Source organism: Photobacterium panuliri (genome assembly GCF_059920555.1).
The window spans coordinates 115,344-228,216 of the sequence record NZ_CP197192.1; the positions used below are offsets into that span (position 1 = coordinate 115,344).

At 55.4% G+C, this 112,873-nt stretch carries 115 protein-coding genes and 1 pseudogene (2 of these 116 only partly in view); 49 read left to right on the forward strand and 67 right to left on the reverse strand.

Features of this window, described 5'->3' with window-relative positions:
* The 16 genes from rplB to fkpA form a co-directional block, all read right to left on the reverse strand.
* Positions 1–579, reverse strand: the 5' portion of a protein-coding gene (rplB, locus tag ACSF8X_RS00605) for a 50S ribosomal protein L2 (RefSeq protein ID WP_047880891.1). It extends 246 nt beyond the left edge of the window; the window shows 579 of its 825 coding nt (coding positions 1–579); it begins with the start codon at positions 577–579; the stop codon falls past the left edge of the window.
* An 18-nt stretch (positions 580–597) separates the two neighbouring features.
* Complete coding sequence (rplW, locus tag ACSF8X_RS00610; protein WP_047880890.1) at positions 598–900, reverse strand: 50S ribosomal protein L23; 303 nt, start codon at positions 898–900, stop codon at positions 598–600.
* Positions 897–1,499, reverse strand: a complete 603-nt coding sequence (rplD, locus tag ACSF8X_RS00615; protein ID WP_047880889.1) for a 50S ribosomal protein L4 — start codon at positions 1,497–1,499, stop codon at positions 897–899. The genes rplW and rplD overlap by 4 nt, the downstream gene beginning before the upstream one ends.
* Before the next feature lie 16 nt (positions 1,500–1,515).
* The gene (gene rplC, locus ACSF8X_RS00620; protein WP_047880888.1) at positions 1,516–2,145 is read right to left on the reverse strand and encodes a 50S ribosomal protein L3; all 630 of its coding nucleotides are present in this window, start codon (positions 2,143–2,145) and stop codon (positions 1,516–1,518) included.
* Positions 2,146–2,159: 14 nt separating this feature from the next.
* On the reverse strand, positions 2,160–2,471 hold the full coding sequence (gene rpsJ / locus ACSF8X_RS00625) for a 30S ribosomal protein S10 (RefSeq protein ID WP_002541412.1): 312 nt from the start codon (positions 2,469–2,471) through the stop codon (positions 2,160–2,162).
* Positions 2,472–2,849: 378 nt separating this feature from the next.
* A complete protein-coding gene (gene bfr / locus ACSF8X_RS00630) occupies positions 2,850–3,329 on the reverse strand; it encodes a bacterioferritin (protein ID WP_047880887.1) in 480 nt (159 codons plus the stop codon).
* An 85-nt stretch (positions 3,330–3,414) separates the two neighbouring features.
* Positions 3,415–3,603, reverse strand: coding sequence for a (2Fe-2S)-binding protein (locus tag ACSF8X_RS00635; RefSeq protein WP_500850466.1), 189 nt, complete (start codon positions 3,601–3,603; stop codon positions 3,415–3,417).
* A 288-nt stretch (positions 3,604–3,891) separates the two neighbouring features.
* Positions 3,892–5,076, reverse strand: coding sequence for an elongation factor Tu (gene tuf / locus ACSF8X_RS00640; RefSeq protein ID WP_500850467.1), 1,185 nt, complete (start codon positions 5,074–5,076; stop codon positions 3,892–3,894).
* Between the two features lie 111 nt (positions 5,077–5,187).
* Positions 5,188–7,284: an elongation factor G gene (gene fusA, locus ACSF8X_RS00645; protein ID WP_047877870.1), complete on the reverse strand. Its 2,097-nt coding sequence runs from the start codon at positions 7,282–7,284 to the stop codon at positions 5,188–5,190.
* Between the two features lie 93 nt (positions 7,285–7,377).
* On the reverse strand, positions 7,378–7,848 hold the full coding sequence (gene rpsG, locus ACSF8X_RS00650; RefSeq protein WP_047877869.1) for a 30S ribosomal protein S7: 471 nt from the start codon (positions 7,846–7,848) through the stop codon (positions 7,378–7,380).
* 95 nt (positions 7,849–7,943) lie between these two features.
* Positions 7,944–8,318: a 30S ribosomal protein S12 gene (gene rpsL, locus ACSF8X_RS00655; protein ID WP_005595139.1), complete on the reverse strand. Its 375-nt coding sequence runs from the start codon at positions 8,316–8,318 to the stop codon at positions 7,944–7,946.
* Positions 8,319–8,497: 179 nt separating this feature from the next.
* Positions 8,498–8,791: a sulfurtransferase complex subunit TusB gene (gene tusB / locus ACSF8X_RS00660; protein ID WP_500850468.1), complete on the reverse strand. Its 294-nt coding sequence runs from the start codon at positions 8,789–8,791 to the stop codon at positions 8,498–8,500.
* Between the two features lie 19 nt (positions 8,792–8,810).
* The gene (gene tusC / locus ACSF8X_RS00665; RefSeq protein WP_047877867.1) at positions 8,811–9,167 is read right to left on the reverse strand and encodes a sulfurtransferase complex subunit TusC; all 357 of its coding nucleotides are present in this window, start codon (positions 9,165–9,167) and stop codon (positions 8,811–8,813) included.
* Positions 9,168–9,176: 9 nt separating this feature from the next.
* Positions 9,177–9,569, reverse strand: a complete 393-nt coding sequence (gene tusD, locus ACSF8X_RS00670; protein WP_500850469.1) for a sulfurtransferase complex subunit TusD — start codon at positions 9,567–9,569, stop codon at positions 9,177–9,179.
* Entirely contained in the window at positions 9,566–10,288 is a 723-nt protein-coding gene (locus ACSF8X_RS00675; protein WP_047877865.1) for a helix-turn-helix transcriptional regulator, read from the reverse strand. The genes tusD and ACSF8X_RS00675 overlap by 4 nt, the downstream gene beginning before the upstream one ends.
* 244 nt (positions 10,289–10,532) lie before the next feature.
* Positions 10,533–11,345 carry an FKBP-type peptidyl-prolyl cis-trans isomerase gene (gene fkpA, locus ACSF8X_RS00680; RefSeq protein ID WP_500850470.1) on the reverse strand — a complete coding sequence of 271 codons (813 nt, stop codon included), beginning with the start codon at positions 11,343–11,345 and terminating at the stop codon, positions 10,533–10,535.
* Positions 11,346–11,523: 178 nt separating this feature from the next.
* Between fkpA and ACSF8X_RS00685 the strand changes: the two genes are divergently transcribed.
* Together ACSF8X_RS00685 and ACSF8X_RS00690 are read left to right on the forward strand one after the other, a co-directional pair.
* Complete coding sequence (locus tag ACSF8X_RS00685; protein ID WP_047877863.1) at positions 11,524–12,501, forward strand: WD40 repeat domain-containing protein; 978 nt, start codon at positions 11,524–11,526, stop codon at positions 12,499–12,501.
* A 4-nt stretch (positions 12,502–12,505) separates the two neighbouring features.
* On the forward strand, positions 12,506–12,727 hold the full coding sequence (locus ACSF8X_RS00690) for a SlyX family protein (protein ID WP_047877862.1): 222 nt from the start codon (positions 12,506–12,508) through the stop codon (positions 12,725–12,727).
* Between the two features lie 87 nt (positions 12,728–12,814).
* Here ACSF8X_RS00690 and slyD read toward each other — a convergent pair whose 3' ends face one another.
* The 4 genes from slyD to kefG all read right to left on the reverse strand — a co-directional run bounded on the left by slyD (position 12,815) and on the right by kefG (position 16,102).
* Positions 12,815–13,381: a peptidylprolyl isomerase gene (slyD, locus tag ACSF8X_RS00695; RefSeq protein WP_047877861.1), complete on the reverse strand. Its 567-nt coding sequence runs from the start codon at positions 13,379–13,381 to the stop codon at positions 12,815–12,817.
* A gap of 74 nt (positions 13,382–13,455) precedes the next feature.
* A complete protein-coding gene (locus ACSF8X_RS00700; RefSeq protein ID WP_047877860.1) occupies positions 13,456–13,695 on the reverse strand; it encodes a YheV family putative zinc ribbon protein in 240 nt (79 codons plus the stop codon).
* A gap of 36 nt (positions 13,696–13,731) precedes the next feature.
* Entirely contained in the window at positions 13,732–15,540 is a 1,809-nt protein-coding gene (gene kefB / locus ACSF8X_RS00705) for a glutathione-regulated potassium-efflux system protein KefB (protein WP_500850471.1), read from the reverse strand.
* Entirely contained in the window at positions 15,530–16,102 is a 573-nt protein-coding gene (gene kefG, locus ACSF8X_RS00710; RefSeq protein ID WP_500850472.1) for a glutathione-regulated potassium-efflux system ancillary protein KefG, read from the reverse strand. Before kefG ends, kefB begins: the two co-directional genes overlap by 11 nt.
* 206 nt (positions 16,103–16,308) lie before the next feature.
* On the opposite strand from kefG, the gene ACSF8X_RS00715 reads away from it, so the two are divergent.
* The 5 genes from ACSF8X_RS00715 (at position 16,309) to ACSF8X_RS00735 (ending at position 21,037) form a co-directional block, all read left to right on the forward strand.
* A complete protein-coding gene (locus ACSF8X_RS00715) occupies positions 16,309–18,231 on the forward strand; it encodes an ABC transporter ATP-binding protein (RefSeq protein ID WP_500850473.1) in 1,923 nt (640 codons plus the stop codon).
* 24 nt (positions 18,232–18,255) lie between these two features.
* Positions 18,256–18,747 carry a TIGR02444 family protein gene (locus ACSF8X_RS00720; RefSeq protein WP_500850474.1) on the forward strand — a complete coding sequence of 164 codons (492 nt, stop codon included), beginning with the start codon at positions 18,256–18,258 and terminating at the stop codon, positions 18,745–18,747.
* Positions 18,744–19,718, forward strand: a complete 975-nt coding sequence (locus ACSF8X_RS00725; RefSeq protein ID WP_500850475.1) for a hydrolase — start codon at positions 18,744–18,746, stop codon at positions 19,716–19,718. Before ACSF8X_RS00720 ends, ACSF8X_RS00725 begins: the two co-directional genes overlap by 4 nt.
* Positions 19,719–19,825: 107 nt before the next feature.
* The gene (locus ACSF8X_RS00730; protein WP_047877854.1) at positions 19,826–20,044 is read left to right on the forward strand and encodes a YheU family protein; all 219 of its coding nucleotides are present in this window, start codon (positions 19,826–19,828) and stop codon (positions 20,042–20,044) included.
* Positions 20,045–20,167: 123 nt separating this feature from the next.
* On the forward strand, positions 20,168–21,037 hold the full coding sequence (locus tag ACSF8X_RS00735) for a phosphoribulokinase (RefSeq protein WP_047877853.1): 870 nt from the start codon (positions 20,168–20,170) through the stop codon (positions 21,035–21,037).
* A 101-nt stretch (positions 21,038–21,138) separates the two neighbouring features.
* Here ACSF8X_RS00735 and ACSF8X_RS00740 read toward each other — a convergent pair whose 3' ends face one another.
* A complete protein-coding gene (locus ACSF8X_RS00740; protein ID WP_047877852.1) occupies positions 21,139–21,543 on the reverse strand; it encodes an OsmC family protein in 405 nt (134 codons plus the stop codon).
* Between the two features lie 263 nt (positions 21,544–21,806).
* On the opposite strand from ACSF8X_RS00740, the gene crp reads away from it, so the two are divergent.
* Entirely contained in the window at positions 21,807–22,439 is a 633-nt protein-coding gene (gene crp, locus ACSF8X_RS00745) for a cAMP-activated global transcriptional regulator CRP (RefSeq protein ID WP_027250650.1), read from the forward strand.
* A 180-nt stretch (positions 22,440–22,619) separates the two neighbouring features.
* Positions 22,620–22,802, forward strand: a complete 183-nt coding sequence (locus ACSF8X_RS00750) for a hypothetical protein (protein ID WP_500850476.1) — start codon at positions 22,620–22,622, stop codon at positions 22,800–22,802.
* A 23-nt stretch (positions 22,803–22,825) separates the two neighbouring features.
* Here ACSF8X_RS00750 and ACSF8X_RS00755 read toward each other — a convergent pair whose 3' ends face one another.
* From ACSF8X_RS00755 to rpe, 8 genes are all read right to left on the reverse strand, one after another.
* Complete coding sequence (locus ACSF8X_RS00755; RefSeq protein WP_500850477.1) at positions 22,826–23,620, reverse strand: DUF1338 domain-containing protein; 795 nt, start codon at positions 23,618–23,620, stop codon at positions 22,826–22,828.
* 79 nt (positions 23,621–23,699) lie between these two features.
* Positions 23,700–25,175, reverse strand: coding sequence for a succinylglutamate-semialdehyde dehydrogenase (gene astD / locus ACSF8X_RS00760; RefSeq protein WP_500850478.1), 1,476 nt, complete (start codon positions 25,173–25,175; stop codon positions 23,700–23,702).
* Positions 25,176–25,185: 10 nt separating this feature from the next.
* On the reverse strand, positions 25,186–26,196 hold the full coding sequence (gene astA / locus ACSF8X_RS00765; protein ID WP_047877848.1) for an arginine N-succinyltransferase: 1,011 nt from the start codon (positions 26,194–26,196) through the stop codon (positions 25,186–25,188).
* 107 nt (positions 26,197–26,303) lie between these two features.
* Positions 26,304–27,521, reverse strand: coding sequence for an aspartate aminotransferase family protein (locus tag ACSF8X_RS00770; RefSeq protein WP_500850479.1), 1,218 nt, complete (start codon positions 27,519–27,521; stop codon positions 26,304–26,306).
* Positions 27,522–27,943: 422 nt separating this feature from the next.
* Positions 27,944–28,522: an aminodeoxychorismate/anthranilate synthase component II gene (locus ACSF8X_RS00775; RefSeq protein ID WP_047877846.1), complete on the reverse strand. Its 579-nt coding sequence runs from the start codon at positions 28,520–28,522 to the stop codon at positions 27,944–27,946.
* 112 nt (positions 28,523–28,634) lie between these two features.
* Positions 28,635–29,651, reverse strand: coding sequence for a tryptophan--tRNA ligase (trpS, locus tag ACSF8X_RS00780; protein ID WP_047877845.1), 1,017 nt, complete (start codon positions 29,649–29,651; stop codon positions 28,635–28,637).
* A gap of 84 nt (positions 29,652–29,735) precedes the next feature.
* A complete protein-coding gene (locus ACSF8X_RS00785) occupies positions 29,736–30,425 on the reverse strand; it encodes a phosphoglycolate phosphatase (protein WP_047877844.1) in 690 nt (229 codons plus the stop codon).
* The gene (gene rpe, locus ACSF8X_RS00790) at positions 30,425–31,099 is read right to left on the reverse strand and encodes a ribulose-phosphate 3-epimerase (RefSeq protein ID WP_047877843.1); all 675 of its coding nucleotides are present in this window, start codon (positions 31,097–31,099) and stop codon (positions 30,425–30,427) included. Before rpe ends, ACSF8X_RS00785 begins: the two co-directional genes overlap by 1 nt.
* A gap of 168 nt (positions 31,100–31,267) precedes the next feature.
* On the opposite strand from rpe, the gene ACSF8X_RS00795 reads away from it, so the two are divergent.
* Entirely contained in the window at positions 31,268–31,483 is a 216-nt protein-coding gene (locus tag ACSF8X_RS00795; RefSeq protein WP_047877842.1) for a DUF2970 domain-containing protein, read from the forward strand.
* 20 nt (positions 31,484–31,503) lie between these two features.
* On the opposite strand, the gene dam is transcribed toward ACSF8X_RS00795, so the two are convergent.
* From dam to pilM, 9 genes are all read right to left on the reverse strand, one after another.
* On the reverse strand, positions 31,504–32,328 hold the full coding sequence (gene dam / locus ACSF8X_RS00800) for an adenine-specific DNA-methyltransferase (RefSeq protein WP_047877841.1): 825 nt from the start codon (positions 32,326–32,328) through the stop codon (positions 31,504–31,506).
* 104 nt (positions 32,329–32,432) lie between these two features.
* Positions 32,433–34,055, reverse strand: a complete 1,623-nt coding sequence (locus ACSF8X_RS00805) for an AAA family ATPase (RefSeq protein WP_500850480.1) — start codon at positions 34,053–34,055, stop codon at positions 32,433–32,435.
* An 11-nt stretch (positions 34,056–34,066) separates the two neighbouring features.
* Positions 34,067–35,146, reverse strand: a complete 1,080-nt coding sequence (gene aroB, locus ACSF8X_RS00810; protein WP_500850481.1) for a 3-dehydroquinate synthase — start codon at positions 35,144–35,146, stop codon at positions 34,067–34,069.
* Between the two features lie 18 nt (positions 35,147–35,164).
* The gene (gene aroK, locus ACSF8X_RS00815; RefSeq protein WP_047877838.1) at positions 35,165–35,683 is read right to left on the reverse strand and encodes a shikimate kinase AroK; all 519 of its coding nucleotides are present in this window, start codon (positions 35,681–35,683) and stop codon (positions 35,165–35,167) included.
* Between the two features lie 210 nt (positions 35,684–35,893).
* Positions 35,894–37,606 (reverse strand): type IV pilus secretin PilQ, encoded by a 1,713-nt coding sequence (locus tag ACSF8X_RS00820; protein ID WP_084722163.1) that lies wholly within the window; start codon positions 37,604–37,606, stop codon positions 35,894–35,896.
* Positions 37,607–37,619: 13 nt separating this feature from the next.
* Entirely contained in the window at positions 37,620–38,153 is a 534-nt protein-coding gene (locus ACSF8X_RS00825) for a pilus assembly protein PilP (protein ID WP_047877837.1), read from the reverse strand.
* Positions 38,150–38,746 carry a type IV pilus inner membrane component PilO gene (locus ACSF8X_RS00830; protein ID WP_500850482.1) on the reverse strand — a complete coding sequence of 199 codons (597 nt, stop codon included), beginning with the start codon at positions 38,744–38,746 and terminating at the stop codon, positions 38,150–38,152. Before ACSF8X_RS00830 ends, ACSF8X_RS00825 begins: the two co-directional genes overlap by 4 nt.
* Positions 38,739–39,323: a PilN domain-containing protein gene (locus ACSF8X_RS00835; protein WP_500850483.1), complete on the reverse strand. Its 585-nt coding sequence runs from the start codon at positions 39,321–39,323 to the stop codon at positions 38,739–38,741. The genes ACSF8X_RS00830 and ACSF8X_RS00835 overlap by 8 nt, the downstream gene beginning before the upstream one ends.
* Positions 39,320–40,318 (reverse strand): type IV pilus biogenesis protein PilM, encoded by a 999-nt coding sequence (gene pilM / locus ACSF8X_RS00840; RefSeq protein WP_500850484.1) that lies wholly within the window; start codon positions 40,316–40,318, stop codon positions 39,320–39,322. The genes ACSF8X_RS00835 and pilM overlap by 4 nt, the downstream gene beginning before the upstream one ends.
* Positions 40,319–40,465: 147 nt before the next feature.
* Between pilM and ACSF8X_RS00845 the strand changes: the two genes are divergently transcribed.
* Entirely contained in the window at positions 40,466–43,012 is a 2,547-nt protein-coding gene (locus ACSF8X_RS00845; protein WP_500850485.1) for a penicillin-binding protein 1A, read from the forward strand.
* Positions 43,013–43,091: 79 nt separating this feature from the next.
* Here ACSF8X_RS00845 and oxyR read toward each other — a convergent pair whose 3' ends face one another.
* A complete protein-coding gene (gene oxyR / locus ACSF8X_RS00850) occupies positions 43,092–44,009 on the reverse strand; it encodes a DNA-binding transcriptional regulator OxyR (protein WP_047877832.1) in 918 nt (305 codons plus the stop codon).
* 164 nt (positions 44,010–44,173) lie between these two features.
* On the opposite strand from oxyR, the gene ACSF8X_RS00855 reads away from it, so the two are divergent.
* From ACSF8X_RS00855 to ACSF8X_RS00865, 3 genes are all read left to right on the forward strand, one after another.
* Positions 44,174–44,902, forward strand: coding sequence for a glutathione peroxidase (locus tag ACSF8X_RS00855; protein WP_047877831.1), 729 nt, complete (start codon positions 44,174–44,176; stop codon positions 44,900–44,902).
* Between the two features lie 70 nt (positions 44,903–44,972).
* Positions 44,973–46,430, forward strand: a complete 1,458-nt coding sequence (locus ACSF8X_RS00860) for a dihydrolipoyl dehydrogenase (RefSeq protein ID WP_500850486.1) — start codon at positions 44,973–44,975, stop codon at positions 46,428–46,430.
* A 124-nt stretch (positions 46,431–46,554) separates the two neighbouring features.
* Positions 46,555–46,803: a DUF3624 domain-containing protein gene (locus tag ACSF8X_RS00865; protein WP_084722162.1), complete on the forward strand. Its 249-nt coding sequence runs from the start codon at positions 46,555–46,557 to the stop codon at positions 46,801–46,803.
* A 65-nt stretch (positions 46,804–46,868) separates the two neighbouring features.
* Here the strand turns inward: ACSF8X_RS00865 and argH are convergent, their stop codons facing one another.
* The 4 genes and pseudogenes from argH to argC form a co-directional block, all read right to left on the reverse strand.
* Positions 46,869–48,746 carry an argininosuccinate lyase gene (argH, locus tag ACSF8X_RS00870; RefSeq protein ID WP_500850487.1) on the reverse strand — a complete coding sequence of 626 codons (1,878 nt, stop codon included), beginning with the start codon at positions 48,744–48,746 and terminating at the stop codon, positions 46,869–46,871.
* Between the two features lie 50 nt (positions 48,747–48,796).
* Positions 48,797–50,011, reverse strand: a complete 1,215-nt coding sequence (locus tag ACSF8X_RS00875; RefSeq protein WP_500850488.1) for an argininosuccinate synthase — start codon at positions 50,009–50,011, stop codon at positions 48,797–48,799.
* Between the two features lie 88 nt (positions 50,012–50,099).
* Positions 50,100–50,888, reverse strand: a pseudogene (gene argB, locus ACSF8X_RS00880) (acetylglutamate kinase).
* 27 nt (positions 50,889–50,915) lie between these two features.
* Entirely contained in the window at positions 50,916–51,929 is a 1,014-nt protein-coding gene (argC, locus tag ACSF8X_RS00885) for an N-acetyl-gamma-glutamyl-phosphate reductase (RefSeq protein WP_500850489.1), read from the reverse strand.
* Between the two features lie 617 nt (positions 51,930–52,546).
* Here argC and ppc point away from each other — a divergent pair.
* Both ppc and ACSF8X_RS00895 read left to right on the forward strand, forming a co-directional pair.
* Positions 52,547–55,177 carry a phosphoenolpyruvate carboxylase gene (gene ppc, locus ACSF8X_RS00890; RefSeq protein ID WP_500850490.1) on the forward strand — a complete coding sequence of 877 codons (2,631 nt, stop codon included), beginning with the start codon at positions 52,547–52,549 and terminating at the stop codon, positions 55,175–55,177.
* Between the two features lie 388 nt (positions 55,178–55,565).
* Positions 55,566–56,129: a PadR family transcriptional regulator gene (locus tag ACSF8X_RS00895; RefSeq protein ID WP_047877823.1), complete on the forward strand. Its 564-nt coding sequence runs from the start codon at positions 55,566–55,568 to the stop codon at positions 56,127–56,129.
* Positions 56,130–56,196: 67 nt separating this feature from the next.
* Here ACSF8X_RS00895 and metF read toward each other — a convergent pair whose 3' ends face one another.
* From metF to ACSF8X_RS00910, 3 genes are all read right to left on the reverse strand, one after another.
* Positions 56,197–57,099, reverse strand: coding sequence for a methylenetetrahydrofolate reductase (gene metF / locus ACSF8X_RS00900; protein ID WP_500850491.1), 903 nt, complete (start codon positions 57,097–57,099; stop codon positions 56,197–56,199).
* A gap of 276 nt (positions 57,100–57,375) precedes the next feature.
* Positions 57,376–59,793, reverse strand: a complete 2,418-nt coding sequence (locus tag ACSF8X_RS00905; RefSeq protein ID WP_500850492.1) for a bifunctional aspartate kinase/homoserine dehydrogenase II — start codon at positions 59,791–59,793, stop codon at positions 57,376–57,378.
* Positions 59,790–60,959 (reverse strand): O-succinylhomoserine (thiol)-lyase, encoded by a 1,170-nt coding sequence (locus ACSF8X_RS00910; RefSeq protein WP_500850493.1) that lies wholly within the window; start codon positions 60,957–60,959, stop codon positions 59,790–59,792. The genes ACSF8X_RS00905 and ACSF8X_RS00910 overlap by 4 nt, the downstream gene beginning before the upstream one ends.
* Before the next feature lie 180 nt (positions 60,960–61,139).
* Between ACSF8X_RS00910 and metJ the strand changes: the two genes are divergently transcribed.
* Positions 61,140–61,457, forward strand: coding sequence for a met regulon transcriptional regulator MetJ (metJ, locus tag ACSF8X_RS00915; protein WP_047877819.1), 318 nt, complete (start codon positions 61,140–61,142; stop codon positions 61,455–61,457).
* Between the two features lie 77 nt (positions 61,458–61,534).
* Here metJ and ACSF8X_RS00920 read toward each other — a convergent pair whose 3' ends face one another.
* Together ACSF8X_RS00920 and rpmE are read right to left on the reverse strand one after the other, a co-directional pair.
* Positions 61,535–62,782, reverse strand: a complete 1,248-nt coding sequence (locus ACSF8X_RS00920; protein ID WP_500850494.1) for a malic enzyme-like NAD(P)-binding protein — start codon at positions 62,780–62,782, stop codon at positions 61,535–61,537.
* 237 nt (positions 62,783–63,019) lie between these two features.
* Positions 63,020–63,232 (reverse strand): 50S ribosomal protein L31, encoded by a 213-nt coding sequence (gene rpmE / locus ACSF8X_RS00925; RefSeq protein ID WP_047877817.1) that lies wholly within the window; start codon positions 63,230–63,232, stop codon positions 63,020–63,022.
* A gap of 233 nt (positions 63,233–63,465) precedes the next feature.
* Between rpmE and priA the strand changes: the two genes are divergently transcribed.
* From priA to rraA, 7 genes are all read left to right on the forward strand, one after another.
* Entirely contained in the window at positions 63,466–65,667 is a 2,202-nt protein-coding gene (gene priA, locus ACSF8X_RS00930; protein ID WP_500850495.1) for a primosomal protein N', read from the forward strand.
* Between the two features lie 172 nt (positions 65,668–65,839).
* Positions 65,840–66,844 (forward strand): DNA-binding transcriptional regulator CytR, encoded by a 1,005-nt coding sequence (gene cytR, locus ACSF8X_RS00935; RefSeq protein WP_047877815.1) that lies wholly within the window; start codon positions 65,840–65,842, stop codon positions 66,842–66,844.
* 144 nt (positions 66,845–66,988) lie between these two features.
* Positions 66,989–67,606, forward strand: a complete 618-nt coding sequence (locus tag ACSF8X_RS00940; RefSeq protein ID WP_047877814.1) for an SPOR domain-containing protein — start codon at positions 66,989–66,991, stop codon at positions 67,604–67,606.
* 144 nt (positions 67,607–67,750) lie between these two features.
* On the forward strand, positions 67,751–68,278 hold the full coding sequence (gene hslV / locus ACSF8X_RS00945) for an ATP-dependent protease subunit HslV (RefSeq protein ID WP_047877813.1): 528 nt from the start codon (positions 67,751–67,753) through the stop codon (positions 68,276–68,278).
* 10 nt (positions 68,279–68,288) lie between these two features.
* On the forward strand, positions 68,289–69,620 hold the full coding sequence (gene hslU / locus ACSF8X_RS00950; RefSeq protein ID WP_500850496.1) for an ATP-dependent protease ATPase subunit HslU: 1,332 nt from the start codon (positions 68,289–68,291) through the stop codon (positions 69,618–69,620).
* A gap of 156 nt (positions 69,621–69,776) precedes the next feature.
* Positions 69,777–70,688 (forward strand): 1,4-dihydroxy-2-naphthoate polyprenyltransferase, encoded by a 912-nt coding sequence (locus ACSF8X_RS00955; protein WP_047877880.1) that lies wholly within the window; start codon positions 69,777–69,779, stop codon positions 70,686–70,688.
* Between the two features lie 136 nt (positions 70,689–70,824).
* Positions 70,825–71,310: a ribonuclease E activity regulator RraA gene (gene rraA / locus ACSF8X_RS00960; RefSeq protein ID WP_047877811.1), complete on the forward strand. Its 486-nt coding sequence runs from the start codon at positions 70,825–70,827 to the stop codon at positions 71,308–71,310.
* A gap of 63 nt (positions 71,311–71,373) precedes the next feature.
* Here the strand turns inward: rraA and zapB are convergent, their stop codons facing one another.
* A complete protein-coding gene (zapB, locus tag ACSF8X_RS00965; protein WP_047877810.1) occupies positions 71,374–71,616 on the reverse strand; it encodes a cell division protein ZapB in 243 nt (80 codons plus the stop codon).
* Positions 71,617–72,275: 659 nt separating this feature from the next.
* Between zapB and ACSF8X_RS00970 the strand changes: the two genes are divergently transcribed.
* The 6 genes from ACSF8X_RS00970 to ACSF8X_RS00995 all read left to right on the forward strand — a co-directional run bounded on the left by ACSF8X_RS00970 (position 72,276) and on the right by ACSF8X_RS00995 (position 77,960).
* Positions 72,276–73,127, forward strand: a complete 852-nt coding sequence (locus ACSF8X_RS00970) for an MIP/aquaporin family protein (RefSeq protein WP_047877809.1) — start codon at positions 72,276–72,278, stop codon at positions 73,125–73,127.
* Between the two features lie 99 nt (positions 73,128–73,226).
* Complete coding sequence (gene glpK / locus ACSF8X_RS00975) at positions 73,227–74,741, forward strand: glycerol kinase GlpK (RefSeq protein WP_500850497.1); 1,515 nt, start codon at positions 73,227–73,229, stop codon at positions 74,739–74,741.
* A 179-nt stretch (positions 74,742–74,920) separates the two neighbouring features.
* Positions 74,921–75,928, forward strand: coding sequence for a class II fructose-bisphosphatase (glpX, locus tag ACSF8X_RS00980; RefSeq protein ID WP_047877807.1), 1,008 nt, complete (start codon positions 74,921–74,923; stop codon positions 75,926–75,928).
* Between the two features lie 144 nt (positions 75,929–76,072).
* Positions 76,073–76,690, forward strand: coding sequence for a helix-turn-helix transcriptional regulator (locus ACSF8X_RS00985; RefSeq protein WP_500850498.1), 618 nt, complete (start codon positions 76,073–76,075; stop codon positions 76,688–76,690).
* 13 nt (positions 76,691–76,703) lie between these two features.
* Entirely contained in the window at positions 76,704–77,447 is a 744-nt protein-coding gene (locus ACSF8X_RS00990; RefSeq protein WP_047877805.1) for a ferredoxin--NADP reductase, read from the forward strand.
* Positions 77,448–77,639: 192 nt separating this feature from the next.
* The gene (locus ACSF8X_RS00995; protein WP_047877879.1) at positions 77,640–77,960 is read left to right on the forward strand and encodes a DUF3135 domain-containing protein; all 321 of its coding nucleotides are present in this window, start codon (positions 77,640–77,642) and stop codon (positions 77,958–77,960) included.
* On the opposite strand, the gene ACSF8X_RS01000 is transcribed toward ACSF8X_RS00995, so the two are convergent.
* On the reverse strand, positions 77,957–78,304 hold the full coding sequence (locus ACSF8X_RS01000) for a 5-carboxymethyl-2-hydroxymuconate Delta-isomerase (RefSeq protein WP_047877804.1): 348 nt from the start codon (positions 78,302–78,304) through the stop codon (positions 77,957–77,959). The two genes, ACSF8X_RS00995 and ACSF8X_RS01000, sit on opposite strands and share 4 nt — an antisense overlap.
* Before the next feature lie 425 nt (positions 78,305–78,729).
* Here ACSF8X_RS01000 and tpiA point away from each other — a divergent pair, with 425 nt between their 5' ends.
* Positions 78,730–79,500, forward strand: a complete 771-nt coding sequence (gene tpiA / locus ACSF8X_RS01005) for a triose-phosphate isomerase (protein WP_047877803.1) — start codon at positions 78,730–78,732, stop codon at positions 79,498–79,500.
* Positions 79,501–79,630: 130 nt separating this feature from the next.
* On the opposite strand, the gene pfkA is transcribed toward tpiA, so the two are convergent.
* Positions 79,631–80,593, reverse strand: a complete 963-nt coding sequence (pfkA, locus tag ACSF8X_RS01010) for a 6-phosphofructokinase (RefSeq protein WP_047877802.1) — start codon at positions 80,591–80,593, stop codon at positions 79,631–79,633.
* 543 nt (positions 80,594–81,136) lie between these two features.
* Positions 81,137–81,628, reverse strand: a complete 492-nt coding sequence (locus ACSF8X_RS01015; protein ID WP_500850499.1) for a CpxP family protein — start codon at positions 81,626–81,628, stop codon at positions 81,137–81,139.
* A gap of 178 nt (positions 81,629–81,806) precedes the next feature.
* Here ACSF8X_RS01015 and ACSF8X_RS01020 point away from each other — a divergent pair, with 178 nt between their 5' ends.
* From ACSF8X_RS01020 to ACSF8X_RS01030, 3 genes are all read left to right on the forward strand, one after another.
* Positions 81,807–82,496, forward strand: coding sequence for a response regulator (locus ACSF8X_RS01020; RefSeq protein ID WP_047877801.1), 690 nt, complete (start codon positions 81,807–81,809; stop codon positions 82,494–82,496).
* Positions 82,496–83,854: an envelope stress sensor histidine kinase CpxA gene (cpxA, locus tag ACSF8X_RS01025; RefSeq protein ID WP_047877800.1), complete on the forward strand. Its 1,359-nt coding sequence runs from the start codon at positions 82,496–82,498 to the stop codon at positions 83,852–83,854. The genes ACSF8X_RS01020 and cpxA overlap by 1 nt, the downstream gene beginning before the upstream one ends.
* Positions 83,855–84,014: 160 nt before the next feature.
* The gene (locus ACSF8X_RS01030; protein ID WP_500850500.1) at positions 84,015–84,479 is read left to right on the forward strand and encodes a tRNA (cytidine(34)-2'-O)-methyltransferase; all 465 of its coding nucleotides are present in this window, start codon (positions 84,015–84,017) and stop codon (positions 84,477–84,479) included.
* A gap of 75 nt (positions 84,480–84,554) precedes the next feature.
* On the opposite strand, the gene cysE is transcribed toward ACSF8X_RS01030, so the two are convergent.
* The 4 genes from cysE to ACSF8X_RS01050 all read right to left on the reverse strand — a co-directional run bounded on the left by cysE (position 84,555) and on the right by ACSF8X_RS01050 (position 87,577).
* Positions 84,555–85,376 carry a serine O-acetyltransferase gene (gene cysE, locus ACSF8X_RS01035; protein WP_500850501.1) on the reverse strand — a complete coding sequence of 274 codons (822 nt, stop codon included), beginning with the start codon at positions 85,374–85,376 and terminating at the stop codon, positions 84,555–84,557.
* 128 nt (positions 85,377–85,504) lie between these two features.
* Positions 85,505–86,521, reverse strand: coding sequence for an NAD(P)H-dependent glycerol-3-phosphate dehydrogenase (gene gpsA, locus ACSF8X_RS01040; protein WP_047877797.1), 1,017 nt, complete (start codon positions 86,519–86,521; stop codon positions 85,505–85,507).
* Between the two features lie 12 nt (positions 86,522–86,533).
* Entirely contained in the window at positions 86,534–87,004 is a 471-nt protein-coding gene (secB, locus tag ACSF8X_RS01045; protein WP_047877796.1) for a protein-export chaperone SecB, read from the reverse strand.
* Positions 87,005–87,127: 123 nt separating this feature from the next.
* Positions 87,128–87,577, reverse strand: a complete 450-nt coding sequence (locus ACSF8X_RS01050; protein ID WP_047877795.1) for a rhodanese-like domain-containing protein — start codon at positions 87,575–87,577, stop codon at positions 87,128–87,130.
* A 426-nt stretch (positions 87,578–88,003) separates the two neighbouring features.
* Here ACSF8X_RS01050 and gpmM point away from each other — a divergent pair, with 426 nt between their 5' ends.
* The 3 genes from gpmM (at position 88,004) to ACSF8X_RS01065 (ending at position 91,499) form a co-directional block, all read left to right on the forward strand.
* On the forward strand, positions 88,004–89,545 hold the full coding sequence (gene gpmM, locus ACSF8X_RS01055) for a 2,3-bisphosphoglycerate-independent phosphoglycerate mutase (protein WP_500850502.1): 1,542 nt from the start codon (positions 88,004–88,006) through the stop codon (positions 89,543–89,545).
* Between the two features lie 8 nt (positions 89,546–89,553).
* Positions 89,554–90,711 (forward strand): peptidoglycan DD-metalloendopeptidase family protein, encoded by a 1,158-nt coding sequence (locus ACSF8X_RS01060; protein ID WP_500850503.1) that lies wholly within the window; start codon positions 89,554–89,556, stop codon positions 90,709–90,711.
* Between the two features lie 74 nt (positions 90,712–90,785).
* Complete coding sequence (locus ACSF8X_RS01065) at positions 90,786–91,499, forward strand: divergent polysaccharide deacetylase family protein (protein WP_500850504.1); 714 nt, start codon at positions 90,786–90,788, stop codon at positions 91,497–91,499.
* Here ACSF8X_RS01065 and ACSF8X_RS01070 read toward each other — a convergent pair.
* Positions 91,496–92,140, reverse strand: coding sequence for a TetR/AcrR family transcriptional regulator (locus ACSF8X_RS01070; RefSeq protein WP_047877791.1), 645 nt, complete (start codon positions 92,138–92,140; stop codon positions 91,496–91,498). The two genes, ACSF8X_RS01065 and ACSF8X_RS01070, sit on opposite strands and share 4 nt — an antisense overlap.
* A gap of 112 nt (positions 92,141–92,252) precedes the next feature.
* Between ACSF8X_RS01070 and rfaD the strand changes: the two genes are divergently transcribed.
* From rfaD to ACSF8X_RS01090, 4 genes are all read left to right on the forward strand, one after another.
* Positions 92,253–93,194, forward strand: a complete 942-nt coding sequence (gene rfaD / locus ACSF8X_RS01075; RefSeq protein ID WP_047877790.1) for an ADP-glyceromanno-heptose 6-epimerase — start codon at positions 92,253–92,255, stop codon at positions 93,192–93,194.
* A gap of 95 nt (positions 93,195–93,289) precedes the next feature.
* Entirely contained in the window at positions 93,290–94,456 is a 1,167-nt protein-coding gene (locus ACSF8X_RS01080) for a nucleotide sugar dehydrogenase (RefSeq protein WP_500850505.1), read from the forward strand.
* A gap of 9 nt (positions 94,457–94,465) precedes the next feature.
* A complete protein-coding gene (gene lpxM / locus ACSF8X_RS01085; protein WP_500850506.1) occupies positions 94,466–95,416 on the forward strand; it encodes a lauroyl-Kdo(2)-lipid IV(A) myristoyltransferase in 951 nt (316 codons plus the stop codon).
* A 154-nt stretch (positions 95,417–95,570) separates the two neighbouring features.
* A complete protein-coding gene (locus ACSF8X_RS01090) occupies positions 95,571–97,625 on the forward strand; it encodes an acyltransferase family protein (protein WP_500850507.1) in 2,055 nt (684 codons plus the stop codon).
* A 43-nt stretch (positions 97,626–97,668) separates the two neighbouring features.
* Here ACSF8X_RS01090 and ACSF8X_RS01095 read toward each other — a convergent pair whose 3' ends face one another.
* The gene (locus tag ACSF8X_RS01095) at positions 97,669–98,370 is read right to left on the reverse strand and encodes a 3-deoxy-D-manno-octulosonic acid kinase (RefSeq protein ID WP_500850508.1); all 702 of its coding nucleotides are present in this window, start codon (positions 98,368–98,370) and stop codon (positions 97,669–97,671) included.
* Between the two features lie 78 nt (positions 98,371–98,448).
* Here ACSF8X_RS01095 and ACSF8X_RS01100 point away from each other — a divergent pair, with 78 nt between their 5' ends.
* Together ACSF8X_RS01100 and ACSF8X_RS01105 are read left to right on the forward strand one after the other, a co-directional pair.
* Positions 98,449–99,516: a glycosyltransferase family 9 protein gene (locus ACSF8X_RS01100; protein ID WP_047877785.1), complete on the forward strand. Its 1,068-nt coding sequence runs from the start codon at positions 98,449–98,451 to the stop codon at positions 99,514–99,516.
* Positions 99,513–100,298 (forward strand): glycosyltransferase family 2 protein, encoded by a 786-nt coding sequence (locus tag ACSF8X_RS01105; RefSeq protein ID WP_047877784.1) that lies wholly within the window; start codon positions 99,513–99,515, stop codon positions 100,296–100,298. Before ACSF8X_RS01100 ends, ACSF8X_RS01105 begins: the two co-directional genes overlap by 4 nt.
* On the opposite strand, the gene ACSF8X_RS01110 is transcribed toward ACSF8X_RS01105, so the two are convergent.
* Positions 100,267–101,298: a glycosyltransferase family 9 protein gene (locus tag ACSF8X_RS01110; protein WP_500850509.1), complete on the reverse strand. Its 1,032-nt coding sequence runs from the start codon at positions 101,296–101,298 to the stop codon at positions 100,267–100,269. The genes ACSF8X_RS01105 and ACSF8X_RS01110 overlap by 32 nt on opposite strands.
* Positions 101,299–101,438: 140 nt before the next feature.
* Here ACSF8X_RS01110 and coaD point away from each other — a divergent pair, with 140 nt between their 5' ends.
* Positions 101,439–101,936 carry a pantetheine-phosphate adenylyltransferase gene (coaD, locus tag ACSF8X_RS01115; RefSeq protein WP_500850510.1) on the forward strand — a complete coding sequence of 166 codons (498 nt, stop codon included), beginning with the start codon at positions 101,439–101,441 and terminating at the stop codon, positions 101,934–101,936.
* A 118-nt stretch (positions 101,937–102,054) separates the two neighbouring features.
* On the opposite strand, the gene mutM is transcribed toward coaD, so the two are convergent.
* The 5 genes from mutM to radC all read right to left on the reverse strand — a co-directional run bounded on the left by mutM (position 102,055) and on the right by radC (position 104,855).
* Positions 102,055–102,864, reverse strand: coding sequence for a bifunctional DNA-formamidopyrimidine glycosylase/DNA-(apurinic or apyrimidinic site) lyase (mutM, locus tag ACSF8X_RS01120; RefSeq protein ID WP_047877781.1), 810 nt, complete (start codon positions 102,862–102,864; stop codon positions 102,055–102,057).
* Between the two features lie 24 nt (positions 102,865–102,888).
* Positions 102,889–103,383 carry a hypothetical protein gene (locus tag ACSF8X_RS01125; RefSeq protein WP_500850511.1) on the reverse strand — a complete coding sequence of 165 codons (495 nt, stop codon included), beginning with the start codon at positions 103,381–103,383 and terminating at the stop codon, positions 102,889–102,891.
* Positions 103,384–103,591: 208 nt separating this feature from the next.
* Positions 103,592–103,759 carry a 50S ribosomal protein L33 gene (gene rpmG / locus ACSF8X_RS01130; RefSeq protein ID WP_002535344.1) on the reverse strand — a complete coding sequence of 56 codons (168 nt, stop codon included), beginning with the start codon at positions 103,757–103,759 and terminating at the stop codon, positions 103,592–103,594.
* A 12-nt stretch (positions 103,760–103,771) separates the two neighbouring features.
* A complete protein-coding gene (rpmB, locus tag ACSF8X_RS01135) occupies positions 103,772–104,008 on the reverse strand; it encodes a 50S ribosomal protein L28 (protein WP_047877779.1) in 237 nt (78 codons plus the stop codon).
* A 172-nt stretch (positions 104,009–104,180) separates the two neighbouring features.
* Positions 104,181–104,855: a RadC family protein gene (gene radC / locus ACSF8X_RS01140; RefSeq protein ID WP_047877778.1), complete on the reverse strand. Its 675-nt coding sequence runs from the start codon at positions 104,853–104,855 to the stop codon at positions 104,181–104,183.
* 255 nt (positions 104,856–105,110) lie between these two features.
* Between radC and coaBC the strand changes: the two genes are divergently transcribed.
* Both coaBC and slmA read left to right on the forward strand, forming a co-directional pair.
* Positions 105,111–106,316 (forward strand): bifunctional phosphopantothenoylcysteine decarboxylase/phosphopantothenate--cysteine ligase CoaBC, encoded by a 1,206-nt coding sequence (gene coaBC, locus ACSF8X_RS01145; RefSeq protein ID WP_500851122.1) that lies wholly within the window; start codon positions 105,111–105,113, stop codon positions 106,314–106,316.
* Positions 106,317–106,498: 182 nt separating this feature from the next.
* On the forward strand, positions 106,499–107,089 hold the full coding sequence (slmA, locus tag ACSF8X_RS01150; RefSeq protein WP_047877776.1) for a nucleoid occlusion factor SlmA: 591 nt from the start codon (positions 106,499–106,501) through the stop codon (positions 107,087–107,089).
* 107 nt (positions 107,090–107,196) lie between these two features.
* On the opposite strand, the gene pyrE is transcribed toward slmA, so the two are convergent.
* The 3 genes from pyrE to ACSF8X_RS01165 all read right to left on the reverse strand — a co-directional run bounded on the left by pyrE (position 107,197) and on the right by ACSF8X_RS01165 (position 109,181).
* Entirely contained in the window at positions 107,197–107,838 is a 642-nt protein-coding gene (pyrE, locus tag ACSF8X_RS01155) for an orotate phosphoribosyltransferase (RefSeq protein WP_047877775.1), read from the reverse strand.
* 118 nt (positions 107,839–107,956) lie between these two features.
* Positions 107,957–108,673 carry a ribonuclease PH gene (gene rph, locus ACSF8X_RS01160; protein ID WP_500850512.1) on the reverse strand — a complete coding sequence of 239 codons (717 nt, stop codon included), beginning with the start codon at positions 108,671–108,673 and terminating at the stop codon, positions 107,957–107,959.
* A 91-nt stretch (positions 108,674–108,764) separates the two neighbouring features.
* Positions 108,765–109,181, reverse strand: a complete 417-nt coding sequence (locus ACSF8X_RS01165) for a DUF4156 domain-containing protein (RefSeq protein ID WP_047877773.1) — start codon at positions 109,179–109,181, stop codon at positions 108,765–108,767.
* A gap of 306 nt (positions 109,182–109,487) precedes the next feature.
* On the opposite strand from ACSF8X_RS01165, the gene ACSF8X_RS01170 reads away from it, so the two are divergent.
* The 3 genes from ACSF8X_RS01170 to ACSF8X_RS01180 form a co-directional block, all read left to right on the forward strand.
* Positions 109,488–110,351 carry a YicC/YloC family endoribonuclease gene (locus ACSF8X_RS01170; protein WP_047877772.1) on the forward strand — a complete coding sequence of 288 codons (864 nt, stop codon included), beginning with the start codon at positions 109,488–109,490 and terminating at the stop codon, positions 110,349–110,351.
* A gap of 181 nt (positions 110,352–110,532) precedes the next feature.
* Positions 110,533–112,305, forward strand: a complete 1,773-nt coding sequence (locus tag ACSF8X_RS01175) for a bifunctional glycosyltransferase family 4 protein/polysaccharide deacetylase (protein WP_500850513.1) — start codon at positions 110,533–110,535, stop codon at positions 112,303–112,305.
* Between the two features lie 5 nt (positions 112,306–112,310).
* A protein-coding gene (locus ACSF8X_RS01180) for an O-antigen ligase family protein (RefSeq protein ID WP_500850514.1) crosses the window boundary here: on the forward strand, positions 112,311–112,873 show its beginning. It continues 688 nt past the right edge of the window; the window shows 563 of its 1,251 coding nt (coding positions 1–563); its start codon is at positions 112,311–112,313; the stop codon falls past the right edge of the window.

The window sequence follows — 112,873 nt, forward strand, 5'->3', positions numbered from 1 at the left end:
ACCGATGGTTGCACGACCTTCAGAAAGAACTTTACGCATCTCACCAGAACGTAGACGAACAGTCACGTAAGCGCCTGCACGTGCAACGATCTGAGCGTATGCACCAGCTGAACGAGCCAGCTGAGCACCTTTACCAGGCTTAAGTTCAACACAGTGTACAGTTGAACCTACTGGGATGTTGCGCATTGGTAGAGTGTTACCAACTTTGATAGCAGCATCTGCGCCAGACTGGATTACGTCACCAGCCTGAAGACCCTTAGGTGCGATGATGTAGCGGCGCTCACCGTCTGCGTACAGAACTAGAGCGATGTTTGCGCTACGGTTTGGATCGTATTCTAGACGCTCAACTTTCGCTGGGATACCGTCTTTAGTACGTTTGAAATCGATGATACGGTAAGCATTCTTGTTACCACCACCGATGTGACGTACTGTGATACGACCGTTGTTGTTACGACCACCAGTTTTAGATTTCTTCTCAACTAGTGCTGCGTACGGCTTACCCTTATGCAGGTCAGAGTTAACCACTTTAACTACGTGGCGACGACCTGGGGAAGTCGGCTTACATTTTACAATAGCCATTCTTCTTTGCTCCTAGCCTTACTCTGCACCGCCAACGAAGTCGATGTCTTGACCTTCTTTCAAGATTACATACGCTTTCTTCACGTCTGAACGACGGCCTTGGCGCATACCTTGACGTTTGGTCTTACCCTTAGTGATAAGAGTATTTACAGACTTAACTTCAACCTCGAACAGTTTTTCAACTGCTGCTTTGATCTCTTTCTTAGTTGCAGTCATCGCTACTTTGAAAACGATAGTGTTACCGTTTTCAGCAGCCATGGTTGCTTTTTCAGAGATGTGCGGAGCACGTAGAACTTTTAGAATACGCTCTTCAGTGATCATGCTAGCATCTCCTCAACTGCTTTAACTGCTGCTGCAGTCATAACAACTTTATCGAAAGCGATCAGGCTAACTGGATCAATTGCCTTCGCGTCACGTACGTCTACTTTGTATAGGTTACGTGCAGCAAGGAATAGATTCTCATCTAGTTCGCCTGTTACGATCAGTGCGTCTGTCAGCTCAAGCTCTTTCAACTTAGCAGCTAGTGCTTTAGTTTTTGGAGCTTCGATTGAGAATTCTTCAACAACGATTAGACGCTCTTGACGAACTAGCTCAGACAGGATGCTCTTCATCGCACCACGGTACATTTTCTTGTTAACTTTCTGGCTGTGGTCCTGTGGACGAGCAGCGAAAGTTACACCACCGGTACGCCATAGCGGGCTACGGATTGTACCAGCACGAGCGCGGCCTGTACCCTTCTGGCGCCATGGCTTAGCGCCACCACCAGAAACGTCAGAACGAGTCTTCTGAGCACGAGTACCTTGACGAGCACCTGCTGCAAAAGCAACAACTACCTGGTGTACAAGCGCTTCATTGAAGTCACGCCCAAAAGTAGTTTCGGAGACAGTTAGTGCGTTAGCACCTTTGACTACCAATTCCATTACTAACTCCTCGACGTTACGCTTTAACAGCTGGTTTAACGATCACGTTGCCACCTGTAGCACCTGGGACTGCACCTTTGATAAGAAGCAGATTGCGCTCAGCGTCAACACGTACGATCTCTAGGTTTTGAGTCGTTACACGCTCAGCACCCATGTGACCAGCCATTTTCTTGCCTTTAAATACGCGACCTGGAGTCTGACACTGACCGATAGAACCAGGAGCACGGTGAGACAAGGAGTTACCATGGGTCATATCTTGAGTACGGAAGTTCCAGCGCTTAACAGCACCTTGGAAGCCCTTACCCTTAGATGTACCAGTAACGTCTACTTTTTTAACTTCGTTGAATAGCTCAACAGTTAGCTCAGCGCCAACAGCGAACTCTTCGTTGTTCTCTAGACGGAATTCCCAAAGACCGCGACCTGCTTCAACACCTGCTTTCGCAAAGTGACCAGCTTCTGGCTTAGAAACACGGTTAGCTTTCTTAGTACCAGTAGTTACCTGGATTGCGTTGTAGCCGTCAGTTTCAACAGATTTAACCTGTGAAACGCGGTTCGCTTCAACTTCAACCACAGTTACTGGGATAGAAACGCCATCTTCGGTAAATACGCGGGTCATGCCCACTTTACGACCGATTAGACCAATCATTCTCTTATCTCCCCTTAACCTAGGCTGATCTGAACGTCAACGCCAGCAGCTAGGTCTAGACGCATAAGAGCGTCAACAGTTTTGTCTGTTGGCTCAACGATGTCGATAAGACGCTTGTGAGTACGGATTTCGTACTGGTCACGTGCATCCTTATTAACGTGAGGAGAAATAAGAACAGTGAAACGCTCTTTACGAGTAGGTAGTGGGATTGGACCCTTAACCTGCGCGCCAGTGCGCTTAGCTGTTTCTACGATTTCCGCAGTAGACTGGTCGATCAAACGGTGATCGAAAGCCTTTAGGCGGATACGAATACGTTGGTTCTGCATTAGACAGAGCTCCAATTCAAAAATTTTACACAAACAATATCGCCACTCAAACCCGTCAAGACGAGAGAATGTCGATTGATTTATGTGAACGTAGCATCCCGATTGGATACATTGTCAGTCAATTTAATGACTGCGAACTTAAGTCAGAGTGTACATTAACAGATCGCTAAGCGACCCTTCCTCAACGCTCATTGGTTCACAACTGCGCTTACGAGGTTAACCTCGGGCAGTGGGAGGCATTATACAGATCACAGTTTTAAGCGCAAGCCCTGTTGGAAAAATAATCACGGAAGTTTTTTTGTCACGAATGGCAGGCAACAAGGTACGAGATCCAGTCCTCTCAGCCCTCCCCTTTCCTGCCACAACAGCTACCGAAACTCAGTCATCTTCGTCAACAATCTGGGCTTGATTGTAATTGGCTATCCCCATTTTCTCGATAAGCCCAAGCTGGGTTTCGAGCCAATCAACGTGCTCTTCTTCATCAGAAAGGATGGATTGGAACAAATCACGAGAGACATAGTCGTGGACATCTTCGGCGTAGGCAATCGCATCGCGCAGATCGGGGATCGCCGCCATTTCCAATGCCAAATCGCATTCGAGCATTTCTTGGGTATCTTCGCCGATGTTGAGCTTGCCGAGATCCTGCAAGTTAGGGATCCCCTCGAGGAATAAGATACGTTCGATGAGGTGATCGGCATGGTTCATCTCATCGATGGACTCATGGTACTCCTTGTCCGCAAGGTGCTTTAGCCCCCAGTCCTTGTACATTCTGGCATGGAGAAAGTACTGATTGATGGCAACAAGCTCATTGCCGAGGATTTTATTGAGGTGTTGGATTATCTTTGGATCGGCTTTCATAGCACATGGCTCCTCTATCGATTCCATAAAGCATAGAAGCGATCAGGAGCCTGTCAAAAACAAGCATGGTCGATATAGGACGGGGTCAGCTGGCTTTTTGGTACTGAGCCACGACGGTTTCTTCGAGGATCTGTCTTGCCTGACGAATACACTTGCCGCACTGCGAGCCCAGCGGGGTGATTTGGCGAAGGCCGCGAATATCAAAAATCCCTTGCTGCTGAGCAAGTTTGACAATTTTCTTATCGGAGATCCCATGACACAGACAGACAAACATACGATTCTTACCTTGATTACACGATGTAAATATAAACAAGAATCCTTTTCATTACCATCACGAGTAAGCTCTTTATGTAGACCAATTAGGCATTAGTGATAGAGCTATATATTCGATTTACAAATATAAATGCAGCAGTGTAAGCAAAGATAGGCTATTGCACAGACTATGGGGCTGCCCGTTTAATAGATATGAGAGCGCACGAGGAAGGGATGCGATACGAAACAACAGATAAAAAAAGGGAGCCGAAGCTCCCTTTTTCTGTACTTAGTTATGCACTAATTGCTATTAAGCAATGATAGTTGCAACAACACCAGCACCTACAGTACGGCCACCTTCACGGATAGCGAAACGTAGACCTTCGTCCATCGCGATAGGAGCGATTAGAGTAACAGTCATAGAAACGTTATCGCCAGGCATTACCATTTCAACGCCTTCTGGTAGCTCGATAGTACCAGTTACGTCAGTTGTACGGAAGTAGAACTGTGGACGGTAACCTTTGAAGAATGGAGTGTGACGGCCGCCTTCATCTTTAGAAAGAACATAGATTTCTGAAGTGAAAGTAGTGTGTGGAGTGATTGAACCTGGCTTAGCAAGAACCTGACCACGCTCAACTTCGTCACGCTTAGTACCACGTAGTAGAACACCAACGTTCTCACCAGCACGGCCTTCGTCAAGAAGCTTACGGAACATCTCAACACCAGTACAAGTAGTCTTGATAGTGTCTTTGATACCTACGATTTCTACTTCGTCACCAACAGTGATGATACCCTGCTCAACACGACCAGTTACAACAGTACCACGGCCCTGGATTGAGAATACGTCTTCGATTGGAAGAATGAACGGACGGTCGATCGCACGCTCTGGCTCTGGGATGTAGTTATCTAGCGCTTCAGCAAGCTCGATTACTTTAGCTTCCCACTGCTCTTCACCGTTAAGTGCACCTAGAGCAGAACCCATGATTACTGGGCAATCGTCGCCTGGGAAGTCGTACTCAGATAGAAGTTCACGAACTTCCATTTCTACTAGCTCTAGAAGCTCTTCGTCATCAACCATGTCACACTTGTTCATGAACACGATGATGTAAGGGATACCAACCTGACGGCCTAGTAGGATGTGCTCACGAGTCTGAGGCATAGGGCCGTCAGTTGCAGCAACAACTAGGATACCACCGTCCATCTGAGCAGCACCGGTGATCATGTTTTTAACGTAGTCGGCGTGTCCTGGGCAGTCAACGTGTGCGTAGTGACGAGTCGGAGTATCGTACTCTACGTGAGAAGTAGAGATTGTGATACCACGCTCACGCTCTTCAGGAGCGTTGTCGATTGATGCGAAGTCACGAGCAGCACCGCCGTAAACTTTAGCAAGAGTAGTACAGATAGCTGCAGTTAGAGTTGTTTTACCGTGGTCAACGTGGCCGATAGTACCAACGTTAACGTGCGGTTTTACGCGTTCAAATTTTTCTTTAGACACGATCGTGTTCCTTCCTAGTTGTGATACGCCCCATTGAAATAAAATGATGGGGCGCGTCAGAAGTTGCTATTTTATGCGCCAACAGCCATTGGCGCAATATAGATATTGCGATTAACCGCGTTCTGCGATGATGGCATCGGCGACATTCTTTGGTACATCAGCGTATTCGCTGAATTCCATAGAGTATGACGCACGACCCTGAGTCGCTGAACGCAAGTCAGTTGCGTAACCAAACATTTGCGAAAGAGGCACTTTGGCACGGATAATTTTCAGGCCAGCTGGGCCTTCATCCATACCTTCGATCATGCCGCGGCGACGGTTAATGTCACCAACAACATCACCCATCCAGTCTTCCGGAGTGGTTACTTCAACTTTCATCAATGGCTCAAGGATAACAGGTTCTGCTTGTAGCGCACCCTTCTTGAATGCCATAGAACCGGCAATCTTAAATGCCATTTCGTTGGAATCGACGTCATGGTAAGAGCCGTCGAACAGGGTTGCCTTGACATCCAGTACAGGATAGCCCGCAAGCACACCGTTGTTCATCTGCTCTTCGATACCCTTAGCAACAGCACCAATGTACTCTTTAGGTACCGCACCACCAACGACTTCATCCACGAACACGAAACCTTCATCAGGCTCCGATGGTTCGATTTTCAGCCATACGTGACCATATTGACCGCGACCACCTGACTGGCGCACAAACTTCCCTTCCACTTCCGTTTTACCACGGATAGTTTCACGGTATGCAACCTGAGGCTTACCAACGTTACATTCAACGCTGAATTCACGCTTCATACGATCAACGATGATATCCAGGTGAAGTTCACCCATACCCGAGATCAATGTCTGGCCAGATTCTTCATCCGTTTCAACACGGAATGACGGGTCTTCTGCGGCTAGTTTACCTAGCGCGATACCCATTTTCTCTTGGTCAGCCTTAGAACGAGGCTCAACAGCAATCTGAATTACAGGCTCTGGGAAGTCCATGCGCTCGAGGATCACTTTATGATCGCCGTCACACAGAGTATCACCCGTTGTCACGTTTTTCAGACCGATTGCTGCTGCAATATCACCAGCACGGATTTCTTTGATTTCTTCACGCTTGTTGGCATGCATCTGTACGATACGGCCAAAACGCTCGCGCTTCTCTTTTACAGAGTTGTAGACACTGTCACCAGAGTTTACAACACCAGAGTAAACGCGCATGAAGGTCAAGCTACCAACGAATGGGTCGGTTGCGATCTTGAACGCAAGCGCTGAGAATGGTTCATCATCGCTAGAGTGGCGTTCAACTTCTTCACCGTTTTCGTCTTCACCACGGATAGCTTTCACTTCTGTCGGCGAAGGCAGGAATTCGATAACTGCATCAAGTACAGCCTGAACACCTTTGTTTTTGAATGCTGAACCACAAGTTGCAAGCACGATTTCGTTGGCGATAGTACGCTGACGAAGGCCGGCTTTGATTTCAGCTTCAGACAGGTCGCCTTCTTCAAGGTACTTGTCCATCAGCTCTTCAGACGCTTCGGCTGCGGCTTCAACTAGGTTCTGACGCCATTCCTCGGCAAGTTCCATCATGTCAGCCGGGATGTCTTCATAGGTAAATGACATACCCTGATCAGCTTCATCCCAGTTGATTGACTTCATCTTGATAAGGTCAACAACGCCTTTGAATTCGTCCTCAGCACCAATGTTTAGCTGGATTGGCACAGGGTTAGCACCAAGACGGTTCTTGATCTGGTCGACAACACGCAGGAAGTCAGCACCAGCACGGTCCATCTTGTTTACGAAAACCATACGCGGTACTTCGTATTTGTCAGCCTGACGCCATACGGTTTCAGACTGCGGCTCAACACCCGAAGAACCACAGAAAACAACAACGGCACCGTCAAGCACACGCAATGAACGCTCTACTTCGATAGTAAAGTCAACGTGTCCAGGGGTATCGATGATATTTACGCGGTGTTCTGGGAACTGAGCTTCCATACCACGCCAGAAGGTCGTAGTGGCAGCAGATGTGATAGTGATACCACGCTCCTGCTCCTGCTCCATCCAGTCCATGGTAGCAGCGCCATCGTGAACCTCACCGATCTTGTGAGATAAGCCTGTATAAAACAGGATACGCTCGGTAGTGGTTGTCTTACCGGCGTCAACGTGAGCACAAATACCGATGTTACGGTAGCGCTCGATAGGCGTTTTACGAGCCACGGCAGTATCCTCTTGCTAAGGGGAACCTTAGAGTATGGTTTAGGCACAGCAGGCAAAGCCTGCTGTGCCCAAGTGGTATTACCCGGTAAGTGATTACCAGCGGTAATGTGCGAACGCTTTGTTCGCGTCTGCCATACGGTGAACGTCTTCACGTTTCTTAACAGCAGAACCTTTGTTGTCAGCTGCATCTAGCATTTCTGCTGCAAGACGCTGAGCCATAGATTTTTCACCACGCTTACGCGCAGCTTCAACCAACCAACGCATAGCTAGTGCGTTACGACGTACTGGACGTACTTCTACAGGCACCTGGTAAGTTGAACCACCCACACGGCGAGATTTAACTTCTACCGCTGGACGTACATTTTCAAGAGCTTTTTCAAATACTGCTAGGTGTTCTTCACCTGACTTTTCAGCCATTGCATCAAGTGCAGTGTAAACAATCTTTTCAGCAGTAGATTTCTTACCGTCAACCATTAGGATGTTAACGAATTTTGCCAGCAATTCAGATTTGAACTTAGGATCTGGAAGGATCTTACGCTGACCGATTACGCGACGACGTGGCATGGAATTTCTCCGTTGTCTTCTTCAGGTTATCCAAAACTTTTCAGTTTCTTCAAAAATCAAATAATTTAGTGTTTGGCCTTACTTAACGGAATCCATTAAGACTTAGGACGCTTCACACCGTACTTAGAACGAGCTTGTTTACGGTCGTTTACGCCAGCACAGTCAAGTGCACCGCGAACAGTGTGGTAACGAACACCTGGAAGGTCTTTAACACGACCACCACGGATAAGAACAACTGAGTGCTCCTGAAGGTTGTGACCTTCACCGCCGATGTAAGAAGTTACTTCGAAACCGTTTGTTAGACGAACACGGCACACTTTACGTAGTGCTGAGTTAGGTTTCTTAGGAGTAGTAGTGTATACACGAGTACATACACCACGCTTCTGTGGGCACGCTTCTAGTGCAGGCACGTTGCTTTTTACAACTTGCTTAGCACGTGGCTTACGTACCAACTGGTTAATAGTTGCCATTAAATAGCTCCTGAAAATATTACTTTCGTAAATGTGAAAAATCCGCCTCCCAACAACAGGAGGACGCGAAATTTTAGGCATCGCACCTAGAGGTGTCAAGATGTAACCAACGATCAATCAGATGATCATTTCTTGAACAGAAGAATTTTAGCCCTATACCGGGCGTTCAACAACGGGATTCAGTCCCATTTCATCTGTGATTCATGCTCAACGGTAAGCGACACAAACCCTTTATAATCAACGAGATGAATCTCACCATTGGTGTCAACACCGAAACCTCGAGCGGCCAAGTCAGGCTCGAGTAAATAAATTTTTACGCCAGCATTCTCAAAGTCAGTAAACCAACGATTTGTATCTGTTATCGCCACAACTGCATCTTGGATCAGCAATATTGCATCACCTTCGGCCAATAAAGAGCGACATTGAGCGAATGAATGACTAGAAAACGGGGAGCGAGTCAGGATATGTAACATAGCGACGGGGTCTCTTGATTCAGAATGTCAACACGCGCTGACAGCCATGCAGTACGTCACGAAAACGCACTGATTCGCACACTTCGGCCTCAATCAGCAACTGAGCCGGTTCAATACCGCGCTCACGCAGCGATGCCGCGCAAACATACACCTGCTCAATGTCGTAGAGTTCGAACAATTTGAAAGCGGCCCCGTAATCACGGGACAAGACCTGTCCCGGCTGCTGCCCTTTGAGGATTTGAAATACGCCATCACCATGGAAAAACACGGCAATATCTTCACTGTAGGCGGAAGCGGCCAATATGGCATCTTGCCCCTCACGCCCCGCCGCAGTCCCGTGCGGTACAGAACGAAAAACAAAACCCAATGTGTTCATTTTTGGCTCCTAAAACTGAATGACGCGATCGGCACTGAGCAGCGACTCAGCCAAGCCGCCAAGACCTGCTTGCTCGAAACCGGAGGCAAGGTTATTCCCCGGCAGCTGGTTCTGCTCGGCTTCAAGCTTGCTCACCACCCCACGCCGCAAAGCCGCGGCGACGCATGTCTGAAGCTCCACGCCATATTCAGCGGCCAGTGCCTGCCAGCCCGCAACAAGGTCAAACTCATCAGAAGCCGGCGCAGTCAGGGCTGACCCGTTATGCACCCCATCCTGGTAGAAAAAAACCCGCGACAGGGTATGCCCTTCTTCGATCAGAGCGAGGGCAAACTGGTACGCCGTTCTGGCCGATTGGGTGCCATAGGCCGGCCCCTGCACCAACAAGGCATAGTTGAGGCTCATTTTTCGCCGTCCTCGGTCTTACGCTGACGGATATAGAGGTAAACCGTATGCTTGGAGATATTCAGACGATCAGCGACGCGGTTAATCGCATCCTTGATATCGAAAATCCCCTTGTCGAACAGCTCCATTACGATTTGGCGGTTCTTGGCATTATTCGACACGTTCTTGTCAGCGTTGATTTCCTCGATGGTACGCTCGACCGTCTGGTCCACCAATTCGTCGACATCGCTGGCAAAGTTCACCGATGAGGCAGCCTGCTTGGCTTCGTCTGTCGGCATGAAAGACTGCAGGATCTGGGAGAACGGCGCGTCCAAGTTAACATTGATACATAGCAAGCCAATGATATTGTTCTCGCCGTTGCGGATCGCGATGGTGATCGACTTCATCAAGTCGCCGCCCTTGGCGCGGGTAAAGTAGGCGCGGGAGAAGTTGCGCTCCGAGCCCTCGATATCGCGCAGCATCCGCAGCGCCAGATCAGTGATCGGCGACCCGACTTTACGACCGGTATTCTCACCGTTGGCGATCTTAATCGCAGAGGTATTCAAGTCAGCCAATGAATGCAGAACAATTTCACAAAACGGGCCAATCAACGCGGCAAGCCCGTCAACCACAGCTTCATAAGAACGCAGGATAATATAATCGTGCTCGCTAAACGCACGGGGCTCAATCAGGTCGCTCTCGACCATGACGTCAGAGCCAAAGTTATCAGTAGATACCACGAGTCTTTTCTTCCTTGCTCATTCCCATTTTATTTAGCTTCCGGCCACTGGGTGGAACTCAGTGAAATTAAATAGAATGGGCTATAGCCACGGCACGGTACCGCACGCTATAAAGTTTCAAATCTTGCTAGCAAGTTTATCAGATTTATGACAGGTGCCAGAAGTCTTCTTGTTACAGAACTCTGCACTGTTATAAAAAAACCCGGCGTTATGCCGGGTTGTTTAGTTCAAAGTGTCCCAAGTTTTACTGTGCGGCTTGCTCTGGCGCGCTTGGCTTATCCGCTTTAACGATGTCCAATAGCTCAACTTCGAACTTCAATGTTGAGTTAGCAGGGATGCTTGGGTTTGCCTGTGAGCCGTAAGCCAACTCAGGCGGAATCACGAAAGTGAACTTAGAGCCTACAGGCATCAGCTGTACGCCTTCGGTCCAGCCAGCAATCACTTGATTCAACGGGAAGGTCGCAGGCTGGTTGCGCGCGTATGAGCTATCGAACTCAGTACCGTCAATCAAAGAGCCCTTGTAATGAACCTTCACGGTATCGGTTGCAGCAGGCTTGGCACCCTTGCCTTCAGTATCAATATGGTACAGCAGACCAGTGTCAGTCTTCACCACGCCGTCTTTCTTGGCAAATTCAGTACGGAACTCTTCACCTGCCTTCAGGTTCTTCGCGGCTTCTTCCTGAGCTTTCTTCTGCACCATGTCTGATACGCGCTTGTCCAATGCCTGCAACGTCTGCTGAGTTTCCTCATCGGTCAAACGGCTGTTGTCAGCAAAGGCATCTTTCACACCGGCAAGAACTTGCTCGCGGTTCAAAGACAGACCCAGTTCGTTCTGCTGCTCAAGGTTCATCGCAAGGTACTGACCAAATGACGCACCGATAGCATAAGCGGCTTTGTCATCTTCAGATGCAAATGCTGCCGCCGGTGCCGCTTCAGTGGTAACCTGCTCTACTTTCGCAGGCTCTGCCGGCTTGGTCTCTGCAGCTTTTTCATCTTGGCAGCCAACAGCAAGAAGAATGGTTGCCGCCAAAACGGACATCTTAAGAACAGGTTTCATGTAACTCTCCATCATTTATACTGAGGGAATACCTCAAAATTCGTATTCACTTTCCCCAATCTATAGGAAATGCGCTTTATATCAATATACTAACACTCACCTTATTGATTGACTGCGCTAACAGTGAATTAATAAGGCATCTCGTTTTATTAGCAGGGCAAATCGGAACCAGACTTGAATGCGAACACTCAAACGCGTATCCATGCTTATTGTGGCACTAATCACCCTAACTGGCTGTTTTTTTTCCTCTCAGGAACAACAACGCTGGGTATTAGCACCCGAGGGAGCAACCAGTTTCAGCCTCAGCCGCGAAGGGCGCTTTGCCCTGTACCATACGGCCTTACAAGGTATCGTGCTGTGGGACTTACAGCAAAACAAAAAGTTAGCTGATTTTGGTTCTCAAGATCAATATCACAATACCGTGCTGCACAGCCACCTATCCGACAACGGCCGCTACGCGATCACCGCCACCGCCAAGAGCTTCGCGGTCTGGGACTTAGCCTGGGGGCGCTCTGAAGGCCTATGGTCAATATCCGACGGACTCATTCGCGATATCACTATCGCCAACAACGGTCAGCATGTCCTCCTCGCGTTGTCCAACGGCAAGGCCTTGTATGTCGACTTGGGCACCGGACGACGGCTAGAGTTCCTTGCCCACCAAGAAAAAGTTAATTCCGTTGCCCTCTCGGCCAACGGACGGTTCGCCCTTTCCGGCGGCAACGACCACCATGCCTACCTCTGGGATACACGCAGCGGTCAGATCCTCTATGATTTCGCCCATAAAAGCAGGATCAGCCGGGTGGCACTTCATCGTGACGGCATACTGGCAATGACGGCCGACGGTGGCAACGAGGTCACTATCTGGAACCTATTTGACGGCACCAAGCAAACCGACCTTGATCTCGCCTTGCGCCAGCAGAATTTGTCCAGCGCCCGTTTTTCGGCGGACGGCAGCAAGCTGGTCACGGGGACCCCCGCCAAAAGAATCGAGCTGTGGGATACCCAAACCGGCCAGAACCTCGGCCGCTGGGAGGCGGCGGGGCAACAGGATACTCGATCGTCTACGGCAGTCGTGTATGATGTCGCCATTACTCCAGAGGGCAACGTGATCTCTGGCACTTCAGCAGGTATCGCCCAACAGTGGGCGGTGGAATAACGTGATGACCGAACTCGAACAACTCAAAGCCCGTATCGATGAACTGGAAATGAAACAGGCTTTTCAAGAACAGACCATCGACGATCTTAACGAAGCCCTGACTGCGCAGCAGTTTTTGATCGACAAGATGCAGACCCAGATGAAATTCATGGTCGGCAAGGTCAAGGGCATGGAGCCGTCTAATATGGCCTCAGAGTCGGAAGAAACCCCTCCTCCGCATTATTGATGCGGGGTGGGTTTACGGCCGCCCCGCTATAAATTGCAGACAATAAAAAAGGAAGCCCTTGGGCTTCCTTTTTTCTATCACAGAGGCTTAGTGCGAGCAGCAACCGCCGTGACCTTCGCCGCCGCAGCAGCCTTCGTCTTCATGACCGTGGTCGTGGTCACCACAACCACCGCCGCCACAGCAACCGCCACCTTGGTGGATGTGGCCGTGAGCGATTTCTTCTTCAGTTGCTTCACGTAGTGCAACAACTTCAGCAACGAATGTCAGAGTCTGGCCAGCCAGCATGTGGTTGCCATCAACAACAACGAAATCGCCGTCAACTTCGGTTACTTCAACAGGAATTGGACCCTGATCAGTATCTGCTAGGAAACGCATACCCACAGTGATCTCGTCAACGCCCTGGAATACTTCAGCAGGTACACGCTGAACCATCTCGTCCATGTGCTCGCCGTAAGCATCTTCAGGAGCAACAGTCACTTCAAACTTGTCGCCAGCTTCACGGCCTTCAAGCGCGTTTTCCAAACCTACGATCAGGTTGTTGTGACCGTGCAGGTAATCAAGCGGTGCATCGACAGTTGACTGGTCAACCACTACACCATCTTCAGTTTTCACTTGGTAAGCCAGGCTTACTACGATGTCTTTAGCGACTTTCATGTTTACTCCAATTTTGAACTGGGTATCTAGGGATTTCGCCTGCATGATACCGGATAATGGCACATGGATGCCAACTATCTGTTTCGGGTGAGGTCACCCTTTTCGTCGTCGGGCTTGAAGATCCCGATAACCTGCTGTTTGGTCTGAGCTGAAAGTTGCCCGCTTTGCTCGACAGATTGCGGGGCTCGGAGATCATGATGGCCACAAGCCACACATTCCACCCGCTCAATATCGTGCTCCTGCCACCAGCGCAATGTATCTTGCTGCTTGCAGGCCGGACACACCGCCCCGGCGATAAACCGTTTCTTGGTCATTGTGCTCCTTGCCTCCTCAACGGTAACCGACCGAGTTCAATCCCAGTCATTGTGACGTTCGCGCTCGCCGCGCATCTCGCGGTCGAAAATCTCTTCCAGCTCTTTGCGCGCCTCCTTGGCCCGCGTCGCTAAATGGACATCCTCGGAATGCTGCGGCAACAAATCGCGCAGTGCCGTGGTATCCAACTTGCGAAAATGGGATTCGGCCCGCTTAGCTTGGTAAGGGTGCATACCCAAAGATATGAGGGCCTGACGTCCTAAATCAAGGGCACTGGCAAAAGTTTCGCGCGAAAAGCACTCAACCCCGTGGCTCAACAACTGGTGTGCCTCGACCCGGCTTCTGGCCCTGGCCATAATTTTAAGCTTGGGAAAATACCGCTGGCACAACGCCACGACTTCCATCACCTCACCCGGATCATCGGTACAGATAATAATCGCCTCGGCTCGGTCCGCGCCCGCCGCACGCAATAGCTCGACCTGAGTCGCATCGCCATAATAGACCTTGTAACCAAACTTGCGCAGAAACTGGATTTGGGTGGGGTCGCGCTCAAGAACCGTCACCCGGATCTTGTTGGCAAACAGCAACCGCCCCACAACCTGCCCGAAACGGCCAAAGCCGGTGATAATCACCCGTGGCTGGCGGTCAACGACGTCAGACTCGATCTGTTCATCTGAATCTGTCTTGAAACTGCGGACAAACCAGTAGTCCTGAACCTTGAGTACCAACGGCGTGGTCATCATCGACAGGCTCACCACCACCAGCAGAAAGGAAGCCAACTCGGCCCCCAGCAACCCCTGTCCCATTGCGGCGGTAAACAGGACAAAGGCAAACTCGCCGCCCTGACTGAGGATCGCCGCCATCTGGCTACGGGCCTTGGCCTGGATCCCGAAACTACGGGCCAAGAGATACAGAACCAACCCCTTGACAGCAACAAGGCCGACAACGGCCAGCAGGATCTGCAGCGGGTACTGCAGCAGTAAACCAAGATTAACCGCCATGCCCACAGAGATGAAGAACAGCCCAAGCAGCAACCCCTTGAACGGCTCGATGGCGATCTCCAGCTCATGACGGTACTCACTCTCGGCAAGCAGCACCCCGGCCAAGAACGTGCCCAACGCCATCGACAAGCCAAGCGACTGCATCCCAAGGGCAATCCCGACCACCAGCAGCAAGGCCGTCACCGTAAACAGCTCGCGGACATTGCTCATCACCACCCAGCGGAACAGCGGCCGCAGCAAAAAATGACCGCCAACCAGCAATACGGCAATACCGCCGACCATCCAAGCCAAGTCAACCCAGCTGCCGCCTCCGCCACCGGCCAGCACGGGCAATATCGCCAGCATCGGGATCACTGCGATGTCCTGAAACAGCAAGACGGCAAACCCTGCCTGCCCCGTATCGCTCCCCGCCAGCCCCTGCTCGTCTATCACCCGCAACGCGATAGCTGTCGACGACAGTGCCAACCCCATCCCGACCACAAGCGCATCAGCCCATGTCAGCCCCGGTAGCAGTGAGCCTCCGGCCACCATCATCGCCAAGGTGATCACCACGCTGGTCAACAGCACCTGGCTACCACCCAGCCCAAGAATCGGCCCTCGCATCTGCCACAGCTTCTTGGGGTTGAGCTCCAACCCGATCAAAAACAGCAGCAACACCACCCCGAACTCAGAAAAGTGCAGTATCGCATCGACATCATCAATCAACCCCAACCCCCAAGGGCCGATAGCAATCCCGGCCAGCAGGTAACCCAGTACCGAACCGATACCAAGACGCTGGGCAATCGGCACGGCCACTACGGCCGCCGCCAAGAAAACCACGCTGACAGAAAGGATATCACCGGCCATCCCATCCCCCCTTAGGCACTACCGCCAGCGGATCTCGGATCCAGTCACGGTAGGCCCGGGCATGGGCCGACCGTTCGGCTGCGGGGATCCGCCGAGCCCAATGCAATACCAGCGGCGGCAGCCAGTGCATCTGGCACAGGGCCGCGCTGAGTTCGAAGGGCTTGAGGATCTCGTCAACGCTGCAGCGATTATAGCCATCGGGGGTGTAGGCTTCCGCCGCCCCCCCAGTGGTGATCACCGAGCGCCAGTACTTGCCTTGGGTATCATTCCCCTCGCCATGGGCAAAGCCCTTGCAGAGGATCACGTCTATCCATTCCTTGAGGAGCGCGGGACAGGAATACATATACAGCGGATGCTGGAAAACCAGAACATCATGCTGGCGAACCCGCTCGCGCTCGGCAGCCTCGTCAATAAAGAAATCCGGATAGACCGCATACAGATCATGAAGTGTCACATTGGGCAGGGGCTCGACGGCTGCCAGCATCTCGCGGTTGGCGACCGAAGCAGCAGGATCGGGGTGGGCATAAATCACCAGTACACGCGGTGGGCCTTGTTGGGTCATAACAGTCCTTGTTGCTCGCGCCGCCCCTGAAAAACAGGGAACGGCAACGTTTTGTTAACCTTTATCCTCATAATACATAATCGGGTACAAATAGCACGGCCGCCACTGCCATCTTTGCAATTAGCAGTCCCCACCGCTTTCGGGTAGACTGCCGCACATATTGTTGTATTCAGTCTTTTGCGGAGCGGGACACCCCGGCACAGTCAATGATCACCTTTTCTGACATCCAACTCCTGCGCGGCGGCAAGGTCCTGCTGGACCAGGCCTCGGCGACCATTCATCCCGGCGACAAAGTCGGCCTTGTCGGCAAGAACGGCTGTGGCAAGTCCACCCTGTTCGCCCTGCTCAAGCACGAACTCAGCGTCGATGCCGGCAACTGCCAGTACCCTGCCAACTGGGAACTGGCCTGGGTTGCCCAGGAGACCCCGGCCCTCGAGCGCAGTGCCATCGAATACGTGATCGACGGCGACCGCGAGTACCGCCAATTGGAGGCCGAACTGGCTGCCGCCGAGGAGGCGGACAACGGCACCAAAGTGGCCGAGCTCCACGGCAAAATCGAAGCCATCGGCGGCTACAGCATCCGTGCCCGCGCAGCCGAGCTGCTTGACGGCCTTGGTTTCTCGCAAGAGCAAATGAGCTGGTTCCTGACCCAATTCTCCGGTGGCTGGCGAATGCGCCTCAACCTGGCCCAGGCGCTACTATGCCGCTCCGACCTGCTGCTGCTCGACGAACCGACCAACCACCTCGACCTTGATGCCGTGATGTGGCTTGAGAAATGGCTGCAGGGATACCGCGGCACCTTGGTTCTGATCTCCCACGACCGTGACTTTCTCGACCCGGTCGTCAACCGGATCGTGCACATCGAAAACCAGACCATGAACAGCTATACCGGCAACTACTCGTCGTTCGAGACCCAGCGCGCCGAAAAGCTGATCCTGCAACAGGCGATGTACCAGAAGCAGCAGAAGCAAATGTCGCACATGCAGTCCTATATCGACCGCTTCCGCTACAAGGCCAGCAAGGCCCGCCAAGCCCAAAGCCGTATCAAGGCGCTTGAGCGGATGGAGAAGGTCCTTCCGGCCCAGTTCGACAACCCGTTCAGTTTCGAATTTCGCGAGCCATCGGCCCTGCCCAACCCGATCCTGATGATGGATCAGGTCGCCGCCGGCTACGGCGACACACTGATCCTCGAAAAGATCCGCTTGAATCTGGTACCAGGCAGTCGTATCGGCCTACTCGGCCGTAACGGCGCGGGCAAATCCACCCTGATCAAGATGCTGGCTGGCGAGTTGCCGGCCAAGGCTGGCGACATGGCCTACTCGCAGGGTGTGAAGATCGGCTACTTCGCCCAGCACCAGCTCGAAACGCTGTACATGGATGACACCCCGGTCCAGCACATGGCTCGCCTCGCCCCGGAAGCGACCGAGCAGCAGTTGCGCGACTACCTCGGCAGCTTCGGCTTTGTCGGCGACAAGGCACTGGAAAAAGTCGGCCCGTTCTCCGGCGGCGAGAAAGCCCGCCTGGTACTGGCCTTGATCGTATGGCAACGCCCGAACCTGTTGCTACTCGATGAACCAACCAACCACCTTGATCTGGATATGCGTCAGGCCCTGACCCTGGCCCTGCAGTCTTTCGAGGGAGCAATGGTCATTGTCAGCCACGACCGCTTCCTGCTCCGTGCAACCACCGATGACCTCTATCTGGTCCACGACCGTCAAGTCGTGCCATTCGATGGCGATCTCAACGATTACCATAAATGGCTGACCGAGCAGCAGCGCAACGAACGACGCGAGCAGCAGGCTGCCAAGCCAGAGAGCAACAAGGACAACAGCGCGGCCTCCCGCAAGGAGCAAAAGCGTCTGGAGGCCGAATTCCGCAAGCTGACGGCCCCGCTGCGTAAGCAAGTCGACAAGCTCGACAAGCAGATGGAAAAACTCAGCGCAACCCTAGCGGATGCCGAGGCGCGTCTCGCGGATGCGACCATCTACGAAGCCGACAACAAAGCCCAGCTGACCGAGCAACTGCAGCGCCAGGCAGAATCCAAATCCCAGCTCGAAGACGTTGAGATGGAATGGATGGATCTGCAAGAGCAGCTCGAGGCGATGGAAGCCGAATTCAACCAACAGTAACCGCACAACCTAAGGGGGATGACAGTGTCATCCCCCTTTTTTCTGGGAGACAGCACCATGCCGATAGAGCGATTGGATCCTTCGCGCTTCTGGCAATTTGCCATTGACCACTACCGCCGCCCTGGTGTCGAGCATGCCTGCCTCGTCTTGCAAGACCAATACCATGGCAACGTCAACCTCGCCCTGCTCCTGCACTGGCTCGATACCCAATCGCTGGCCCTGTCGACACAGGAAATATCGGTACTGCTTGCCGCCCTGTCCGCCAGCGAACCATCCCTGCAAGCCCACCGTACCCGGCGACGGCAACTCAAACCCAGCCTGAGCAAAGAGCTGTACCGCTCGCTGCTCGACGAAGAGCTCCAGCTCGAGCAAGAACAGCAGCAATCGCTGATTGATGCCCTCTCCCCCATGGCACTCAGCACCACCCGGCATCCCCGCAACCTGTCAAACTATTGCCGCCTGCTGGCATTCCCTGCTAGCCTGATGCCATCACTGCAAGCTCAGGAGCGACTATGACCCCGTTCAAACCGGCCCTCGGATTACGCAACGCCCACCTCCAGACCCTGTTGCCCCGATTCATGCGCCGCTCACCGTTGTTCGAGCCCATCACCCAACGCCTTGATACGCCAGACGGTGACTTCCTGGATTTAGCCTGGACCGCACAGCCTGACAGCTGCCACCAGAACCAACCGGTCATGATCCTGTTCCACGGCCTCGAGGGCAGCTTTCACAGCCCCTATGCCAACGGCCTGCTCCATGCTGCCGCTCAACAGGGCTGGCTCGGGGTGATGATGCATTTCCGCGGCTGCAGTGGCGAAATCAACCGCCTTCCTAGGAGCTACCATTCCGGCGAGACCGACGACGCCCGCTTTTTTCTCCGGTGGCTGCGCCAGCAACTCCCGACCCAGCCTTTCATGGCGGTGGGCGTTTCGCTCGGGGGCAACATGCTGGTCAACTATCTGGCTGAGTCCCAAGAGCAGAGTGATCTCCTCGCCGCACAGGTGATCTCGCCACCGCTTGATCTCGCTGCCTGCTCGACGCGGATCCAGCAGGGGTTCTCCAAGATCTACCAGCTATACCTGCTTAGCTCGATGAAACGTACCCTCGACCGCAAGATTAGCACCCAGCCCGAAGCTATGCCCCTCGGTCAGGAGCAAGCAAGGCACATTCGCACCCTGTGGCAGTTCGACGAACAGGTTACCGCGCCGCTGCACGGCTTTGACGGTGCCAATGACTACTATCGGCGCTGCAGCGGGTTAGCGCGGCTTACAGAGATCACAACCCCGCTGCGGGTTATCCATGCCAAGGATGACCCGTTCATGACAGGGGCTGTGATCCCGTCTCATCCCCTTCCGCCGCACATCCACTATGATCTGGTCGACAACGGCGGCCATGTCGGTTTTGTGTCTGGCAGTTGGCACAAGCCTGCGCTATGGCTGGAAACGACTGTTCCCGAATGGTTCAGCCAAATCCTGAACCGCCGCTAGCCCAGTCCTGCTGGCGGATAGACATGGCAAGCGCAGGCAAGTAACAGCATTGCCAATAGGCGGGGCTTCCGGCAAGATACGGCTTTCCCCCCTTTAGGTAGCGTCCTATGATCATCCCCTGGCAAGATATTGACCCAGACACCCTAACTAACCTTATCGAGCACTTCGTCCTGCGCGAGGGAACCGACTACGGCGAGCGCGAGCTCAGCCTCGAGGAAAAGGTCGACCATGTCCGGGCCCAGCTCCGCAGCGGCGATGCCGTGATTGTCTTCTCCGAGCTCCATGAAACAGTAGATATCAAACTCCGCCATCAAATGGGCCACTGAAGCGCGCTCTCCCATAATGAGAAAATTGGGCGGAGGCTGTTGGCATTTTTGACGCCTCCGCTTGACCTAACCCCCGCGCCCTGTTAATAACTCTTTCCAATAATGTTAACGACAGGGTTTGTCATGTCTGCAAAACATCCGATTATTGCAGTTACCGGATCGTCCGGTGCGGGCACCTCGACCACCTCCGAAGCCTTCCGCAAAATGTTCAACATGATGGGTATCAATGCCGCCTGGCTTGAGGGGGACAGCTTCCACCGCTTCACCCGCCCGGAAATGGACGTCGAGATCCGCAAAGCCAAAGAGCAGGGACGCCATATCAGCTATTTCGGCCCCCAGGCCAATGACTTTCCGCTGCTGGCCGGCTTCTTCGAACAGTACGGCAACGATGGCAGCGGCAAATTCCGCCGCTACCTGCATACCTTCGACGAGGCCGTTCCCTATAACCAGATGCCGGGCACCTTCACGCCTTGGCAAGATCTCCCCGAAAATACCGATGTACTGTTCTACGAAGGGCTCCACGGCGGGGTGGTCGACGGCGATGTCAACGCCGCTCAGCACGTCGACTTACTCATCGGCATGGTACCGATCGTCAACCTCGAGTGGATTCAGAAAATCGTCCGTGATACCCGGGATCGTGGCCATTCCCGCGAGGCGGTGATGGAATCTATCGTCCGCTCGATGGACGACTACCTCAACTACATCACTCCTCAGTTCTCGCGCACCCATATCAATTTCCAACGGGTGCCGACCGTCGATACCTCCAACCCGTTCAGTGCCAAGGCCATTCCGAGCCTCGACGAGAGCTTCGTGGTGATCCGTTTCCGTGGGATCAAAAACGTCGACTTCCCGTACCTGCTGGCAATGATCCAAGGCTCGTTTATGTCTCGCCACAACAATCTGGTGGTACCCGGCGGCAAGATGAGCTTTGCGATGGAGTTAATCATGAGGCCGCTGATCCAAAAACTGATCGATACAGGAAAGATTGGGTAGTACAAGGGATAAGGGCGATCGCCCAGAGCACAGGAAGGGACTAGCAACACAACAGTTGGGCAAAACAACGTGGCGGCACAAAGGCCACCACGTTCAGGCGATCACGCCTCGACAACCTCGTAGGAATGGGTCATCTCGACCCCTTCCCCTAGCATCAGGCAAACCGAGCAGTACTTCTCCAGCGAATTGGCAACCGTCTCGGCCACGATGGCACTGTCGAGCCCCACACCGGTAACCACAAAGTGCAAGTTCACCGTGGTGAACAGGCGGGGTGCCTGATCGCGCCGGACCGAGCTGATCTGCGCCTCGCACGCCGTGATTTTCTGACCGGCTGACTTCAGGCCGTCCACCACATCCACTGAACTGCAACCTCCGGCAGCCATCAATACCAGTTCCATCGGACTCGGGGCTTTTTCGCCACCATTACCGTCCATTACCACGCTATGGCCCGAATTTGACTGGCCTAAAAAGGTCATATTCTCGACCCATTTCACTCGCGATTGCATCGTGTTCTCCTTACTACAAACAGGGGGTTTTGGCACTATCTGGCAACTGTGTGATCATGTGCACACTTATGACTAGAAAATGGCCATTTCCGATAGATCAATATCAAGAAATACGCGCCGAAAAAAGATAAACTCTGAGCTAATTATTCAAGTTGACTTGCAGCCCGGCAGGTGACTGAATATCCTAAACGACGAACAAGAGGCCCAGCCTTGAATTATAGGGACGTCGTTGTTGGGCATTAAACGCAGAGGAAGTTAGTAATATGGTTCCAGGTAAACCTCAAACAGATCCAACTCTAGAGTGGTTTCTTTCCCATTGTCACATTCATAAATACCCTTCAAAGAGTACTTTGATCCATGCTGGCGAGAAAGCAGAAACCCTCTACTACATTGTAAAAGGTTCTGTTGCCGTCCTGATCAAGGATGAAGAAGGCAAAGAAATGATCCTGTCTTACCTAAACCAGGGCGACTTTATCGGTGAACTTGGTCTGTTCGAGGAAGGCCAGGAGCGTACCGCTTGGGTACGTGCGAAGACTCCGTGCGAAGTTGCTGAAATTTCATTCAAGAAATTCCGCCAGCTAATCCAAGTAAATCCGGATATCCTGATGCGCCTGTCTGCTCAGATGGCTCGTCGCCTGCAGGTAACCAGCCAGAAAGTTGGCGACCTTGCCTTCTTGGATGTAACCGGCCGTATCGCACAAACCTTGCTGAACCTTGCCAAGCAACCGGATGCAATGACGCACCCAGACGGCATGCAGATCAAGATCACTCGTCAGGAAATCGGCCAAATCGTTGGCTGCTCGCGTGAAACCGTTGGCCGCATCCTCAAGATGCTGGAAGAGCAGAACCTGATTTCTGCCCACGGCAAGACTATCGTTGTCTACGGTACACGCTGATAGCCACCATAATTGAAAAAAGCCGCACTAGCGGCTTTTTTTATGGCTGCAAATAAAAAATCGCTATAGCGAATAAGTTTGCAATAATTTTCACTATTTTTTCACTTGAATCCTGCCCAACAAGTGCTACATTGCGCATATGGAATTTGCGCTTATACAACATTGACCGGAGATTAAGATATGGATATCGAGCGTTTCTCCCCGCACCATACCACTTTTAGCCCTGCCGTGATTGCCCCGCTACCGACAACCGTCGAATTGACCGGCTTTAGCGGCAGCAGACACTACCTAGAACAACAAGAGCCGCCACGCCATAGCAGCCACGGCTATGATCTGCCTCCCCTCGATAACATCAGCCACTGAACAACGCGGACAATCACGGTGATCTATTGGTGAGTACTCTCGAAAATTTTGTCGGCAGATGCCTCGACAAAACCAGAGAACAGCTCACCATCCTCATCAGGATAACGCTTGGCAAATTCGTAAAAGCCTCCGGGGATAGCATAGGTTCCATCACTGAACCCAACCACGACCCGGTCGGCCATCGTGGACGATTGTTCAAGCATCACCTTGGCACTGCCCTTTACATCCCCGCCAGCCTCGTTAATCACAAAGCCATTGTGACGTAGCAGGTGATTGACCTCCCGTACCTCAGTGAACTGCTCGAGATGGTTGAGGCTCACCGTGAAATGGTTGGCGCCAAAGCCATGGGCAGCCAGCCAACCGCCATACTCACTCTCTGCCAGCAGCAACTCATAAGTGGCAAAGTCCAGCTCCCACTGCCGTCCGCCATATAGGAAGGCCGGATCACGCAAGGACGTCTCCGGCATCTGGGCCACCAGCTCTCGTACCGTCTGCTGGAACAACGAGCTGAACTGCCCCACCATCAGCTCGCTGATAAACACCTTGGGAGCCAGCGGGTTGGGATGCTCGAAATGCTCGGCGTAGAGTTTCTTGCCCTCGAAACGGTAACGCCCCTTGGGTTGGTAGCCAATCGCAATGAAGGGAGCAGCCAAACGGTCAAGGCCCACCATCGGTAAATTGAACGTTCGTAGGGCAATGTGATCGTTATGCAGCGGCTCCTCCTCGGCTAGCAGATCGTGGATCTGCAATGCCGAGGGACAAAGGCGTGTGACATAGTCCTGCCACAGCCCATTAAACAGTTGCTCTACCCTTTCCATGATGATGATATCCTCACGCTAGTCGGTTCGAGGGGAATCAACGCTCTCGTGGTAACTCGCGCTGGTTACAGAACGCACTCTAAAAAACGATACCCGGCGCCAACTTGTCGGGCAATTCTGCCTGCCCGCCCTCAAGCGTAGCCATCGGATAGGCACAATAGTCGGCGGCATAGTAGGCACTGGGACGCAGATTGCCAGATGCGCCGGGGCCACCAAACGGCGCATCGCCACTCGCCCCAGTCAACGGCCGGTTGCGGTTAACGATCCCGGCCCGGATATGCTCGACAAAATACTGCCATTCGCCGTCGTCCGTCGATATCAAACCGGCAGACAACCCATAACGGGTGTCATTGGCCATAGTGACGGCATCGGCCAAATTACGATAACGGGCAACTTGCAACAGCGGGCCGAAGTATTCCTCATCAGGCAGGGTGGCAATAGCACTCACATCGATAATACCCGGCGTCACAACCGCCCCTTGCCCGCGGGTTGAACGTAGCAGGGTTTTGCCCCCCAAATTCTCAAGATCGGACTGGGTACGGACAATCGCATCGGCAGCCTGATCGGAAATCTGCGGCCCCATAAACGGCGCCGGATGATCAAACGGCCCGCCAACCCGCAACTGGGACGCGACAGCGACCAGCCGCTCAAGCAGGGCATCACCGACCTCCCCACGAGGAAGATAAAGGCGGCGAGCACAAGTGCAACGCTGCCCGGCACTGAGAAAGGCCGACTGAATAATAGTGTAGACAGTGGCATCGAGCTCGCCACAAAATTCAGAGACAACCAACGGATTGTTGCCCCCCATTTCCAACGCCAGCATCTTGCCTGGCTGGCCGGCAAACTGGCGGTGCAACAGGTGGCCAGTATGGGCACTGCCGGTAAACAACAGCCCGTCGATACCACGGCTGGCCGCCAGGGCCTCGCCAACCGGCCTTGCCCCCTGTACCAAATTGATCACCCCATCAGGCAGCCCCGCCAACTGCCACAGCCGCATGACCCGTTCAGCCACCTTCGGGGTAAGCTCTGAGGGCTTGAAAACCACCGTATTACCGGCCAGCAGGGCCGGGATAATATGGCCGTTCGGCAGGTGGCCGGGGAAATTATACGGCCCGAATACCGCCATTACCCCCAACGGCCGGTGACGCAGGACAGCCTGCCCACCTGCGATATCACGCCGCGTACTGCCGGTACGTTCATGGTAGGCACGCAGCGAAACCGCCACCTTGCCCGCCATCGCCGACACCTCAGTACGGGTTTCCCACAAGGGCTTACCCGTTTCCTCGGCAATCACCTCTGCCAACGCCTCGCTGTGCTCCGTCACCAAACGGCCAAAGCACTCCACGATTTCCTGACGGTTTTCCAAGTTCAGCCTACGCCAAGAAGGGAATGCCTCGCGCGCAGCGGCAACGGCCAGCTCAACCTGCTCCACACTTGCCGCCGCCCCTTGCCAAATCGACTCTCCGGTATAGGGATTAAAAGAAGCCAGCGTCTCGCCGCGGCCATCCAGCCATTGGCCCGCAATCCATAAACGTCCTTCGTTCCATTGGGACATACTTTTCTCCTTACTGGGTAATCAGACGAACCAGATCGCCCTGCTTAACCTGCAGGGCCTCGGCCATCTCAATTGTCACCACGGCCGCATCACGCAAAACATCCACCTCACCAGCCACCGCCCGGAATCCCTCAAATGACGTATTGGCAACAATGGCATCAATACCGCCTTGCGGCTGGCCGATCTCCACCCGGCATAGACGGGAGTGGCGAACCGACTCTATATTGCGAATATCGCACTCCACGGTCGGGCCCGCGTCGAAGATGTCGACATAACCACGGCAGGTAAATCCCTCTTGCTCGAGCAGGTGGAGTGCCGGGCGGGTCTTTTCATGGACGTGGCCAATCACCGCCTGCGCCTCGGGGCTAAGCAGGTTGACGTAGATCGGCAGCTTGGGCATCAAGTCGGCAATAAACCCTTTTTTGCCAATCCCCGTCAGGTAATCGGCCAGAGTGAAGTCTATCGAGAAGAAATGCTCCTTGAGCCAGTCCCAGAACGGCGAGTTGCCGTCATCGTCGGAGACACCCCGCATTTCGGCGATCACCGTCTTGTCGAAACGGGCCGAATGCTGCGCCATCATCAGAAAACGGCATTTCGACAGCAACCTGCCATTGAGCCCCTCGCGCCATTGCGAGCGAAGGAACAGAGTGCAAAGCTCACTGACCCCGGTGTAATCATTGCCAAAAGTCAGGACCTTGACGACATTATGGACATTGAGCCGGCGCGACGAATGAACGACGGTACTGAGGTGATAGGTATAAAACGGATTGTCGAGCCCTATTGCCGCCTCGATAGCCGTTGTGCCGGCCACCTCGCCGGTCTTGGTATCCTCGGCGACCATAAGATAGCCTTCCGTCCCCGGCGTAGATACCGATTTGGCAAAGCTCTCCTCGGAATGGGCTATTCGACCAGCCAAAATCTCCTCGTTGACCGGAAGCGATGTAAACCCGTGGCCGGACTCCTCGGCACAGGCCAAAAGCGCAGGCAAATCAGCCATTGTAATCGGACGTATAACCAGCATCGAACTCCCTCCTAATGCTATAGCAGCGCAAGCTGTCCCTCATACCCTCCCGGCCTAACCGGGCCCCTGCGGCACAACCGGCCGCAGTATCGACTAGCCAACGATTCTCACGATAAGTAAAGCTTGGCGACGGCCTGCTCGAAGCGGGTCATCCCGCAGTCAAACTCCTCCCGACTAATAACAAGCGACGGCGTGAAACGAACAACGTTAGCACCCGCGACCAGTACCAGCAGCCCTTCTTCGCCGGCAGCGACCAATATATCCCTTGCTCGCCCCTGCCACTCGCTGTTAAGCGCGGCTCCGAGCAGCAGCCCCTTGCCGCGTACTTCGTCGAAAATTGGGTATTTGGCATTGATAGCCATCAGGGCATCGCGAAACCAATGCTCGCGTTCTTTGACCCCAGCCAGCACTTCTGGCTTGGTCACCTCGCCCACCACGGCCTCGGCGACAGCACATGCCAGCGGATTGCCGCCATATGTCGAACCGTGCGTCCCCACTTTGAGGTGCTTGGCCAAGGAGTCCGTCGTCAACATCGCCCCGATCGGAAAGCCGGCGCCCAGAGACTTGGCGGTACTGAGAATATCCGGCTCAACCCCGAGATCCTGATAGGCATAGAAACTGCCGGTACGGCCATTACCCGTTTGCACCTCATCGAAAATCAGCAGTGCCCCGTACTTGTCACACAGCTCCCGAACCCCCTGAACAAATTCAGACGTCGGTGAAATGATCCCCCCCTCGCCCTGCAGCGGCTCCATCATCACCGCACAGGTACGGTCAGAGATATGGGCTGCCAGCCCTTCGAGGTCATTGTAGGCAAGGTGAGTGACATCCCCTGGCTTGGGTCCAAAACCATCCGAATAAGCCGTCTGCCCCCCAACGGTGACCGTAAAGAAAGTACGGCCGTGGAACCCCTGATGGAAAGCGATGATCTCCGACTTCTCAGGGCCAAATTGATCTGCGGCATAACGGCGTGCCAGTTTAAGTGCCGCTTCGTTCGCTTCAGCCCCCGAATTGGCAAAGAACACCTTGTCGGCAAAGCTGTGCTCGGTCAGCAGACGGGCCAGACGCAACGCCGGTTCGTTGGTCATGACATTACTCAGGTGCCATAGCTTCCCCGCCTGCTCGGTAAGAGCGCTTACCATCACCGGGTGGCAGTGGCCAAGGCAGCTAACCGCAATCCCGCCAGCAAAATCGATATACTCCCGCCCATCCTGATCCCAGACCCGAGATCCCTCACCACGCACCGGGATCATCTGCATCGGTGCATAGCAGGGCACCATGACCTCATCGAATACCTGACGATCGACTTTCTGTTCCTTTGCCATAGTCATAATCCTTCTATAAAGCTTGCCCTAAGCATAGTATTTACATTTTATTAACCATTTCCAATAGCAGAAAATGTTTTTCTCTCTGTCTGGTATCTGGCCAACACAACAACATAGGTATATTTATGCGATATTACAGAAAAGTTATTAAGCACTTCGTGAGGAATACTGTTTTTCCTGCAAGGAAACAACAGCTAACCGTTCTCCAACTGCATAATCTTTCCTGCACTTAGAGGTTGGTTAAATGTTAAATAATTGACGGCGATCGCGATTTAACCACAGGGGATCGGCATAAATGCGCTAAATATACTGGGGGGGGGACAAAGAGATAAGTGACAAATAAACAGGGCGAGGCTACGGCCAACCGGCGGCACGGCACACCGCCGGTGAATGACGAGGGGAAAACGCAGTTAGCGCGGGGATCAGTGGCGATGGAGGAAATTAGCCAGCAGCTGGTGCCCCTGCTCGGTCAGGATACTCTCAGGGTGGAACTGCACCCCCTCGATCGGCAGGCTCTTGTGGGCTATACCCATAATCTCATCAAACTCGCCGTCACGCTCGGTCCAGGCCGTCACCTCAAAACAATCCGGCAAGCTCTCGGCACGCACCACCAGCGAATGATATCGGGTCACCGTCAATGGCTGGTTAAGGCCGGAAAATACGCCTTTCCCAGTATGGACAACCGGCGAGGTCTTGCCATGCATCGCCTGACGGGCACGCACCACCTCCCCCCCGAAAACCTGGGCAAGTGACTGGTGGCCAAGGCATACCCCGAGGATCGGCAACTTACCCGCGAAATGGCGGATCGCCGCCAGTGAAATCCCGGCATCGTCAGGAGTGCACGGCCCGGGAGAAATAACCAGATGGCTCGGTGCCAGGGCCTCTATCCCGGCCAGATCAATCTCGTCATTACGCACCACCTTGACCTCAGCCCCCAATTCGCAAAAGTACTGGTACAGGTTATAGGTAAAGGAATCGTAATTGTCGATCATCAATAGCATGGGTCAGTCCACTCCCTGAAAAGTCAGCGGCTATTTTGCCGCTAGAGTGAGGAAAGGCAAGTCCAGACGAAAAAAAACCGGCCGAAGCCGGTTTTCCAATACACTGCAACGCTTACGGGCGAGCAACAAAACCCACTGCCGCATAGGCTTTCTTGAGGGTCTCTGCCGCGCGTGCAGACGCTTTCTCGGCACCCGTCTTCATCACCTCATCGAGGTAGGCGCGGTCGGCACGAACACGGTGGTATTCAGCCTGAATAGGTTCAAGCATCGCCACAATAGCTTCGCCAACGTCTTTCTTGAACGGGCCGTACATCTCAACGCCGGCATACTTGGCTTCGATTTCGGCAAAGCTCATACCTGTTGCCGCCGAGTACAGGCCCATCAGGTTAGAGATACCGGCCTTATTCTCGATATCATGGGCAATACGCGGTGGTGTTTCCGCATCGGTCTGGGCCTTGTTGATCTTCTTGATGATCGACTTAGGCTCTTCCAACAGGGTAATCACGTTCTTGCGGTTGTCGTCCGACTTCGACATCTTCTTGGTTGCGTCCTGCAGACTCATCACACGGGCATTCACCGTTGGGATGTATGGCTCGGGGATGGTGAAGATCGGCTGCTCAGGCGAATAGATGTTGTTGAAACGGGTCGCGATATCACGCGCCAGCTCAAGGTGCTGCTTCTGGTCGTTGCCGACAGGCACTTGGTGCGCGCCGTATAGCAGGATATCCGCCGCCATCAGTACCGGGTAATCGAACAGGCCGGCGTTCACATCGTTCGCGTAACGCGCGGACTTATCTTTGAACTGGGTCATACGACTTAGCTCACCCATCTGGGTGTAGCAGTTCAGCAACCAGCCCAGCTGGGCATGCTCAGGGACATGTGACTGAATGAAAAGGGTGCTCTTCTTCGGGTCTACCCCCACAGCCAGACACACAGACAACGCGTCCAAGGTCGCTTCGTACAGTGCTTTAGGGTCTTGGCGCACAGTGATTGCGTGCAAGTCCACCACACAGTACTGGCAATCGTAATCATCCTGCATCTGTTCCCACTGACGCAGCGCACCCAGATAGTTACCGATACTCAATTCGCCAGAAGGCTGCACGCCGCTCAATACAATGGGTTTAGTCATGATGTGATGTTCCTATGTCACTCAGGGAAGCAGCGGCCTTCGCCGCTGCCTGAAATTCAACGCTAACCGGCAGGGCCGGATGTACTAGCTGCCTAGTCTAACCACTTCTGCCAGATCACTGAAGTGATCCAGCACAATATCTGGATCGCTGGCACTGATTGGCTGGCCGTAGTTGTAACCGTAGGTCAAGCCAACAACATAACACGAGGCCGCCTTGGCAGCCAGAATGTCATTGCGCGAATCCCCGACCATCAGCAGCTCGTGGCTTGCCAGCTGGTGTTTTTCCATCAGCCAATGCAGAGCACAAGGATCGGGCTTTCGTTGCGGGAAGGTATCGCCACCAATCACATCGACGAAATACTCGGCAATCTTATGCTCCTCTAGCAGATGAGGCACAAACTGGGACGGCTTATTGGTAACAATCGCCATTGGGATCCCGGCACGGTGCATTGCAGCGAGGGTCTCAAGCACCCCCGGATAAAGCGCACTTTGGCGATGGCCGCCTTCATCGTAGAAGCGATCGAACAAGCGGCGCGCCTCCTGATGAAGCAGCGGATCGAGATCGGGGGACACGTCCATATCTCGGCTTAAGCAGCGGCCAATCAGAATATCCGCACCATTGCCAATCCAGGTCGTCACCTGCTCTAGAGTCACCCCGGGAAGGCCGAGGGCTTGCATGGTTTGGTCCGCTGCCAGCGCCAAATCAGGCACGCTGTCTAGCAGCGTACCGTCAAGATCGAAAGCAACAAACTTAATGTCTTGTAGCGCCACCATTATCGCTCAACCTTCGCCAGCTCGGCACGCATCTTGTCGATTTCCACCTTGTAGTCAGGCTGGCTGAAAATCGCAGAGCCTGCGACAAACATATCCGCACCGGCCTCGGCGATTTCACGGATGTTGTCGGCTTTGACGCCGCCGTCAATCTCTAGGCGAATCGCACGGCCTGACTCGTCAATGCGCTTGCGCACCTCGCGTAGCTTGTCGAGGGTTGACGGGATGAACGACTGGCCACCGAAGCCCGGGTTGACCGACATCAGCAAAATCATGTCAATCTTGTCCATCACGTAGTCCAGGTGATGAAGCGGTGTCGCCGGGTTGAACACGACACCCGCCTGGCAGCCGCACTCTTTGATGAGTTGCAGGGTACGGTCAAGGTGATCCGTCGCTTCAACATGGACGGTGATCATGGTTGCACCGGCTTTGGCGAAATCCGGAATGATACGGTCAACAGGCTTGACCATCAGGTGCACGTCAATCGGCGCGGTGATCCCGTAGTCACGCAGGGCCTGACACACCGGCGCACCAAATGTCAGGTTCGGTACGAAGTGGTTGTCCATCACATCAAAGTGCACAACATCGGCACCCGCTGCCAGTACTTTCGCGACATCCTCACCCAAACGGGCAAAGTCTGCAGACAAGATAGATGGAGCGATCAAAAAATCCTTCATGTTCAGCCTCTATACGGTACTTACGGAAACGATTATTGGAAAATCGGCGCAATTCTACCCGATCAGAACAATATTGTCTTACCGGATTTGCCGCCCTATCTACGGGCTACACTAGGAAAAGGAGAGGCGTGGCACAACGGGAAAACAGAGAGGAGCAGGTAACGGAGGATGACTAAACCATCACCTAGCGGCGGGGGCAAGCAGCCACCGAAGCCCAACCTAATAAAGAGCGTGGCGGGCGCGCTATTGGGCGTACAATCCGAAGCATGCAGGAAAACAGATTTCAAACAGCCTAGCGCCCTACCGTTCATTGTCACGGGGGCACTGGCTATCGTTATCTTCGTGGGAATACTGATCGCAATTAGTCGCTGGATCGCCGGCTAGGCGTCACCGCGGCTGAATGATCAGTCTGGCTGGGCCGGAAACAGGGCCAACAGCTCATCCACCTTGTTGCGGCTACCGCCATTGCGGCTGATCGTGCGCTTGACCCTCACTACCGAGAGCTCGGCACCGTGGTACAGCCGACGGGTCAGGGTCGTATCGTGGTTTGAAATAAGCACGGGGATCCCCCGCTCTACGGCTGCCCGCTCGGCCACATCAGCCAAAGCCGCCTGATCATCCAGACTAAAACCGTTACCGGCATAGGAGGTAAAATTGGCCGTGGTGGACAATGGCGCGTACGGTGGATCGCAGTACACCACACTCCCCTTACGAGCCCGAGAAAACGTCTGCTGGTACCCCTCGCAGACAAACGTCGCGCGCTTGGCCTTCTCGGCAAAGAAATACATTTCGTCTTCAGGGAAGTACGGTTTCTTGTACGAGCCGAACGGTACATTGAACCCGCCTTTCTTGTTGTAACGGCACAAACCGTTAAAACCGTGGCGGTTCATATACAGGAAATACAGCGAGCGCTGATAAGGGTCCTGGGTCTTATTGAATGCCTCGCGAATATCGAGGTAGGCACCCTTTTGGTTGAATTCAGCCGTAAACAACGCCTTGGCATCACGGACAAACTGCTCCGGCTGCTCTTTAATGATGTTGTAAAGGTTGATCAGATCCGGGTTGATATCTGCCAGTAGGTACTGCTCATAATCGGTATTCAAAAATACCGAGCCCGCACCAACGAACGGCTCTACCAATTTACGTGCAGGAGGCAAGTGGCGCTTGATGTCCTCAACCAGAGAGTATTTTCCCCCAGCCCATTTCAGGAATGCACGATGCTTCTTCATTCGGCTAACCACCAATACCTACTTTGTAACGAAAGGTGGCGGATTGTACACCATTCATGCTGCCTCTGATACCGAAATCCCGGAAATATCTCCCACTATGAACGTTATTTGACGCGATCCATTTCAAGCTGAATTTGGCGGAATGACTTCGCCCACGGTTGAACAGCCTGAACCCGAGCTGGCAGCGAATCCTCAGCCTCGCGGGCTGCGGCAACATTGCGATAGTTGCCTGTCACGACAATAAACCACGGCTCACCACTACGCAGGGTCCGATATACCGTTGCTTTCCCCGCCATGTCGTAATCTGCCAAAAACTCCTCGGCCGCCTGCAACGAGCGTACTGCGGCAAGCTGCAAGGCATAATGCTGCGGCGGGTACTGGCGCAACGTCGCCCCCAACTCAGCTTTCGCTCTGGCTTTTGACTTATCCGCCGGTGGCGTTTTTGGCGCGGCTTTAACCTCAGGGACCGGCTTGGCCGTTGGCCGCTTCGTCTCTGCTGCCGCTTGTTTCGGCACGACCGGCGGCTTCGTTACCGTTTGGGCCTCAGGCTTCGCTTTGGGCTCGGGCTTTAGTTCCGGAGCAACTACCGGCACCGGTTCACGTTTTTCCTCGGCGCTTTTCGGTTCAAGCACCGGCTTGCCTTCAGGCAATACGGGCTGCAGCAGATCCTGCTTTGCCACTACGGCATTCTCACCGGATCCACCCACAGCCTGCTCATCGAGCATGGCATCGACAACCGCCGAAGGCACGACAACACGAGGGGGGCTGTCCTTGCGGCCAACCGTCTGCCCTTCCAGCATCACTTCTGGTGGCAGACTCGCACTGTCATCGTAGATACCCGACGCAGGCAGATCTGTATTGCCCGACACCGTCTTCGCATCGGCGGCAACCAAGGCCTGATCCAATTGCTGCTGGTTAATCCCGCCGCTGACAACCGGCGCTGGGGACGGAGCGGGATCCGCTGACCACAGCCACCATCCCAGGCCAAGCAGGGCGGCCGCCCCACCAAGAGCCAGGGCCGCCTTCGGCGAAAATCGATACCCGGCTGTTGCCGTATCATCGCTGTACTGCATCTTCACCAGATCCCCAGGCAGATTCCCGTCCCGTCCCCCGAGTTGCTCACGGTACCAACGCCGGGCGGCAGCATCGAGTTGTAATCCCAAAGCCCGCTCCACGAACAACAGCGATTCCTGTTCATCCAATGCCGAGATATCCACCTCGACCGGGTGTATTTCCTTCGCCGCAGTAGTCTGGTCATTACTGCTGTCCAAACGCCCAGGGAGACTAAACAGCAATACATTCACCTGCGAACCACGGCTCGCCTGTGTTTGCTGATGCCAATCCCAAAGCTCTGCAACCAGTACCGGGCTGAGCAGGTGAGCATCATCAACCACCAACAACATATCAACCCGCTCGCCAGCGAAAATACGCTCGAGGGTTTGTCCTAACGGGTCCTGATCATTAAACACCGCCTTCGGTGCCAACTGTTGCAACAGATAGGCGCGTTGCTGGCTGGCTGTCTGGCTGGCGTGGCAAAGCAAAAGCGCCTGCTGCCGAGCACCTGCCCATGCTTCGAGGTAACGCTGGGAGAGCCAGGTCTTGCCGGCACCGGCAGCACCTGTGATATGGATAAGATTGGAGCTAAAGCGGGTAAGGAACTGGAGACGAGAAAGAAGCTGGGTCTGAGAATCCAGATCCAGCGCCTGCGTATGCATATCTGTGTTCATGGGCTACTGAGTTAGTCGCTGATGGCGCGGCGCAAAATATCTTCTTCCACACCAGCCACCAATTCCGCCTTGCCGATCGCCGTCGGCAAAATCAGGCGCAGCTGGCCAGATAGCACTTTTTTGTCACGCATCATATGTTTGAGATAGCCCGGAAAATCCATTGTCTCAGGCCCCTTAACTGGCAATTTGGCTTTTTCCAGCAGGCTGACGATCCGCTCGACATCCTGCGCGCCGATACGGCCTAGCATCTGTGCAGCTCGGGCAGCCTGGACAGTACCGGCAGCCACTGCCTCACCGTGAAGCCAATTGCCGTAGCCCATTTCAGCTTCAATGGCATGGCCGAAGGTATGGCCGAGATTCAGCAAGGCCCGCACACCGGACTCTTTCTCGTCTGCGGCGACGACATCAGCTTTGATCTGGCAACAACGGCCAATTGCGTAGCTCAATGCATCATTATCGAGAGCCTGAAGGCGCTCGATATTCTGCTCAAGCCAGCAGAAAAATTCACCATCGGCAATAATGCCGTATTTAATCACCTCTGCCATACCGGCCGCAAACTCACGCTCGGTCAGGGTATTTAGGCATTGGTTATCGATGATCACGGCCTTGGGCTGGTAGAACGCACCTACCATATTTTTGCCAAGGGGGTGGTTGACGGCGGTTTTACCCCCGACAGAGGAATCAACCTGCGCCAGCAGCGTTGTCGGGACCTGAACAAAGTCCACACCGCGCTGGTAGCAAGCCGCCGCAAAACCCACAACATCGCCAATCACCCCACCGCCAAGGGCAACCAAAACCACATCTCGGCCATAGTTGCCTTCCAACAGGAAGCTCATAATTTGGTTGAAGGTTTCGAGGCTTTTGTACTGCTCGCCATCAGGCAAGGAGAGCAAAGCAACATCGCAAGAGAGAGAACGGATAGTCCCGATCACCTGTTCGGCGTACAGCGGGGCTACCGTTACATTGCTGACCACGACAACACGTCGTCCGGCAGGGATTGCCGCAGAGAAAAGGGCTGGGTCATCGAACAACCCGGCACCGATTGAAATTGGGTAACTTCTGTCACCGAGATTGACGTTAATCCGTTCCATGGCCAGCTCTCTTGTTGATTAGCGCTCTTCAAGCATCTTGATGATTTGGTTCGCGACAACCTTGGCGCTCTGATCATCAGTGCGCACGACATAGTCGGCGATCTCTTCATACAGTGGATTACGATCCTGTGCAAGTTCCTCCAGAACTTCACGCGGAGTATCGGTCTGCAGCAACGGGCGCTTTTTATCACGCTGCGTACGAGCAAGCTGCTTCTCAATCGTCGTTTCAAGGTATACCACAATACCACGGGCAGACAAGCGATTGCGGCTCTCTTTGCTTTTTACCGAGCCACCACCTGTTGCCAGGACAATACCTTGCTGCTGGGTCAAATCATCAATGACCTTCTCTTCGCGAACACGAAAGCCTTCTTCGCCTTCCACGTCGAATACCCAGCTGATATCCGCACCTGTGCGGTCCTCAATTACCGTATCGGAGTCAAAGAACTCCATATGTAATTGCTGTGCAAGGTGTCTACCTATAGTACTTTTGCCGGCACCCATTGGGCCGACCAGGAAAATATTTCGTTTTTCAGCCATTTTTAGCAATATTTACGCGCGGTTAATATAACGACACCGCCCGCAGGCTTAAGTGAAAACAAGCCCGAGGCGCCAACTTCCTCACATTTAATTCGTGATAAGACCGAAAATTATCTCAAGACAGGGCTAGGGTTGGCAATAGCTAGACGGGATTTATTGCCGAAGAAGGCCCTTAAACGGGCCTTCAACGTAAAACAACAAGGGGTTAACTCACTGACGGACAATCTTAGGCGTGACAAAAATCAACAATTCGCGCTTGCCCATTTTTTCCATTGTGCTCCTAAACAGCGCACCAAGCACCGGAATATCCCCCAATACCGGAATCTTCTGGATCTTGTTGTTGAGCGTATGCTGGTAGATCCCGCCCAGTACCACAGTCTCGCCGTTGTCGACCAGAACCTGAGTACCAATTCGCTGGGTATCAATCGACACCGCTTCGCCAGTACCGGCTTTCACCACATCACCCACCTTGTCCTGGGTAACCACCAAATCCAGCACCAACTTGCCATCGGCAGTGATCTGCGGGGTTACCATCAGACTCAGAACCGCCTTCTTGAAGCTCACCGACACCGCACCGCTCGATGCCGCTTCAAGGTACGGAATCTCGGTACCCTGCTCGATGTAGGCAGTCTTCTTGTTGGTGGTCATCAAGCGTGGGCTTGAGATAATCTCGGCTTTTTTCTCCTCCTGCAATGCCGACAGCTCCAGATCCAATAGAACATCGCCCATCTTGGCCACTTGGAAGGCGACACTAGAGGCACCCGCACTGGTCGCCGCCAGGTTAACGTTCAAGAACTCGTCAACCGTAGCCTTGCGGTCAAGCAGTCCAACCGATGCCAGGTTATTCTCTATCGAGCCGCCGACGGTATTGGTACCGTCCGTACTCAAAATCCCCCAACGCACGCCGAGTTCATCAATATCCCCCTCGTCAACCGTCACGATACGCGCTTCAATCTGCACCTGATCGACCGGAATATCCAATGCCGCCACGATATCGCGCACGTTGGCCAGGTTCTCAGGGATATCATTGATAATAATAGAGTTGGTTCGCTCATCGACATGCAGCGAACCTCGGCCAGAGAGCATGCTAATACCGTCCTCAGCTCCGGCCAGCAACTCGCCCAGCTCCGTCGCCTTGGCAAAGTTAAGGGTAATGATCTCCGACTGCAGCGATGCCAACTCTTCTTCCTTGCGCTGCGCTTCCAACTGCTCCTGCTCGCTACGCATCAACTCTTCTTTCGGCGCAATCATCACCACCGAGCCCTGCTCGCGCTTGTCGAGGTTCTTCGACTTGAGGATAATATCCAGCACCTGTTTCCACGGCACATCATCCAGACGCAGGGTCAGGTTGCCGGTCACCGAATCAGATACCACCAAGTTAAAATCGTTATATTCCGCTATCAACTGCAAAACGTTACGTACCGGCACATCTTGGAAGTTGATGGAAATTGGCTTGCTGTCATAGGAAATAGTCGAGGTGTCAATCTTGCTTCGATCCTTCTTGGCAACAATCACCTCGAGCTTATTATTCTTGCTCTTGTAATCATACAAGTAGTCACCGCTCATGGTCAGTACCAAGCGGACACCACGCTTGGTACGCAGGGATTCAACTGTCTTGACCTGGGTGGCGAAGTCAGCCACATCCAAGACATAAAGCATGTCATCGGCAATATCAGTGTCGATGAAATCGACATACAGCAGGCGGCCGTTACGGCGCAAGTCAACCACCGAGCGAGATTGCTCAAGATCCACTATCAAGACCCCGCTCCCTTCCGAGTTACGGGTGAAATCAAGACCGCGGATATGGTTCGAGACCGAGGCCATGGCGGCTGCGCTAGCAAGCCACAGCACAATGGCAAGTCCGATTTGGCCGACCCGGGCCCATACACTATATTTCCTTCCTTGGGACGCATAACTTGTCATAGTTCTCTGTCTCTTAACTAGTAGGCTTAACCTGTTTTGCCAATGTCAGCTTGATCGGGCGTTTCAGCCAGCAACCCTCGCCATCCGGCAATACTTCTTCAACTTCAACACTCTTCGGCAGAACTTTGAGAATCCGCCCCTGGTTCACCCCCAGGTAGTGCCCTTCACGTACTTTTACCAACTTGCCAGCAGGGGTATAAATCAACGCCCACAAGCTACTGCCCTGCCCCATGACCCCCCGCATGCTCAACTGCTCAAGCGGGTAGGCTTCAAGCGGCGTCCGCTTACTGCGCAGCTCCGGCTGCCAACAGGCGGCATTTCGCGCCTGCTGGGCCAACTCAGGACGGGGCTGCAAGAACGGCACCCGAGGGCTGGTCATCACAAACTCCTCAGCCACAAATACCGGCTGGGCATCAAGCGGCTCAACATTGGCTTTCGCCTCAAGATGGGCGGTGTTGATAAACTGTTCTATTGAGTCCTCGTTGGCACGGCACCCCATCAAGGCAAGGGCGGCGACACTCAGAGCAAACCACTGTTGCCTTTTCATACCTCCTCCTTAGGTGCCTTCGGGGCCTTAAAGCGGAATGTCGTTGCCGACACATTCAGTGTCAGCAAGGTATCATCTTCCTCGTCACGAACGAGGGTTATGTCCTTGAGCAGGACAATCCGAGGCAAAGCCGCAATATCCGCAGCAAACTGACCGATGTCTTCATAACCGCCTGTCAGCTCGATACTGATCGGCAGCTCAAGGTAGAGCTCATGCTCAACCCGCTCGGCCCATTCAATGCGATGGAACTCGAGGCCATTGCGCACCCCGATATCATTGACATCAGCAAGCAAGCTGGCCAACTCGTCTTCTTCGGGAAGCTGGCGCACCACCTGCTGGTAGCGATCTTGCAAAATCTCAATCTGTGCTTTGATTTTCGGCAAAGCGGCAACCTGGTTGGCCCGCCGGATAACCTGCATCTTGAGCTCTGCCTCTTTGTTTTTCAGTACGGCCAACTCATCTTGCATAGGAGAGAGCCAATACCAATAGCCAGCAGCCGCGACCAGAATCGCAACCAAGGTTGCAACGACCCCCTGAGCGGCAGCCGGCCACTCCATCATTTCATCCAGTTCCAAGTCCTGCCAGTTACTCATTTGTCTGTCCCTGATCTAGTAAATTGTGTAGCTCTGGCGGCAGTAAGGTAAAAGACGCGCGGAACACAGTGCGCTCTTTGGGTTCTTCCTTGGCAGCAACAATCGAGTGCATGGCGATATCTCGAATCCATTCGGACTGCTCACCATTGCCGAGCAAGGTTGCCAGCCGCCCGTTCGACTCACCCATCCCATTGATCTGAACCCAGTTGTTGTCCGTCGACAACTCATCGAGATAGACCCCTTGCGGAACCACGCCCGGCATCAAGCTAAGCAGCCGCGTCACTTGGTTGCGGCCTTTTTGAATATCGGCAATGACCGCCAGGCGCTCGACCAGAGCGTCGCGCTGGGCATCCAGCTCCGGCAGCATCGACAACTCATTTTCAAGACGGGTAAGCTCCTGATCCAGCTGTCCGTTACGCGCATGCTGAATTTCGTGCTGCTGGCTGTACCAGCCAGACACCAGCCAGACGCAGCCCAGTGCCACCAGAATCGCCGCTGACAGCATGCCGAAGAAGCGTTGCTGGTGCTGCTTCTTGCGTGCATCACGCCACGGCATCAGGTTAAGTTTTGCGATCATTGGGAACCCCCTCGAATCGCCAGGCCGGCCGCAACTGCGTATTGGCTCATCGGACCGTTCAGTTGGCTACTAAGCTTGGGATTGCATTCAAATCCAGATAGCGGCTCCATCACCTTGACGTCGATGCCTAGCATCCTGCCAAGGCTCTCTGCCATCACGTACTGCTGGCCGCCGCCGCTCAACCATACTCCCTGCATAGCAGCACGAGGGTGGGTCGAGTTATAAAGCTGTAGTTGGCGCTTGAGGTTGTCAGACAACAGCTTGGTAAACTGTTCGACCAGCTCCGCAGACACCCCGGTCACCGACGGCCCCTCCTGCTGCATGCCCGGCAGGCTTTCGCTGCCAAAGGCCAGCTCGCGGTGATAGGCCGCCCCATTTTGCGGCTTGACGCTGAACTCGGTGCAGCGGCGGCCGATATTGATCACCCCCCACAACCCGTCGGTCTTGGTCTGCTCGCGGGTATACTGTTCGAGCCAAAGCAAGGCGTGGGTCTGCAACTCAACCACCTCAGGTGACAGGCGCGCCTTGCGCAGCGTTTCAGTCCGGCTGTCCACCGTCTCACGACGTGCGGCAAAAACCTGAAATGGCTGGGTGGGCGCTGATTCCTTGAAGCCCCCGGATTCCAATGAGAAAAAGTCTATGCGTAGTTCATCAATGGGGAATGGCGACGATGCGCTCAATGCTTGCTCAACGGCAAACATTGCTTCGTCATCACTGAGGTGACTGTCAAGCTGAATGACTTTGCTGATCACTGCACTGTCGGGTAATGCCAGAACCGTTTTACTGGCTCCACGCGGCATTGCTTTCTTTAATTTACGTACGGCTGACAACAAGGCTGGCGCATTCACGCTATGCTGATCATTAACCACCGACGCCGACAGCACCACCTCTGCAAAGGCAGCCAATTCCAACTTGGACTTTTTCTGCCTCAAGGCCACTGCTTTGATACTATGATGGCCAATATCAATCCCAATTATTAGTGGGTTCAGAAACATACCGTGCTATGCTCCCTCTAGACGGAATAGCAAAATGATTATTTAAGTTAAACACCCCGGTAGAGCGTTAATTTTCCAGAAGTTATCTTTATACTACTGGTGGAAACTTATTAAACGCACGAATGACGGTGCAACGGGAAATCTCAAGTGAAGTTCATAAAGCGATTACTGATATTTGCAATGATTTGCATAATTCTTGGAGTCACTACAATTTTTGGCTTTTACCTTTATGTGAAGCCGGAACTCCCAGATGTGGCAACATTGAAACATGTTGAATTACAAACGCCTATGCAGGTATTCAGCCGCGATGGCAAATTGATCTCCCAATTTGGTGAGAAGCGTCGCATTCCGCTATCTTTAGACCAAATTCCTCCGCAAATGATCCATGCCATCATTGCGACCGAGGACAGCCGCTACTACGAGCACCCGGGTATCGACCCGATCGGCATCGCCCGAGCCGCCTTCGTCGTTGCGACGTCTGGGTCGGCAAGGCAGGGGGCCAGTACCATTACCCAGCAGCTTGCCCGTAACTTCTTTCTCTCCAATGAAAAGAAGATCATGCGGAAAATCAAAGAGATTTTCATCGCGATCCACATCGAGCAGCTTCTGAGCAAAGACGAAATCCTTGAGCTTTACCTCAACAAAATTTACCTCGGTTACCGTGCCTACGGTGTAGGGGCTGCCGCACAGGTATACTTCGGCAAGGATGTCAGCCAGCTGACACTGAGCGAAATCGCGATTATTGCTGGCTTGCCCAAAGCACCTTCGACAATGAACCCGATCTATTCCGTCGATCGCGCGACGACTCGCCGCAATGTGGTACTGGGCCGTATGCAGGCCGAAGGCTACATCAGCCAAGCCGAGTATGATCAGGCCCGCAACGAACCGATTATCGCCCGCTACCACGGTGCAGAAATCGAACTGAGCGCGCCTTACTTTGCCGAACAGGCCCGTGCCTGGATGGTCGATCGCTACGGTGAGGACGCCTACACCTCTGGAATGCGTGTCTACACTACGGTTGACCCAACCATGCAGCGCGCAGCCCAGCAAGCAGCCATCAGCAACCTACTGGGCTATGACCAGCGTCATGGCTACCGCGGTGCCGTGGCCACGCTATGGAAGAGCGGCCAACCCGCATGGGATATGTCCAGAATTGATGCCCACCTTGACAAACAGCCAAGCTACGGCGACCTCACGCCGGCCGTCGTCACAGATGTCGAAGGTAAAACCGCAACAGTGATTGCCAAAGGCGGCGAACGCCAGACCCTTGACTGGGACGGCATGAAGTGGGCCCGCAAGTTCATTACAGACAAGCGTCAGGGCCCGGCACCGAAAAAGGCGTCTGACATCCTTGCTGCCGGCCAGCAGATCTGGATCCAGCACAAGGGCGAACAATGGGCCCTGAGCCAAGTGCCGGACGCCAATACGGCATTTGTCGCGGTTTCACCGCAAGACGGTGCGGTCAAGGCGATGGTCGGCGGTTTCAACTTCATCCACAGCAAGTTCAACCGCGCCACCCAGTCCATCCGTCAGGTGGGTTCGGCAATCAAGCCGTTCATCTACTCGGCGGCATTGGATAACGGCATGACCCTTGCCACCTTGGTCAACGATGCGCCAATCAACCGCTGGGACCAGAGCATGGGCACAGCATGGCGTCCGAAGAACTCGCCGCCGACCTACAACGGCCCTACCCGCCTGCGTCAAGGTTTGGCCCAGTCCAAAAACGTAATGGCGGTACGGGTACTGCAGAGTGTCGGTCTTGACGAGACGATCAATTACCTGACCCGCTTTGGCTTCAAGAAGAAAGACCTACCGCGCGCGGAGCCGCTGGCCCTAGGTGCAGGTAGCCTGACGCCGCTCGAAGTAGCACAAGGCTTTGCCGTTTTCGCCAATGGCGGCTACTACGTCCAGCCATACTTTATCGCGCGCGTCGAAGACCCGTACGGCAATGTGGTCTATCAGGCCAACCCTAATATTGCCTGCAACAGCGAGTGCCAGAAAGAACGAGGCCACAGCAAGAGCACCGGTTTTGCCCCATCGTCGGTAGTCGCCAATGATATCGCCATCAGCGAAGAATCACTGGATGCCAGCGACCTAGCCCAGCAGGGACAAACGGTACACTATGCACCACAGGTCATCTCAGAGCAGAACGCCTTCTTGGTTCGCGAAATGCTCGAGAGTAACATCTGGGGTGGTGGTGACTGGCGCCACGGCAGTGGCTGGAACGGTACTGGCTGGCGGGCACAAACCCTGAAGCGTCATGATATCGGCGGTAAGACGGGCACGACCAACGACTCCAAGGATGCGTGGTACTCCGGCTTCGGCCCGAACATCGTCGCAACCGCATGGGTTGGCTTCGACAACCATAGCCGCAACTTGGGCAAGACCTCGTGGAACAACAACCTCGGCAAGGATCAAACCTCCGGAGCCGAGGCCGGGGCGAAAACCGCCCAACCGGCTTGGATCGCCTTTATGGACAAAGCGCTAGAAGATGTACCGGTCCAGCGCAAAGTCCTTCCAGCCGATATCATCAAGGTTCGTATCGACCGCGAAAGCGGCAAGCTGACCAACAGCACCGACTTCACCTCGATGTTCGAGTATTTCGAACAGGGCACCGAGCCTACCGAGATGGCCGGGGCAAGCGGGGTAAACGAGGGGATCTTTACCTCTGACAGTTCAGACGAGCTGTTCTGATACCCCCCCACCCGAAACAAAAAGAGCGCCGTGATGGCGCTCTTTTTTTATTCCTCGCAACCAAGGCTGCCTAGTTCGATCACGCCGCACTATTACTGGCAGGCTCGAAATGACCTGTCATGAATTCTGAAACCAACTCGGCCAAAATCTCATAACGCCCCTTGAGCGGGGAGCCTGGACGATAAGCCAAGGTGATCAATCTGCTCGGCACTGGCTCACAGGCCTTGATATAGCAAACGCCATCGCGGCAGCGCTCGCTCGGCGTCGCCAGCTGCGGCAATAAAGTAATCCCACTGCCAGCCGCCACCATATTGCGCAGTGTCTCGAGACTCGTCGCTTGGAAGCTCCCATCTTCCACCGCCCCGGCCGCGAAACAAAAGCCCATCGCCTGATCGCGCAGGCAATGGCCATCACCCAGCATCAGCAGGGTTTCGCCATGAAGCTGGGTCATCGCCAATTTGTCCAACCCGGCCCACGCATGGTCTTCCGGCACCGCAACCACCATCGGCTCTTGATAGAGCGGCAACTCGATAAACGGTTCGGATTCTTTGACCGCTGCGAGGATCATACAGTCGATCTTGCCCTCTTCGAGCTGATGGACAAGTTGGTGGGTCTGAGCCTCATGGAGGAAAAGCTCAAGTTCGGGGAAGCGCGCTTTTATCTGCGGAATGATATACGGCAGCAGATAAGGCCCGACCGTCGGGATAAAGCCAATATGAAGCGGCCCGCTCATGCTGTCCCCTTGCTGGCTGGCCATCTCGGTGAGAACTTTGATCTCCAACAGTACCTTCTGAGCCTGCGCCACCAGCCCCAAGCCAGCATCGGTGAACAAGACCTTGCGGCTCGTACGCTCCAATAGGGCAACACCCAACTCATCTTCCAGTTTGCGGATTTGCCCGCTCAAGGTCGGCTGGCTAACAAAACAGGCCTCGGCAGCCTTGCGGAAATGCTTGTGCTCCGACAGCGCGACCAAATACTCCAAGTCTCGGATATTCATGCTTACCACTTTGATAGGAATTAACTATCAAAACCATAGCAGCAAACAATTAGAACTATCAAGCTGGAAATCGCATAATCATCACATCAACAGGGAGCAAGAAAAGATAAGCTCCGGTTGCAAATGACCAAACAAACATCACAAATTTAATAAGGAATTCGATTATGTTCGTATCTAAAGAAGGCCACGCAGTACCACAAGTTACTTTCCACACTCGCAAAGGCGACCAGTGGGTTGACGTGACTACCGAGCAACTATTTGCCAACAAAACAGTGATTGTATTCAGCCTGCCTGGCGCATTCACCCCAACATGTTCATCAAGCCACCTACCACGTTATAACGAGTTGGCTTCGGTATTTGCTGAGAATGGCGTTGACGACATCCTATGTGTATCCGTTAACGATACCTTCGTAATGAACGCTTGGAAAGCCGACCAAGAAGCTGAAAACATCACCTTCATCCCTGACGGCAACGGTGAATTCACCAAAGGGATGGACATGCTGGTAGACAAAGAAGACCTAGGCTTCGGTCCTCGCTCATGGCGCTACAGCATGCTGGTTAAGAACGGCGTTGTGACAAAAATGTTCATCGAAAACGAAGAACCAGGCGACCCGTTCAAAGTATCAGATGCCGACACCATGCTGAACTACATTGCCCCTGACCACAAACTGCAGGAGTCAATCACAGTATTCACCAAGCCAGGCTGTCCATTCTGTGCCAAAGCCAAGCAAAACCTGATTGACAAGGGCTTGCAGTACGAAGAAGTCGTACTAGGCAAAGACGCGACAACAGTGAGCCTGCGCGCAGTATCAGGCCGCAGCACTGTACCTCAGGTATTCATCGGCGGTAAGCACATCGGCGGTAGCGAAGAGCTAGAAGCCTACCTGGGCTAACCCAGCACCTATAACAATAAGGGCCCGCACTGCGGGCCCAACCCGGCAAGATTTGGATTGGAGAGAACCTATGAATACCCTGAATGTTGATGTTGCAGTGATTGGTGGTGGTACCGCCGGACTGGGTGCCTACCGCGCAGCCAAGGCTTACACCGACAGCGTTGTGATGATCGAAGGCGGCCCTTACGGCACTACCTGTGCCCGCGTTGGCTGCATGCCATCAAAACTGCTTATCGCCGCAGCTGAAAGCGTTCACCAAATCGAGAAGGCACCAGGCTTCGGTATCCACCCGCAGGGTGAAATCGTCATCAACGGCCGCGAGGTGATGGATCGCGTCAAGCGCGAGCGTGACCGCTTTGTCGGCTTCGTTCTAGAAGGGGTAGACGAGATCCCAGCCGAAGACAAACTTGCCGGTTATGCCAAATTTATCGACAACAACACTCTGCTTGTTGACGACCATACCCAAATCAACGCCAAGCGCATTGTGATTGCCACCGGCTCTCGCCCTGCCTACCCGGCAGTATGGAACGAGCTGGGCGACCGCCTCGTGATCAACGACGACGTGTTCAACTGGGATGATCTGCCAGAAGCTGTTGCCGTTTTCGGTCCGGGGGTTATCGGCCTCGAACTGGGCCAAGCCCTACACCGTCTGGGTGTGAAGGTGAAACTATTCGGTATCGGCGGCCAAGTCGGCCCGCTGACAGATCCAGAGATCATGGGTTATGCCGACAAGGCGTTCAAAGAAGAATTCTACCTTGATGCCGATGTAAAAATCGAAAGCATGAAGCGTATCGAGGGTGAGGACAAGGTTGAGATCCAATTCATCAACCACGACGGCGAACTAGAGACCTTTATCGTCGACTATGTCCTGGCTGCAACCGGCCGCCGCCCTAACGTTGACAAGCTCGGCCTTGAAAACACCAGCCTCAAGCTGGATGATCGCGGCGTACCTGCAGCGGATTACTACACGCTGCAAACATCGGTCGAGACGATTTTCATCGCCGGCGATGCCAGCAACCAAATTCCGCTACTGCACGAAGCAGCCGATCAGGCACGTATTGCCGGTGACAATGCTGGCCGCTTCCCTGATATCCGAGCCGGTCTTCGCCGCTCTGTGATCTCAGCTGTGTTCTCCGACCCGCAGATTGCCATGGTCGGCGAGACCTACAAACAGCTTCAGACTCGCCTAGGCACTTGCGGTTGTTTCGCAACGGGTGAAGTCTCCTTTGAGAACCAGGGCCGCTCACGGGTGATGCTGCGCAACAAAGGGATGCTGCACGTCTACGGCGAACAAGGTACTGGCCGCTTCCTAGGCGCCGAGATGATGGGTCCTAACGCCGAGCACCTTGCCCACCTACTGGCTTGGGCACACCAGAACAAGATGACGGTTTCTGAGATGTTGGACATGCCGTTCTACCACCCGGTTATCGAGGAAGGCGTCCGCACCGCACTGCGCGACCTCAATGCCAAGCTCCAGCTCGGGCCTGAAATGATCAAGCACTGCTTGGATTGCGGTCCAGGCTGTTAATCGGCTCTCCTAGCACTACCGATCTGCCCCTGCCATCCGGCGGGGGCTTTTTTATTCCTTCCTCCACCAGCTACAGGCGATCTACAATACCGTCCTTTTCCCCCTCCACTGCCGAGAAATCACCATGTCTTGCCGTTCCTGCCAATCTGTCTTTCTCGCAAAACTCGGCCGCTGCCGCCGCTGCATGAAGCAATTGGCAATCACCGCACCGTTGGCATGGTTGCTATGGGGAATAGGCTTCCGCGACACCCCCGCGACCGTCGGGGCCATCACCACACTGGTCGCCGCTATCGCCACCTCGTTGCTGCTCGCCGCCCACCTGATCCGGGCAAGACAGCTCAACGCCGCCAAACAACGCAGCAAAAGGCCATAACTAAAACAGCCCGGCACAATGGCCGGGCTGAGCAATAAGCGGTTCAGCGGTTTCCACCGCGGCACTTAGGCGACACTGACCGTCGGGATCTGCTGCTCCTGATCCAACCTGACTTCCAATGCCACCTCGTCACAGGCATGCTGACGCGGGCAACGGTCGCAGTCTTTCATCACCTTTTCGGGCAACAGGCTCTTCGAGGTAGGGACAAAGCCCTGCTTCATGAAGAATTCAGGCACCCGGGTCAAAACGAAAACCTTCTTGATCGCCATCTGCGCCGCCTTTTCGACAAGATGGTCGACCACCGCCCGCCCCTGCCCTTGCTGCTGCCAGCCCGCCTCAATCCCGAGCGAGCGGATTTCCGCCAACCCAGAGTCATAGACATACAGCGAGGCACAGCCGGTCACTGTCCCATGATGCTCGGCAACCGCAAACGACCCGATATCTCGCACCAGCTCGTTGCGCATCCGCGGCAGGTTCTCGCCGAGCCCGGCCCAATAGGCCACCATCCCCTCGATGGCATCGAGATCGGTCAGCCGCGCACCGCGTACCTTCACCCCCGGCGAATAACGCTTCTCAAGCCGCTTTTCTGCCTGACCAATTGCATGGTCGACCTGATTCGGCGCCACGCCGCCCAGCGCGCACCGCTTCTCAAGGCATGACTCAATGGTCAGGATCGGATAGACATCAACATCAATCACCGGCGAAAAGGCTCGCATCTCCTCGAGCGATAGCTCCTCGAGGGCGCAGCCCTTCTCGATCGCCGCCACGACGGCAACCCCGACGATATGGTGGGCTTCACGGAACGGGATCCCCTTGGCAACCAGATAGTCCGCCAACTCGGTGGCATTGGAATACCCCTGCATCGCCGCCTCGAGGGTACGGTCCTTGTTGACTTTGATCCCGTCGAAGCACAGAGCCGCCATTTCCATACACTCATGCCAGGTATCCAGCGCATCGAACAGCCCTTCCTTGTCCTCCTGCATGTCCTTGTTGTAGGCCAGCGGGAGTGCCTTGACCGTCATCATCATCCCGGCCAACGAGCCATATACCCGCCCGCACTTACCACGGATCAGCTCAAGGGCATCGGGATTTTTCTTTTGCGGCATCAATGACGATCCCGAGGTCACGGTATCGGCCAGCTCGATAAAGTTCGACTCCCCGGAATTGTAGAAAATCAGGTCCTCGGCCATTCTCGACAAGTGAAGCATTGAAATCGAGGCCGTCGACAGCAGCTCCATCACATGGTCGCGATCGGAAACCGAATCAAGGCTGTTGCGGGTTGCCCGGTGGAAACCCAAACTATGGGCAAGAACCTCACGGTCTATCGGGTAAGCCGTACCGGCCAGCGCCCCCGAGCCCAGCGGGCAAGTATCCAAGCGGCTCAGGGCATCTTGCAAACGCGAGTAATCGCGCTCGAACATCTCGACATAGGCCAGGCACCAGTGGGCAAACGTGACTGGCTGGGCACGCTGGAGGTGGGTATACCCCGGCAAGACCGTCGCCTGGTGCGCCCTCGCCACCGTCACCAGTTGGTTCTGGAGGTGGTCGAGCATCAGCAGCAGCTGCTGGCCCTGCTGGCGACACCACAGCTTGAGATCGGTCGCGACCTGATCGTTACGCGAACGCCCGGTATGAAGCTTCTTGCCCAGATCGCCCACCTTGCCGATGAGCTGCTGCTCAACCCAGCTATGGATGTCTTCCGCATCGGACTGGAGGATCTGAGACGGGTCTTCCATCACGGCCAGCTTAAGCTCGTTGAGCGCCAGCTCCAGCCTCTGCTGCTCCTCTTCGCTCAGCACGTTAACCTGACGCAGCGCCTTCGACCACGCAATCGAACCGACAATGTCCTGCTCTGCCAGCCGATAGTCAAACCGCAAAGAGTCGTTGAACTGCTTAAACCTCGTATCAGCTGCCTGGCTGAACCGTCCGCCCCAGAGTGCCATGGTACTTCTCCTATCCTACTTGTCCGACTTGCTCATTATCGTTATGGGTCTTACTGTTTTTTCTTCTGTTCGTTCAAAGCACGGATACGGCTCGCCAGCGAGTAAAGACGGATAAAGCCGCCTGCATGGCTGTGATCATAAACCTCGTCCTCACCGAAAGTCGCGAACTCCTCCGAGTACAAGCTGTTGGAAGAACGCTTCTGCACAACAGTGGCCTGCCCCTTGTAGAGCTTAACCACCACCTCGCCGCTGACGTCCTGAGCCAGCTCATCGGCAGCCGCCAACAGCGACTTGCACAACGGGGTAAACCAACGCCCGTCGTAAATCAGGTGCGAGGCCTTGAGGCCAAGAGTCTGGCGGAACTCGAAAGACTCTTTATCAAGCACCAGTTGCTCAACGGCACGCAGAGCTTCCATCATGATGGTCCCCCCCGGGGTTTCGTAGCAGCCACGCGACTTGATCCCCACCAGACGGTTCTCGACGATATCGATACGGCCGACACCGTGCTCCGCCCCCTTGGCATTGAGGTAGGCCAAAGCGTTGTAGGGGCTCATTGCCTCACCGTCGACGGCTACCACCTCGCCTTTTTCAACCTGCAGCGAAACCAACTCCGGCTGATCCGGAGCCTGCTCGGGATCTTTGGTCCACACCCAGCACAGTTCGTTCGGCTGGTTCCAGGTGTCTTCAAGCACCCCGCCCTCGGTCGAAATATGCCAAGCATTGGCATCGCGCGAGTAGATCTTCTCGAGCGTGGCCGTCGTCGGCACATTGCGCTCGGCAAGGTAATCAAGCAGAGCCTCACGGCTGCGCAAGTCCCACTCTCGCCAAGGCGCAATCACCGCCAGCTGCGGAGCCAGCGCCGCATAGGTGCTCTCGAAACGGACCTGATCGTTGCCTTTGCCGGTACAACCGTGGCAGAGCGCGTCCGCCCCGACTTGCAAGGCACACTCAACCTGGGCCTTGGCGATGATCGGACGGGCCATCGACGTCCCCAGCAGGTACTTGCCCTCATACACAGCCCCCGTCTTGAGGCTCGGGTAGATATAATCCTTAACCATTTCCTCTTTCAGATCGGCGATATAGCAGGCCGATGCCCCCGAGGCCAACGCCTTCTCCTCGATCCCGACCAGCTCTTCCTCGCCCTGGCCGACATCGGCGACAAACGCCACTACCTCACAGTCGTAATTCTCCTTTAGCCAAGGAATAATAGCGGATGTGTCCAGACCGCCGGAATAAGCCAATACTACTTTTGATACCTTGCTCATAATGCTCTCCTAATTACCTGCTCGACGGTCGTCCCGCTCAGGCTTGTCTCTGTGTAATCCGTTAACTGAAAATTATCCCGCCCAGAACCTAGCTATTCTCGGGCGTAAACTTAGTACCAATACTCTGGCCGCTAAACAGCGCCGCCAGCCTGTCTGGGTAACGCCAGCTAGCAACCTCTATCGGCTGGCCAAGGGCACTGGCCGCAGCGAACGCCGCCCGTACCTTGACCACCATCCCGTCGGTGATCACCGCATGGCTGATCAGCGACTCAGCTTCCGTCTCGGTCAGAGTCGGGATAAGACGCCCTTTACCATCCAGTACCCCGCTGACGTCGGACAACAGCACCAGCTCGGCATTCATCGCCGCCGCAACCGCAACTGCCGCCTGATCGGCATTGACATTCATCAGCTTGCCGTTGCCGTCCAGTCCTATCGAGCTGATAATCGGCACATAGCCGGCCGCCATGACCGCGCTCAACAACGTACCGTCGCCAGGGCTGGCCTTGCCGACGGCACCAAGCTCGGGGGCAAGCTCTTCAACCTGACACAAACCGCCATCAGCCAAGCTGAGGCCAACCGCTGCCACCCCGGCCTTCAGCGCTTGTCCCTGCAATAGCTTGTTGGCCGTACCGGCCAGCGCACCTGCGATATAGGGCACCTGATCCGATGGCGTCACCCGCAACCCATCCTTTTTCACCGTCTCGAACTGCAGCTTGGCCATCAGCTCGTCGACCAAATACCCGCCGCCATGAACCAATATCAGTGGGCGCTGTGCCTGCTACTGGTATTGGCCAATTGCCCCGAACAACTTCTCAAGCGTGTCGGAACAAGACAGCACCGCACCACCCAACTTGATCACCAAAGGAACCTGACTCATGCCTATCTCCTACTGCCTTATTTCCGCCTAAACCAACGCCGTCATCTGAGGGAATTTGTTTCGAATATTTATGCATTGCATTGCTTGCGATGACGCACCTTTGAGAAGATTGTCAATCGCAGAGGTTAAAATAATGTGTCCGTTATGTAAGCTCCAGCCAATGTCGCAAAAACAGGTATGGACAACATCCTGCAGCCGCGCAGGCTGGTTGCCCAGCAGCCGAACAGCATGAGGATCCCCGCCTTGCGAATAGGCCTTGGCCATCGCTTCGGCTATCGCCGCCTCGGTCGTCCCCGGGGTCAATTTGGCCGTGATTGTTGCCAAAATCCCACGTTTGAAGCTGCCGAGGTGAGGGGTGAAAATCACCTCCCGGCCAAGGTGAGTGGCAATTTCTGGCTGATGACGGTGGCTGAAGATCCCGTAGGCCTGCAGGCTCACCTCACAAAAGCTATTGGCCATCGTTGCTTTGCGACCCGCCCCTGACGCCCCGCTCACCGCATTGATCACCGGCCACTGGCTGTCATCAATCAAACCGGCCTCGATCAGGGGCTTAAGCGCCAGCTGGGCCGCCGTCGGGTAACACCCCGGCACCGCAACCAGTTGGGCAGTGGCAATGGCATCTTTATTCCACTCCGCCAACCCGTATACCGCCTGCTCCAGCCAATCCGCCGCCTGATGCTCGAAACCATAATAACGGGGATAAAAATCATCACCTTGAACTCTGAACGCACCAGAAAGATCAAAGACCTGACAACCATGAGCCAAAAAAACCGGGGCCAATTCATGGCTCACCTCATGGGCCGTTGCCAGCAGCACGATATCGGCCTGCTCCGCGACTTTGCCCGGGTTAACCAAGGACTGCAAAGGCATATCAACAAGCCCTTTCAGCGTTCCATGTAAAGCACTGATCGGCTTATTGGCATCATGACTGCTTGCCGAGACATACAGCCCAGAAAGCTGGAGATGGGGATGCTGGTGAACCATTTTTGCCAGCTCTGCACCGGTGTAGCCACTGGCACCGATAATCAGGGTCTTGAACATAGTTTTTCCGTTATTTTGTCTTTGGTATGGGCGTGCAGCAGATGCTGCCAATGAGGGGGTGCGCACGGGGGCACCAAGCGAATAGGACTTAGCGTCGTCGGAGGGAGACTGTGGTGAATAGCTTCGCTTGGTTCATGTTAACAATATCCTTTCAGGGGAGACCGTCAGATCACAATTCTGGGTCTGCCTATCCGTGGCAGTGTAATTTCTCAATGAGATATTTTTATTCACATCGAATGAATTTATATGTTTACCATATTAATATTTGGTGTCAACAGGCTGTATAAAAAAAACACAATATTTCTTCCTTACAGAGGGTAGACCAGATTAACAAGAAGGGATCACCTACCGTGAAAAACAGGAGATCTCGCCAGCAAAAACCAGAAGCGGATGAAATTAAAGCAGAATGTACTACCAGCACGCACAAACCGTGCCTTAATCAGTCAATTTCACGAAAGTTAGTTACAAAAGCAGCTACGGATTATGACAAAAATCAATGTCCGGGCGATTTATCATGGATAAATTCGAACATTGTTGACCTTCGAGCCGGATCACAGCTAGATTGTCCTCTTATCACGTTATCAATGGATGTAATTTTTTTACGAGATGGATGCGATATGAACGAAAAGTACAGCGCGTTAAGAAGTAACGTCAGTATGCTTGGCCATATGCTGGGCAATACCATTAAAGATGCGCATGGTGAAGAGCTACTCGAAAAAGTAGAAACTATCCGCAAACTGTCAAAATCTGCACGCGCAGGAAATCAGGATGATCGCGCCAAGCTGATCGATGAACTGCAAAACCTGCCCGATGACGAGCTCCTCCCGGTAGCCCGTGCCTTCAGCCAATTCCTCAACCTAACCAACATCGCAGAGCAGTACCACACTGTTTCGCGCCATAGCGAAGAGCACATTTGCAGTCCCGATGCCATTGATGCGCTGTTTGCCAAACTCAACAGCCAGGACATCAGCCAATACGACTCGGTTCAGGCCGTCCGCGATCTGAAGATTGATCTGGTTCTGACGGCCCACCCGACAGAAATCGCCCGCCGCACCATGATCCACAAGCTGGTACAGATCAACAAATGCCTGTCCAAGCTGGAACTGAGCGAACTGTCGAACTCCGAACGCCACAAAGTCGAGCGCCGCCTCGAGCAGCTGCTTGCCCAAGCCTGGCATTCCGATGTGATTCGCCAGCAGCGCCCAACCCCGCTCGACGAAGCCAAATGGGGCTTTGCGGTGGTAGAAAACTCCCTGTGGCAGGCGGTACCTGAATTCCTCCGCCAGTTCGACGAGAAGCTAACCGCCCATCTTGGTGAGCGCCTGCCTATTGATGCGGCTCCGGTTACCTTCTCCTCTTGGATGGGCGGTGACCGCGACGGCAACCCATTCGTTACCTCTGAGGTAACCCGCGAGGTCCTGCTGCTTTCCCGCTGGAAGGCTGCCGATCTCTACCTCAACGATGTCAAAGAGCTAGTCAGCGAACTGTCGATGGTCAAATGCAACGACACTGTCCGCGAGCTGGCTGGCAATGAACACGAGCCTTACCGTGCCATTCTCAAGGATCTTCGCACCAAACTGACCAACACCCGCGATGTGCTGGATGCCCAGATCAAGGGGATGGACGTCCCGAGCTTCGGTATTATCGACCACGTCGACCAGTTGTGGGTTCCTCTCCACGCCTGCTACCAGTCACTGCACGAGTGCGGCATGGGGATTATTGCCGATGGCTTGCTGCTTGACGTTCTACGTCGAATCAAGTGCTTCGGTGTTCATCTGGTACGCCTCGACATCCGTCAGGAAAGTACCCGCCACAGCGATGTGATTTCCGAGCTAACCCGCTACCTCGGTCTGGGTGACTACGACCAATGGAGCGAGCAAGACAAAGTCGCGTTCTTGGTCCGTGAACTGGCCTCAAAACGTCCGCTGCTCCCACGCGAGTGGGAACCTTCTGACGAGGTCCGCGAAGTCATCGCCACCTGCCGAGCCATTGCGACCCAGCCACGCGAGGCTCTCGGTGCCTATGTCATTTCTATGGCCCGCACTGCCTCCGATGTGCTTGCCGTACACCTCTTACTGCAAGAGGCCGGTTGCCGCTTCCGTATGGACGTGTGCCCGCTGTTCGAAACCCTTGACGACCTCAACAATGCCGAGGCGGTGATCAAACAGCTAATGGGCATCGACTGGTACCGCGGCTTTATCCAAAACCACCAAATGGTCATGATCGGCTATTCCGACTCGGCCAAAGACGCCGGTGTCATGGCGGCTGGCTGGGCCCAATACCGTGCGATGGAAGCCCTGGTCGGCGTCTGCGAGGAAGCCGAGGTCAACCTGACCTTGTTCCACGGCCGCGGTGGATCCATCGGCCGAGGCGGAGCCCCAGCCCATGCCGCGCTGCTGTCACAGCCACCGCGCAGCCTGAAGGGCGGCCTGCGAGTTACCGAACAAGGTGAGATGATCCGCTTCAAGCTGGGCTTGCCGGAAGTCGCCGTCAACAGCCTCAGCCTCTATGCCAGTGCCATTCTCGAAGCTAACCTGCTGCCGCCACCTGAGCCGAAGAAGGAATGGGGCGAGCTGATGGATGTCCTGTCCGAAGTCTCCTGCGAGGCCTACCGCGATGTAGTGCGCGGCAATCCGGAATTTGTCCCTTACTTCCGCGCTGCCACCCCTGAGCTAGAACTCGGCAAACTGCCGCTCGGCTCGCGCCCGGCCAAGCGTAACCCGCAAGGTGGCGTCGAAAGCCTACGTGCGATTCCTTGGATCTTTGCATGGAGCCAGAACCGCCTGCTGCTACCTGCATGGCTCGGTGCCGGCGAAGCGATCCAGTTCTCGATCGACAAGGGCCACCGCGACCAACTCGAGGAAATGTGCCGCGAATGGCCATTCTTCTCAACCCGCTTAGGAATGCTGGAAATGGTCTTTACCAAGACCAATATCGGGATCGCCCAATACTACGACCAGCGGCTGACGGCCCCTGAGCTATGGCCACTAGGCCAGCAACTGCGCGACCAGCTCCAGCGCGATATCAAGGCGGTACTGAACGTCGAAAACAACGACCACCTGATGGAGCAGAACCCTTGGGGGGCTGAGTCTATCCGCCTGCGTAATATCTATGTCGAGCCACTCAACATGCTCCAGGCCGAATTGCTGTACCGCACCCGTCAGCAGGAAGAGCTAACTCCAATGCTGGAAGAGGCCCTCATGGTGACCATCGCCGGTATCGCAACCGGCATGCGCAACACCGGCTGATCCGACATTGCAACCCAACGCAAAAAGCCACCTTCGGGTGGCTTTTTTATTGGCATTTAACCTTTCGGACTACTGACTCATTTTTGAGACAGAATAAGCAACAAGGCTTGTCTATTGTTAAGGCTGTGAACGCACTTGAACTTAAACAACACTCATTGCTTATTAGTGCTTATACCACAAGGAACAAGACAAGCATCACAACACGGGCAATTGGTTTAACCAGAAATTCCCGATATCACATTCTGTTGTCGATAAATAACTCAATGATGTGTATGCTACGTGATCTCGATCGGGCACTGCAACAACATGATTATAAAAACGCCAAAGAGCGATGGGTAATGTTAGTCCGATTGATTTCTTTTTTGTTGTAATTTAACGGATAGAAGAGATGTCACTACCACACGTTATTCTGACCGTGCTGAGCAACCGCGACGCAACCGGTTACGATATCACCAAAGAGTTTTCCCACAGCATCGGTTATTTCTGGAAAGCCAGCCACCAGCAGGTTTACCGTGAACTTAACAAGATGGCCAGCAACGATCAGGTTACCTGCAAGCTGGAACCACAGGAAGGCAAGCCTGACCGCAAAGTCTATTCGATAACAGATCTCGGCCGCCAGGCACTGTTCGAATGGTTCCAAGAGCCGGCTCGCAACCCAACAATCCGCGATGAGTTTTCGGCGAAACTGGCCGTATGCGGCGTCCACAACTCGCTGCCAATGCAACAGCAGCTAGAAGCGTTGATCGAGGAATCACATTCCCTGCTCAACCACTATAACGAAATGGAAAATATCCACTTCGCCAACTACCAAAACATGGATCGCCAGTCTCGCCTTGACCGCCTGACCTTGCGCCGTGCTGCCCACAACCGCCAAGCGTGGATTGACTGGGCAGAGGAAGTATTGGCCGAGCTTAAAGACATGGACGCACCAAACAGCCCTGTCGCGCTATAAAAACAATAAACCAAAATGCACAAAAGCCGCTTTCTTCCAAAGCGGCTTTTCTTTTGTCTGAGCCCTGCTAGGCAGGCACAACATTATTAGCCCGGATCCCCAGTGTATGGCAGATCGCATACGTCAGCTCGGCGCGATTGAGGGTATAAAAATGGAAGTCTTTCACCCCTTCGCGGCTTAATACCCGAACCATGTCAATGGCATTGCTCGCCCCTACCATCTGCCGGCTGAGCAAATCATCCTCAAGCCCCTCGTACTGCTTTTCCAGCCACCCCGGGATCTTGACGTTATTCGTCAGGGCAAAGCGCTTGGCCAGCGTCATGTTCGAGACCGGCAGGATCCCCGGCACAATCTCAACCTCTATCCCCGCGGCCACGCAACGGTCGCGAAAACGCAGGTAACTCTCGACATCGAAGAAGAACTGAGTAATTGCGCGGTTCGCCCCGGCATCGACCTTTCGCTTTAGATTAATCAAATCAGCCTGGGCGCTTCTCGCCTCTGGATGGACTTCAGGATAGGCCGCCACCGAAATATCAAAATCCGCCTCGCTACGCAATAGCTCAACCAGATCAGAGGCATACATATCCGGCTTGCCGCCTCCGGGAGGCAAGTCACCGCGCAGGGCGACAATCTGGCGGATCCCGTTCTGCCAGTAATCTCGGGCGATAGCACGCAACTCATCACGGCTGGCATCGATACAGGTCAAATGCGGTGCCGCAACCAACCCGGTCTGATCCTTGATGTCTTTGATAATCGAATGGGTTCGATCACGCTCGCCAGAATTGGCGCCATAGGTCACCGAGACGAACTTCGGCTTGAGCGCCTTGAGCCGATGGATTGACTGCCACAGCGTCTGTTCCATCTGCGCCGAACTCGGGGGGAAAAACTCAAATGACACATTGATCTTGCCATCCAAGTCGGCAATGGTCTGGTTCAGTAAATCGAGATGGCTCGCGTGTGAATAACCCATAGTCCCTTCCTATCCTGCGGCAGACTCCGCTGCCAATCGTATTCAATTTGAACGTTTAGACGTCTATATGTCCAAATCATGCGTGGTAACCCATTCAAAGTCAACACAGCGAACTTGAAGATTATTCATGTTGATGTTGTGTTTTTTTCAACTGCCCGCATACAGAAAACCCGCCTTGCAGCGGGTTGTCCTGTCGTTTTTGCTATCCACGGCTGTAGCATCCTCAGTGATGTCCGAACCGCAGGATCATGCTCTGCCCTTGCCCGGCAACGACCACTATTTCAACATGGTCGCCATTCGGTTGATATCCGAGAGCAATGCGCCGGCCGTGACATCTCGTCCCGCCCCCGGACCGCGGATCACCAACGGATTGTCGCGATACCAATGGCTCTCGATAGCAAAAATATTATCGCACGGCAGCAAGTTGGCCAACGCATGCTCTGCCGAAAGCGCCTCAACCCCAACCACAGCCTTGCCGTGACGGTCTAGGCGGGCAACATAGCGCAGTACCTTGTCCTCTCTCTGCGCCTTGCGCAGCCGCTCAGAAAGTGCGGCGTCCAACAATTCGGCCTGCTCGAAGAATCCATCCAAGGTCAGGTTCCGCATTGCCTCCGGCACCAAATCCTCGACCTTGACCTGCTCGGGCTCAAGCTCAAGCCCAGACTCCCGGGCAAGTATTACCAGCTTGCGCATCACGTCACTACCATCCAAGTCATGGCGCGGGTCGGGCTCGGTAAGGCCCTGCTGCCACGCCTGCTCTACCAGCACCGAGAACGGAATACTGCCGTCATACTGCTGAAACAGCCATGACAGGGTGCCCGAAAATATTCCCGACAGGGCAATAATGGTATCGCCGCTTTCGCTGAGATCACGAACGGTATGGTTGATCGGCAGCCCGGCCCCGACCGTGGCATTGTACAACCAGTAACGGCTGCTCTTGGCAAAGGCATCAATCACCGCATGGTAATCATCCCCTGCGGCAGATCCCGCCACCTTGTTGGCCGAGATCAGGTGGAGCCCCGCTTCGGCAATCGCCGGATAGCGCCCAGCCAGTTCCTCGCTCGCCGTCACATCGAGCACGATGACATCGTCATAGCCATGCCCGGATAACTCAGTCAGCCAATCACCGGGGGGATACTCGACCGATTCATCACCAAACGCATCCAGAACCCGTTGCGGCTCAATACCCTCTGTATCAATCCAGTACTGGCGGCTGTCGACAACGCCAATCAGGGTAAAGCTCATGCCGTGGCGCTTTTCAATGCTGGCTTTCTCGCGCTCAAACAGTGCCAGCCAACGGCTGCCGATATTGCCTTTCCCGCATAAGACCAAACCGAGCCGCTTCTGGGCCTGGAACAGTTGCTGGTGAAGACGCCCAATCAGATCATCAAGCCGGGTCTGGCGCAACACAGCAACCAAACTGAGCCCCGATTCGGACTCGGTCATGAACTCAACCGGCTCGCGCTTGAGCTGCTGGTAAAAACCGTGGCAGTGTACCGCATTGGCCACCACCCCGGCCCCCACGGCGGCAACCAGCGAGAAGCCTTCGCGCAGTTTAAGATCAACCCCGATCCCGCTATCTTGCAACAGTGCCAGCACCCCGCCCGCTATCTCCGAGGTATACGCCAGCCTGATCAGGCCCTTGTCAGTCTGAATATCCCTCGCCAGCGGCGCCAACTGGGCACGCAATAATAGTCGCTCCAACTCGGCCACCATCGGTTCCAGCAAATGGGCTCGGGGGCACAGAACCTCCAACAGGCATACCTCTTCCAACGACGTCACGATTTTTGCGCCCCGGCCAGACGCCAATACCCGCTCAATCCGAGTTGAGCCTGACTCCGGCTGGTGACTGCAACGCAAGGTCAAATCAATGGCACTGTTCGCCACCGGCTGCAAGGTACGGCTATGAAGCACCGGAGCGGCCAGTCGGGCCAGCTCATCGGCCTCATCAAGTCGCAACAGCGGCAATAGGCAGGCATCGCCGACTTTGTGCGGGTCAGCACTATAAACGCCGGCCACATCGCTCCAGATCGTCACCCGGCCAACGCCAGCAAGCGCCCCGATCACTGTTGCGGAATAATCCGAGCCGTTGCGTCCGAGCAACACCGTTTCCCCCGCTTGGTTACCCGCCACAAAACCGGTGATCACCACCCGATGTTGCTGCTGGGCCAGCTGGGTCTGCAGCAGCGGCCATGACAAGGCCCTGTCGACCTCGGGCTGTGCCGCCCGCTCCGCCCTCAGGAAAGTCCGCGAATCCAGACAGGATGCCACCAGCCCGCTTTGACTCAGCAAGGCCGCCAGCAAGCGTGCCGACCACTGCTCGCCATGCCCAAGCACCCATGCCCGCTCAGCGGTGCTCAACGGCCTGTCGCCGAGCTGCACCAGCTCAGAGAGCTCGAGGTGGAGCTGGGTCAGCAATGCATCTGCCGGTTCGCCACTGAGCAATTCTTCGATTAGCTGCTGCTGAAAAGCCCGCAGCTCCTGAAAGGTTTCGTGGGCCCGGCGACCGTCCTGCTCAAGCTGGGCCATCCACTCGATCAGGTTATTGGTGGTCTTTCCCGCCGCTGACACCACCACCAGATCCTGCTCTCCGGCATACTCGCCGACGATGGCGACAACCCGGCGATAACACTCGGCATCAGCTAGGCTGCTACCGCCAAATTTGTGTAACTGGCGCTCTACTCGTCCACTCATACCGCCACCTCCGCCGCCTTGGCGAAGGCCTGTGCCAGATCCGCAATCAGATCCTGCGGGTCTTCCAGCCCGACCGACAGGCGCAGCAACGTCGGTTTTAGCCCCGCCTCTTGCTGTGCCTCATCGGACATCGCCCGATGGGTCATACTGGCCGGATGGCAGATAAGGCTTTCGGTGCCCCCGAGGGATTCGGCTAATGAAAAACACCTCAGCTCGCGGACGAACGTTTCAAGCTGCTCCATGCTTCCTGCCAGCTCGAAGCTCAGCATCGCCCCGAACCCTTTCTGCTGGCGCAAGGCAATGTCATGACCGGAGTGGGACGGCTGGCTCGGGTGATAGATATGCCCCACCAGCGGCTGCTGCTGAAGGAAGGCAAGAATAGCCAGGCTGTTCTCTTCATGCCCCCGCATCCGGTGTGCCAGCGTGCGCAGGCCTCTCAGGGTGAGATAGGCATCAAACGGCGCGCCCGTGGCCCCGATGCAGTTCGCCCACCAGGCTATCTGCTCACCCTGCTCGGGATCCTTACTCACCAACACCCCGCCAAGGACATCGGAATGGCCGTTGATATACTTGGTGGTAGAGTGGACAACAAAATCCGCCCCCAATGCCAAGGGCTGCTGCAGAATTGGCGAGAGGAAGGTATTATCGACCGCGACGAGGGCTCCGGCCTCAGCAGACTGCCGGCACAGCGCAGCAATATCGATGATTCGCAGCAACGGATTGGAAGGCGTTTCGACCCACACCAGCTTAGGCCGCAACGCCAGCGCCTCAGCCAGAGCCTGCGGATCAGTCTGATCAACAAAACACACCTTGAAATCCCCTTTCTCGGCTCGCGAGTTGAACAAACGGTACGTGCCCCCATAGCAATCATGCGGGGCAATGAGCAGATCATCGGGCCCCAGCAGTGCCGTTGCTAACAGGTTGATTGCCGACGTGCCGCAATTCGTTACCACCCCCGCAGCGCCGCCCTCCATCTCGGCCAATGCCTCGCCAAGCATATTGCGGGTCGGATTGCCCGAACGCGAATAATCGAAGGTGGGAACGTCTCCGAGTTGGGAAAAACCGTAAGTCGTGGTCAAATAGAGCGGCGGGACAACAGCGTTGAACTGAGAGTCGGACTCGATGCCTTTACGAACCGCGACGGTGGCAAGTTGCTTGTCACTCATAATTACTATCCTTGTAAGGTGATGCCTGCAGCTGAACAACGTTTAACCACCAACATAACGATAACAAGATGAGCCGTCAATACCTCTAGACGTCTACATGTCTTTGCTTATGGCAGTAAATCCCGCTAAAATTCAGGCATCCTAACTATCTATCAATTTACATCGCTGAGAAGGTTAACAATGGCAGAGTGGAATGGCGAATACATCAGTCCATATGCGGAACACGGTAAGAAAAACGAACAGGTAAAGAAAATTACTGTTTCGATTCCATTGAAGGTCCTGAAAATCCTGACAGACGAGCGTACTCGCCGCCAAGTCAATAACCTGCGCCATGCCACCAACAGCGAGTTGCTGTGCGAAGCATTTCTGCACGCCTATACCGGCCAGCCGCTACCGACCGATGACGATATCCGCAAGGACCGTCCTGACGATCTGCCGGCCGAGGCAAAGAGCATCATGGAAGAGATGGGAATAAAAATCGAGGACATCAACGAATAACTCGCTGATCCTATCACCTGTAAAAAAACCAGCCGCATGGCTGGTTTTTTTGTTTTAGAACGGCAACCGAAACCGGATTAGCCCTGCATATAACCCACAGGCAACTCGATTTGCGCCACACCGGAGGCAACCGCGGCCTCGGCAACAGCACGTGCCACACGAGGTAGCAAACGAGGATCCATCGGTTTTGGCAAAATATATTCCGGACCGAATGCCAAAAACGTTGCACCGGCGGCTGCCACGACCTCGGCCGGTACCGGCTCCTTCGCCAACTGGCGGATCGCCTCGACCGCAGCCAACTTCATCTCGTCATTGATTTCGCTCGCCCTGACGTCCAGCGCCCCACGGAAGATAAACGGGAAACAGATAACATTGTTGACCTGGTTCGGGTAGTCGGAGCGACCCGTACCCATAATCAGATCATCGCGCACCGCATGGGCTAGTGCTGGCTTGATTTCCGGATCCGGGTTTGAACAGGCGAACACAACAGGTTTGTCGGCCATCAGCTTGAGGGCATCGGCTGGCAGCAAATCAGGCCCAGAGACACCGACGAAAATATCCGCACCCTCAATGACATCTTCCAAGGTGCGCTTATCGGTATTGTTGGCAAACAGCTGCTTGTACTCGTTGATATCGTCACGGCGGGTATGGATCACCCCCTTGCGGTCGAGCATATAGATCTTCTCGCGCTGGGCTCCGCATTTAATTAGCAGCTCCATGCAGGCAACGGCAGCCGCCCCAGCCCCGAGGCAGACAATCACCGACTCCTCAATCTGCTTGCCTTGCAGCTCGAGAGCATTGAGCATACCGGCCGCAGTGACAATCGCCGTACCGTGCTGGTCATCATGGAACACCGGCACATTGCAGCGCTCAATCAGGCGCTTTTCGATTTCGAAGCAGTCAGGTGCCTTGATATCCTCGAGATTGATACCACCAAAGGTATCAGCAATATTGGCCACCGTATCGACGAATTCATCGATAGTGCGGTGCTTAACCTCGATATCAATCGAGTCGAGTCCGGCAAAACGCTTGAACAGCAAGGCCTTACCTTCCATTACTGGCTTGGACGCCAGCGGGCCGAGGTTGCCTAGGCCGAGGATCGCCGTACCGTTGGTGATCACCGCAACCATGTTGCCCTTGCCGGTATATTTATAAACATTATCAGCATTTTGCGCAATTTCACGCACGGGTTCGGCTACACCCGGACTGTAGGCCAGAGCCAAATCGTTGACCGTATCGGCGGGCTTGGTAAGCGCGATCGCAATCTTTCCCGGAACAGGGTAAGCATGGTAATGGAGAGCTTGCTGGCGAAAATCTTCAGACATAGTGTTCAGGATCCTGAAATGAGAATGAGGTTCAGTTCGAGAATGGGAGCCAGATCATAATTGATCGCGATCAAAAATCCTAGCACCGACTATCTGGTCGATCCAAGCATGCGGTCAAAGAATAGGCAAAAAAGACGCGGGGGTGGGATATGAGGGCGGAGCAGCGGCAGAGAAGTAAAATTTAGATATGAAAAAGGGGATGCAATGCATCCCCTCTTCGCAAATTCACTCTGGCAATTACTTGCTAGATAGAGCGCCGAAACGCTTGTTGAATTTGTCGATACGGCCACCAGTGCTCACTTGACGCTGCTTACCAGTGTAGAAAGGGTGACACTTGTCGCACACATCAAGGTTGATGTCTTTACCCATAGTTGAGTTAAATACGAAAGTGTTGCCGCAAGAACAACGTGCGTTTACTGCAGTGTACTCTGGGTGAATACCTTGTTTCATGGGATAACCTCAAAAGTAAGGCCGTGTCGCTCTCCCGATCCAAAGCCGGGCACCACACGTCGTTAATAAAAGTAAGCATATTGGCGACTGCCGATATGCTAAATTCAGGCGGCGTATAGTAATCAATCATGTCCACCAGATCAACAAATACGCTCCCTTTTTCACCGCTTTGCCGCCCCCGCCCCGGCAGGGTACACTTTATAACTTCAGTATATGCCCAATTTGCAGTGACTATGACACCCAACATCGCCCGCGTAGCCCTTCCCGTCCCTCTGGACAAACAGTTTGATTACCTGATCAAACCAGACCAATTCCCGGCCGTCGGCGGACGGGTCCAGGTTCCGTTCGGCCGCCAGCAACTGGTCGGGATTGTCATGGCCATCACCCAGCATTCGGATTTCCCCGTCGCACAGCTCAAACCGCTCGGCAAGGTCCTCGACACCGCCCCGTTGTGGTCGCCAGCCCTGTTCAAGTTACTGGGGTGGGCCAGCAGCTATTACCAGTACCCGCTCGGGGACACCCTCGCCAATGCGATGCCGGCCCTGCTCCGCAAAGGACGCGAGGCCTCCCCGGCAGCCCTGAAAATGTGGCAGCTTACCGAAACCGGGCATGACCAACCGCTGACCGCACTCAAGCGCGCCCCGCGCCAGGCACAGGCTCTCAACGCCCTGCGGGCGGGCTCGCTCAGCCACGAGGCCCTGCTGGCCGACGATATCAGCGCGGCAACCCTCAAGACCCTTCAGGGTAAAGGCTGGATAAGCGAGCTGGAACAGCAGCCGGTGGGCGTTGACTGGGGGAAAAACTATGCCTTGGGTGAGGAAAAGCCACGGCTCAACGACGAGCAGGCACTGGCCATAGCCTCGGTCAATGCCAATCCGGATTTTGCCTGCTACCTGCTTGAGGGGGTCACCGGCTCGGGCAAGACCGAGGTCTACCTCAACCTGCTCGAGCCCGTGCTCGCCAGTGGCAGGCAGGCCCTGATCCTGGTGCCGGAAATCGGCCTCACCCCGCAAACCATCAACCGCTTCCGCCGTCGCTTCAATGTCCCGCTGGTCACCATCCACTCCGGGCTCAACGACAGCGAACGGCTGGCGGCCTGGCTGGCTGGACGTGACAACCAGGCCGGGATCATTATCGGCACCCGCTCGGCCCTGTTTACCCCGCTGGCCAACCTCGGGATCATCATCGTCGACGAGGAGCACGACGGCTCCTACAAGCAGCAGGACAGCCTGCGCTACCACGCCCGCGATCTGGCCGTCATGCGCGCCCGCGAGGAAAACGTGCCAATCATTCTTGGTTCCGCCACCCCGGCCCTTGAGACCCTACACAACGCCACCAGTGGAAAGTACCACTACCTGCGCCTAACACGCCGGGCCGGTGTCGCCCAGAACGCCCGCCACGGGGTACTCGATGTCAAGGGACTGTACCTTGAGGCCGGCCTCTCGGCCCCGCTGATCGCCCGGATGCGCCAGCACCTCGCCGAGGGCAACCAAGTTATGCTGTTCCTCAACCGGCGCGGCTACTCCCCAGCCGTGATATGTCACGAGTGCGGCTGGCTGGCTGAATGCAAGCGCTGCGATGCCTACTACACATTCCACCAGCAGAGCGGCGAACTACGCTGCCACCACTGCGCAACACAACGCCCAATGCCGCGCCAATGCGGCAATTGCGGCTCGACCCAGCTCCATGCTGTCGGGGTCGGCACCGAACAGCTCGAACAGCAGCTGGCGACCCTGTTCCCCGACTACAAGACCGTCCGGATAGACCGTGACAGCACCCGCCGCAAAGGCAGCCTCGAGAACTACCTCGAAGCCATCCGTCGCGGCGAATACCAGATCCTGATCGGCACCCAGATGCTGGCCAAAGGCCACCATTTCCCTGACGTAACCCTAGTCAGCCTGATCGACGTCGACAGCGCCCTATTCAGCAACGATTTCCGAGCCAGCGAGCGGTTGGCCCAGCTGTTTATTCAGGTGGCAGGACGGGCAGGACGGGCCAGCAAGCCGGGTGAGGTGCTACTGCAAACCCACCATCCCGAGCACAGCCTACTTCAGGCACTGCTCTACAAAGGCTATGACCATTTCGCCACCGATGCCCTGCGCGAGCGCAAGCAGGCCTGGCTGCCACCGTACACCTACCTCGCCCTGATCCGGGCCGAGGCCAACGATAGCGCTCAGGTCGAACAATTCCTCCAGCAAATCCGGGGCATCTTCAGTGCCAGCCCGGTCTTTGATCAGGACACCTTGGTGATGGGGCCGAATCCGGCACCACTGGCTCGTCGGGCCGGCCGCTATCGCTGGCAGTTGCTACTGCAAGCCCCCAGTCGAAAAGTGCTCCACCAGCTGCTGAGCATCGCCAAGCCGGCCATTGCCCTGCTGCCGCTAGCCAAGAAAATACGCTGGTCGATCGATGTCGAACCGCAGGATTTAACTTAAAATAAACAATGCGACACAGATCACGTGACGGATGTAATTTATGCTGTTCTAAGCATGTTTAAACCTTGCTAGACAGCCTACAATAACACTCTCGCTGGCATTGGTATCTGCTCAACTTGGCTATGATCCGCCGGCGGATTGGAGAGAAAAATAATAGAGAGGAATCATAACTATGGCGACAATGAAGGATGTTGCCCAGCTCGCCGGCGTTTCTACGGCCACGGTGTCCCGTGCGCTGATGAATCCGGAAAAGGTGTCGGCCTCAACCCGTAAAAAAGTTGAACAGGCCGTCATGGATGCTGGCTATTCACCCAACTCACTGGCTAGAAATCTCCGTCGCAACGAATCAAAGACGATCGTCACGATCGTCCCCGATATCTGCGATCCCTACTTTACCGAAATCATCCGGGGGATCGAGGAAGCAGCGATGGAGCACGGCTACCTGGTCTTGCTCGGCGACAGCGGCCAACAGAAAACCCGCGAAAACTCTTTCGTCAATTTGGTCTTCACCAAACAGGCCGACGGCATGCTTTTGCTTGGCACCGACCTGCCATTCGACGTCAGCAAACCCGAGCAGAAAAACCTGCCGCCGATGGTCATGGCATGCGAATTCGCCCCAGAACTCGAGTTGCCGACGGTCCATATCGACAACCTGACCGCCGCCTTCGAAGCCGTCAACTACCTGACCCAAATGGGCCATAAGCGTATCGCCCAAGTTGCAGGGCCGCCCCATGCCACCCTGTGCCATTTCCGCAGCCAAGGCTACCAGCAGGCCCTGCGCCGCGCCGGTATCGAGCTCAACCCGGCCTACACCATCCAGAGCGACTTCACTTTCGCCGGCGGTGCCCGTGCGGTTACCGCACTGCTGTCGATGCCCGAACCGCCGACCGCCCTGCTCTGCCACAACGATGTCATGGCCATCGGTGCCATGCAGCAAGCCAAGCGCCTCGGCTTCCGGGTACCGCAAGATATCTCCATTGTCGGCTTTGACGATATTCAGTTCGCTGAATACTGCGATCCGCCGCTGACCACGGTCTCCCAGCCGCGCTATGAAATAGGCCGCCAGTCGATGCTGATGCTGCTCAATATTCTCAAAGGCAAGGAAATCGCCTCGGGGTCTCGCCTACTTGATGCCAAGTTGGTGATCCGGGAAAGTGCTGCGCCACCAGCAAACTAGACACCAAAGGCAGTTTTTGCCCAGCATGTCATATTTTTGCCTTCCACGGCGACCTGACAGTTCCCCAGACATCGTGCTGGGGACTAGTCAGTATTCGCTCAACTTTGTACCATAAGGGCATTGTTCCCTAATCCCATCATCACCGTGGCTACCAAAGATTATGTAAAACGCGGCCGAGCACAAAAGGCGCCAAAGACGCAGAAGAAAAAACCGGCTCGAAACAACCGCACCGCAACACCATCCGGCAAGCGCTTCCCGCTACTGTGGGCGATTATTGCCGCAGCATTGGTTGGGACGATGAGCTACGGGCTATATTTCCTTTCTGCGACGCCGTCGCCAGAGCCTGCCGTGACCCAGCCGGCGGAAACCAAGCCGCTACCGACACCGGTAGAGAGCCAGCCGAGCAAACGCGAAGCACAGCCCGAAACCAAGCCGCTTCCACCTAAGCCGGCCGAAAAATGGAGCTATATCGAAGAGCTCGAAAATAAAGAAATCAAAGTCGAGGCGAAAAAAGAGCAGGCCCCGTCGCGCCCTTACCTGATGCAGTGTGGCGCCTACCGCAGCGAAACCCAGGCCGACGAGCGCAAGGCGATGATTGCGTTTCAGGGGCTGACCAGCCAAATCAAGGTCAGTCAGGGCGAGAAAGGCAATTGGTACCGGGTAATATTGGGCCCCTACCAACAGAAACGCAAAGCGGAATCGGACCGCAACAAGCTCCGCCGTGCCGGCATCGAGCCGTGTGCGATCTGGTTCTGGGAGTAACCAGCTCCGCCTTCCAGACAGAAAAAGGATGCCCCGGCATCCTTTTTCTTTGCCTTTTTCCCTTGAAAGTCCCCGCCTATACCCCAAGATCTTCAGACATACAGTAACCGGCAAGGGCCGGAAACAGACCTAAGAGGTAAGACCGTGACAACTATTGTATCTGTTCGTCGTAACGGTAAAGTCGTTATCGCCGGTGATGGCCAGGTTTCCCTTGGCAACACCGTCATGAAAGGTAATGCACGCAAAGTACGCCGCCTGTACAACAACAAAGTGCTTGCCGGCTTTGCAGGTGGCACGGCTGATGCCTTCACCCTATTCGAACGTTTCGAGCGCAAGCTGGAAATGCACCAGGGCCACCTGCTCAAGGCAGCGGTGGAACTGGCAAAAGACTGGCGCACCGACCGTATGCTGCGCCGTCTTGAGGCCCTGTTGGCCGTAGCCGACGAGACAGCCTCGCTGATCATTACCGGTAACGGGGATGTGGTCCAACCGGAGAATGACCTGATCGCCATCGGCTCAGGCGGTAATTTTGCTCAGGCGGCAGCAATCGCCCTACTGGAAAATACCGACCTCGATGCCCGCGAAATCGCCGAGAAATCTCTCAACATCGCGGGTGATATTTGTGTCTTCACCAACCACCACCACACCATCGAAGAACTGGAAACCAAATAAGGAACCGGCCATGTCTGAAATGACCCCTCGCGAAATCGTCCATGAGCTGGACCGCCATATTATCGGCCAAGACAAAGCCAAGCGTGCCGTTGCCATTGCCCTGCGCAACCGCTGGCGCCGCATGCAGCTGCCTGAAGAGCTGCGTGTCGAGGTCACCCCGAAAAATATCCTGATGATCGGCCCGACCGGTGTCGGCAAGACAGAAATTGCCCGCCGCCTGGCCAAACTGGCCAATGCGCCGTTCATCAAGATCGAGGCAACCAAGTTCACCGAAGTCGGCTACGTGGGCAAGGAAGTGGACAGTATCATCCGCGACCTGACCGATGCCGCCGTCAAGATGACTCACCAGCAGGAAATGGAAAAAGTCCGTTTCCGGGCCGAGGAGCTAGCCGAAGAGCGGATCCTTGACGTCCTGCTGCCACCGGCACGCGATGCCTGGGGCCAGAACGAAAGCAGTGACAACAATTCGGCGGCACGCCAGTCATTCCGCAAGAAACTGCGCGAAGGCCAGCTGGACGACAAGGAAATCGAAATCAACGTCGCGGCACAGCAGATGGGCGTTGAAATCATGGCGCCTCCTGGTATGGAAGAGATGACCAACCAGCTGCAAGGCATGTTCCAGAATTTGGCCGGCAACACCAGCAAGAAGCGCAAGATGAAAATCAAAGACGCACTCAAGGCCGTTACCGAAGAGGAAGCCGCCAAGCTGGTCAACCAAGAAGATCTCAAAGAGAAAGCGATCTTCGCGGTCGAGAACCACGGTATCGTGTTCCTCGACGAAATCGACAAGATCTGCAAACGCGGCGACAGCTCGGGCCCTGACGTATCACGCGAAGGCGTCCAGCGCGACTTGCTACCGCTGGTCGAGGGTTCGACGGTCACCACCAAGCACGGCATGGTCCGCACCGACCATATCCTGTTCATCGCATCGGGCGCCTTCCAGGTCGCCAAGCCTTCGGATCTGATCCCTGAGCTACAGGGCCGACTGCCGATCCGTGTCGAGCTAGAAGCGCTGACCAGTGCGGACTTCAAACGTATCCTGACCGAGCCGAACGCCTCGCTGACCGAGCAATACAAGGCATTGATGGCCACCGAATCAGTGAACATCGAGTTCGACGAGAGCGGTATCAACAAGCTGGCCGATGCCGCTTGGCAGGTTAACGAGCGTACCGAGAACATCGGTGCCCGCCGCCTGCACACCGTGATGGAACGCCTGATGGAAGAGCTCTCTTTCGATGCGACCGAGAAGGCTGGCGACAAAATTGTGATCGACGAAAACTACGTGACCTCGCGTCTTGGCGAGCTGGTAGAGGACGAAGATCTCAGCCGCTTCATCCTGTAATCGGCACAGCCAAAGAGACAAACGGCACCCTCTGGGTGCCGTTTTTATTTTGTGCAAACTTTGTTTTTACGCAAACAAAGTGGCGATAAATTTGCCCATTGCGCCAGTTCGTCCATAATAGCCACCTGTCACATTTTTGATGAAAAGCCCCTTATGATGAAATCATCTTCTCTCGCCATTTGGCTTGATGCAGCACGTCCGAAGACCCTGCCGCTCGCCATCGCCTCGATCGTTTGCGGCAGTGCAGTAGCAGGATGGCAAGGCAGTTTTTCTGCCGTTATTGCAGGTCTGGCACTGCTGACTGCACTCCTGCTACAGATATTGTCCAATTTGGCCAATGACTACGGGGACGCCGTCAAGGGCACCGACAACGATCAACGACTCGGCCCGCAACGTGCGATCCAGTCAGGGCTGGTCACGCCTGAAGCCATGCGCAAGGCAATGATCCTCAACATCGGCCTGACCCTGATCAGCGGCCTCGCCCTGATCCTGCTTGCCACCGACAACCTGCATGACATGTTCGGCTTCATGCTGCTCGGCCTGATGGCCATTGCAGCCTCGATTGCCTATACCGTCGGCAACAAACCCTATGGCTACCGAGGGCTGGGTGACTTCTCGGTTCTGGTTTTCTTCGGCTGGCTGGGCGTGGCGGGGACCTACTACCTGCAGGCGGGTCAAATCGACTCGATTATCATGCTGCCGGCAACAGCCTGTGGCCTGCTCGCCGTCGGGGTGTTGAACATCAACAACCTACGCGATATCGACAATGATCGCGCCTGTGGCAAACTCACTCTGGCCGTGCGCATGGGCCCGAGCTGGGGACGCAAGTACCATTTGTTCTTGCTGGTAACCAGCGTAGCCTGCCTCGCCCTGTTTGCCGCACTGGAAATCCACTCGCCGTTTGGCTGGCTGTTTATCCTCAGCGCACCGCTGCTGTTCAAGCATGGCAAGCAGGTCTTCCAGTCCGCCGATGGCGCGGCGCTACGGCCAATGATGGGCACAATGGTCAAGTGTGCCCTACTGACCAACCTGTTATTTGCAGCCGGCATGGTGCTTGCTGCCGCATAACCCTAATAGCAACACGGTTATCATCGTGAGTTAGCCTTGAATCTTGGCCAATGAACTGATTATACTTTCAACAAGTTAAGCATGGCCGCCACCGCGGCGGCCGTTGCCCATTCATCTGCGAAGAAGAAGCACGCCTATGGAATACAATACGTCAGAACTCTGCGACATCTACCTCGACCAAGTCGACGTCGTCGAGCCAATGTTCAGTTCTTATGGCGGCCGTAACTCGTTCGGCGGCCAGATCACCACCATCAAGTGTTTCGAGGACTGCGGCCTGATCCGCACCGTGCTCGAGGAAAACGGCGCAGGCCGGGTTCTGCTTATTGATGGCGGCGGCTCGCTGCGACGCGCTCTGGTGGATGCCGATCTGGCCCAACTGGCCGCGAGCAATGAATGGGAAGGCCTGGTCATCTATGGCTGTGTTCGCCATGTCGACGAACTCGACGAGCTTGATATCGGCATTCAGGCGATGGCGTCGATCCCGGTCGGGGCCGACGAGCAGGGTATCGGTGAGATTGACGTCGCGGTCAATTTCGGCGGGGTGACCTTCTTGCCGGAAGACCATCTCTATGCCGACAGCACCGGGGTGATCCTGTCGCCCGAGCCGCTGGACATCGACTAAAGCGACATAAAAAAACAGAGCCGGCGGGCTCTGTTTTTTTGTTCATCCGCAAGGCGGGATGGATTACTCGACGTGATCCATTTTACCTAGCAGCATACGTACGCGCTCTTGCCATGCTTGGTGATCTTCGCGCAGCTTGTTGTTCTCCTGCTCTAGCGCTTCACGGCCAGTACGCAGTTCCTGAGCTTCACCCGCCAAGGCATCGTTGTTTTCTTTTAGTTCTTCAATTTCCATTTGTAGCAGGGAAATTGTATCAACAGCCATTTGTACTTTGGCTTCCAGCTTTTCCAAGATTTCTAATGACATATTGTCCACCTGTCTTCAGCCTATCTGCTTGCCCTAACCGTTAAGGCAACCTTGCACAGGCACATTCAACTTTGATTTGTTACCTATTCTAGCGAGGTGGCAACGCCGTGACATCTACAAATACCACGGTTTGTCGCAAATGGAGAAAAAATGAACAATTTTGATAAAAATCTTGCATCCTCAACCTCTGGCTATCGGGCCCCTTGCAAGAAGTTGCTCGCCTCATACGTCTAGCACGCGCCCAATGTGCATAAAAACAAATCAAATAGATCCAAAAATGAGTAGAATCGCGATCAAACTCAATTTTAATGCATTTCAACCGTGCTAATTTCTATTGTGATCGTATCTCTCTTGGATCTTTCCAAGATTTTGCCTTTCTGGCACATCCGGCCCCCATGGTCGGATTTTTCTTTTATAAACAGAAATATACAATCAAGCACAATAAATCCCCATCTCTAATCTCCGCCTCTTTGCCCAAGAGGGTATTTCTCCCGCCCGCCAGCAACCGTTTGCGCGAACGCTCAAAATAAGAAAAATTTTTATGCTCGAACGCACATTTCCAATTCAATCCAATTTTCTTATGCGTGATATCGAGTAAATTAGCCGCATAAAAACCATAACAGCAATACCCCTACTACATAAAACAAAAGGACTGAACAATGACTACCCAACAGCAACATTCCTTGCTTGGCGAGTGTCTCGCCGAGTTCATTGGCACTGGATTACTGATTTTCTTCGGCGTAGGTTGCGTGGCCGCGCTGGTACTGACAGGAGCTGATTTCGGCCAATGGGAAATCAGTATCATGTGGGGCCTTGGCGTTGCGATTGCCATCTACTGTACCGCCGGTGTATCAGGTGCCCATATCAACCCTGCCGTGACCATCGCCCTGGCCTTGTTCCACGGCTTCGACAAACGCAAGGTCCTGCCATACATTGCCGCTCAGGTACTTGGCGCCTTCTGTACCGCTGCCCTGATCTATACCCTTTACGGTAACCTTTTCAGCGATTACGAAGCCGCCAACAGCATCATCCGCGGCAGCGAAGCCAGCCTGGCAACCGCAGGGATCTTCTCGACCTACCCGAATGCCGCCCTGTCTTTTGCCGGCGCGTTCGCGGTGGAGTTCGTGATCACCGCCGTACTGATGTTTGCCATCCTCGCTATCGGCGATGACAAGAACGGTGCGCCGCGTGGTGCGATGGGCCCGCTGCTTATCGGTATCCTAATTGCCGTCATCGGTGGTGCGCTTGGCCCACTAACCGGCTTCGCGATGAACCCAGCCCGTGACTTCGGCCCGAAATTCTTTGCCTTCCTTGCTGGCTGGGGTGACATTGCCCTGACTGGCGGCAAAGACATCCCGTACATGATTGTGCCTATCCTGGCCCCAATCTTCGGTGCCGCGTTCGGTGGCTGGCTCTACCCGAAAGTGATCGGCGTCTACCTGCCGGGCAACCGCTGCACCCTGCCGAACAAATGTGAGAACACGGCTGACAGCGATACCGCCAAGGCATAAACAACACCAATTCCCTACAGCTGGCCGGGCCTGACCCGGCCAGCAAGAAACAACGAACACTCTACTACCCTTATAAGAAGATAATGAGAGGAAACCACCATGACTACAGAGCAGAAATACATTGTTGCACTCGATCAGGGCACGACCAGTTCTCGCGCCGTCATTCTTGATCACAATGCCAACATTGTGTGCTCGGCACAGCGTGAGTTTACCCAGATCTACCCGAAAGCCGGGTGGGTTGAACACGACCCTCTAGAAATTTATGCTACCCAGAGCTCAACATTGGTTGAGGCACTGGCCAAAGCAGGGATCCGCTCGGATCAAGTTGCCGGTATCGGTATCACCAACCAGCGCGAAACCACCATCGTCTGGAACAAGAAGACCGGCAAGCCGGTTTACAACGCTATCGTCTGGCAGTGCCGCCGTACTGCGGATATCTGCGAAGGCCTTAAAAACGAAGGGCTGGAAGAATACATCCGCGACAATACTGGCTTGGTGGTCGACCCTTACTTCTCGGGAACCAAAATCAAATGGATCCTCGACAACGTCGAAGGCGCCCGCGAGGAAGCCGAGGCCGGCGACCTGCTGTTCGGTACTGTCGATACCTGGCTGATTTGGAAGATGACCCAGGGCCGCGTCCACGTTACCGACTACACCAACGCCTCGCGCACTATGGTGTTCAATATCAATACCCTGCAATGGGACGAGAAGCTACTGAAAGCCTTGGATATCCCGCTATCTATGATGCCGGAAGTCAAGGCGTCTTCCGAAGTCTACGGCCAGACCAACATCGGTGGTAAAGGCGGTACCCGTATTCCAATTTCTGGTATTGCCGGTGACCAGCAGGCCGCCCTGTTCGGCCAGATGTGTGTCGAAGCAGGCCAGGCCAAGAATACCTATGGTACAGGCTGCTTCTTGCTGATGAACACCGGCAAGGAGAAAGTGACCTCGCACAATGGCCTACTGACCACACTGGCTTGCGGCCCTAAAGGCGATGTTGCCTACGCGCTGGAAGGTGCGGTATTTATGGGTGGCGCATCCATCCAATGGCTACGCGACGAAGTCAAGCTGCTTGACGATGCCAAAGACTCCGAGTACTTCGCTGAGAAGGTCGGCAGTGCCAACGGCGTCTACGTGGTGCCAGCCTTTACCGGCCTGGGCGCACCGTATTGGGACCCATATGCGCGTGGTGCCATCGTCGGCCTGACCCGCGGCGTCAACTCCAACCATATCATCCGTGCGACACTGGAGAGCGTGGCCTACCAGACCCGCGACGTACTTGATGCTATGCAGGCTGACTCCCAGATCAAGCTGGATACCCTGCGCGTCGACGGCGGTGCAGTGGCTAATAACTTCCTGATGCAGTTCCAGTCTGATGTTCTGGATACCGAGGTCCACCGCCCAGTGGTAACCGAGGTAACGGCACTGGGTGCCGCCTACCTCGCGGGCTTGGCTGTCGGGTTCTGGGACAGCATTGACGACCTCAAGGACAAGGCCGAGCTGGATCGCAAGTTCATCCCATGTGCCGATGACCAGAAGCGCAACCGCCGCTATAACGGCTGGAAGCGCGCGGTTGAATGCGCCAAGGGCTGGGCTATCGAAGACGACATCTGATCTCGCCCCTAACGGTGACAAGGCCTGCATTCGCAGGCCTTTTTTATTTGTGCACGCACAAATCGCTAAGAACTACCGGGAAATAAGGATTTTTGCGCTAACGCAAACGTTTCCACTCAAGCTGTGGTAGAATCGCGCCAGATTTTTTCAGCTCACTGATTTCTATTTCTGGAGTAACCATGAAACGCGATTTGGCAATGGCATTTTCCCGTGTCACGGAAGGCGCAGCACTGGCAGGCTACAAGTGGCTCGGCCGTGGCGACAAGAACGCAGCTGACGGCGCAGCCGTGGAAGTTATGCGTACCCTGCTGAACCAAACGGAAATCGAGGGCGAAATCGTCATTGGCGAAGGCGAAATCGACGAAGCACCGATGCTCTATATCGGTGAGAAAGTCGGTACTGGCGGTGATGCCGTGGACATCGCTGTCGATCCAATCGAAGGAACCCGAATGACCGCTATGGGCCAGAACAACGCCCTGGCCGTCTTGGCTGCCGGCGAGAAAGGCTCGTTCCTGAAAGCACCTGATATGTACATGGAGAAACTGGTCGTAGGCCCAGCCGCCAAAGACGTTATCGACCTCAACAAACCGCTGGCCGACAACCTTCACGCCATCGCCGAAGCCCTCGGCAAACCGCTCTGCGAGCTGGTCGTCATCACTTTGGCAAAACCACGCCATGATGCCATCATCGCCGAGATGCAAGGCATGGGCATCCGGGTCTACGCGGTGCCGGACGGCGATGTCGCGGCTTCGATCCTGACCTGCATGCCAGACAGCGAAGTGGACATCATGTACTGCATCGGCGGCGCGCCGGAAGGCGTAGTCTCTGCCGCCGCCATCCGCGCACTGGGTGGCGATATGCACGGCCGCCTGCTGCCGCGCCACGAGGTCAAAGGGGATACCGAGGCCAACCGCGCCCACGGCCAGCTGGAAATTGACCGCTGCCGCGAAATGGGCATCGAGCCCAACACCGTGCTGCGCATGGAAGACATGGCCAAGAGCGACAACGTGATCTTCGCCGGTACCGGCATTACCAAGGGCGACCTGCTCGACGGCATCCACCGTCAGGGCAACATCGCCACCACCGAAACCTTGTTGATCCGCGGCAAGTGCCGCACTATCCGCCGCATCAAGTCGACCCACTACCTCGACCGCAAGGATGACGCCATCAAGTGCCATATCCTGTAACAGCCATAATCGGCTCTTGGGATAGACAAACGCACCCTGCCGGGTGCGTTTTTTTTGCCAGGCAACTCCCGCCACTTTGTAAAGTAGTTGCTTTATTTAGCAGGCTGGCTACATAATTAACTAACGCAATAGATGTAGGCAGCCATGAAGACAGTCGACCGAATACTATACCGCATGAAGCGCGAAGGCCCGGCCACCGCCAAACAGCTGGCCGAGGAGTTCAAGCTCACTACCATGGGCGTCCGCCTGCACCTGCAAGGGCTGGAAGAAGAGGGGCTAGTCCGCTTCGAAGACGTCAAGGTCAAGGTCGGCCGCCCCACCCGCCACTGGCACCTGACCGATCTCGGCCACCGCCGCTTTGCCGACCGCCACGGCGATCTCATCGTCCAGATGCTAGACTCTGTCGAGACCCTGTTCGGCAAGGAGGGGCTCGGGCAGGTCATCGACCGACGCGAGCAGCAGGCATTCGGCCACTACCAAACCCAACTGGCTGGCGCAGATACGATACACGAAAAGCTGCAAATCCTAGCTACACTCAGGGAACAAGAAGGCTATATGGCCGAGCTCCACCAAGACGGCGAGCAGTTCCTGCTGGTCGAGAACCACTGCCCTATCTGCCATGCAGCGACGCGCTGCCCTTCCCTGTGCCAATCAGAGCTGGCGGTTTTCCGCCGCCTGCTCGGTGATGGCTATCAGATCGATCGCGACGAACACATCATTGCCGGAGAGAGGCGCTGTGCGTATCGAATAATAAAACGATAACGAGGAGATGATTATGGCTGACTGGATTCCCGCACGGGTGATCACCAACCGCCACTGGAACCAAGATCTATTCAGCTTGGTTCTTGAAGCCAACATCGAACCATTCAAGGCCGGCCAGTTTACCAAACTGGGGCTTGAGATTGACGGCAAGCTGGTCCAGCGGGCCTATTCGTTTGTCAATCCTCCCTCGTCATCGCAAATCGAAATCTATGCCACCCGCGTTGCCGACGGCCTGCTCTCGCCCCGCCTGCATCGGCTGGAGGAAGGCGATAGCGTCTTTATCTCGGCGCGGGCCAACGGCTTCTTCACCCTCGATGAGGTTCCCGAAGGTGAGCACCTGTGGCTGCTGGCCACCGGTACCGCCATCGGCCCGTACCTGTCGATGCTGCGCGAGCCAGAAGTCTGGCGCCGTTTCCGCAAGGTCGTCCTGACCCATGCCGTTCGCTTTGCCGCCGATCTCAGCTACCAGGCCGAAATCACCGAACTGCAACAGCGCCATCCGGACCAACTCATCGTCCAGCCATTCGTCAGCCGTGAGCCTGCGCCGTTGACGCTGCCGGGACGCATCCCCCAAGCCATTGCCGACGGGATGCTCGAGCGCCATGTCGGCATCACGCTCGACCCGGCCCACAGCCAAGTCATGCTGTGCGGTAACCCGGCCATGGTCAGAGATACCAAGGCCGCCCTCGAGGCACGCGGTTTCAGCAAGAACCTCCGCCGCAAACCCGGCCAGATCACCACCGAGCACTACTGGTGATCGCACCGCGAGCTGCCTCGCAGCCATCCTGCCCGCCCGAGAAAATCCGGCGGGCTTTTTTTCGCCCCAATCTCAAACCCCGCCCACCACTCTTTCCCGCCGGCTGCTAATGTTATTGGATAGCTCGAAGAAAAATCAGGCAGGAACAATACGCCAACCGCCAAGGCTGGCACTATGCAGGGAGAACAGCATATGCAGACGCTACCCCCGTTCGATGAGCTCAAGGCGATGGCCGAAAACGACCCCGATCAGCTGGAGGCATTGCGCCTCTCGATGAGCGAGGAGATCATCAGTCAGGCCAGCAAGGAAATGCAGCCCCGGCTGCGGGCCCAGCTCAGCCATATCAACCATGTCATAGGCTATGGCAAAAACCCTAACCATACCAACATCCTGCTGATGGCAGAGCTCCAACAGCAACTCCGCCGGCTGGCTCAAGCCCTGAACGCGCCGGAAACCCTGTCCGATCAAACGGCAGAGATCCGTCCTTTCCGACGCCCCGAGCCGGATAGCTAATTCAACACTTTGAGAAAGCAGTCCTGATCCATATCCCGGATATTGATGGTCAGGCTGCTGATGCTGGCAGCATGGCCTTCGAGCACCGTCATCAGGGCACGTGACAGTTCGCGCTTCACTTCGCCGCTGCGGCCGGAGAGCATGCTAAGTTCGATATGGATGAAGGTATCGAGATCGCGCTGCTTGCCCACCAACCAGTTTTGACAGCAGTAGCTGCGCGACTTGACCGTTCCCGGCTCGAAGATCCCGCACTCCAGCAGCAGGGTATGAAGATCATCGAGCAAACCGGGGATATTAACCCGCTCGACCACGGGTTCGGCATATTCCATTACGAGGTTAGGCATTCCTTGTTCTTCCTTGTGTATTGCCAGCAACACCCTATGTCGCTGCCTTTCTGTCCACCATAACCAAACCGGCGGCCGGACACCAAGCCGGGTGGCGATATTTCCATCATTGATCACTGTCTTTGCCCCCGTACCGAGACAGCAATTACACCAAACCGAAAAAAAATTCCGCGCAGCGGTTCACTTTTGACAGGGAAAAAGGTACAACCAAGCACAGAAATGATTTCGGACAGTAAAATAAATCGCCGAACTGCTATAGTGTTCGCACACTGCAACGGCGGGTCCGGGGTTAGTTTTTATTGCACGGCAAGCGGTAGTTGACCGATACTCATTAGCCTAGTGCCAGCTGCGGCCATATGCCGGCAGTGGTTCACTACGCTAATCAGTATTAGTTTATTTACATCAAATTGATTTGGAGAAAAGCTATGCGCCATCCTGTGGTTATGGGTAACTGGAAGCTAAACGGCAGCAAGGAAATGGTATCTAACCTAATTAAGGGCCTGGATGCTGAACTGAAAGGTGTAGAAGGTGTAGACGTCGCTATTGCACCACCAGCAATGTACCTTGACCTGGCTGAGCAGCTAATCGGTAAAGCGGAAAGCAAAATCATCCTTGGTGCACAGAACGTTGACATCAACGCCAGCGGCGCATTCACCGGCGATATCTCTCCTGAGATGCTAAAAGACTTCGGTGCAAGCCACATCATCATCGGCCACTCTGAGCGCCGTGAATACCACAACGAATCAGACGAGTTCGTTGCTAAGAAATTCGCATTCCTAAAAGAGCACGGCCTAACTCCTGTACTATGTATCGGTGAGTCTGAAGCTCAGAACGAAGCTGGCGAAACTGTTGCAGTATGTGCACGCCAAATCGACGCAGTGATCAACACCCAGGGCGTTGAAGCGCTTAACGGTGCAATCATCGCTTACGAACCAATCTGGGCGATCGGTACTGGCAAGGCAGCGACAGCTGACGACGCACAGCGTATCCACGCAGAAATCCGCGCGCACATCGCACAGAAGAGCGAAGAAGTGGCGAAGAACGTTGTTATCCAGTACGGCGGTTCAGTGAAGCCTGAAAACGCAGCAGCTTACTTCGCACAGCCTGACATCGACGGCGCGCTAGTTGGCGGTGCAGCACTAGACGCAGCAAGCTTTGCAGCGATTGCTAAAGCAGCAGCGGAAGCGAAGAAGTAATTCTTCCTCCCTTGCCGTGAAAAAAGCCACCTCCGGGTGGCTTTTTTGATCCGAGCAGCCAGCGGCGGCAAACCGCAACCATAAAAAAACCGGCCCCGAAGGCCGGTTTTTGCATCTCGGAAAACCGAAATTAGAACAGCTTATCAGCCAGTTTGTACAGGTCTGTACGAACTGGGCGCTTCATGTTCTCGATAGCATCGATGATGTCGTGGTGAACCAGCTTCTCATTCTGGATACCAACACAACGGCCACCGTGGCCTTCTAGCAGAAGGTCAACCGCGTAAGCACCCATGCGAGATGCCAGGATACGGTCAAACGCAGTTGGCTGACCGCCACGCTGGATGTGACCCAGTACCGTTGCACGAGTCTCGCGGCCAGTTTCGTCTTCGATGTACTTAGCCAACTCGTTAACATCCGTCATCAGCTCAGTGATGGCGATGATTGCGTGCTTCTTGCCCTTGTAGATACCTTCTTTGACTTTCGCCAACAGGTTCTCTTTGTTCAGGCCAGTTTCCGGAGTGATGATGTACTCACAGCCGCCTGCAATCGCAGACATCAGGGTAAGGTCGCCACAGTGGCGGCCCATTACCTCTACGATAGAGATACGCTGGTGAGACGACGAAGTATCACGCAGGCGGTCAATCGCATCGATAACCGTGTTCAGTGCCGTCAGGTAACCGATAGTGTAATCGGTGCCCGCTACGTCGTTGTCGATAGTGCCAGGCAGGCCGATACATGGGTAGCCCATCTCGGTCAGCTTCTTCGCACCCATGTATGAGCCGTCACCGCCGATCACAACCAAGGCGTCGATACCGTGGATCTTCAGGTTTTCGATCGCCTGCTGGCGAACCTTCTCGTCCCGGAATTCAGGGAAACGAGCAGAACCCAAGAACGTACCGCCCTTGTTGATCACATCAGACACGCTCTGGCGATTCAGTTTTTCGATACGGTTCTGGTGCAGGCCCTGATAGCCGTCATATACACCATACACTTCCACGCCTTCTGACAGCGCAGCGCGAACTACACCGCGAACAGCCGCGTTCATACCCGGTGCGTCACCACCACTGGTCAATACACCAATCTTCTTAATCATGGTTACCCTCTGACTTTGGGAATTGAAAATTCAAATCCGGCACGAGGCGCCAAGGTTCCCCGCTCGGCACTGCAGCCAAATCGCTGCACTCGTGTAAACTGTAATTTTCCTACTAATGTAGGAGTATTACAATTTTGATAAAAAAATTTGTTGATTCACATCACGATAGGTTGCAACTTGGGCAAAATGCCTGATTTCGGCACGCCCTGCCATCGTGGAAAGATCATTCACGACTGATTACCAGGCAGCGCCACCGGTCGAGTCTCTCTAACCAGTATATATCCTGCGCCCGTAGCCACCAGTGTTGCCGATGAGGGTGAGAAGCTCGGGTGATATGAAGCTCATCCTTGATAATCACACTGTTAATTCGGCACTGAACTGAACAATATGCCGCAGTATAGCTGTTTTGCGATGAAAATTAATAACAAAATAATGACCATTCCGGCGTTTTTCTCGGCCTTAGTCGGAAAAAAATGTTATCTAGCACGCAAATGTAAAAAGCTGCCCGAGGCAGCTTTTTACATATCTATTATCCCGTTACGGTTATTTTTCCTTATCAGCAATACGCGCTTCACACTTTTCCATCCGCTCAGCCTGTAGTTGCTGGTACTTGGCTTTCTGGTCCGCAGTCAGCACATTAAGCATGTCATGGCGATGCTTGAGCATCTCGACACGACGCTCGACCTGCTGCTCAGTCATCTTCTCAGCGAGCGAGCGGACCGCCGCCTCGTCAAAGTTGTCGGCCAGAACCAGCTTCTGCATCTGCTGGTGATTCGCCCTCATCTCGCCGTGATGCTTGGCCCACTCGCTCTTCATCGCCTCGCGGTTGGCCTTGCGCATCTCCTGAAGCTGGCTCTTCTGCTCAGCGCTCAAATCAAGCTGGCGGAACATCTGCTTGCCGTCGTGCATACCGCATGCACCCTTGCCGCCATGACCACCGTGATGCTTGCCACCACCGTAAGCCAGTGCCGATGCCGAGCCCAGAGCCAAAGGAAGGGCGATAACCAATGCCAATGTCTTCTTCAGTGTTGCCATAATATTCATCTCCAGTTTGCCTTGCGGCGCTATGTCTATGGAAACATAGCTTACCCGATGCAAAGTAAAGGGCTGTCTGCCAAACGTAAAGCTGCGTAAAGCCCATCGGGTTTTGCTTGGCTTGCCCGACCAAGATTGAGGATACTAACGGTATAGCAGATATATAAGGGAAATGATCATGGCCAAAATCCTACTGGTCGACGACGACACCGAGCTGACATCGCTACTGACCGACATTCTAGAAATGGAAGGTTTCGACGTCATCGAAGCCAATAACGGCGAGCAGGGGCTAGAAAGACTCGACGACACCATCGATCTGGTGCTGCTCGACGTCATGATGCCAGTCATGAACGGGACCGAGATGCTGCGCCGCCTGCGCGAAGCCCACGCGACCCCGGTCCTGATGCTGACCGCCAAGGGCGAGGAGATCGACCGGGTACTCGGCCTTGAGCTCGGTGCCGACGACTACCTGCCGAAACCCTTTAGCGATCGCGAGTTGCTTGCCCGGATGCGGGCGATCCTGCGCCGGACCCAACAGGCCAGCCAGCCCAAGAGCGGCCCTGACTGCCTTCGCTACCAAGCGATAGAAATCTTTCCCGGCCGCCAGGAGGTGCTCTGCAACGGCACCCAGGTCGACATGACCGGCACCGAGCTGGCACTGCTGAGCTATTTCATCCAGCACCCCGGGAAAATCATCTCCAAGCAAGACCTTAGCCTCGAGGTGCTCGGCAAGCGGCTGGCCCCATTCGACCGAGCGATCGACATGCATGTTTCCAACCTTCGCAAAAAACTCCCGGTACGCGATGACGGCAAGGCGTGGATCAAGACGCTGCGCGGCAAGGGCTACCTGCTGGTCGAGGACGCCTGATGAAACTGCCCCGCGTCTCGAGCCTCTATGGCCGGATCTTTGCCATTTTCTGGCTGACCCTGCTGATTGTGGTGGTGACCCTGCTCGTGCTGCCGGTACTCGACCCGCGCACCCAGCACACCATCCCCGAACCGCAGCTCAAGCGCCTCACCGAATCAGCCCAGGAGATCGCCGAGAAGATCGATCATGCTGACGGCAGCCTAAGAACGCGGCTGAAGCGCTTTACCGAGCACGACCGCCACCGCGGCCACCAGCTCTACTTCACCACGACCGATGGCGAGGTGCTCTCCCCGCAGGGACGTAACAAGGCGCTGCGCAACTTCATCACCATGGCCGACTCGCCAGCTTCGCCCAAGCAGAAACTCTACGGCCGCTGGATGATGGCCGGCCCATTCGCGGTCCAACTCCAAGACCAGCAGCTGCTGATGTATGTGGCGCGGTTCTGGCGCGAGCCTCCACCATTCTTTATCCAGATCCTCGACAAGCCGTTCCAGTTGCTGCTGGTAACCATGCTGGTCAGCACCCCCCTGCTTTTGTGGCTGGCCTGGGTCGTTACCCTGCCCGCCCGGCGCTTGCAGGCAGCGGCTGAGCGCGTCGCCCGCGGAGAGTTCGAGGTAGACCCAAAACTAGAATCGGGGCCGAGCGAATTCCGTCAGGCCGGGGCCAGCTTCAACCAGATGGTAGAGGCCATCAACCAGATGATCGGCGGCCAACAGCGACTGTTGTCTGATATCTCCCACGAGCTACGCTCGCCACTGACCCGGCTGAGGATGGCCACCGCACTGGCCCAGCGCAAGCAGGGGCAAAGCAAGGAGCTGAGCAGGATAGACACCGAGGCCGAGCGACTGGAGCAGATGATCAGCGAGCTGCTGGAACTCTCGCGGATGCAGGTTAACAGCCATGAGCACCGCGAGAGCAGCGACGCCCAAACCCTGTGGTTCGATATGCTCGAGGATGCCAAGTTCGAAGCGGAGCAGTGCGGCAAGAAACTCTCCTACACCCCGCTGGCAGCCTGGCCGATCCACGGCAACCCCAACTTGCTGATCAGCGCGTTGGAGAACGTCGTCCGCAACGCAATCAAATATGGCCACGACCGGGTCGAAGTGGCATTTGACAACACCGGCAAGCAGCTTTGCATCACCATCGATGACAACGGCGACGGGGTACCGGATTCCGAGCTGGAGGCCATTTTCCGCCCCTTCTACCGGGTGTCGACCGCCCGAGACCGCAGCAGCGGCGGAACCGGGCTCGGGCTGGCCATTACCGAAAGTGCCGTCCGCCAGCACAGCGGGACGATCAACGCCAGCCGCAGCCCGCTCGGGGGCCTCAGAATTACCATGACGCTGCCACTGATCTGATCGCCTTAAACAGCAGGTAACGGGCTGCCCGCCCGTTACCCGTTCCAGCGAGTTTCAGGACAAGCGCCGTGATGAGCGGCCAATACATTTACGCTGAAACGAGCATATTGAGGTAGCTTGGGTATACAATGAGCCCATCGATATAACGGAAAGCCCCCTCATGTTTGATATTGCCCTTTACGAGCCGGAGATCGCCCCCAACACCGGCAACATTATCCGCCTGTGTGCCAATTGCGGCGCTAACCTGCACCTGATTGAACCGCTGGGTTTTGATCTGGAAGAGAAAAAGCTACGCCGTGCCGGCCTGGACTACCATGATCTCGCCCACGTCTACCGCCATGCCAATTTTGCCGCCTTCCTCGAGCACGTAGGCGACCGCCGCCTGTTTGCCTGCACCACCAAGACCACCAACTTCCACACCAACGCCGAATTCCGCGAGGGCGATATCCTGCTGTTCGGCCCGGAGACCCGCGGCCTGCCTGCCGACTTCATCGCGAGCCTGCCGTTGGAGCAGCGTCTGCGGATCCCGATGCACCCGGACAGCCGCAGCCTGAACCTGTCCAATGCCGCCGCCATCATCGGCTACGAGGCGTGGCGACAACTCGGCTTCAAGGGCGCGGTATAAATAGCGGCCAATAAAAAAGCGAGAGCAGCAGGCTCTCGCTTTTTTGTCTGCGCCCCGACACCAGGGCAAACACCGTCAGATACCGTCACCGGCCGTGAACGTCTGGCTGGTGCCATTGAACTGCTGATCCATATCCATCGATGGCTTTTCGCTGCTCGGGCGACCGACAATTTTGGCGGGCACGCCAGCGACGGTGGTGTGCGGCGGAACCGGATTCAGCACCACCGAACATGAGCCGATCTTGGCCCCTTCGCCGACCTCGATATTGCCGAGGATCTTAGCGCCGGCCCCAATCATCACGCCCTCGCGGATCTTAGGGTGACGATCGCCCCCTTCCTTACCGGTACCGCCCAGGGTCACGTCCTGCAAAATAGAAACATCGTTTTCGATAACGGCCGTCTCGCCAATCACGATACCGGTAGCATGGTCGAACATGATCCCCTGACCAATCTTCGCCGCCGGGTGCACATCAACCTGACAGGCAACCGAAATCTGGTTCTGCAGGTATACCGCCAACGCCACCCGCTTCTGCTTCCACAGCCAGTTGGCTACCCGGTAGCCCTGCAGGGCATGGAACCCCTTCAGGTACAGCAGCGGGATTGAAAACATCTCCACCGCCGGGTCACGTTCTACCACGGCACGGATATCACAGGCTGCCGACTCGGTAATATAGCAATCTGCCGCAAAAGCTTCTTCGATCACCTCGCGCACCGCCATCGCCGGCATCGACGGCGTTGCCAGCTTGTTGGCCAAGATATAACTCAGCGCCGCAGCCAGGTTATCGTGCTTGATGATGGTGGCATGGTAAAAGCTCGCCAGCATCGGCTCCTGCTCTGATTGCTCGCGCGCTTCCTGCTTAATCGCCTGCCAAACGGCATATTGTTGACATTCCCTCACGACATCCTCGATCTTGTACTTGTTTTCGGGCCTGCTATAACTTTAACGCGACCTCAAAAAAAAACAACGCAGGCTATTAGCCTGCGCTGTCAACTTACGCTTGGACTGGCTCGTTCAAAAAACGGCGATTACTCGTCTTTCTTCTCACGGGCCAGCAGATCCTTGGCGGCTTCACGGGCGTCTTTGCCCTGATAAAGCACCTGATAGATCTGCTCGGTAATTGGCATTTCGACCCCGACCCGCTGGGCCAGTACCCACACTTCACGGGTATTGCGGTAGCCCTCGACCACCTGACCGATTTCATGCTGTGCGGTATCGACGTCCTTGCCTTGGCCCAAGGCCAAGCCAAAACGGCGGTTGCGCGACTGGTTGTCGGTACAAGTCAGGACAAGATCCCCCAGGCCAGCCATCCCCATGAAGGTTTCCGGCTGGGCGCCTAGCGCGGCACCAAGGCGGCACATCTCGGCAAGGCCACGGGTGATCAGCGCGGTGCGCGCATTGGCCCCGAAGCCGATCCCGTCAGACATACCGGCGCCGATGGCGATCACGTTCTTGACCGCACCGCCAAGCTGCATCCCGATAAAATCACTGTTGCTGTAGACGCGGAACGTCTTGCTGCAGTGGATTTTCTCCTGCAGGTCGCTGACAAAGGACGGGTCGGGAGACGCCACCGCAATCGCGGTCGGCATACCCGCCGCCAACTCTTTGGCAAATGTCGGGCCTGACAGAACCGCCAGCGGCACGCTATCGCCCAACACCTCAACGGCTACGTCCTTGAGCAGGCGGCCGGTTTCCGGCTCCAGCCCTTTGGTCGCCCAGCACACGCGCGAATCATCACGCAGGAAGGGCTTCACATTGGCCAGTACCGCACCAAAAACATGGCTTGGCACCACCACCAACAGATCTCGGCTGGCCGTTACCGCCGCTTCGAGATCCGCCGTGACAATCAACGACTCGGGGAACGAAACCCCTGGCAAGAACGCCTCGTTGGCACGATCGATTTCCAGCTGAGCGATGTGCTCAGGCTCATGCCCCCACAGAACCACATTGGCCCCGTTGCGAGCAAGAGAAATGGCCAGAGAGGTGCCGTAGGAACCCGCGCCTAGCACGGTCATAGATACGGCTTGTTCGTTGCCTGGGGTCATAGCTATCACCAATTAAGCTTCAGTGTTTTCTTCGTTTGCCTGCGCTTGGTTCTGCAGGTAGTTCATGAACAGGGCATCAAAGTTAACTGGTGCCAGGTTCAATTGCGGGAACGTACCTTTAACCACTAGGCTAGAGATTGTTTCGCGCGCATATGGGAACAGGATGTTAGGGCAGAATGCACCTAGGCAATGGGCTAGCTGAGGCGCTTCCATACCTGTCGCAGAGAAAATACCGCCCTGCTGTACTTCACAAAGGAATGCAGTGTCTTCTGCGTTCTTCACAGTCACAGTCAGACGAAGTACCACTTCGTATACGCCTTCACCAAGCTCACGGCTCTGAGTGTCAAGGTCAAGGTTCACATCTGGGTTCCATTCCTGCTGGAACATCTGAGGTGAGTTTGGCGCTTCGAAAGAGACGTCTTTTAGGAAAATACGCTGGATTTGGAAGTTCTGTTGTGCTTCGTTGTTTGCTGCTTCAGCCATCTTTGAGTCCTTTTCTCTCTACCCACAGCGTGGGTCTATCAATACCGCAACCATGATACGTTTGATCACAACTGCACAAAATCAATACGCAGGGAGAGGCGACCGTCGCCCCGCCCTCGTTGTTTACTTCTTGCCTTTGCCCGACTGGCTGCGCACCAATGGTAGGTTCGCTTCATTCCAGGAAATCAGGCCATCTTTAAGCAGGTTCACATTGCTGAAACCCGCCTTGTGCAACAGGTCGGCACTTTCTTGCGCAGTCTGACCTGTCTTGCATACTACGATGATTGGGGCATCTTTGTGCTTTTCAAGTTCGCCGTAGTTCTGTTCTTTGATTTGGCTAGGCAAAATGTGAAGTGCTCCGGCAATATGGCCATTGCGGTATTCGTCGCGGCTGCGGATGTCAACGAACACGCCGTCCTCGCGGTTGACCATGGCAGTTGCCTCGTTCGGGCCGACAATCTTGTAGCCCGCGGTTTTCTGTTTCACGATTGAAGAGATGATGGCCACAACCAGGCCGACCCAAATCAGGGATAGAATTGGGTTACTTGTTACAAAATCGATGTATTGCTGCATGATTTTCGCTCTGTCTTCCTAATGATCAGCCCACTGTTGCCGAGGCCTAACTCCACAAAATTGAGGCTCATGAGTATACCCTCACTGGCCGTCTTGTACAGCAGGCGACTGGAATTCCGAGCGGCGGCTCACTCGAACGGCAAGCATTCCGAGCAAGGAATAAACAACCGGGCTCCCATTGCCTCCAACACGAAAAAGTGAAAAAAACTGTGCTCCGGATCTTACACTCGACGGCAGAAAGGAATATATTTCCGTAGGAAGATAACAATCCATTTACAGCATTGTTTGATCTTGACCTGCGGTTTGTGCCGATAAGTGTAGTAAAATTACGCAGTAAACGATCAATTACCTGAGTCAATCGGTGTCGAGATTGAGGTAATTGTTCTAAATTACACTCAGGTTTTTTAACTTTACGAGGGACAGCATATGTCTGCTAAGAAGCCACTGGCTTTGGTTATCCTTGATGGCTGGGGTTACCGCCAAGACAACGCCAACAACGCTATTGCAAATGCCAACACACCCGTTATTGACGGTTTGATGGCAAACGAAGCACATACCCTGATTTCTGCATCAGGTATGGATGTTGGCCTGCCAGAAGGACAGATGGGTAACTCTGAGGTTGGCCACACTAACATTGGTGCAGGCCGTATCGTTTACCAAGACCTAACCCGTATCACCAAGTCAATTTCTGACGGCGACTTCTTCGAAAACCCAGCTCTGACAGGCGCAATCGACAAAGCCGTGAACGCTGGCAAAGCCGTTCACCTGATGGGCCTGATGTCGCCAGGCGGCGTGCACAGCCACGAAGACCACATTGCTGCAGCGGTAGAAATGGCTGTTCAGCGCGGCGCGAAGAAAGTGTACCTGCACTGCTTCCTTGACGGCCGTGACACACCACCACGCAGCGCGAAAGCCTCTCTTGAGCGCTTCGATGCCCTATTCGCCAAACTAGGCACCGGCCGCATCGCATCACTGGTTGGCCGCTACTACGCGATGGACCGTGACAACAACTGGGACCGCGTTGAAGTTGCCTACAACCTACTGACAGCAGCCAAAGCAGAATTCTGCGCGGCATCTGCTGTGGAAGGCCTTGAGGCTGCCTACGCCCGTGACGAGAACGACGAGTTCGTCAAGGCAACTGAGATCCGTGCCGAAGGCCAGCTAAGCGCAGCAATGGAAGATGGCGACAGCGTGATCTTCATGAACTACCGTGCCGACCGTGCCCGCCAGATCACCCGTGCCTTCGAGGTGGACTTCGCAGGTTTCGAGCGTGCTCAGTTCCCAGCGCTTGCTGACGTAGTGATGCTGACCCAGTACGCTGCCGACATCAACATGCCTATTGCCTACCCACCAGCGGATTTGGTGAACACGCTAGGCGAGTGGCTATCTAAGAAAGGCAAGAAGCAGCTTCGCATCTCCGAAACTGAGAAATACGCCCACGTGACCTTCTTCTTCAACGGCGGTGTTGAAGACGAGTTCGACGGCGAATCTCGCCAGCTAGTTGCCTCTCCTAAAGTGGCTACATACGACCTGCAGCCAGAAATGAGCGCCCCTGAACTGACCGACAAGCTGGTCGCGGCAATCAAGAGCGGTGAGTTCGATACCATTATCTGTAACTACCCGAACGGCGACATGGTTGGCCACACCGGCGTCTACGATGCTGCAGTGAAAGCCTGTGAAGCCGTTGACAGCTGCATCGGCCGCGTTGTTGAGGCAATCCGCGAGATGGACGGCCAGCTTCTGATCACCGCTGACCACGGCAACGCCGAGATGATGGTGAACCCAGAGACAGGCGGCATCCACACTGCCCACACCAACCTACCGGTTCCACTGGTTTACGTTGGCAACAAGTCGCTGACCCTGAAAGAAGGCGGCAAGCTGTCTGACCTTGCTCCGACTATGCTGGCTCTCTCTGATCTGGAAATCCCTGCAGAGATGACTGGTCAGGTGCTGTTTGATCTGAAATAATCATCCCCATGCGGGAGAAGATCACACACCTATACAATAAGCTCCGCGCCAGTGCCCTGTGCACTGGCGCTTTGCTATGCCTGGCATTTGCCGCCCCTACCAGCTGGGCCGATCAGGGCCAGCTTGACGGCGTCAAACAGGAAATCACCCGCCAACAAAGCCAACTCAATGCCACCCAGAAGAAAATAGACAGTCTCCAGAAAACCCTGAAGAAACAGGAGACCGGCATTGCAGACACAGCGCGCAAGATCCACCGGGCCGAACAACGCCAGCAAGAGCTGACAAACTCGATCCGAACACTCAAGCAACAGCTCGCCACCTTGGAGCAGCAACAGCTCGGCCAACGCGAACTGCTCGGCGAATTGCTCAATACCCAGTATCGACAAGGGCGGCACAGCCAGCTGGCTCTGATCCTAAGCGGCCAAGACCAAAACCGCCTTGACCGTTTTACCGTTTATGCCGAGCGCCTCAGCCAAGCCCGTAGCCGGGCACTGGACGAACTGACGGCCACCGCCACCGAGCTCCAGCTCAAGCAACACCAGCTCCGCGAGCAGCAAGCCGAACAGACCGCCCTACTCGCCAGCCTCAAGCAGCACCAAAAGAGCTTAGAGGCAGAGCGCAAGCAGCGCCAGAAGACCGTTCGCACCCTCAAGCAACAAGTACGTAGCGACAACCGCTACCTCGGTGAGCTGAAATCCAACGAACAACGGCTGGTCAAAGAAATAGCCCGAGCCAAAGCCGCTGCCGAAGCGGCGCGCCGAGTCCCGATGGACGGCCTCGCCCGCCACAAAGGCAAGCTGCCGTGGCCGGTGAAAGGCCGGGTTATCCATAATTACGGCTCTAGCCTGCAAGGCGAATTGCACTGGAAAGGGATGGTGATCGGCCAGACCCAGGGTAGCCAGGTCAAGGCTATCTATCCGGGCAAAGTGGTCTTCGCCGACTGGCTGCGCGGCTACGGCCTGCTGCTGGTCATCGACCACGGCAAGGGAGACATGAGCTTCTACGGTTACAACCAGACCCTGCTCAAGAAGGTCGGGGATACCGTCCAGGGCAGTGAAGCCATCGCCCTGGTTGGCGACAGTGGTGGCCAGGAGCAGACGGCACTCTACTTCGAAATACGCCGCAAGGGCAACCCGTCCAACCCGCGCCAGTGGCTGATCCGCTAGCCGCTCAACAAGGACTAAGCCCAACACGGATGAAAGCACTACGAAACAAAGCCCTAGGATGGGGAATCGGAGGGGTGCTGGCAATAATAGCGGCACTCCCGGCCTTCGCGGCACAACTCGCCATTATCATCGACGATCTCGGCTATCAGCCACTCCCGCCACAGCTCGCCGCACTGCCCCCTGAAATAGGGGTTTCGATTCTGCCCGACACCCCCTACGCCCATGCCATCCACCAACAGGCCCGGCAACAACACCGAGACATATTGCTGCATATGCCAATGGAACCCAGCCGAAAAGCCCCGCTGGAACATACCACCCTCACCAAAACAATGGGCAAAGGCGAACTCCAGCTGGCTCTCAAGCGAGCCCTGACACAGCTGCCCGGGGCCTTTGCCATCAACAACCACATGGGCAGTGCCCTGACCCAAGACAGGCAGGCGATGATCTGGGTAATGGAAACGCTGGCAGAACAGCAGCTAGCCTTCCTCGACAGCCGGACCTCAGCACAGTCAGTGGCTGAGGCCATTGCCGTGCAATACCATGTACCGGCCCTGCGCCGCCACGTATTCCTTGACCACCAGCGAACGACTGACTTCATCAGCCACCAGCTCAGGCTGGCGGCCCGCAAGGCACAGAGCCAGGGCTACGCGGTGGCCATCGGCCATCCTTACCCGGTGACGCTGAGCGCGCTCGAGCGACAGCTTCCAGCTATAGCCGACAAGTACGGCATCACGCTGGTCAGGCTGTCCAGCCTATACCCTGCGCCCCCAGCCAAAACTGACGACTAAATATCCTTTTCCACCTGCGAGCAGTAGTGCGCCTCGAGCTGGCGGACCCGCTCACGTCCCTCGGGCGTGGTCAAAGGGCGGACAATCGCCAGCATCTGCAACACCCCTTGGTAGATCACCGCCTTGGTGATCGTGGCACCCGGGGTCTGCGCGCTCTGGTAGAAAATCCAGCTTGATGCCACCAACTTGAGGGTACTGGCCAACCCTTCCAGCTCGCCGCCATCCAGATCGAGCAGGCCGCTGCTCTTGAAGCTGTTCATCATTGCCATGATGTTTTGCTGCAGCCCTTCCTGCGCGGCCAGGTACTTATGCTGCAGCTGGGCATCGCGGCGAAGAATATCGGGCAAGTTGGCATAAAAGAAACGATAGCGCCACATTAGCATGAAGACCGAGTCAAGGTAGTCTAGCAGGTGGGCAGCGGTGACAGGGGTGTGGCTATGGGGCTGGAAATGAATGCTGAGATCATGCGCGTATTGATCAAAAATACTGTGTATAATCTCTTCCTTGTTACGGAAATGGTAATACAGATTGCCGGGACTGATCCCCAGATGGGCAGCGATATGGTTCGTGGTCACATTCGGCTCACCGCTTTCATTGAACAGCTCAAGTGCAGCCAGGATAATTCTGTCACGGGTCTTCATTTGCGTCTCACTTCTCGCCCATCCTGTTGGTGATCTGCTAATACTACCATAAAGGTTATTCATTACGTCGGCCGTTATACGGCTGCGCGACCCATTTAAAACTGGAAAAGCTATGATTATTGTAACTGGTGGCGCCGGCATGATCGGCAGCAACATCGTCAAAGCCCTCAACGAAATCGGCCGCAACGACATCCTGGTCGTTGACAACCTCAAAGACGGCACCAAGTTTGCCAACCTAGTGGATCTGGACATCGCCGACTACATGGATAAGGAAGACTTCATCACCCAGATCATGGCCGGTGACGAGTTCGGTCCAATCGAGGCGATTTTCCACGAAGGCGCTTGTTCGGCGACCACCGAGTGGGACGGCAAGTACATGATGCTCAACAACTACGAGTACTCCAAAGAGCTGCTTCACTACTGCCTTGAGCGCGAAATCCCATTCCTGTACGCCTCGTCGGCGGCAACCTACGGTGGCCGTGATCGTGATTTCATCGAAGAGAAACCGTACGAAGGCGCGCTGAACGTCTACGGCTACTCCAAGCAGCAGTTCGACAACTACGTCCGCCGCCTATGGCAAGACGCCGAGGCCCACGGCGAGACCCTGTCTCAAATCACCGGCTTCCGCTACTTCAACGTCTACGGCCCGCGCGAACAGCACAAAGGCAGCATGGCCTCGGTTGCTTTCCACCTCAATACCCAGATCAACAACGGCGACAACCCGAAACTGTTCGAAGGCTCCGATGCGCTCAAGCGCGACTTCGTCTATGTCGGCGATGTGTGCAAGATGAACCTATGGTTCTGGCAAAACAGCGTTTCTGGCATCTTCAACTGCGGTACCGGCCAAGCCGAACCGTTTAGCGAAGTAGCCAAAGCGGTTATCGCCTTCCACGGCAAAGGCGAGGTCGAGGAGATCCCGTTCCCTGAGCACCTGAAGGGCCGCTACCAGAAATTCACCCAGGCCGACCTGACCAAGGTTCGTGCTGCGGGCTACCAAGAACCGTTCAAGACCGTCGCAGAAGGTGTTGCCGAGTACATGGCCATTATTAATTAATTGCCACAAACTTATTCTAGCCATCCCTTTTCAGGGGATGGCTACTACTCTTGTAAGTGAAGTGTGATCACGACAGCAAAAACAGGAGTAGTCGAATGAAAATTGCAGTTGCCGGTACAGGTTATGTCGGGCTCTCCAATGCTCTCTTACTTGCCCAGCACCATGACGTTATCGCCGTCGACATCCTCCCTGACAAAATAGCCATGCTCAACGACAGGCTATCCCCGGTCTCTGATCGTGATATCGAGCATTTTCTTGCCAACCCAGCCCTCTCCTTCCATGCCACCCTCGACAAGAAAAAAGCCTACCGGGATGCGGACTATGTGATCATCGCTACCCCGACCGATTACGATCCCCAGACCAACTATTTCGACACCAGCTCAGTCGAGGCCGTGATCAACGACATCCTTGCCATCAACGCCGACACCACCATCATCATCAAGTCCACAGTGCCGGTCGGCTATACCGAAAAACTCAGGGCGACCCATCACACCGATCGAATCATCTTCTCGCCAGAGTTTCTCCGAGAAGGCAAGGCCCTGCACGACAACCTCTACCCGTCGCGCATCATCGTCGGCGACCACTGCGAGGCCGCACGCCGCTTTGCCGACCTGCTGGTCGAGGGAGCGGCCAAGGATGACATCCCCGTCCTGTTCACCAACGCCACCGAGGCCGAGGCGGTCAAGCTGTTCTCCAACACCTACCTCGCAATGAGGATCGCCTATTTCAACGAACTCGACTCCTACGCCGAGACCCACGGCTTGAGCAGCCGCCAAATCATCGAAGGGGTTGGCCTCGACCCACGGATCGGCACCCACTACAACAACCCGTCATTCGGCTACGGCGGCTATTGCCTGCCCAAGGACACCAAGCAGCTCCGGGCCAATTACCAGACGGTCCCGAACAACCTCATCAACGCCATTGTCGATGCCAACCATACCCGCAAGGACTTCATCGCCGACAGCATCATCCGGCAGCAGCCCAAAGTGGTCGGCATCTACCGCCTGATCATGAAGGCAGGCTCGGACAACTTCCGCTCATCGTCGATTCAGGGAATAATGAAACGGCTCAAGGCCAAGGGGATTGAAGTGGTGGTCTACGAGCCGGTGCTGAAAGAGTCGCATTTCTTCCACTCCAAAGTGATCCGGGACCTCGACAGCTTCAAGGCGATGTCCGATTTGATTGTCTCCAACCGCAGGTCGGAATTATTAGAAGATGTAGCCGAGAAAGTTTATACTCGCGACCTCTTCGGTTCAGACTAATCAAGGCCTATGACAGAAAAACACAACAATTCAACGGCCCAGACTTACAACCCTCAGTTCCGCAAGGATTTCTTGCATCCAAAGCACTGGGGGACCTGGTTTGCCATTGGCTTGACTATCCTTTTGGCATTCGTACCTTACCGCCTGCGTGACAGGCTAGCCGTTGCTATCGCCAAGCAGGCGATCAAAATCAACTCGAGCGCCAAGAAACGTGCCGTCATCAACCTGCAAGAATGTTTCCCAGAGCTTGACCAGCAAGCACGGGACGAGATCTTGCTGGAAACCTACATCAATGCCGGCTGCACCCTGCTCAGCTTTGCCGTACTGCTGGTGCGCAGCAAGGAATACGTCGAGAAGCGATCCACATTTACCGGCGAAGAGCACCTGTTCAGCCTGCTCGAGCAGGGCCACAACATTATCCTGCTCGTGCCGCACACTTGGGCGATTGACTACCCGGGCGTACTGCTGGCCTCGCGCGGGCAGCATGTGGCCGCAATGATGAAAAAACAGCGCAACGACGTCATCGACTGGCTGATCAACGTCCAGCGCCTCAAGTACGGCGGCCGGACCCACGAGCGCGATGCGGGGATCAAGCCCTTCATCAAGTCAATCCGCGACGGCTACCTCGGCTACTACCTGCCCGATGAGGATCACGGCCCGGAACACAGTGTGTTCACCGATTTCCTCGGCACCCAGAAAGCGACATTGGCAGGGCTGGGCAAGCTGTCACGTTTGAGCAAGGCCAAAATCGTACCGGTGATCCCGTACTACGACCGCAGCACCGGGATCTATACCATCGAGGTCCAGCAGGAACTGCAAGACTTCCCGAGCGGCGACGAGACCCTTGATGCCCGTAACATGAACATCCGCATCGAGGAGTTCATCCGCCGCCATCCTAGCCAATACATGTGGATTCTGAATCTACTGCGTTCCAAACCCGACGGCAGCCAGCGCTACTAAATCCGATATATTCCAATATTTCTCGGCCGCCTAACCGGCGGCCACCTCCCCATATCGCACGCTCAAATCAGCACCAACATCAGGCGGATGTGCATCATTTCGCCTAGCGATTACATATTTCCACACCAATAAAACAATAATCTTAGAGAAAGCAATGAGTCATATTAAATACCGTCCTGACATTGACGGTTTGCGGGCGATCGCCGTCATCGCCGTCATAATTTTCCACATGAATGCCCAATGGCTCCCGGGCGGGTTCATTGGCGTCGATATCTTTTTTGTCATTTCAGGTTTCATCATCACCTCGGTGATTTACCCGCAGATCAACGCCGGGAGATTCTCGTTTGATATCTTCTATATCAAGCGAATCAAGCGGATCCTGCCGCTGTTCTATCTGGTGGCGACGTCATCGCTGGCCTTGGCCTACCTGATCTACACCCCCAATGACTTTGTCGGTTTTGCCAATAGCCTGCGCTACGCCAGTGTGTTCATCTCAAATATCTATTTTGAAAAACAGTCGGGCTATTTCGCCCCGGCGGCAGAGACCATGCCCCTTCTGCATACCTGGTCGCTTTCTGTCGAGGAGCAGTTCTATTTTATCTGGCCGGTACTGCTGATCCTAGCCAGCAAATACCTCTCCCGCCGCTTGTTCGCCATCGTCATGGGCCTGACGCTAGTCGCACTCACCGGCCTGTCCCAGTATATGGCCCTCAATGACCCGAGTGCTGGCTACTACCTGATCCAAAGCCGGGGGTTCGAGCTCCTGATCGGCGCGCTGCTGGCTATTGCCCTGTACGAGAAACGGGCGCGGGGGTTATCGCTGCCCACGCAGGCCTACCAGCTGCTCGGCGTAGCCGGGGCACTGGGTATTGCCCTGCTGAGTGTCGTGCTTAACAAAAACCATGTGTTCCCCGGTATCAACGCGCTCTGGGTGACTCTTGCCACCTGTATGCTGATTTTGGCCGGTGAGTCGCAGCATTCGTGGGTTTCCCGCTTCCTCGGGCGATCGCCCTTCCTGCTACTCGGCCGCCTCTCCTATTCGCTCTACCTGTGGCACTGGCCGGTTCTCGCTTTCTACCGCTACACCTTCAACCAGCTCGGCCCCGTCGATGCCCTTATCTGCGCGGTAATCACTTTCGCCCTGTCGGTTTTCTCATGGCGGCTATACGAGAACCCGTTGCGCTACCTGCGACTGCATCATCGCTGGGTCTACCTGTTCTACCTGGTATTGCCGATCGCTATCGCGGTAACCACTGCCAAGCTGATTGCCAAGAACGAGGGCTACCCGCATCGCTTCTCCGAGCAAGTCCAAAAGCTCTTCCAAGCATCAAGCCTAGACTTTTTCGAATTGCAGCACCCTCAGCTTGATGGCGGTGAGCTCAAACCTTTCGAAAACAATATTATCGGCGACGATAGCCTCAACCACCCAGAACAGCTGCGAGCCTTGGTCTGGGGTGACTCGCATGGCGGTCACTTCCGCGGTTTTGTCGATGAGCTGGGCAAAATCTATGGCTTTTCTGCCCTCTATGGCGGTGCCGGCGGCTGCCCGCCGGCCCTTGGAATGGATATCATCAAGCACGGTGAGCCAGAAGGGGAATGCGAGGATACAAATACCCAACTCGCCGAAGCCCTGCAAAACACCAAGGCAAAGGTCGTTTTCCTCGCCGGGCGCTGGGCGATGTATACAGAGACCACCCGCTCACCGGGTGAGAAAGGAGACAATGTCTATCTCGGTGACGAGATCAGCCACAGCGAGAGCAAAGCCAACAGCCGCCGGGTGCTACGCGAAGGGCTAGAGCGCACGGTGCAGTACCTCATTGCCCGAGGCATCACCCCGGTGATCTTCGAGCAGGCACCGGACTACCCTTTCATGCCGAGCAATTGCTGGGTTAAAAAAGCCACCTTCACGGCATTCACCGGGACAAATTGCAATATTGATTCTGGGGCGATGACCACCAGACAGGGATATGCGAACCAGTTAGTCCGTGATATCGCGGCCAAGTATCCCCAAGTCATCCTGCTTCCGGTTGTTGGCGCGCTGTGTGACAGCAAGGAATGCCAGAGTATGCTGAACGGGGTGCCGCTGTATAGCGATAACAACCACCTCAATGACGCCGGCGCGCGCGAGATCTTCAAGGCCATGCAGGCAAGGGACCTTATTGACCCTCGCCTCCAGCAACTGCTGCGCAGCATTGGGACCAACCGCTAAAAACAACAAGGCCGCGTCATGCGGCCTTGTTTTCAACGGTTTGCTAGCCCTGATAACCCGCCAGCAGCAACGTCCACTCGACTTCCTGCCATTGGATGCCGTAACGGCCTACTTCCTTGCGCAGCGAACGCAGGAGCCGATCAAGGTTGCCCTGCTTCCAGCTGTCGCCCGCCTGCCGGTAGCACTTGTCAAAGTCAATCAACCAGCACTGCCCTTCGCCATCGAGCAGGATATTGTGAATATTCAGGTCGGTATGGCACACCCCGAGATCGTGCATCTGGCGAACCATCCGGCCGATAGCCTGCCACTCATCCCCCGACAAGCTGCGCTGCTGCAGCACCGCGACCAGATCCCGGGCCCCCGGCACTTTTTCCGTCAGGATATCAGCCCGGTAAAACAAACCGCAGCGAACCGCCCGCGCAGCCACCGGCCGCGGTACCCGAACCCCACCCTCGGCAAGGGTCTTCAGCAACCCCATCTCCAGCGCGCAGCGCGTCTTGTCCCAGCCGGTAAACCAGTACTGGTCTTTGACCACCCGACCCAGCAAGCCACCACGCCAGTAATGGCGCAGGGCCAAAGGAAGGAGAGGCGTATCAATGAAATAGGTCGTTCCCCGCCCGCTAGCCTGCCCGGTAATGGCCGATTTCCCGCGCCAATACGCCGGGTCGAAGCTGGCTTCCGGATCATCGCCGAGCAATTCAGGATCAAACCAAATACGGCTATTTGTTGATGTTATAACTTGCATATGCTTTAAAATATGTGGTTTTACAATTTTTTATCCCAACTGCATAATGCAGTCTTCCCAGTTCTAGAGCAATTAAGTATGGCCCTATTTTCGTCTCCCCCCGCCTCCCTCTGTGTCCTGCGCCTCTCTGCCATCGGCGATGCAAGCAATGCCAGCGCCATGGTACAAGCTATCCAGAGGCAATGGCCTGAGACCAAAATAACCTGGATCATGGGCAAGGCCGAGGCCCAGCTCCTGGGCGACCTGCCGGGGATCAGAGTGATCCCGTTCGACAAGAAACTCGGCTGGAAAGGCTATACCCAGCTCTGGCGCCAGCTCAAAGGCGAGCGCTTCGACGCCCTGCTGCACATGCAGACGGCGCTTCGTGCCAGCATTGCCAGTATCGGGATCAAAGCCCGCCACCGCCTCGGTTTCGATGCGGCCCGCAGCAGCGACCTGCAACATTTGTTCATCAACCACCCCGTCCCGTCACCATCGTCCCCTCATGTCCTAGACGGTTTCATGGCCTTTGCCAAGGAGCTCGGCATCACGGAAATGACGCCACGCTGGGAGATCACCTTGACCGACGCGGACTTTAAGTGGGCCGAGCAGCATGTCGCACCGGACAAACCCGTACTGGTTATTGTTCCGGCTGCCAGCAAGGCCTTCAAGAACTGGACGGCGGAAGGATATGCCCGGGTGGCAGAGCACGCCCACCTGCGCGGCATGCAGATCATTCTGGCAGGCAGCCCGGCAAAGGTCGAAACCGATTTGGCCGCACAGGTTATAGCCCAATGCCAAGCCCCGCTAAACAACCTGGTCGGCAAGAGCAGCCTCAAACAAATGCAGGCGTTGCTCAGCCATGCGGATCTGGTGATCGCGCCAGACACCGGCCCGGCCCACATGGCGGTGGCCGTCGGCACACCGGTGATTGGCCTCTACGCCCACCACAACCCGCAGCGAACCGGCCCATACCGTTACTTGGACTATGTGGTCAGCGCCTACCGTGAGGCCATCGAAGCCGAGACCGGCAAGCCGCTGGAAGCACTATCCTGGCGCAGCCGGGTCAAGGCCGAAGACGCCATGACCCGGATCCAACCGGCCGCAGTCTGTGCCATGCTAGACAAGGCCCTGATTGATTTTACTATTTTCGAGGAGATCCAATGAGCACCGAGAAGCCAACGCTGGCCGTCGCCCTGATCGTCAAAAATGAAGCCGACAACCTCCAGCAATGCCTGGCATCGGTGGCCGGCTGGGTCGATGAAATCGTGGTGCTGGATTCCGGCAGTACCGACAACACCGAGGCGGTAGCCCGCCAATACACCGACAAGTTCTTCGTCAACGCCGACTGGCCCGGCTTCGGCCCCCAGCGCCGCCTGGCACAAAGCTATGTGGAATCTGACTATATCCTGTGGCTCGATGCCGACGAGCGCGTGACCCCCGAGCTACGCGCCAGCATCGAGCAGGTACTGGCAGCCCCGCAAGCCAATACCGTCTACAGCATTGCCCGCCTGAGCTGGGTATTCGGCCGCTATATCCGCCATTGCGGCTGGTACCCGGACCGCGTCAACCGCCTCTACCCGACCAAGCTGACCCAGTACAACGAAGATTTGGTACACGAAAAGGTCGAGCTCGGCGACGGGATCACGGTCAGCCCGCTGGAAGGTGACCTGCTCCATTTCACCTACAACGATCTCAACCATTATCTGGTCAAGTCGGCAGGCTATGCCAAGGCATGGGCCGACCAGCGGGAAAAGCGAGGCAAAAAAAGCAGCCTAGGCCAAGGATTGCTCCATGCCGTCGGCTGCTTCCTGAAAATGTACGTCTTGAAGGCGGGCTTCCTTGATGGCAAGCAGGGCTTGCTGCTATCGATCCTCTCTGCCCACTCGACCTTCGTGAAGTATGCGGACCTGTGGATCAGGACCAATACCGACCCGCGAACGCCGTAGCCTCGGCAATCACCTCGTCGATATCGATAAGCCCCATGTCCGTCTCGCTGTCCTTGCCGCGAGGCGGGCAGAATGCCAAATGGCGGCCCTCTGTATTGAGGGTCTTCCAGCGCAGCGGGGTGGCCGAGCGCTTGCTCGGGAAGAAACCGACCGTCGGCACATCCAATGCAGCGGCAATATGCAGCGGCCCGGTCGAGCCGGCCATGAACAGGTCGGCACAGGCCAGCGAGCGGGTAAAATCCTGCAGCCCGTCGTTCTTGTCGTAAACAACCGCACTGACCTCACCGGCTACCTTCTGATACAGCGATGCGGCCATCGCCTCCTCGCCAGGCCCGGCTGTCAGCACGAACTGGCACGGCTGTGACCGGCCGAGCCCCTTGATAAGCGACGCGTACTGGTCCAGCGACAGGTTATTGGCCGAGCCGCCGGTACCGGCATGGACAAAGCACCAGCACCGCTCGGTATCCAACCCCGTCTCCGCAACCAGCTTCGCGCGCTGTGCATCAAGCTCGGCGGCACCGAAGCTCAGGTATGGCCCGTGCGGCTCTTGAATCGCGATCCCATTGTCCGTCAGGAAAAAGCGGATCAAATCCAAGTTGTATTCAAATTCCGGCTTGGCCGACTGCGACCGACGCTGCTTGAGACGGCGGTTGAACAACAGCTGGGCGAGCTTGGTCGCCGGCGCCAGACGATACGGGATCTTCGCCCGCCACAGTAGCTTGGCATTATAGCCATTGGAGAACAGGCAAATTGCAGCATCGAACTGCTCGGCACGCAGCGCGGCGCGGAACGCAGCCGCTTCTTCCTTGCTGGCCTTGGCGGTCGGATCGACCATCACCTCGTCAATCCACGGGCACAGCCGGGCAATCGGGGCGGTATAGCCGGGAACCAGTGCTGTCACCCTAGCCGCCGGCAACGACTGTTTGAGCATGGCAAAACTCGGCCACGCCAGCATAAAATCGCCAATTTTATCGTTGCGAACGACAAGGATCTTTTTCATAGCAACTTGTTCCAACTAAAATTTACTCGGCGGGATCATACAAGATAACCAGCCATCCCCATAGTGATTGGGGGGAAAGAATAGAGACTGCGACGGCTTTTTTGATAGCATATCGCCATCACGTTTTAGAGGATCGCCCTGTGAGCCAGAATAAAAATACCCGCGTCATCTACCCCGGTACCTTCGACCCGATCACCAACGGGCATCTGGATCTGATTGAGCGCGCCGCGGCCATGTTCGACCATGTTGTGGTGGGGATCGCCTTCAACCCAAGCAAGAAGCCCCTGTTCGACCTTCAGGAGCGGGTCGAGCTGGCGACCCAGATCACCCGCCACCTCGACAATGTCGAGATAGTCGGCTTCTCGGGCCTATTGGTGGATTTCGCCAAGGAATATCAGGCCAATGTCCTGGTTCGCGGGCTGCGCGCAGTATCGGACTTCGAATACGAGTTCCAGCTGGCCAACATGAACCGCCGCCTGATGCCCGAACTGGAAACGGTGTTCCTGACCCCGGCCGAGGAGAACTCGTTCATCTCGTCGACCATCGTCAAGGAAGTCGCCCTGCACAAGGGCGATGTCAGCCAGTTTGTCGATCCGATTATCTCAGAGGCCCTGAAAGCCAAGCTAGACCAGCGCTAGCGCCATGTCGCGCCCAAGGTGGCACATTGTCACCTTGGGCCGCCTATTCGCCGTACAGCGTGACTAGCAGCGATAGAAATAGGAGCCGCGATACCCGCCGACAAACATATCGATGCCATCACCGCTGGCAGTGACTGCAAAATACCGTCGTGCGCTGGCCGATCTTGGCTTCGCTGAGCGCAGTGTCGCAACGCGGGCAGGGCTGACCGGCCTTACCGTACACTTGCAGCTCTTGGGCAAAATAGCCCGGCTTGCCGTCGGCGTTCTTGAAGTCCTTGAGGGTCGTGCCCCCTTGCTCGATGGCAAAGGCCAATACCGTTTTAATTTCATCGACCAGCAAAGCTAATCGCTGATAGGAAACTTTGCCAGCCTCGCGCTTGGGGTGGATCCCCGCGGCAAACAAGGATTCATTGGCGTAAATATTGCCAACCCCGACCACCACCTGATTATCCATGATGAACTGCTTAATCGCTGTCCGGCGTCCCTTGGCCCGTCCCTGTAGATAATCCACCGTAAAGCCGTCACCCAGCGGCTCAGGCCCGAGTTTGCCCAATACAGGATGCTCCCCCTCCCCAGACTGCCACAACCAAGCCCCGAACCGGCGCGGATCGTTGTAGCGCAACATTTCTCCGCTCGACAGACAGAGATCCACATGATCATGCTTCTCCGGTGGCGTATCAGCAGGCAAAATCCGCAAGCTCCCGGACATTCCGAGGTGGACGATGGCATAACCGGCATCCGTCTCCAGCATCAGGTACTTCGCCCGTCGGCTCACCCGCCGGATGACCTGCCCCTTGATTTGATCAATTTCCTCCGGGATCGGCCAGCGCAATTTCGGATTGCGCACCACGATATCGGTAACGGTCTGGCCAGTCACATGGGGGGAAATCCCCATCCGGCTAACTTCTACTTCCGGCAATTCAGGCATGGTATTCCTCTGTTATCGGCCAACTTAGGACAACGGCGTGGCCGCAGGGAAAAGATACCCCTCTTCGACGCTGAGAGCCAGCCAGCTGCCCTGCCCGTTGTTTATCAGCCAGAATTGGGGCAGTTGGTAGACCGTCAGCCGCAACGGCTCAATCTGGCCCACCAGCCACACTTCGACACTGCGCGGCGCACCCAGCCCCGGCTTCAGGGCCGCGATCATCTCCTCGTCGACAGCGGTACCCGCCAGTCGCAGCCACCGGGCTGCCAGCTCAGCGGCCGGAACAGGCAGCGAAGCATCCGCCGCCCAGCCCCCTGCCGTATCGCGCACCAACGCAACGTCAGGCAGGTTCAACCGCTCTAACATCGCATCGGCCGGCAGCAGATGCTGAAGGGTTTGCTCCTCAGGGGCCATCACCGGCTGGAAATAATGCTTGAACCACGTCGGCAGCTGCAGCACGGCAATAAAAATAATAACGGCAAAAATCAGGACATTGTTCCAGCCCCGGCGGGACAGTCGCATAACGGCTCCTTGGTAGCCAACGCTAAGATAACTAAAAGTAAACTATAACCGCGAACGGCGGCGGAATACAGGAGGCGGGATCGAGGGGAATGGCTGCCGATTGCCGGCAAGATGGCAATGGCGATGAGCGGTAGAGCAGGGGAAGGCAAATTTCAGGCATAAAAAAACCCAGTTAAAAACTGGGCTTTTTCAAAAAAGCAGCAATCAATTACTTGATTTTAGCTTCTTTGTACATAACGTGCTGGCGAACTACTGGATCAAATTTCTTGATCTCGAATTTGCCTGGCATGTTACGCTTGTTTTTGTCGGTAGTGTAGAAGTGGCCTGTACCAGCTGATGATACTAGACGGATCTTCTCACGAATGCCTTTAGCCATTGTTCAATCCTCTTAAACGTTTTCGCCGCGAGCACGCATATCAGCAAGAACGGCATCAATACCTTTCTTATCAATGATACGCATACCTTTCGCAGTAAGGCGCAGTTTAACGAAGCGTTTTTCGCTTTCTACCCAGAAACGATGAGTTTGCAGGTTAGGCAGAAAACGACGCTTGGTGGCATTACGTGCGTGTGAACGGTTGTTACCCGTTACAGGACGCTTACCAGTTACTTGGCATACACGGGACATTACTGTCTTCTCCAAATCGTTTCAGCTCGATATCAACCGTGGTCTCGTTTAATGAAAATCTTCTCTTTCATTAACCACAGCTATCAAAGGTCGCGCATTATACTAAGTCAAAACCAGTTGCTCAAGTCCCGAGCAGATCCTTTCGCATCATTTTGAACAAATATTGCCTATTTTATAGCCAACCTCGTTCCGCAAAAGAAGTAATTTCGCCGTCTCCAACAACAAAGTGATCCAGAATACGGATATCCACCAACGCTAATGCATCGCATAAGCGGCGGGTTAACCGACGATCTGCCTGACTTGGCTCTGCTACGCCCGATGGGTGATTATGCGCTAAAATCAACGCTGCTGCATTAAGTTCTAGCGATCTTTTTACCACTTCTCTCGGATAAACGCTCGCAGCGTCGATAGTTCCCTCAAATAATACCTCCCCGGAAAGCACCCGATGCTGGTTGTCGAGGAACAAAACATAGAATGCCTCACGCTGGCGATCACGCAATATATGACTTAGGTAACGACGGGTATGATCAGGGCTGGTCAGCGCATCCCCCTGCTTGAGCGTCTCCTCCAGGTGGCGCTGGTTCATCTCCAGTACCGCCTGCAACTGGGCATACTTGGCGGGCCCCAGCCCCTTGTGCTGGCAGAACGCCTTCTGGTCGGCCGACAACAACGCCCGCAGTGAGCCAAACCGCCCCAGCAGATCGTCGGCCAGCTCGATGGCATTACAGCCGCTGATCCCGGTGCGCAGGAAAATCGCCAGCAATTCAGCGTCGCTCAGTGCCGACGGCCCCCTTGCCAGTAACTTCTCGCGAGGTCGTGACTGCGCTGGTAGTTGTTTTAATGACATACTCTCCTCCTCTCCCCAGCAGAGCCCGCCACTTGCATACCGGCAAGGAATAGAAGCGTTTTTCTCGACGCAGGTAGTGTTTTTGCCAACCCGCCAATGAAACGCCAACAAAAAACTGCCCGTTACCTGTGCTACAGAGCCTGTCCTCGAGGGAATTTGATCATCCGCAAAAAAATATGCTTTTTTTGCGGGCGGGCAAAATTTGGTGGTAATGTGTGCGCATTGTTTAGGCAACCAGATATTACAGGCAACAACATGCAAACCTTGGCTGGAAAAAAAATACTTCTCGGGATCAGCGGCGGCATTGCCGCCTATAAATGTGCCGAGCTCACCCGCCGTCTTATCGAGCGGGGCGCGCAGGTCCAGATCGTCATGACCAAGGCCGCCAAGGAGTTCATCACCCCGCTAACCATGCAGGCCGTATCGGGTCGACCAGTCTCCGACAGCCTGCTGGATCCTGGCGCCGAGGCATCGATGGGCCATATCGAACTGGCCAAGTGGGCCGATCTTGTCTTATTGGCCCCGGCTACCGCCGACCTTATCGCCCGGATGGCGGCGGGCATGGGCAACGATCTGCTATCGACCCTGTGTCTGGCTACCGACTCGCCGATCGCGGTCGCCCCGGCGATGAACCAGCAGATGTACCGCCATGTCGCTACCCAAGAAAACATTGCCACCCTCGCCCGCCGTGGCTGCCAGATCTGGGGACCGGCCAGCGGCGAACAGGCCTGTGGCGATGTCGGCCCCGGCCGCATGCTTGAGCCGATGCAACTTGTCGGGTTGGTAGAAGAGCACTTCCGCCCAGCCGATTGGGACGGCCTGCGCGTCACGGTGACAGCCGGCCCTACCCGCGAGGCCATCGACCCGGTTCGTTACCTGACCAACCAGAGCTCCGGCAAAATGGGCTATGCCATTGCCGAGGCTGCAGCCAAGCGCGGTGCCGACGTCACCTTGATCAGCGGCCCGACCAACTTGCCGACACCAGTAGGGGTCACGCGCGTCGATATCGACAGCGCCAACCAGATGCACGATGCCGCCCTTGCGCATGCCGTCCAGAGCGATATTTTCATCGGCTGCGCCGCCGTGGCTGATTTCCGCCCGGCCGATATCGCCGCCCACAAGCTCAAGAAGCAAGATGGCGAGGACGAGATGGTACTGCGCCTGGTGAAGAACCCCGATATTATCGCCGCCGTCGCCGGTCTTACCGAACAACGCCCGTTTACCGTGGGGTTCGCAGCCGAAACCCAGAACGTCGAGCACTATGCCCGCGACAAGCTGGACCGCAAGGGGCTTGATCTGATCTGTGCCAATGATGTGTCGCAGCAAGATATCGGCTTCAACAGTGACAGCAATGCCCTTCACCTTTACTGGGCCGATGGCGACAAGGCACTGCCGCTGTGCAGCAAGGCTGAGCTTGGCCAACAGCTGATGGCCGAAGTGGTCGCCCGTTACCGCGGCTAGCGTACCGGCATTCCCACCAACCTCAGAACAATTCCTATGCCCAGTGTAAAGCTGGGCATCTTTTTGCCGATAAAGCGATCAGTATCGGTCTGAGGTGCTTTTCTCCGTCCGGCTCCGCCGCTAAGATATGCGGGCTTTACGCTGTCCGCTGACAGTCTCATTTTGAAAAGGAACGGTTATTCATGGCTGGCAACAAGAAAAACAACCGCCGCGAAGAAATATTGCAAGCACTGGCACACATGCTGGAATCAGCCCAAGGCAGCCAGCGTATTACCACTGCCAAGCTGGCTGCTCAGGTCGGTGTCTCCGAAGCCGCCCTCTATCGCCACTTCCCGAGCAAGGCAAGAATGTTTGAGGGGCTCATCGAGTTCATCGAAGATACGATTACCACGCGGATCAACCGCATTCTGGACGACGAGAAAGATACCCTAAACCGCCTGCGGATGGTGATGCAGCTCATTCTGGGCTTTGCCGAGCGCAACCCGGGCCTGAGCCGTATCATGACCGGCCACGCCCTGATGTTTGAACAAGACCGCCTCCAGGCCCGGATCAACCAGCTGTTCGAGCGTATCGAAACCCAACTGCGCCAAATCCTGCGCGAACGCAAGCTGCGTGAAGGCAAGGGGTTCCCGGTCGACGAGTCTATCCTCGCCGCCCAGCTCCTAGGCCAGGTAGAAGGCAGCCTCAACCGCTTCGTCCGCTCCAACTTCAAATACAAGCCAACGGCCAGCTTCGACGACTACTGGCGCCTGCTCAGTGCCGAACTGGGGTAATCGCCCCGTACGCCAAGCAGCGCCAAAAACAAAAGCGGAAGTCAACGACTCCCGCTTTGTTGTCTAAGCCCTTGGACTTCCCTTCGCCCGATTACGTACGAACGGTCTTACACCCCGTACTGGGCGCGGTAGGCTTTCACCGCCTCTAGGTGCTCGGCCATGCCCTCCTGCTCCTCGAGGTAGCTCACCACATCCCCCAAGCAAACAATGGAAATCACCGCGCAGCCGAAGTCTCGCTCCACTTCCTGAATCGCAGATAGCTCGCCCTTGCCCTTTTCCTGACGGTCAATCGCCACCAGCACACCGGCCAGATCCGCGCCGTTGGCCTGGATAATCTCCATCGACTCGCGAATCGCCGTGCCGGCAGTGATCACGTCATCCACCAGCATGATACGGCCTTCCAGCGGGCTGCCGACCAAGTTGCCGCCCTCGCCATGATCCTTGGCTTCCTTGCGGTTGAAACAATAAGGCGTATCGACATCGTGCTGGTCCGCCAACGCCACTGCCGTGGTGGTCGCGATCGGAATCCCCTTGTAGGCAGGGCCGAACAGCACATCGAACTCTATCTTGGCATCCACCAAAGCCTCAGCGTAAAAACGGCCCAGACGTGCCAGATCACGCCCCGTATTAAACAGCCCCGCATTGAAGAAGTACGGGCTCTTGCGGCCAGATTTCAGGGTAAACTCACCAAACTTCAGTACGCCCTTTTCCAAGGCAAATTCGATGAACTGACGCTGATATGCTTTCATGGTTTCTCCTTATTCGATTGCATAGTGTTACGTAATTAACGGTGAGGCTGCCTACACCGCGGTTAGGCCCGGGTGCAGGCCAAAAAAAAGCGGCTCCAACAGGAACCGCTTTCAAAAATCAATTTTCCAACGCTCGCTTCTGAACGCTGATGATGTCGTCAATGCCGCTCTTGGCCAATGCCAGCATCGCCAACAGCTCTTCGTGGCTGAAGGCCTCGCCTTCTGCCGTACCTTGGATTTCAATCATCTTGCCATCCTCGGTCATCACCACATTCATATCGGTTTCTGCCGCCGAGTCCTCGAGGTACTCCAGATCGCAAATCGGCTCGCCGTTGTAGATCCCGACAGACACAGCCGCCACCATGCCTTTGAGCGGGCTTTTCTTGATCAGCCCTTTGTCCAGCATGTAGTTGATAGCATCAACCAGCGCAACCATCGCACCGGTGATTGACGCGGTACGGGTACCACCATCGGCTTGGATGACATCACAGTCGACAGTGATCATCTGCTCGCCCAGTACTTCCAAATCAACCGCTGCACGCAGGCTGCGGGCGATCAGGCGCTGGATTTCCATCGTTCGACCACCCTGCTTGCCGCTTGCCGCCTCACGGCGGTTACGCGAATGGGTTGCGCGCGGCAGCATGCCGTACTCGGCAGTCACCCAGCCTTGGCCCTTGCCTTTAAGCCAACGCGGAACACTTTCCTCGACGCTGGCGGTACAGATCACTTTGGTATTGCCAAACTCAACCAATACCGACCCTTCGGCATGGGCAGTAAACTGACGGGTAATGGTGATTGGGCGCACCTGGTTGGCACTTCTTCCGCTTGGACGCATCGGGTTTTCTCCGGCTGGCTGACATTAACCGGCGATTATAGCTACAACCGCTGGCCAGTGCACGAGAAAAGCGAGCCCCTGCAACATAGGGTTACAGAGTGCTGCCGTTAGTGGCAGGCTCGGCCTGAATATCTACAGCCTCAAGCTCAATCTCTGCTGGAGCCTGAGCAGTACCGGTGCTATCACAACGGTAGACATTGCCCATCATGGTCACCGAGCTCATAAAGCCGAACGGCTCGTAAAGGTAGAGCGTGTCGCCACCCTGTGCCGCCGTCTTGATCCGCATCTGATTGACTGCGCCCCACACCATATCCTTGTCGGCATGCAGCCAGTAATCATAAAAATGGCCTTCCGACCCGATCACTGTACCCAGATGCTCGCAGCCGCGCAGCGCATCACTGTCATTCCACAGCACCTTGACCTGGCGTGACTCAGCCGTCGGGAATGTCACACACCCGGACAGTGCAACCAGCACCCCGGCCAAAACAACAGAACGTGTAATTTTCATCAACTATTTGGTTAAAAAAAACAAAAGGTGGCGGAGTGTAACGGCAAAAAACACAAAACGCACTCGATATTCCACCGCTACGGCCAATTTATCATCACAGCCCCCGCCAACCGAGGATGTGACGCAATGCCGATAATCATCGACCGGATAGCCAAGCTATTAAATTCGCACTGAAACACCCTTATAGAGAGTGCTATAATCAGGCCACCATGAAGCCTGCGCCCCTTGGTGAGCACAACGCTGGCAGCCCCCGGGCCGACAGCAAAACAGCAGGATTCTTACCTTTAGCAAAGAGGCCAACCGCCAATGATCCACAGTATGACCGCCTATGCCCGTCGCGAAGTAAAAGCCGACTGGGGAACAGCCGTTTGGGAAATCCGCTCCGTCAACCAACGCTACCTAGAAACCTACCTCCGCCTGCCGGAGCAGTTCCGCAGCCTTGAGCCGGTTCTGCGCGAGCGCTTCCGCAAGCGCCTAGCACGCGGCAAGGTGGAATGTGGCCTGCGCTTTGAGATCAACCCAGCCGCCAATACCGAGCTGACCATCAACGAAGAACTAGCCAAGCAGGTGATCAAAGCGGCCAAATGGGTGAAGGATGCCGCTGGCGAAGGCAGCATCGGTCCTTTCCAGGTACTGAACTGGCCTGGCGTGATGGAAGCTCCCGAGCAGGATCTCGACGCCATCAATCAGGATCTGCTGGCGGGCTTTGAACTGGCGGTCGATGACTTCCTTGCCGCCCGCGCCAGCGAAGGCGACAACATGAAGGTCTTGATTGAACAGCGCCTTGACGCCATCTCGGCGGAAGCCGCCAAGGTACGCAGCATGATGCCGGAAGTGATGAACTGGCAGCGCGAGCGCATCCTTACCCGCCTAGAAGAAGCCAAGGTCGAGCTGGATGCCAACCGCGTCGAGCAGGAACTGATCATGCTGGCACAAAAAAGTGACGTGGCCGAGGAACTCGACCGCCTAGACTCACACGTCAAGGAAACCCAGAAAATCATGAAGAAAGGCGGTGCCTGTGGCCGACGCCTCGACTTCATGATGCAGGAATTCAACCGCGAGTCGAACACCCTGGCCTCTAAGTCGATCAACACCGAAATCACAAGCGCGGCTGTCGAGCTCAAAGTGCTTATCGAACAGATGCGCGAGCAGATCCAGAACATCGAGTAAACGCCGCTTAGGCTGCTACTTGTCTATTCCAAAATGCCCTGCTAGCAGGGCGTTTTTTTGCTTGTCAGTAATGGGATCCTAACCATATAGAAGCAGATCCCTAGGCGTTGCAGATCCAAGGGCTATCATGAATAATGAGAGTCCTTAATAAAAAAACGACATTTTAAATACGTGTGATTTGATGAATATTTTAATGGCCCTATCCCAGCTCGAAGTGACTGGTGCGGAAGTCTACGCAACGACCGTCGGCGACGAGCTGACCCAGCGTGGACACAATGTGTTTTACGTGTCCGACACGCTAACCAAGCCTCACCAAGGGCCATTTTTCAAACTGCGGTTCAACAAACGCAACGTACCCCGCCGTTTCTGGCACGTCGCCTACCTGATCTACCTAATCAAAAAGCACAACATCCAGCTGGTCCATGCCCATTCTCGCGCCTCGAGCTGGAGCTGCCATATCGCCTGCAAGCTGACCAACACCCCGATGGTGACCACGGTCCACGGCCGCCAGCCCGTCCATGCCTCGCGCAAGAAATTCCATGCTATGGGCGACAAGGCCCTGCCGGTCTGCGAAGCCATCCGCGACCAGCTCCACCGCGATCTGGACGTGCCGCTCGATACCATGGCCGTCAGCCGCAACGGCATTGAAACCGGCACCTTCCAGTGGCAGGCGGCCCCGGCCAACCGCAAGCCGGTCATTACCATTATCGGCCGCCTGTCCGGCCCCAAGGGCGATGTCTGCCACAAGCTGCTCAGCGAATGCCTCGATGCGGAAAAATACGATATCCGCGTCGTGTCTGGCTCCGAGCTCACCGACACCTTCGCGCCGTTTACCGATACCGTCACCTTTGCCGGCTATACCAATGACGTCCAGTCCGTCATGGCCGGTTCCGATCTGGTGATCGGGGCAGGACGGGTCGCGATGGAAGCGCTGCTCTGCGGCCGCCCGACCCTGGCTATCGGTGAGGCGCGCTGTATCGGCATCGTCGGCCCGGACAACCTGGCCGATGCCATGGCCACCAACTTCGGCGATATCGGGCCGAAGAACCTCGATATCGATTTCACCACCATCCCGGCACTGGTCGAGCAAGGCCTCAGCCAGCCTCACTGCGACCAAGCGGTGGCGCAAGCCATCAAGGCCAACTACGACCTTGCCGCCATCGTCGACCAGCTCGAAGACAACTACCAGAGCGTCTACGTCGAGAAACTGCAGCGCGAAGTCCCGGTGATCATGTACCACCGCTTCATCAAGGATGACAGCGAGAAGGGGGTACACGGCACCTACATGCATGTCGACATGCTCGACAAGCACTTTGCCCTGCTCAAAAAGATGGGCTTCGAGACCCTGACCTTCCGGGATCTGGCCGACAAGGGCCTCATCCACCGGCTCGAGTACGGCAAGCGCTACATCATCATCACCGTCGACGACGGCTACCGCGACAACCACGAACTGCTGCTGCCGCTGCTGCAGAAATACGGCTTCAAGGCCGTGGTGTACGTGGTCACCGGGGAAACCTTCAACAAGTGGGATGTCGAGGTAGAGAGCAACCCGGAGAAACCCGTCGTCCTGATGTCACGCGACGAGGTCAAGGCGCTGCACGACTCGGGCAGTATCGAGATCGGTGGCCATACCCTGACCCACCCGCGCCTGAGCCAGCTTGGCCGGGACGAGCAGCAAACCGAGATCTCGCAGAACAAGGCCGAGCTGGAAGCCCTGCTGGGCGAGCCGCTGTGCTCCTTCGCCTACCCGTACGGCGACCACAACCAGGACTCCAAGGACTTGGCGGCAGAGCTGGGTTACCAGTTTGCCGTCGCGACCAACAGCGGCCCGCTGGCACTGCACCAGGACCGCTACCAGATCCGCCGGATCGCCATATTCCCGAAAACCGATGTCTTCGGCCTGTGGCGCAAGGTACGCGGTAATTACACCTTCAGAAAAGCGAAGAAGAAGTAGGCCAGATGCAGCGAACGAAAAATATCACGACCCCATTGTCGCTACTGAGTATCGCCTTGGTCCCGGCCCTGCTGCTGACCACGGACAACTGGAGCGTGGCGGTCATTGCGCTGATGGTACTGGTTTCGGTCACCTATCTCGTCAAGCACAGAAAAGCCATCCGGCTGACCCGTTTCGACGCGCTGGTGATGGCCTGTCTGTCCACCTACTTCCTGGTCAATATCCCGATCACGGTCCTCGACGGCACCACCCTGCGCTATTTCGACGGGGGGCTGAGGCTGCTGCTGTGTATCCCGATCTACCTGATGTTCTCGCGGGTCCTCAAAGGACAGGATATTGCGCCCTATCTCTCAGCGGGGCTCATGGCCGGCAGCCTCGGCGCACTGTGCCTCGCCGTTTACCAGTATTTCGTCCTCGGCATGCCACGGGTGGACGGTTTTCTCTACAGCATCAACTTCGGCTACCTTGCCGCCGCCCTGACCGCCCTTGCAGCCTGCCTGCTCCCCTTTACCCGCTGGAAGAAAACACTGGCAGCCGCAGCCTGCTGCGCCGCGGCTGCCACCTTGCT

What these genes read in the sequence shown, in the direction of transcription:
- rplW (WP_047880890.1), bottom strand. Translation starts at nt 900, where the DNA reads ATGATCACTGAAGAGCGTATTCTAAAAGTTCTACGTGCTCCGCACATC.
- rplD (WP_047880889.1), bottom strand. Translation starts at nt 1,499, where the DNA reads ATGGAATTGGTAGTCAAAGGTGCTAACGCACTAACTGTCTCCGAAACT.
- rplC (WP_047880888.1), bottom strand. Translation starts at nt 2,145, where the DNA reads ATGATTGGTCTAATCGGTCGTAAAGTGGGCATGACCCGCGTATTTACC.
- rpsJ (WP_002541412.1), bottom strand. Translation starts at nt 2,471, where the DNA reads ATGCAGAACCAACGTATTCGTATCCGCCTAAAGGCTTTCGATCACCGT.
- bfr (WP_047880887.1), bottom strand. Translation starts at nt 3,329, where the DNA reads ATGAAAGCCGATCCAAAGATAATCCAACACCTCAATAAAATCCTCGGC.
- ACSF8X_RS00635 (WP_500850466.1), bottom strand. Translation starts at nt 3,603, where the DNA reads ATGTTTGTCTGTCTGTGTCATGGGATCTCCGATAAGAAAATTGTCAAA.
- rpsG (WP_047877869.1), bottom strand. Translation starts at nt 7,848, where the DNA reads ATGCCACGTCGTCGCGTAATCGGTCAGCGTAAGATCCTTCCAGATCCT.
- rpsL (WP_005595139.1), bottom strand. Translation starts at nt 8,318, where the DNA reads ATGGCAACTATTAACCAGTTGGTACGTAAGCCACGTGCTAAGCAAGTT.
- tusB (WP_500850468.1), bottom strand. Translation starts at nt 8,791, where the DNA reads ATGTTACATATCCTGACTCGCTCCCCGTTTTCTAGTCATTCATTCGCT.
- tusC (WP_047877867.1), bottom strand. Translation starts at nt 9,167, where the DNA reads ATGAACACATTGGGTTTTGTTTTTCGTTCTGTACCGCACGGGACTGCG.
- tusD (WP_500850469.1), bottom strand. Translation starts at nt 9,569, where the DNA reads ATGAGCCTCAACTATGCCTTGTTGGTGCAGGGGCCGGCCTATGGCACC.
- fkpA (WP_500850470.1), bottom strand. Translation starts at nt 11,345, where the DNA reads ATGAAACCTGTTCTTAAGATGTCCGTTTTGGCGGCAACCATTCTTCTT.
- ACSF8X_RS00685 (WP_047877863.1), top strand. Translation starts at nt 11,524, where the DNA reads ATGCGAACACTCAAACGCGTATCCATGCTTATTGTGGCACTAATCACC.
- ACSF8X_RS00690 (WP_047877862.1), top strand. Translation starts at nt 12,506, where the DNA reads ATGACCGAACTCGAACAACTCAAAGCCCGTATCGATGAACTGGAAATG.
- slyD (WP_047877861.1), bottom strand. Translation starts at nt 13,381, where the DNA reads ATGAAAGTCGCTAAAGACATCGTAGTAAGCCTGGCTTACCAAGTGAAA.
- ACSF8X_RS00700 (WP_047877860.1), bottom strand. Translation starts at nt 13,695, where the DNA reads ATGACCAAGAAACGGTTTATCGCCGGGGCGGTGTGTCCGGCCTGCAAG.
- kefB (WP_500850471.1), bottom strand. Translation starts at nt 15,540, where the DNA reads ATGGCCGGTGATATCCTTTCTGTCAGCGTGGTTTTCTTGGCGGCGGCC.
- kefG (WP_500850472.1), bottom strand. Translation starts at nt 16,102, where the DNA reads ATGACCCAACAAGGCCCACCGCGTGTACTGGTGATTTATGCCCACCCC.
- ACSF8X_RS00715 (WP_500850473.1), top strand. Translation starts at nt 16,309, where the DNA reads ATGATCACCTTTTCTGACATCCAACTCCTGCGCGGCGGCAAGGTCCTG.
- ACSF8X_RS00725 (WP_500850475.1), top strand. Translation starts at nt 18,744, where the DNA reads ATGACCCCGTTCAAACCGGCCCTCGGATTACGCAACGCCCACCTCCAG.
- ACSF8X_RS00730 (WP_047877854.1), top strand. Translation starts at nt 19,826, where the DNA reads ATGATCATCCCCTGGCAAGATATTGACCCAGACACCCTAACTAACCTT.
- ACSF8X_RS00735 (WP_047877853.1), top strand. Translation starts at nt 20,168, where the DNA reads ATGTCTGCAAAACATCCGATTATTGCAGTTACCGGATCGTCCGGTGCG.
- ACSF8X_RS00740 (WP_047877852.1), bottom strand. Translation starts at nt 21,543, where the DNA reads ATGCAATCGCGAGTGAAATGGGTCGAGAATATGACCTTTTTAGGCCAG.
- crp (WP_027250650.1), top strand. Translation starts at nt 21,807, where the DNA reads ATGGTTCCAGGTAAACCTCAAACAGATCCAACTCTAGAGTGGTTTCTT.
- ACSF8X_RS00750 (WP_500850476.1), top strand. Translation starts at nt 22,620, where the DNA reads ATGGATATCGAGCGTTTCTCCCCGCACCATACCACTTTTAGCCCTGCC.
- ACSF8X_RS00755 (WP_500850477.1), bottom strand. Translation starts at nt 23,620, where the DNA reads ATGGAAAGGGTAGAGCAACTGTTTAATGGGCTGTGGCAGGACTATGTC.
- astD (WP_500850478.1), bottom strand. Translation starts at nt 25,175, where the DNA reads ATGTCCCAATGGAACGAAGGACGTTTATGGATTGCGGGCCAATGGCTG.
- astA (WP_047877848.1), bottom strand. Translation starts at nt 26,196, where the DNA reads ATGCTGGTTATACGTCCGATTACAATGGCTGATTTGCCTGCGCTTTTG.
- ACSF8X_RS00770 (WP_500850479.1), bottom strand. Translation starts at nt 27,521, where the DNA reads ATGGCAAAGGAACAGAAAGTCGATCGTCAGGTATTCGATGAGGTCATG.
- ACSF8X_RS00775 (WP_047877846.1), bottom strand. Translation starts at nt 28,522, where the DNA reads ATGCTATTGATGATCGACAATTACGATTCCTTTACCTATAACCTGTAC.
- trpS (WP_047877845.1), bottom strand. Translation starts at nt 29,651, where the DNA reads ATGACTAAACCCATTGTATTGAGCGGCGTGCAGCCTTCTGGCGAATTG.
- ACSF8X_RS00785 (WP_047877844.1), bottom strand. Translation starts at nt 30,425, where the DNA reads ATGGTGGCGCTACAAGACATTAAGTTTGTTGCTTTCGATCTTGACGGT.
- rpe (WP_047877843.1), bottom strand. Translation starts at nt 31,099, where the DNA reads ATGAAGGATTTTTTGATCGCTCCATCTATCTTGTCTGCAGACTTTGCC.
- ACSF8X_RS00795 (WP_047877842.1), top strand. Translation starts at nt 31,268, where the DNA reads ATGACTAAACCATCACCTAGCGGCGGGGGCAAGCAGCCACCGAAGCCC.
- dam (WP_047877841.1), bottom strand. Translation starts at nt 32,328, where the DNA reads ATGAAGAAGCATCGTGCATTCCTGAAATGGGCTGGGGGAAAATACTCT.
- ACSF8X_RS00805 (WP_500850480.1), bottom strand. Translation starts at nt 34,055, where the DNA reads ATGAACACAGATATGCATACGCAGGCGCTGGATCTGGATTCTCAGACC.
- aroB (WP_500850481.1), bottom strand. Translation starts at nt 35,146, where the DNA reads ATGGAACGGATTAACGTCAATCTCGGTGACAGAAGTTACCCAATTTCA.
- aroK (WP_047877838.1), bottom strand. Translation starts at nt 35,683, where the DNA reads ATGGCTGAAAAACGAAATATTTTCCTGGTCGGCCCAATGGGTGCCGGC.
- ACSF8X_RS00820 (WP_084722163.1), bottom strand. Translation starts at nt 37,606, where the DNA reads ATGACAAGTTATGCGTCCCAAGGAAGGAAATATAGTGTATGGGCCCGG.
- ACSF8X_RS00825 (WP_047877837.1), bottom strand. Translation starts at nt 38,153, where the DNA reads ATGAAAAGGCAACAGTGGTTTGCTCTGAGTGTCGCCGCCCTTGCCTTG.
- ACSF8X_RS00830 (WP_500850482.1), bottom strand. Translation starts at nt 38,746, where the DNA reads ATGAGTAACTGGCAGGACTTGGAACTGGATGAAATGATGGAGTGGCCG.
- ACSF8X_RS00835 (WP_500850483.1), bottom strand. Translation starts at nt 39,323, where the DNA reads ATGATCGCAAAACTTAACCTGATGCCGTGGCGTGATGCACGCAAGAAG.
- pilM (WP_500850484.1), bottom strand. Translation starts at nt 40,318, where the DNA reads ATGTTTCTGAACCCACTAATAATTGGGATTGATATTGGCCATCATAGT.
- oxyR (WP_047877832.1), bottom strand. Translation starts at nt 44,009, where the DNA reads ATGAATATCCGAGACTTGGAGTATTTGGTCGCGCTGTCGGAGCACAAG.
- ACSF8X_RS00855 (WP_047877831.1), top strand. Translation starts at nt 44,174, where the DNA reads ATGTTCGTATCTAAAGAAGGCCACGCAGTACCACAAGTTACTTTCCAC.
- ACSF8X_RS00860 (WP_500850486.1), top strand. Translation starts at nt 44,973, where the DNA reads ATGAATACCCTGAATGTTGATGTTGCAGTGATTGGTGGTGGTACCGCC.
- ACSF8X_RS00865 (WP_084722162.1), top strand. Translation starts at nt 46,555, where the DNA reads ATGTCTTGCCGTTCCTGCCAATCTGTCTTTCTCGCAAAACTCGGCCGC.
- argH (WP_500850487.1), bottom strand. Translation starts at nt 48,746, where the DNA reads ATGGCACTCTGGGGCGGACGGTTCAGCCAGGCAGCTGATACGAGGTTT.
- ACSF8X_RS00875 (WP_500850488.1), bottom strand. Translation starts at nt 50,011, where the DNA reads ATGAGCAAGGTATCAAAAGTAGTATTGGCTTATTCCGGCGGTCTGGAC.
- argC (WP_500850489.1), bottom strand. Translation starts at nt 51,929, where the DNA reads ATGTTCAAGACCCTGATTATCGGTGCCAGTGGCTACACCGGTGCAGAG.
- ppc (WP_500850490.1), top strand. Translation starts at nt 52,547, where the DNA reads ATGAACGAAAAGTACAGCGCGTTAAGAAGTAACGTCAGTATGCTTGGC.
- ACSF8X_RS00895 (WP_047877823.1), top strand. Translation starts at nt 55,566, where the DNA reads ATGTCACTACCACACGTTATTCTGACCGTGCTGAGCAACCGCGACGCA.
- metF (WP_500850491.1), bottom strand. Translation starts at nt 57,099, where the DNA reads ATGGGTTATTCACACGCGAGCCATCTCGATTTACTGAACCAGACCATT.
- ACSF8X_RS00905 (WP_500850492.1), bottom strand. Translation starts at nt 59,793, where the DNA reads ATGAGTGGACGAGTAGAGCGCCAGTTACACAAATTTGGCGGTAGCAGC.
- ACSF8X_RS00910 (WP_500850493.1), bottom strand. Translation starts at nt 60,959, where the DNA reads ATGAGTGACAAGCAACTTGCCACCGTCGCGGTTCGTAAAGGCATCGAG.
- metJ (WP_047877819.1), top strand. Translation starts at nt 61,140, where the DNA reads ATGGCAGAGTGGAATGGCGAATACATCAGTCCATATGCGGAACACGGT.
- ACSF8X_RS00920 (WP_500850494.1), bottom strand. Translation starts at nt 62,782, where the DNA reads ATGTCTGAAGATTTTCGCCAGCAAGCTCTCCATTACCATGCTTACCCT.
- rpmE (WP_047877817.1), bottom strand. Translation starts at nt 63,232, where the DNA reads ATGAAACAAGGTATTCACCCAGAGTACACTGCAGTAAACGCACGTTGT.
- priA (WP_500850495.1), top strand. Translation starts at nt 63,466, where the DNA reads ATGACACCCAACATCGCCCGCGTAGCCCTTCCCGTCCCTCTGGACAAA.
- cytR (WP_047877815.1), top strand. Translation starts at nt 65,840, where the DNA reads ATGGCGACAATGAAGGATGTTGCCCAGCTCGCCGGCGTTTCTACGGCC.
- hslU (WP_500850496.1), top strand. Translation starts at nt 68,289, where the DNA reads ATGTCTGAAATGACCCCTCGCGAAATCGTCCATGAGCTGGACCGCCAT.
- ACSF8X_RS00955 (WP_047877880.1), top strand. Translation starts at nt 69,777, where the DNA reads ATGAAATCATCTTCTCTCGCCATTTGGCTTGATGCAGCACGTCCGAAG.
- rraA (WP_047877811.1), top strand. Translation starts at nt 70,825, where the DNA reads ATGGAATACAATACGTCAGAACTCTGCGACATCTACCTCGACCAAGTC.
- zapB (WP_047877810.1), bottom strand. Translation starts at nt 71,616, where the DNA reads ATGTCATTAGAAATCTTGGAAAAGCTGGAAGCCAAAGTACAAATGGCT.
- ACSF8X_RS00970 (WP_047877809.1), top strand. Translation starts at nt 72,276, where the DNA reads ATGACTACCCAACAGCAACATTCCTTGCTTGGCGAGTGTCTCGCCGAG.
- glpK (WP_500850497.1), top strand. Translation starts at nt 73,227, where the DNA reads ATGACTACAGAGCAGAAATACATTGTTGCACTCGATCAGGGCACGACC.
- glpX (WP_047877807.1), top strand. Translation starts at nt 74,921, where the DNA reads ATGAAACGCGATTTGGCAATGGCATTTTCCCGTGTCACGGAAGGCGCA.
- ACSF8X_RS00985 (WP_500850498.1), top strand. Translation starts at nt 76,073, where the DNA reads ATGAAGACAGTCGACCGAATACTATACCGCATGAAGCGCGAAGGCCCG.
- ACSF8X_RS00990 (WP_047877805.1), top strand. Translation starts at nt 76,704, where the DNA reads ATGGCTGACTGGATTCCCGCACGGGTGATCACCAACCGCCACTGGAAC.
- ACSF8X_RS00995 (WP_047877879.1), top strand. Translation starts at nt 77,640, where the DNA reads ATGCAGACGCTACCCCCGTTCGATGAGCTCAAGGCGATGGCCGAAAAC.
- ACSF8X_RS01000 (WP_047877804.1), bottom strand. Translation starts at nt 78,304, where the DNA reads ATGCCTAACCTCGTAATGGAATATGCCGAACCCGTGGTCGAGCGGGTT.
- tpiA (WP_047877803.1), top strand. Translation starts at nt 78,730, where the DNA reads ATGCGCCATCCTGTGGTTATGGGTAACTGGAAGCTAAACGGCAGCAAG.
- pfkA (WP_047877802.1), bottom strand. Translation starts at nt 80,593, where the DNA reads ATGATTAAGAAGATTGGTGTATTGACCAGTGGTGGTGACGCACCGGGT.
- ACSF8X_RS01015 (WP_500850499.1), bottom strand. Translation starts at nt 81,628, where the DNA reads ATGGCAACACTGAAGAAGACATTGGCATTGGTTATCGCCCTTCCTTTG.
- ACSF8X_RS01020 (WP_047877801.1), top strand. Translation starts at nt 81,807, where the DNA reads ATGGCCAAAATCCTACTGGTCGACGACGACACCGAGCTGACATCGCTA.
- cpxA (WP_047877800.1), top strand. Translation starts at nt 82,496, where the DNA reads ATGAAACTGCCCCGCGTCTCGAGCCTCTATGGCCGGATCTTTGCCATT.
- ACSF8X_RS01030 (WP_500850500.1), top strand. Translation starts at nt 84,015, where the DNA reads ATGTTTGATATTGCCCTTTACGAGCCGGAGATCGCCCCCAACACCGGC.
- gpsA (WP_047877797.1), bottom strand. Translation starts at nt 86,521, where the DNA reads ATGACCCCAGGCAACGAACAAGCCGTATCTATGACCGTGCTAGGCGCG.
- secB (WP_047877796.1), bottom strand. Translation starts at nt 87,004, where the DNA reads ATGGCTGAAGCAGCAAACAACGAAGCACAACAGAACTTCCAAATCCAG.
- ACSF8X_RS01050 (WP_047877795.1), bottom strand. Translation starts at nt 87,577, where the DNA reads ATGCAGCAATACATCGATTTTGTAACAAGTAACCCAATTCTATCCCTG.
- gpmM (WP_500850502.1), top strand. Translation starts at nt 88,004, where the DNA reads ATGTCTGCTAAGAAGCCACTGGCTTTGGTTATCCTTGATGGCTGGGGT.
- ACSF8X_RS01060 (WP_500850503.1), top strand. Translation starts at nt 89,554, where the DNA reads ATGCGGGAGAAGATCACACACCTATACAATAAGCTCCGCGCCAGTGCC.
- ACSF8X_RS01070 (WP_047877791.1), bottom strand. Translation starts at nt 92,140, where the DNA reads ATGAAGACCCGTGACAGAATTATCCTGGCTGCACTTGAGCTGTTCAAT.
- rfaD (WP_047877790.1), top strand. Translation starts at nt 92,253, where the DNA reads ATGATTATTGTAACTGGTGGCGCCGGCATGATCGGCAGCAACATCGTC.
- ACSF8X_RS01080 (WP_500850505.1), top strand. Translation starts at nt 93,290, where the DNA reads ATGAAAATTGCAGTTGCCGGTACAGGTTATGTCGGGCTCTCCAATGCT.
- lpxM (WP_500850506.1), top strand. Translation starts at nt 94,466, where the DNA reads ATGACAGAAAAACACAACAATTCAACGGCCCAGACTTACAACCCTCAG.
- ACSF8X_RS01090 (WP_500850507.1), top strand. Translation starts at nt 95,571, where the DNA reads ATGAGTCATATTAAATACCGTCCTGACATTGACGGTTTGCGGGCGATC.
- ACSF8X_RS01095 (WP_500850508.1), bottom strand. Translation starts at nt 98,370, where the DNA reads ATGCAAGTTATAACATCAACAAATAGCCGTATTTGGTTTGATCCTGAA.
- ACSF8X_RS01100 (WP_047877785.1), top strand. Translation starts at nt 98,449, where the DNA reads ATGGCCCTATTTTCGTCTCCCCCCGCCTCCCTCTGTGTCCTGCGCCTC.
- ACSF8X_RS01105 (WP_047877784.1), top strand. Translation starts at nt 99,513, where the DNA reads ATGAGCACCGAGAAGCCAACGCTGGCCGTCGCCCTGATCGTCAAAAAT.
- ACSF8X_RS01110 (WP_500850509.1), bottom strand. Translation starts at nt 101,298, where the DNA reads ATGAAAAAGATCCTTGTCGTTCGCAACGATAAAATTGGCGATTTTATG.
- mutM (WP_047877781.1), bottom strand. Translation starts at nt 102,864, where the DNA reads ATGCCTGAATTGCCGGAAGTAGAAGTTAGCCGGATGGGGATTTCCCCC.
- ACSF8X_RS01125 (WP_500850511.1), bottom strand. Translation starts at nt 103,383, where the DNA reads ATGCGACTGTCCCGCCGGGGCTGGAACAATGTCCTGATTTTTGCCGTT.
- rpmG (WP_002535344.1), bottom strand. Translation starts at nt 103,759, where the DNA reads ATGGCTAAAGGCATTCGTGAGAAGATCCGTCTAGTATCATCAGCTGGT.
- rpmB (WP_047877779.1), bottom strand. Translation starts at nt 104,008, where the DNA reads ATGTCCCGTGTATGCCAAGTAACTGGTAAGCGTCCTGTAACGGGTAAC.
- radC (WP_047877778.1), bottom strand. Translation starts at nt 104,855, where the DNA reads ATGTCATTAAAACAACTACCAGCGCAGTCACGACCTCGCGAGAAGTTA.
- coaBC (WP_500851122.1), top strand. Translation starts at nt 105,111, where the DNA reads ATGCAAACCTTGGCTGGAAAAAAAATACTTCTCGGGATCAGCGGCGGC.
- slmA (WP_047877776.1), top strand. Translation starts at nt 106,499, where the DNA reads ATGGCTGGCAACAAGAAAAACAACCGCCGCGAAGAAATATTGCAAGCA.
- pyrE (WP_047877775.1), bottom strand. Translation starts at nt 107,838, where the DNA reads ATGAAAGCATATCAGCGTCAGTTCATCGAATTTGCCTTGGAAAAGGGC.
- rph (WP_500850512.1), bottom strand. Translation starts at nt 108,673, where the DNA reads ATGCGTCCAAGCGGAAGAAGTGCCAACCAGGTGCGCCCAATCACCATT.
- ACSF8X_RS01165 (WP_047877773.1), bottom strand. Translation starts at nt 109,181, where the DNA reads ATGAAAATTACACGTTCTGTTGTTTTGGCCGGGGTGCTGGTTGCACTG.
- ACSF8X_RS01170 (WP_047877772.1), top strand. Translation starts at nt 109,488, where the DNA reads ATGATCCACAGTATGACCGCCTATGCCCGTCGCGAAGTAAAAGCCGAC.
- ACSF8X_RS01175 (WP_500850513.1), top strand. Translation starts at nt 110,533, where the DNA reads ATGAATATTTTAATGGCCCTATCCCAGCTCGAAGTGACTGGTGCGGAA.